Source organism: Streptomyces chattanoogensis, from assembly GCF_001294335.1.
Lineage (GTDB): Bacteria > Actinomycetota > Actinomycetes > Streptomycetales > Streptomycetaceae > Streptomyces > Streptomyces chattanoogensis.
Window position 1 is genome coordinate 57,672 of the sequence record NZ_LGKG01000174.1, and the last position, 114,688, is coordinate 172,359.

General features: G+C 71.9%; 95 protein-coding genes and 3 pseudogenes (2 of these 98 only partly in view). 42 read left to right on the top strand and 56 right to left on the bottom strand.

Going from position 1 to position 114,688, the window contains the following annotated elements; all coding sequences use genetic code 11:
* The 3 genes in view from egtC to egtA are tightly spaced (each overlapping or abutting the next) and all read right to left on the bottom strand, a layout consistent with a single transcriptional unit that may run on beyond the window.
* Positions 1 to 743 carry the 5' portion of an ergothioneine biosynthesis protein EgtC gene (gene egtC, locus ADL29_RS33045; RefSeq protein ID WP_053927224.1) on the bottom strand. It extends 13 nt beyond the left edge of the window, so the window shows 743 of its 756 coding nt (coding positions 1–743); the start codon lies at positions 741 to 743; the stop codon falls past the left edge of the window.
* Positions 743 to 2,074, bottom strand: a complete 1,332-nt coding sequence (gene egtB / locus ADL29_RS33050; RefSeq protein ID WP_053927225.1) for an ergothioneine biosynthesis protein EgtB — start codon at positions 2,072 to 2,074, stop codon at positions 743 to 745. Before egtB ends, egtC begins: the two co-directional genes overlap by 1 nt.
* Positions 2,071 to 3,390: an ergothioneine biosynthesis glutamate--cysteine ligase EgtA gene (gene egtA, locus ADL29_RS33055; protein ID WP_078971473.1), complete on the bottom strand. Its 1,320-nt coding sequence runs from the start codon at positions 3,388 to 3,390 to the stop codon at positions 2,071 to 2,073. Before egtA ends, egtB begins: the two co-directional genes overlap by 4 nt.
* A gap of 172 nt (positions 3,391 to 3,562) precedes the next feature.
* On the opposite strand from egtA, the gene ADL29_RS33060 reads away from it, so the two are divergent.
* On the top strand, positions 3,563 to 4,765 hold the full coding sequence (locus tag ADL29_RS33060; RefSeq protein ID WP_053927226.1) for an SMI1/KNR4 family protein: 1,203 nt from the start codon (positions 3,563 to 3,565) through the stop codon (positions 4,763 to 4,765).
* 36 nt (positions 4,766 to 4,801) lie between these two features.
* On the opposite strand, the gene ADL29_RS33065 is transcribed toward ADL29_RS33060, so the two are convergent.
* The gene (locus ADL29_RS33065) at positions 4,802 to 6,013 is read right to left on the bottom strand and encodes a pyridoxal phosphate-dependent aminotransferase (RefSeq protein WP_046924772.1); all 1,212 of its coding nucleotides are present in this window, start codon (positions 6,011 to 6,013) and stop codon (positions 4,802 to 4,804) included.
* Between the two features lie 79 nt (positions 6,014 to 6,092).
* Between ADL29_RS33065 and ADL29_RS33070 the strand changes: the two genes are divergently transcribed.
* The gene (locus ADL29_RS33070) at positions 6,093 to 6,743 is read left to right on the top strand and encodes a winged helix-turn-helix transcriptional regulator (protein ID WP_053927227.1); all 651 of its coding nucleotides are present in this window, start codon (positions 6,093 to 6,095) and stop codon (positions 6,741 to 6,743) included.
* Entirely contained in the window at positions 6,740 to 7,225 is a 486-nt protein-coding gene (locus ADL29_RS33075) for a phosphatase domain-containing protein (protein ID WP_053927228.1), read from the top strand. Before ADL29_RS33070 ends, ADL29_RS33075 begins: the two co-directional genes overlap by 4 nt.
* A gap of 64 nt (positions 7,226 to 7,289) precedes the next feature.
* Here the strand turns inward: ADL29_RS33075 and ADL29_RS33080 are convergent, their stop codons facing one another.
* Positions 7,290 to 8,840: a type 1 periplasmic-binding domain-containing protein gene (locus ADL29_RS33080; RefSeq protein WP_053927229.1), complete on the bottom strand. Its 1,551-nt coding sequence runs from the start codon at positions 8,838 to 8,840 to the stop codon at positions 7,290 to 7,292.
* 10 nt (positions 8,841 to 8,850) lie between these two features.
* Positions 8,851 to 10,815 (bottom strand): hypothetical protein, encoded by a 1,965-nt coding sequence (locus ADL29_RS33085; RefSeq protein WP_053927230.1) that lies wholly within the window; start codon positions 10,813 to 10,815, stop codon positions 8,851 to 8,853.
* Positions 10,816 to 11,063: 248 nt separating this feature from the next.
* On the opposite strand from ADL29_RS33085, the gene ADL29_RS33090 reads away from it, so the two are divergent.
* A complete protein-coding gene (locus ADL29_RS33090) occupies positions 11,064 to 12,155 on the top strand; it encodes a glycosyl hydrolase family 18 protein (protein WP_053927231.1) in 1,092 nt (363 codons plus the stop codon).
* Here ADL29_RS33090 and ADL29_RS33095 read toward each other — a convergent pair.
* Positions 12,099 to 13,010 carry a helix-turn-helix transcriptional regulator gene (locus ADL29_RS33095; RefSeq protein ID WP_053927232.1) on the bottom strand — a complete coding sequence of 304 codons (912 nt, stop codon included), beginning with the start codon at positions 13,008 to 13,010 and terminating at the stop codon, positions 12,099 to 12,101. The genes ADL29_RS33090 and ADL29_RS33095 overlap by 57 nt on opposite strands.
* 233 nt (positions 13,011 to 13,243) lie before the next feature.
* On the opposite strand from ADL29_RS33095, the gene ADL29_RS33100 reads away from it, so the two are divergent.
* The 3 genes from ADL29_RS33100 to ADL29_RS33110 are packed head-to-tail and all read left to right on the top strand — an operon-like array spanning position 13,244 to position 16,544.
* The gene (locus ADL29_RS33100; protein ID WP_053927233.1) at positions 13,244 to 14,221 is read left to right on the top strand and encodes an NADPH:quinone oxidoreductase family protein; all 978 of its coding nucleotides are present in this window, start codon (positions 13,244 to 13,246) and stop codon (positions 14,219 to 14,221) included.
* Positions 14,218 to 15,399 (top strand): acyl-CoA dehydrogenase family protein, encoded by a 1,182-nt coding sequence (locus tag ADL29_RS33105; protein ID WP_053927234.1) that lies wholly within the window; start codon positions 14,218 to 14,220, stop codon positions 15,397 to 15,399. The genes ADL29_RS33100 and ADL29_RS33105 overlap by 4 nt, the downstream gene beginning before the upstream one ends.
* Positions 15,396 to 16,544 carry an acyl-CoA dehydrogenase family protein gene (locus ADL29_RS33110; protein WP_053927235.1) on the top strand — a complete coding sequence of 383 codons (1,149 nt, stop codon included), beginning with the start codon at positions 15,396 to 15,398 and terminating at the stop codon, positions 16,542 to 16,544. Before ADL29_RS33105 ends, ADL29_RS33110 begins: the two co-directional genes overlap by 4 nt.
* Positions 16,545 to 16,588: 44 nt before the next feature.
* Here ADL29_RS33110 and ADL29_RS33115 read toward each other — a convergent pair whose 3' ends face one another.
* Positions 16,589 to 17,197, bottom strand: coding sequence for a hypothetical protein (locus ADL29_RS33115; protein ID WP_053927236.1), 609 nt, complete (start codon positions 17,195 to 17,197; stop codon positions 16,589 to 16,591).
* Positions 17,198 to 17,443: 246 nt separating this feature from the next.
* On the opposite strand from ADL29_RS33115, the gene ADL29_RS33120 reads away from it, so the two are divergent.
* On the top strand, positions 17,444 to 18,805 hold the full coding sequence (locus tag ADL29_RS33120; RefSeq protein WP_053927237.1) for a hypothetical protein: 1,362 nt from the start codon (positions 17,444 to 17,446) through the stop codon (positions 18,803 to 18,805).
* A gap of 27 nt (positions 18,806 to 18,832) precedes the next feature.
* Here the strand turns inward: ADL29_RS33120 and ADL29_RS33125 are convergent, their stop codons facing one another.
* Positions 18,833 to 19,744, bottom strand: coding sequence for a LysR family transcriptional regulator (locus tag ADL29_RS33125; protein WP_053927238.1), 912 nt, complete (start codon positions 19,742 to 19,744; stop codon positions 18,833 to 18,835).
* Positions 19,745 to 19,893: 149 nt separating this feature from the next.
* Between ADL29_RS33125 and ADL29_RS33130 the strand changes: the two genes are divergently transcribed.
* Positions 19,894 to 20,841 (top strand): DMT family transporter, encoded by a 948-nt coding sequence (locus ADL29_RS33130; RefSeq protein ID WP_053927239.1) that lies wholly within the window; start codon positions 19,894 to 19,896, stop codon positions 20,839 to 20,841.
* Here ADL29_RS33130 and ADL29_RS33135 read toward each other — a convergent pair.
* Positions 20,793 to 21,296: a cell wall hydrolase gene (locus ADL29_RS33135; RefSeq protein WP_107095152.1), complete on the bottom strand. Its 504-nt coding sequence runs from the start codon at positions 21,294 to 21,296 to the stop codon at positions 20,793 to 20,795. The two genes, ADL29_RS33130 and ADL29_RS33135, sit on opposite strands and share 49 nt — an antisense overlap.
* Before the next feature lie 103 nt (positions 21,297 to 21,399).
* Between ADL29_RS33135 and ADL29_RS33140 the strand changes: the two genes are divergently transcribed.
* The gene (locus ADL29_RS33140; RefSeq protein WP_046924759.1) at positions 21,400 to 22,626 is read left to right on the top strand and encodes a S1 family peptidase; all 1,227 of its coding nucleotides are present in this window, start codon (positions 21,400 to 21,402) and stop codon (positions 22,624 to 22,626) included.
* A 97-nt stretch (positions 22,627 to 22,723) separates the two neighbouring features.
* Positions 22,724 to 23,179: an acyl-CoA thioesterase gene (locus ADL29_RS33145; protein ID WP_053927240.1), complete on the top strand. Its 456-nt coding sequence runs from the start codon at positions 22,724 to 22,726 to the stop codon at positions 23,177 to 23,179.
* Positions 23,180 to 23,220: 41 nt separating this feature from the next.
* Here the strand turns inward: ADL29_RS33145 and ADL29_RS33150 are convergent, their stop codons facing one another.
* On the bottom strand, positions 23,221 to 24,003 hold the full coding sequence (locus tag ADL29_RS33150) for a DeoR/GlpR family DNA-binding transcription regulator (RefSeq protein WP_053927241.1): 783 nt from the start codon (positions 24,001 to 24,003) through the stop codon (positions 23,221 to 23,223).
* A 242-nt stretch (positions 24,004 to 24,245) separates the two neighbouring features.
* On the opposite strand from ADL29_RS33150, the gene ADL29_RS33155 reads away from it, so the two are divergent.
* From ADL29_RS33155 to ADL29_RS33175, 5 genes are read left to right on the top strand one after another with little or no spacing between them, the layout of a single operon-like run.
* Complete coding sequence (locus ADL29_RS33155; RefSeq protein ID WP_053927242.1) at positions 24,246 to 25,583, top strand: MFS transporter; 1,338 nt, start codon at positions 24,246 to 24,248, stop codon at positions 25,581 to 25,583.
* 13 nt (positions 25,584 to 25,596) lie between these two features.
* A complete protein-coding gene (locus tag ADL29_RS33160) occupies positions 25,597 to 27,123 on the top strand; it encodes an FGGY-family carbohydrate kinase (RefSeq protein WP_053927243.1) in 1,527 nt (508 codons plus the stop codon).
* Positions 27,116 to 28,603: an FGGY-family carbohydrate kinase gene (locus ADL29_RS33165; RefSeq protein ID WP_053927244.1), complete on the top strand. Its 1,488-nt coding sequence runs from the start codon at positions 27,116 to 27,118 to the stop codon at positions 28,601 to 28,603. Before ADL29_RS33160 ends, ADL29_RS33165 begins: the two co-directional genes overlap by 8 nt.
* Positions 28,600 to 29,226 (top strand): histidine phosphatase family protein, encoded by a 627-nt coding sequence (locus tag ADL29_RS33170; protein ID WP_053927245.1) that lies wholly within the window; start codon positions 28,600 to 28,602, stop codon positions 29,224 to 29,226. The genes ADL29_RS33165 and ADL29_RS33170 overlap by 4 nt, the downstream gene beginning before the upstream one ends.
* A gap of 33 nt (positions 29,227 to 29,259) precedes the next feature.
* Positions 29,260 to 30,336 carry a 2-hydroxyacid dehydrogenase gene (locus ADL29_RS33175; RefSeq protein WP_053927246.1) on the top strand — a complete coding sequence of 359 codons (1,077 nt, stop codon included), beginning with the start codon at positions 29,260 to 29,262 and terminating at the stop codon, positions 30,334 to 30,336.
* Between the two features lie 176 nt (positions 30,337 to 30,512).
* On the opposite strand, the gene ADL29_RS33180 is transcribed toward ADL29_RS33175, so the two are convergent.
* On the bottom strand, positions 30,513 to 31,406 hold the full coding sequence (locus ADL29_RS33180) for a LysR family transcriptional regulator (RefSeq protein WP_053927247.1): 894 nt from the start codon (positions 31,404 to 31,406) through the stop codon (positions 30,513 to 30,515).
* Between the two features lie 212 nt (positions 31,407 to 31,618).
* Here ADL29_RS33180 and ADL29_RS33185 point away from each other — a divergent pair, with 212 nt between their 5' ends.
* The 3 genes from ADL29_RS33185 to ADL29_RS33195 are packed head-to-tail and all read left to right on the top strand — an operon-like array spanning position 31,619 to position 34,868.
* Positions 31,619 to 32,512: an alkaline phosphatase family protein gene (locus ADL29_RS33185; protein ID WP_053927248.1), complete on the top strand. Its 894-nt coding sequence runs from the start codon at positions 31,619 to 31,621 to the stop codon at positions 32,510 to 32,512.
* Between the two features lie 29 nt (positions 32,513 to 32,541).
* The gene (locus ADL29_RS33190; RefSeq protein ID WP_053927249.1) at positions 32,542 to 33,843 is read left to right on the top strand and encodes an MFS transporter; all 1,302 of its coding nucleotides are present in this window, start codon (positions 32,542 to 32,544) and stop codon (positions 33,841 to 33,843) included.
* Positions 33,840 to 34,868 carry a TolB-like translocation protein gene (locus ADL29_RS33195; RefSeq protein WP_053927250.1) on the top strand — a complete coding sequence of 343 codons (1,029 nt, stop codon included), beginning with the start codon at positions 33,840 to 33,842 and terminating at the stop codon, positions 34,866 to 34,868. The genes ADL29_RS33190 and ADL29_RS33195 overlap by 4 nt, the downstream gene beginning before the upstream one ends.
* A 6-nt stretch (positions 34,869 to 34,874) precedes the next feature.
* On the opposite strand, the gene lysX is transcribed toward ADL29_RS33195, so the two are convergent.
* Positions 34,875 to 38,189 carry a bifunctional lysylphosphatidylglycerol synthetase/lysine--tRNA ligase LysX gene (lysX, locus tag ADL29_RS33200; protein ID WP_053927251.1) on the bottom strand — a complete coding sequence of 1,105 codons (3,315 nt, stop codon included), beginning with the start codon at positions 38,187 to 38,189 and terminating at the stop codon, positions 34,875 to 34,877.
* A gap of 399 nt (positions 38,190 to 38,588) precedes the next feature.
* Between lysX and ADL29_RS33205 the strand changes: the two genes are divergently transcribed.
* Entirely contained in the window at positions 38,589 to 38,783 is a 195-nt protein-coding gene (locus tag ADL29_RS33205) for a hypothetical protein (protein ID WP_046924747.1), read from the top strand.
* Between the two features lie 77 nt (positions 38,784 to 38,860).
* Here ADL29_RS33205 and ADL29_RS33210 read toward each other — a convergent pair whose 3' ends face one another.
* The 6 genes from ADL29_RS33210 to xylB form a co-directional block, all read right to left on the bottom strand.
* Complete coding sequence (locus tag ADL29_RS33210) at positions 38,861 to 40,102, bottom strand: phosphodiester glycosidase family protein (RefSeq protein ID WP_053927306.1); 1,242 nt, start codon at positions 40,100 to 40,102, stop codon at positions 38,861 to 38,863.
* A gap of 132 nt (positions 40,103 to 40,234) precedes the next feature.
* A complete protein-coding gene (locus tag ADL29_RS33215; RefSeq protein WP_053927252.1) occupies positions 40,235 to 40,927 on the bottom strand; it encodes an N-acetylmuramoyl-L-alanine amidase in 693 nt (230 codons plus the stop codon).
* 258 nt (positions 40,928 to 41,185) lie between these two features.
* Positions 41,186 to 42,601: a family 2B encapsulin nanocompartment shell protein gene (locus ADL29_RS33220; RefSeq protein WP_046924745.1), complete on the bottom strand. Its 1,416-nt coding sequence runs from the start codon at positions 42,599 to 42,601 to the stop codon at positions 41,186 to 41,188.
* Positions 42,602 to 42,739: 138 nt separating this feature from the next.
* The gene (locus ADL29_RS33225; RefSeq protein WP_053927253.1) at positions 42,740 to 44,149 is read right to left on the bottom strand and encodes a family 2B encapsulin nanocompartment shell protein; all 1,410 of its coding nucleotides are present in this window, start codon (positions 44,147 to 44,149) and stop codon (positions 42,740 to 42,742) included.
* Between the two features lie 170 nt (positions 44,150 to 44,319).
* Positions 44,320 to 45,585: an ROK family transcriptional regulator gene (locus tag ADL29_RS33230; RefSeq protein ID WP_053927254.1), complete on the bottom strand. Its 1,266-nt coding sequence runs from the start codon at positions 45,583 to 45,585 to the stop codon at positions 44,320 to 44,322.
* Between the two features lie 11 nt (positions 45,586 to 45,596).
* Positions 45,597 to 47,027: a xylulokinase gene (gene xylB, locus ADL29_RS33235; protein WP_053927255.1), complete on the bottom strand. Its 1,431-nt coding sequence runs from the start codon at positions 47,025 to 47,027 to the stop codon at positions 45,597 to 45,599.
* 166 nt (positions 47,028 to 47,193) lie between these two features.
* Between xylB and xylA the strand changes: the two genes are divergently transcribed.
* Complete coding sequence (gene xylA, locus ADL29_RS33240; RefSeq protein WP_053927307.1) at positions 47,194 to 48,357, top strand: xylose isomerase; 1,164 nt, start codon at positions 47,194 to 47,196, stop codon at positions 48,355 to 48,357.
* 49 nt (positions 48,358 to 48,406) lie between these two features.
* On the opposite strand, the gene ADL29_RS33245 is transcribed toward xylA, so the two are convergent.
* Positions 48,407 to 49,372, bottom strand: a complete 966-nt coding sequence (locus ADL29_RS33245; RefSeq protein ID WP_053927256.1) for an acetylxylan esterase — start codon at positions 49,370 to 49,372, stop codon at positions 48,407 to 48,409.
* Between the two features lie 138 nt (positions 49,373 to 49,510).
* On the opposite strand from ADL29_RS33245, the gene ADL29_RS33250 reads away from it, so the two are divergent.
* Entirely contained in the window at positions 49,511 to 50,314 is an 804-nt protein-coding gene (locus ADL29_RS33250; RefSeq protein WP_053927257.1) for a hypothetical protein, read from the top strand.
* Between the two features lie 106 nt (positions 50,315 to 50,420).
* On the opposite strand, the gene ADL29_RS33255 is transcribed toward ADL29_RS33250, so the two are convergent.
* The 8 genes from ADL29_RS33255 to ADL29_RS33290 form a co-directional block, all read right to left on the bottom strand.
* On the bottom strand, positions 50,421 to 51,098 hold the full coding sequence (locus ADL29_RS33255; protein WP_053927258.1) for an HAD-IA family hydrolase: 678 nt from the start codon (positions 51,096 to 51,098) through the stop codon (positions 50,421 to 50,423).
* A 21-nt stretch (positions 51,099 to 51,119) separates the two neighbouring features.
* The gene (locus ADL29_RS33260; protein WP_053927259.1) at positions 51,120 to 51,908 is read right to left on the bottom strand and encodes an amino acid ABC transporter ATP-binding protein; all 789 of its coding nucleotides are present in this window, start codon (positions 51,906 to 51,908) and stop codon (positions 51,120 to 51,122) included.
* A gap of 5 nt (positions 51,909 to 51,913) precedes the next feature.
* Positions 51,914 to 52,711: an amino acid ABC transporter permease gene (locus tag ADL29_RS33265; RefSeq protein ID WP_053927260.1), complete on the bottom strand. Its 798-nt coding sequence runs from the start codon at positions 52,709 to 52,711 to the stop codon at positions 51,914 to 51,916.
* Between the two features lie 11 nt (positions 52,712 to 52,722).
* Positions 52,723 to 53,520, bottom strand: coding sequence for an ABC transporter substrate-binding protein (locus ADL29_RS33270; protein ID WP_053927261.1), 798 nt, complete (start codon positions 53,518 to 53,520; stop codon positions 52,723 to 52,725).
* Positions 53,521 to 53,688: 168 nt separating this feature from the next.
* Positions 53,689 to 54,609: a homocysteine S-methyltransferase gene (gene mmuM / locus ADL29_RS33275; protein ID WP_053927262.1), complete on the bottom strand. Its 921-nt coding sequence runs from the start codon at positions 54,607 to 54,609 to the stop codon at positions 53,689 to 53,691.
* A 94-nt stretch (positions 54,610 to 54,703) separates the two neighbouring features.
* Positions 54,704 to 57,724: a glycoside hydrolase family 2 TIM barrel-domain containing protein gene (locus ADL29_RS33280; RefSeq protein ID WP_078971476.1), complete on the bottom strand. Its 3,021-nt coding sequence runs from the start codon at positions 57,722 to 57,724 to the stop codon at positions 54,704 to 54,706.
* Between the two features lie 145 nt (positions 57,725 to 57,869).
* A complete protein-coding gene (locus tag ADL29_RS33285) occupies positions 57,870 to 59,156 on the bottom strand; it encodes an SWF or SNF family helicase (protein WP_053927263.1) in 1,287 nt (428 codons plus the stop codon).
* Positions 59,153 to 62,071 (bottom strand): DEAD/DEAH box helicase, encoded by a 2,919-nt coding sequence (locus ADL29_RS33290; RefSeq protein ID WP_053927264.1) that lies wholly within the window; start codon positions 62,069 to 62,071, stop codon positions 59,153 to 59,155. Before ADL29_RS33290 ends, ADL29_RS33285 begins: the two co-directional genes overlap by 4 nt.
* Positions 62,072 to 62,327: 256 nt before the next feature.
* Between ADL29_RS33290 and ADL29_RS33295 the strand changes: the two genes are divergently transcribed.
* A complete protein-coding gene (locus ADL29_RS33295; RefSeq protein WP_046924733.1) occupies positions 62,328 to 62,510 on the top strand; it encodes a hypothetical protein in 183 nt (60 codons plus the stop codon).
* Between the two features lie 44 nt (positions 62,511 to 62,554).
* Here ADL29_RS33295 and ADL29_RS33300 read toward each other — a convergent pair whose 3' ends face one another.
* On the bottom strand, positions 62,555 to 63,367 hold the full coding sequence (locus tag ADL29_RS33300; RefSeq protein ID WP_053927265.1) for a hypothetical protein: 813 nt from the start codon (positions 63,365 to 63,367) through the stop codon (positions 62,555 to 62,557).
* Positions 63,368 to 63,456: 89 nt separating this feature from the next.
* Here ADL29_RS33300 and ADL29_RS33305 point away from each other — a divergent pair, with 89 nt between their 5' ends.
* A complete protein-coding gene (locus tag ADL29_RS33305) occupies positions 63,457 to 63,861 on the top strand; it encodes a hypothetical protein (protein ID WP_244318860.1) in 405 nt (134 codons plus the stop codon).
* Here the strand turns inward: ADL29_RS33305 and ADL29_RS33310 are convergent.
* Entirely contained in the window at positions 63,804 to 64,115 is a 312-nt protein-coding gene (locus tag ADL29_RS33310) for a hypothetical protein (protein ID WP_245689731.1), read from the bottom strand. The two genes, ADL29_RS33305 and ADL29_RS33310, sit on opposite strands and share 58 nt — an antisense overlap.
* A gap of 91 nt (positions 64,116 to 64,206) precedes the next feature.
* On the opposite strand from ADL29_RS33310, the gene ADL29_RS33315 reads away from it, so the two are divergent.
* Positions 64,207 to 65,103 (top strand): oxygenase MpaB family protein, encoded by an 897-nt coding sequence (locus ADL29_RS33315; protein ID WP_211274433.1) that lies wholly within the window; start codon positions 64,207 to 64,209, stop codon positions 65,101 to 65,103.
* Positions 65,104 to 65,116: 13 nt separating this feature from the next.
* On the opposite strand, the gene ADL29_RS33320 is transcribed toward ADL29_RS33315, so the two are convergent.
* Positions 65,117 to 65,728, bottom strand: a complete 612-nt coding sequence (locus ADL29_RS33320) for a class I SAM-dependent methyltransferase (RefSeq protein WP_053927267.1) — start codon at positions 65,726 to 65,728, stop codon at positions 65,117 to 65,119.
* Positions 65,725 to 67,230, bottom strand: a complete 1,506-nt coding sequence (locus ADL29_RS33325) for a purine-cytosine permease family protein (RefSeq protein WP_053927268.1) — start codon at positions 67,228 to 67,230, stop codon at positions 65,725 to 65,727. Before ADL29_RS33325 ends, ADL29_RS33320 begins: the two co-directional genes overlap by 4 nt.
* Before the next feature lie 208 nt (positions 67,231 to 67,438).
* Between ADL29_RS33325 and ADL29_RS33330 the strand changes: the two genes are divergently transcribed.
* Positions 67,439 to 68,053 carry a GTP-binding protein gene (locus ADL29_RS33330; protein WP_053927269.1) on the top strand — a complete coding sequence of 205 codons (615 nt, stop codon included), beginning with the start codon at positions 67,439 to 67,441 and terminating at the stop codon, positions 68,051 to 68,053.
* Positions 68,054 to 68,086: 33 nt separating this feature from the next.
* Here ADL29_RS33330 and ADL29_RS33335 read toward each other — a convergent pair whose 3' ends face one another.
* Positions 68,087 to 68,515, bottom strand: coding sequence for a PPOX class F420-dependent oxidoreductase (locus ADL29_RS33335; RefSeq protein WP_053927270.1), 429 nt, complete (start codon positions 68,513 to 68,515; stop codon positions 68,087 to 68,089).
* Positions 68,516 to 68,680: 165 nt separating this feature from the next.
* Between ADL29_RS33335 and ADL29_RS33340 the strand changes: the two genes are divergently transcribed.
* Together ADL29_RS33340 and ADL29_RS33345 are read left to right on the top strand one after the other, a co-directional pair.
* Positions 68,681 to 69,088: a roadblock/LC7 domain-containing protein gene (locus ADL29_RS33340; protein WP_053927271.1), complete on the top strand. Its 408-nt coding sequence runs from the start codon at positions 68,681 to 68,683 to the stop codon at positions 69,086 to 69,088.
* Between the two features lie 123 nt (positions 69,089 to 69,211).
* Positions 69,212 to 70,108, top strand: a complete 897-nt coding sequence (locus ADL29_RS33345; RefSeq protein WP_157878639.1) for a DUF6397 family protein — start codon at positions 69,212 to 69,214, stop codon at positions 70,106 to 70,108.
* On the opposite strand, the gene ADL29_RS33350 is transcribed toward ADL29_RS33345, so the two are convergent.
* A complete protein-coding gene (locus tag ADL29_RS33350; protein WP_046924723.1) occupies positions 70,039 to 70,908 on the bottom strand; it encodes an acyl-CoA thioesterase in 870 nt (289 codons plus the stop codon). The genes ADL29_RS33345 and ADL29_RS33350 overlap by 70 nt on opposite strands.
* A 52-nt stretch (positions 70,909 to 70,960) precedes the next feature.
* Complete coding sequence (locus ADL29_RS33355; protein WP_046930488.1) at positions 70,961 to 73,474, bottom strand: DEAD/DEAH box helicase; 2,514 nt, start codon at positions 73,472 to 73,474, stop codon at positions 70,961 to 70,963.
* Between the two features lie 379 nt (positions 73,475 to 73,853).
* Here ADL29_RS33355 and ADL29_RS33360 point away from each other — a divergent pair.
* The 3 genes and pseudogenes from ADL29_RS33360 to ADL29_RS33370 all read left to right on the top strand — a co-directional run bounded on the left by ADL29_RS33360 (position 73,854) and on the right by ADL29_RS33370 (position 77,288).
* Positions 73,854 to 75,052: pseudogene (locus ADL29_RS33360) on the top strand (purine-cytosine permease family protein).
* Positions 75,053 to 75,165: 113 nt separating this feature from the next.
* Complete coding sequence (locus tag ADL29_RS33365; RefSeq protein WP_053927273.1) at positions 75,166 to 76,407, top strand: alpha/beta hydrolase family protein; 1,242 nt, start codon at positions 75,166 to 75,168, stop codon at positions 76,405 to 76,407.
* Positions 76,408 to 76,496: 89 nt separating this feature from the next.
* Positions 76,497 to 77,288, top strand: coding sequence for a metal-dependent hydrolase (locus tag ADL29_RS33370; protein ID WP_046924721.1), 792 nt, complete (start codon positions 76,497 to 76,499; stop codon positions 77,286 to 77,288).
* 105 nt (positions 77,289 to 77,393) lie between these two features.
* Here the strand turns inward: ADL29_RS33370 and ADL29_RS33375 are convergent, their stop codons facing one another.
* Positions 77,394 to 79,175, bottom strand: a complete 1,782-nt coding sequence (locus ADL29_RS33375) for an ABC transporter ATP-binding protein (protein WP_053927274.1) — start codon at positions 79,173 to 79,175, stop codon at positions 77,394 to 77,396.
* Entirely contained in the window at positions 79,172 to 81,022 is a 1,851-nt protein-coding gene (locus ADL29_RS33380) for an ABC transporter transmembrane domain-containing protein (protein WP_053927310.1), read from the bottom strand. The genes ADL29_RS33375 and ADL29_RS33380 overlap by 4 nt, the downstream gene beginning before the upstream one ends.
* 245 nt (positions 81,023 to 81,267) lie before the next feature.
* On the opposite strand from ADL29_RS33380, the gene ADL29_RS33385 reads away from it, so the two are divergent.
* The gene (locus tag ADL29_RS33385) at positions 81,268 to 82,017 is read left to right on the top strand and encodes a L,D-transpeptidase family protein (RefSeq protein WP_053927275.1); all 750 of its coding nucleotides are present in this window, start codon (positions 81,268 to 81,270) and stop codon (positions 82,015 to 82,017) included.
* Positions 82,018 to 82,115: 98 nt separating this feature from the next.
* Here ADL29_RS33385 and ADL29_RS33390 read toward each other — a convergent pair whose 3' ends face one another.
* Positions 82,116 to 83,546 carry a Gfo/Idh/MocA family protein gene (locus tag ADL29_RS33390; RefSeq protein WP_053927276.1) on the bottom strand — a complete coding sequence of 477 codons (1,431 nt, stop codon included), beginning with the start codon at positions 83,544 to 83,546 and terminating at the stop codon, positions 82,116 to 82,118.
* Between the two features lie 317 nt (positions 83,547 to 83,863).
* Between ADL29_RS33390 and ADL29_RS33395 the strand changes: the two genes are divergently transcribed.
* Entirely contained in the window at positions 83,864 to 85,270 is a 1,407-nt protein-coding gene (locus ADL29_RS33395) for an alpha-amylase (protein WP_053927277.1), read from the top strand.
* 57 nt (positions 85,271 to 85,327) lie between these two features.
* Here ADL29_RS33395 and ADL29_RS33400 read toward each other — a convergent pair whose 3' ends face one another.
* Entirely contained in the window at positions 85,328 to 88,258 is a 2,931-nt protein-coding gene (locus tag ADL29_RS33400) for an FAD-binding and (Fe-S)-binding domain-containing protein (protein WP_053927278.1), read from the bottom strand.
* 29 nt (positions 88,259 to 88,287) lie between these two features.
* Complete coding sequence (locus ADL29_RS33405) at positions 88,288 to 88,743, bottom strand: MarR family winged helix-turn-helix transcriptional regulator (protein WP_053927279.1); 456 nt, start codon at positions 88,741 to 88,743, stop codon at positions 88,288 to 88,290.
* 108 nt (positions 88,744 to 88,851) lie between these two features.
* Between ADL29_RS33405 and ADL29_RS33410 the strand changes: the two genes are divergently transcribed.
* The gene (locus tag ADL29_RS33410) at positions 88,852 to 90,714 is read left to right on the top strand and encodes an ABC transporter ATP-binding protein (RefSeq protein WP_053927280.1); all 1,863 of its coding nucleotides are present in this window, start codon (positions 88,852 to 88,854) and stop codon (positions 90,712 to 90,714) included.
* Positions 90,715 to 90,822: 108 nt separating this feature from the next.
* Here ADL29_RS33410 and ADL29_RS33415 read toward each other — a convergent pair whose 3' ends face one another.
* Both ADL29_RS33415 and ADL29_RS33420 read right to left on the bottom strand, forming a co-directional pair.
* Complete coding sequence (locus ADL29_RS33415; protein WP_053927281.1) at positions 90,823 to 91,608, bottom strand: SDR family NAD(P)-dependent oxidoreductase; 786 nt, start codon at positions 91,606 to 91,608, stop codon at positions 90,823 to 90,825.
* Between the two features lie 46 nt (positions 91,609 to 91,654).
* Positions 91,655 to 92,863 carry an SGNH/GDSL hydrolase family protein gene (locus ADL29_RS33420; protein WP_053927282.1) on the bottom strand — a complete coding sequence of 403 codons (1,209 nt, stop codon included), beginning with the start codon at positions 92,861 to 92,863 and terminating at the stop codon, positions 91,655 to 91,657.
* A gap of 272 nt (positions 92,864 to 93,135) precedes the next feature.
* Between ADL29_RS33420 and ADL29_RS42000 the strand changes: the two genes are divergently transcribed.
* Positions 93,136 to 93,726 carry an NUDIX hydrolase gene (locus tag ADL29_RS42000; RefSeq protein WP_078971477.1) on the top strand — a complete coding sequence of 197 codons (591 nt, stop codon included), beginning with the start codon at positions 93,136 to 93,138 and terminating at the stop codon, positions 93,724 to 93,726.
* Here the strand turns inward: ADL29_RS42000 and ADL29_RS33425 are convergent.
* The 5 genes from ADL29_RS33425 to ADL29_RS33445 all read right to left on the bottom strand — a co-directional run bounded on the left by ADL29_RS33425 (position 93,617) and on the right by ADL29_RS33445 (position 98,895).
* Entirely contained in the window at positions 93,617 to 94,399 is a 783-nt protein-coding gene (locus ADL29_RS33425; RefSeq protein WP_053927283.1) for a hypothetical protein, read from the bottom strand. The genes ADL29_RS42000 and ADL29_RS33425 overlap by 110 nt on opposite strands.
* A gap of 73 nt (positions 94,400 to 94,472) precedes the next feature.
* Positions 94,473 to 95,852, bottom strand: coding sequence for a hypothetical protein (locus ADL29_RS45715; protein WP_245689732.1), 1,380 nt, complete (start codon positions 95,850 to 95,852; stop codon positions 94,473 to 94,475).
* A gap of 138 nt (positions 95,853 to 95,990) precedes the next feature.
* Entirely contained in the window at positions 95,991 to 96,650 is a 660-nt protein-coding gene (locus ADL29_RS33435) for a LutC/YkgG family protein (RefSeq protein ID WP_053927284.1), read from the bottom strand.
* Positions 96,647 to 98,146: a lactate utilization protein B gene (locus ADL29_RS33440; protein WP_053927312.1), complete on the bottom strand. Its 1,500-nt coding sequence runs from the start codon at positions 98,144 to 98,146 to the stop codon at positions 96,647 to 96,649. The genes ADL29_RS33435 and ADL29_RS33440 overlap by 4 nt, the downstream gene beginning before the upstream one ends.
* On the bottom strand, positions 98,143 to 98,895 hold the full coding sequence (locus ADL29_RS33445) for a (Fe-S)-binding protein (RefSeq protein ID WP_053927285.1): 753 nt from the start codon (positions 98,893 to 98,895) through the stop codon (positions 98,143 to 98,145). Before ADL29_RS33445 ends, ADL29_RS33440 begins: the two co-directional genes overlap by 4 nt.
* A gap of 124 nt (positions 98,896 to 99,019) precedes the next feature.
* Here ADL29_RS33445 and ADL29_RS33450 point away from each other — a divergent pair, with 124 nt between their 5' ends.
* The 6 genes from ADL29_RS33450 to ADL29_RS33475 all read left to right on the top strand — a co-directional run bounded on the left by ADL29_RS33450 (position 99,020) and on the right by ADL29_RS33475 (position 105,812).
* Positions 99,020 to 100,324 (top strand): MFS transporter, encoded by a 1,305-nt coding sequence (locus ADL29_RS33450; protein WP_053927286.1) that lies wholly within the window; start codon positions 99,020 to 99,022, stop codon positions 100,322 to 100,324.
* Between the two features lie 705 nt (positions 100,325 to 101,029).
* Entirely contained in the window at positions 101,030 to 101,812 is a 783-nt protein-coding gene (locus ADL29_RS33455; protein ID WP_046924708.1) for an MHYT domain-containing protein, read from the top strand.
* Positions 101,813 to 101,971: 159 nt separating this feature from the next.
* Positions 101,972 to 104,350 carry a sensor histidine kinase gene (locus tag ADL29_RS33460; protein WP_053927287.1) on the top strand — a complete coding sequence of 793 codons (2,379 nt, stop codon included), beginning with the start codon at positions 101,972 to 101,974 and terminating at the stop codon, positions 104,348 to 104,350.
* Positions 104,347 to 104,760, top strand: a complete 414-nt coding sequence (locus tag ADL29_RS33465; RefSeq protein ID WP_053927288.1) for a roadblock/LC7 domain-containing protein — start codon at positions 104,347 to 104,349, stop codon at positions 104,758 to 104,760. Before ADL29_RS33460 ends, ADL29_RS33465 begins: the two co-directional genes overlap by 4 nt.
* A 10-nt stretch (positions 104,761 to 104,770) precedes the next feature.
* Positions 104,771 to 105,187 carry a DUF742 domain-containing protein gene (locus tag ADL29_RS33470; RefSeq protein WP_053927289.1) on the top strand — a complete coding sequence of 139 codons (417 nt, stop codon included), beginning with the start codon at positions 104,771 to 104,773 and terminating at the stop codon, positions 105,185 to 105,187.
* Entirely contained in the window at positions 105,168 to 105,812 is a 645-nt protein-coding gene (locus ADL29_RS33475; RefSeq protein ID WP_053927290.1) for a GTP-binding protein, read from the top strand. The genes ADL29_RS33470 and ADL29_RS33475 overlap by 20 nt, the downstream gene beginning before the upstream one ends.
* Before the next feature lie 14 nt (positions 105,813 to 105,826).
* Here ADL29_RS33475 and ADL29_RS33480 read toward each other — a convergent pair whose 3' ends face one another.
* Positions 105,827 to 106,939 carry an NAD(P)-binding domain-containing protein gene (locus ADL29_RS33480; RefSeq protein ID WP_053927291.1) on the bottom strand — a complete coding sequence of 371 codons (1,113 nt, stop codon included), beginning with the start codon at positions 106,937 to 106,939 and terminating at the stop codon, positions 105,827 to 105,829.
* Positions 106,940 to 106,946: 7 nt separating this feature from the next.
* The gene (locus tag ADL29_RS33485) at positions 106,947 to 109,064 is read right to left on the bottom strand and encodes a hypothetical protein (RefSeq protein ID WP_053927292.1); all 2,118 of its coding nucleotides are present in this window, start codon (positions 109,062 to 109,064) and stop codon (positions 106,947 to 106,949) included.
* 207 nt (positions 109,065 to 109,271) lie between these two features.
* Between ADL29_RS33485 and ADL29_RS33490 the strand changes: the two genes are divergently transcribed.
* A complete protein-coding gene (locus tag ADL29_RS33490) occupies positions 109,272 to 109,694 on the top strand; it encodes a secondary thiamine-phosphate synthase enzyme YjbQ (protein ID WP_053927293.1) in 423 nt (140 codons plus the stop codon).
* 153 nt (positions 109,695 to 109,847) lie between these two features.
* Here the strand turns inward: ADL29_RS33490 and ADL29_RS33495 are convergent, their stop codons facing one another.
* The 7 genes and pseudogenes from ADL29_RS33495 to ADL29_RS33510 form a co-directional block, all read right to left on the bottom strand.
* Positions 109,848 to 111,614 carry a choline/carnitine O-acyltransferase gene (locus tag ADL29_RS33495; protein ID WP_211274434.1) on the bottom strand — a complete coding sequence of 589 codons (1,767 nt, stop codon included), beginning with the start codon at positions 111,612 to 111,614 and terminating at the stop codon, positions 109,848 to 109,850.
* A gap of 59 nt (positions 111,615 to 111,673) precedes the next feature.
* Entirely contained in the window at positions 111,674 to 112,084 is a 411-nt protein-coding gene (locus tag ADL29_RS45720) for a hypothetical protein (protein WP_245689733.1), read from the bottom strand.
* Positions 112,024 to 112,383 (bottom strand): hypothetical protein, encoded by a 360-nt coding sequence (locus ADL29_RS45725; protein ID WP_245689734.1) that lies wholly within the window; start codon positions 112,381 to 112,383, stop codon positions 112,024 to 112,026. The genes ADL29_RS45720 and ADL29_RS45725 overlap by 61 nt, the downstream gene beginning before the upstream one ends.
* A 68-nt stretch (positions 112,384 to 112,451) precedes the next feature.
* Positions 112,452 to 113,321, bottom strand: coding sequence for a HalD/BesD family halogenase (locus tag ADL29_RS33505; protein ID WP_053927295.1), 870 nt, complete (start codon positions 113,319 to 113,321; stop codon positions 112,452 to 112,454).
* A gap of 253 nt (positions 113,322 to 113,574) precedes the next feature.
* Positions 113,575 to 113,737: pseudogene (locus tag ADL29_RS45730) on the bottom strand (ATP-binding protein); the annotation flags it as partial.
* Positions 113,738 to 113,769: 32 nt separating this feature from the next.
* A pseudogene (locus tag ADL29_RS45735) lies at positions 113,770 to 113,871 on the bottom strand (protein-L-isoaspartate(D-aspartate) O-methyltransferase); the annotation flags it as partial.
* A gap of 69 nt (positions 113,872 to 113,940) precedes the next feature.
* Positions 113,941 to 114,688, bottom strand: partial view of a baeRF2 domain-containing protein gene (locus ADL29_RS33510; RefSeq protein WP_053927296.1) — the 3' portion only. The gene runs 350 nt beyond the window's last position; only the last 748 of its 1,098 coding nucleotides appear in the window; its start codon lies beyond the right edge, outside the window; it ends in the stop codon at positions 113,941 to 113,943.

Sequence of the window (114,688 nt, forward strand, 5' to 3'; positions counted from 1 at the left end):
TCCTTGAGCGGGGTGAGGCGGACGTCGGTACGGGTGGCGCGCACCAGGGTGCGGTCGGGGACCTCGGTCCACTGGGGTTCGTCGTCGTAGGGCTCGGAGGCTACGACGGTGCCGCCTCCGGGGAGGGTGCGATGGAAGAGGGTGTCGCCCCAGGTGGTGGCGGCGATCGTGGTGCCATCGGTGACGAGGAGGTTGAGCCGGGAGCCGGGAGCGGCCCCGGCGACGGCGGTGACGGTGCCGGCCAGCGCCTCGCCCAGCTCCTCCCCGTCCGCCAGCCGGTGCCGGAACAGCGCGAACAGGAACGCCGCATCGCAGCGGGCGGCCAGCCGCAGCAGCTCCGCGGGCGGCAGTGCGGCGGCCAGCGGGGCGAGCGAGTCGGGCCAGCCGAGCACCGCGCCGTTGTGGCTGAACAGATGCCGGCCGGCCGCGAACGGTGCCGCGGCGGCCTCGGCGTCCGCCCCCGCCTCGGTGGCGTCCCGTACGGCGGCGAGCAGCGCACCGGTGCGCACCACCCGCGCCAGGTCGGGCAGCAGATCGTCGGCCCAGATCGGCCCGGCCCGGCGGTAGCGGGCGGGTATCGGGTCGTCGGGCGCGTACCAGCCGACCCCGAACCCGTCCGCGTTGACCGTCCCGTGCACCTGCCGGCGCGGCGCCCACGACTGCCGGTAGAGCCCCTGCGGCGGGCGCAGCACCACCTGTCCGAACGGTATCTCCGGTCCCACATAGGCGACATGACGGCACATCAGGATGCGTCACCCGCCGGCTCGGCGTCCCGGGCCGTACGGAATCCGGAGAAGATCTGCCGCCGTACCGGCAGGTCCCAGTTGCGGAACGTCCCCCGGCAGGCGACCGGATCGACCGCGAAGGACCCGCCGCGCAGCACCTTGTACTCGGTGCCGAAGAACACCTCGGAGTACTCCCGGTAGGGGAAGGCGGCGAAGCCGGGGTAGGGCAGGAAGTCGCTGGCCGTCCACTCCCATACGTCGCCGATCAACTGCCGTACTCCGAAGGGGGATTCGCCCTCCGGATAGCTGCCGACGGGCGCCGGCCGCAGATGCCGCTGGCCGAGGTTGGCGTGCGCCGGGGTCGGGTCCTCGTCGCCCCAGGGATAGCGCATCGCCCGCCCGGAGACCGGATCGTGCCGGGCGGCCTTCTCCCACTCGGCCTCCGTCGGCAGCCGCCGCCCCGCCCAGCGCGCATACGCATCCGCCTCGTACCAGCTGATGTGCAGCACCGGCTCGTCCGGCGGCACCGGCTCGGTCACCCCGAACCGGCGGCGCAGCCACTGGCGGCCGTCCCGCTTCCAGAACAGCGGCGCGCGGAGCTTGTGCTCCCGCACCTGGGCCCAGCCCGCCCCGGCCCACCAGCGGGGCTCGTCATAGCCGCCGTCCTCGATGAAGCGCTGGTACGCGCCGTTGCTGACCGGCGTGGTGTCGATCAGGAAGGACGGCACCAGACGGCGGTGCGCGGGGCGCTCGTTGTCCAGCGCCCAGGGTTCGGTGGAGGTGCCCATGGTGAACGGGCCGCCGGGGACGAGGACTTCGGCGGGAAGGATGCCGTCGGAGGTGTCCGGCGGCGGGGGAGCGGTGAGGACGGCGGGACCGCGACGCAGCTGATGCGTGATCAGCATCGTTTCGTCGTGCTGCTGTTCATGCTGCGCGATCATCCCGAAGGCGAACCCGGAGTCCAGCAGCGGCCCGCCGTGCAGCGGGCTGGTCTCCAGGACGTCCAGCACCCGGCCGCGTACCTCGGCCACATAGCCGCGGGCCTCGGCGGGCGCCAGCAGCGGCAGTGACGGACGCGCGGCGCGCGGATGCTCGAAGGCGTCGTAGACCGAGTCGATGTCCGGGCGCAGCGCGTCCCGGCCGCCGACGGTGCGCAGCAGCCACTGCTCCTCCTGGTTGCCGATGTGCGCCAGGTCCCAGACCAGCGGCGACATGAGCGGGGAGTGCTGTGCGAGGAGGTCGGGTTCCTCGACGCAGCCGGTCAGCAGGTGGGTGCGGTCGCGTGCGGCGAGCAGCGCCGAGGCCGCGCGGGCGCGGAGCGCCGCGGGGTCGAGCGGGTGGTGGGTCACTGGCTGTCCTTCCCAAGGCGCTCGGCGAGGTCCGCGCCGCCGGTGTCGGCGGCGTAGGCGAGGTCCGCTTCCGCGGCGTAGTGGGCGTCGAGATGGTCGTCGGCGGGGCAGCGGCCGCGGGCCACATAGCGTTCGGTGAACTCCGCGACGGCCGCGATCACCTGGGGGGACGCACCGATCCGGGGCAGCGCCTCCTGGGCGGCGGCGAAGCAGGCCACCGCCGCGGCATGCAGCTCGGGGTCGGTCAGCGCGCCGCGGGCCGCGTGCCGCCACAGCGGATTGCGCGGCGCGGGACGCGAACCGGCCGTCTCCGCAAGGGGTTTGACGGCGCGGTAGGCGGTCTCCGCCGCCTCCGGATCGTCGAACAGCGCGGCCGTCACGGCCAGCGGCACGATCCAGCCGCCCTCGCCCGCCTGCGCGTCGATCATCCGCAGCTCCAGATGGCCACGTGGCCGGATCGGCGGGAAGAGGGTGCTGACGTGGTAGTCGAGATCCTCCTGGGTCGGCGGCCTGGGCACGCCGGTACGGACCCAGTCGCGGAAGGTCAGCCCCGGCGGCGCGTGCCAGGGGCCGTGCTCGGACCGGACGCACATGACGGGCGCGTCCAGGACGTAGCGCGCCCAGGCCGCCCGTGGGTCCGCCTCCTGGGGCGGGGCGAGGGTACGGTCCGGGTCGAGCTGGGACCAGACGAGCTGGCGGGTGGTGCGATAGCCCGTCGGGCAGCCCTCGCTGGTGGGCGAATTGGCGAAGGCCGCGGCCAGCACCGCGCCCAGCAGATGCGCCATCAGCCAGCGGCGCCCGAAGCCGAGCGGGCCCGGCTCCTCGTATCCGGCATCCACACAGACCTGGACGGACGCGGTGCCGCACATCATGGACCGGCCGGCCCCGCCCCAGCGGTCGAAGTACGCCTCCATGGCGTTGTAGCGGGGATCGTCGGTGAGCACGCGGTGCGGGGCGTGCCAGGGATTGTGACCGTGTCCCGCCATGCCCAGGCCCCTGGCGCGCATTGCGGGACGGACCATGGCCAGATCGGCCGCGACGGCGTTGATGCAGTCGCTGAGGGATGTGGCGGGCAGCGAGCTGAGCTCCAGCTGGCCGCCGGGTTCGAAGGTCAGAAGAGAGGTGAGGGGGAGGGCGCGAAGTGCGGTGGCCGCGGAGTGCAGCCGGGTCGGTTCGACCGGACATCGGGGGTTGTACGCGTCGTGGACCAGCCATTCGATCTCCACGCCGATGCGTTGCGGAGGGCCGGTCTTGAAACATATTCCGCGCAGGCGAGCCTCTAGTTCCGCTTCCGTTACCGCAGGTCGTACGGGCATTGCGGGCTACTCCCCTCCGGGGCGGCGGCAGGATTACCACCCTCCACCTAAGCCGGTGTGCGCCGTGCACTCAAGGGCGCGTCGGGCCCGGGGGCGGTGGTTGCCGGGCGTTCACCGTGGCGTCGGGCGGGCGGCAACGAATGGTGAGCGGTGCGCCCGTTAGGGTGAGGCGATGGACACTGCTGACATCGCCGGCTTCGCCTCTCCGCACCCGGAGCGCCCGCCCAGGCCGGTCGACGTCGACTGGCCGGCGGTGGAGAAATGGCTGGGGCTACGGCTGCCGGACGACTACAAGCGGCTGGCCGATGCCCATGGTCCGCTGGACTTCGGCGAATATCTCTGGATTCACGTGCCGTGCGTGCAGGAGAACCGCTTCGACTACGGGGACTGGCTGCGCGAAACCCACCGCTCGGCTCGCATCGAGGCCCGTGCTCACCCGGAGGGCCGGGGTCCGGCCGTCCACCCCGACCCGGGCGGACTCCTGGCCTGGGGCACCACGCGCGGCTGCGACACCCTGTTCTGGGATGTCTCGGCCTCCGCGGACCCCAACGCGTGGACGGTCGTCGTACGCCACGGTGGCTCCGGCCGCAGCCGCGGCCTGCAACAGTGGCACCGCTACGACCTCACCCTCACCCAGTACCTCCGCCACACCGTCCGCGACGCCTGGGAACTGCCCTCCCCGCCCGGCCCCTTGATCGGCCCCCTCCCCGGCAGCGCCGCCCGCACGGCCTTCCTGGAGACCGCCGCGCCGTGGACCCCGCCCGCCCCCGCCGTCCCCCGGCTCACCGAAGCGGAGCGCCGTATCGCCCTGAAGACCGGCACCGGCCTCGAGGCCCTGCGCCTGCTCTCCCCGCCGCCCGCAACTCCGTACCTGGGCGGCGGCACCTGGGAGGACCTCTTCGCCGAGCTGGGCACCCGGCTGCCGGGCGAGTACCTCACCCTGATGGCGGAGTACGGCGCGGGCTGCTGGAGCGGGTGGCTGCGCTTCCTGACCCCGCTGCGGACGGGGGAGCGGCGCTTCCTCGACCACGTCGAGGAGACGACCGACGCCTACCTGAGCCTCAAGGAGGACTTCCCGGAGTACCACCCGCTCCCCATGTGGCCCGAGCCGGGCGGCTTCCTCCCCTTCGCCAACTCCATCGACGGCGACGAGATCGGCTGGCTCACCGAGGGCGACGACCCGGACGCCTGGCCCCTGATCGTCAGCCCCCGCCACGCCGACCAGGGCGAGCCCTGGGAACACGGGCTGATCGACGCCCTCGTAGCCTGGCAGCGCGGCACCTTCGTGACTGCGGGCCTGGCCGGGCTGGACGAGGACGACGATCCGATCGAGTTCGCGCGCTTCGAGGCCTGGACCGACGCGGCGTACTGGTGAGTCCGAGGCGCGCCGGGCCGCCGCCCCACGCGGCCGCTACTGCCGATAGCCCGCCAGAAACCTCCCGATCCGGCTGATCGCCGCATCGAGATCGTCGGCGTGCGGGAGGGTGAGGATGCGGAAGTGGTCCGTGCGGGGCCAGCTGAAGCCGGTGCCCTGGACGACCTGGATCTTCTCCCGCAGCAGCAGGTCCAGGACGAACTTCTCGTCGTCGTGGATCTTGTGGACGGCGGGGTCCAGACGGGGGAACGCATACAGCGCGCCCCGGGGTTTGACGCAGGAGACGCCGGGGATCTCGTTCAGCCGCTCCCAGGCGATGTCGCGCTGTTCGCGCAGGCGGCCGCCCGGCCGGACGAGGTCCTGGATGCTCTGCCGGCCGCCGAGGGCGGCCTGGATGGCGTACTGCGCGGGGGCGTTGGGGCACAGCCGCATGGAGGCGAGGGTGCCCAGGCCCTCCAGATAGTCGGCGGCGTGCTCCTTGGGGCCGGAGACGACCAGCCAGCCGGAGCGGAAGCCGGCGACGCGGTAGGCCTTGGACAGGCCGCTGAAGGTGAGGCAGACGAGGTCCGGGGCGAGCACCGCGGCGTGGTGGTGGACCTCGTCGTCGTACAGGATCCGGTCGTAGACCTCGTCGGCGAAGACCATCAGCTGATGGCGGCGGGCGAGATCGAGCATGCCCTCGAGCAGCTCGCGCGGATAGACGGCACCGGTGGGGTTGTTGGGGTTGATGATGACCAGGGCACGGGTGCGGTCGGTGATCTTCGAGGCGAGGTCGTCCAGGTCGGGCAGCCAGTCGGCGGACTCGTCGCAGAGGTAGTGCACGGCCTTGCCCCCGGCGAGCGTGGTGACCGCCGTCCAGAGGGGGAAGTCCGGGGCGGGGATCAGCACCTCGTCGCCGTCGTCCAGGAGTGCCTGTACGGCCATCGAGACCAGCTCGGAGACGCCGTTGCCCAGATAGATGTCGTCGACATCGACCTCGGGCAGGCCGACCTGCTGGTAGTGCTGGGCCACCGCGCGGCGGGCGGAGAGGATGCCGCGGGACTCCGTGTAGCCGTGCGCACGGGAGAGATTGCGGATCATGTCCTGGAGGATCTCTTCGGGGCACTCGAAGCCGAACAGCGCCGGATTGCCGGTGTTGAGGCGCAGCACGCTGTGGCCCGCCTCCTCCAGCGCGTTCGCGTGCTCGATCACCGGCCCGCGGATCTCGTAGCAGACATCGGCCATCTTGCTGGACTGTTTGAACTGCATGCGGCGGCCTCCCTGGTTTCCGTACTTGGTTTTACCAAGTGGGGACTTGGAAAGTCCAACTTTTGTCTATGCTGATGTCATGCCGCGCCGAAGTTATGACCAGTACTGCGCCCTCGCCCGAGCCCTGGACGCCGTCGGGGACCGCTGGACGCTCCTGATCGTCCGGGAACTGCTGGGCGGCGCCCGGCGCTACACCGATCTGCACGCCGACCTGCCCGGCGTCAGCACGGACATGCTTGCCTCCCGCCTCAAGGACATGGAACGCGACGGCCTGGTCTCCCGCCGCCGGCTCGCCCCTCCGGGCGCCGCGTTCGTCTACGAACTCACCGCCCGCGGCCGCACCCTGCTCCCCGCGCTCACCGCCCTCGCCGACTGGGGCGCCCCGGCCCTCGGGGGGATCCGCCCCACCGACGCGGTCCGTGCCCACTGGTTCGCGCTGCCGCTCGTCACCCGGCTCGCCCGGCACTTCGGGGAGGGCGTCGAGGTGGTCGACATCGCCCTCGACGGCGGCGAGTTCCATGTGCTGCTGGACGACGCCGACGGCCCCCGCTACGCCGACGGCCCCGCCGAGTTCCCCGACGTCCGCCTCCGCATGGACACCGCGACCTGTGCCGATATCGCGTACGATCGCCTCTCCCTCGCACAGGGAGTCGAATCCGGCCGGATCGCGGTCACCTGGCCCGGCACAGACGGCGACCGGCAGCCACGAAAGAGGACGACAACGGCATGACGACGCGCCCCCTGGCGGTCTTCGACCTGGACGGCACCCTCGCCGACTCCGGCCATCGCCAGCATCTCCTCCAGCGCCGCCCGCGGGACTGGAACGCCTTCTTCGCGGCGGCCACCGAGGACCCGCCGCTCGCCGAAGGCGTGACCCTGGCGCTGCGCAGCGCCGAGGACTGCGAGGTCGTCTATCTCACCGGACGCCCCGAGCGCTGCCGCCGCGACACCCTCGCCTGGCTGGGCCGGCACGGCCTGCCGGAGGGCAGGTTGTGGATGCGGCCCAACGCGGACCGGCGCCCCGCCCGGCAGACCAAACTGGAGACCCTGCACCGGATGGCCCGCGGTCGCGAGGTCCGGCATGTCGTCGACGACGACGAGCTGGTGTGCGAGGCCTGCGAGGCGGCGGGCTTCACGGTCATACGGGCGCGATGGGCCGGCCCGCCGTCCGCGGTCCTGAAGGACGCTCAGGGGCGGGCGGGACGTACGTAGTACAGGGGGAGCCGGCGGATCCTTGGGCGACCTGGCCGGGCCGGCCCCGGCGGCGCCGCCGGGGCTAAGGCGTCCGGTACGGCGGCGGTGCCTCCTCCCCCTGGTCCGGGATCCGGATCAGGGGGACCGGCTTGTTGTGCGGCCAGCCGTGGGAGGCGTCGTCGAAGCTGAGCTGTCCGCCGGCGGCCGGGACGCTGGTGGTGTGGTTCAGATTGGTGAGCTCGTGGTAGACGTCGTTGATGTCCGGGGTCTCGTCGCCGGTGTGGGCGGTGACATTGCGGGTCGCCCACACCGCGGTCAGTACTGCGTCGTGATGCATGATCGCGTAGCCGTCGACGAGCACGGTCTCCCGGAATCCGAGGGCTTTCATGCTGTCGTGGAATGCCGGGAATCCGCGCGGCGCATGCTGCCCCTTGAGCCAGAGCGAAGGATGCGCCGAGGAGACGTCCAGGACGCTGATACGGCTTTTGGTGAGCAGCCCCCGCCGGTCCTGGGCCTGCTGAAAGGCGCCCGTCGCGCCGGTCAGAAGCGTGAGCGGCTTCTTCTCGTCGCACTGTCTGCCGGCGAGGGCGGTGATGAGCGGGCCGAGGTCACGGTCGCGGCCGGCGTAGAGGACCATGTCCGCCTTGGTCTGGCAGATGTTGTTGACGGCGGTGGTGAACAGCTGCGGAGTTCCGGCCGGTTCGTTGCCGGTGGCGCCGACGAAGGACGTGCGGTTGTCGCCGATAGAGCGCGGGAAGGTCGTGTCGAAGGCCTGGCGCAGCGTGCGTACGTAGTTGTCGTTGCGGCTGTCGAAGACGAGATAGCCGCGGGAGCGGGCGAGCGGCGAACGGTCGACGTACCGGCGCAGCGCACGGGCGTAGTCGAGATTGGACGGGGACACCTTGAACAGCCGGTCGGCATTGACGTCGGTGGCGGTGAGGACGGCCCCGATCGACGGAATGCCGTGCTTCGAGAGCTCGACGGCCGCCTTTCGTGTCTCCTCGATGCTGATGCCCATGCCGGTGACCGCGACCAGCGGGTGTGCGCCCCGGGCCAGCGCCGTCAGCTGGTCGACGGCCGGTTTCCAGTGGGCTTCACCGCGTCCCTCATCGGCGATGACGAGCTGGATCAGCGGCGGGGCCTCGCCACCGATTCCCAGCGGCTCGTCCCTGGGCAGCCCGGGGCAGCCGTTCGCCCGGCACTGCGCGATATAGGCGCCCTCCAGGCTGCTTCTGATCTCCCCGATGGGCAGGGCGCTGGTGTCGCTCTCGGTCATCGGGGTCAGCAGGCCGACCTTGACGTAATCGACCCGGCGCTTGCCCTTTCCCGGACGGTCCCACTGGTCCCGGACACGGCGGTTCTCGGCGGCGATCTTCTCGGTGATGCTCTTGAGCCGCGGATCGGCGGCAAACGCCCGCTCGTTCGTCAGACCGACACATTCCCGGTCCGCGCCCGAACCCGCCCACTGCAGACCCGGCGCGCCCGTTCCGCAGGAGGTGTCCGGCGGCGACGGCCAGGAGATAAGGACGACAACGGCGGCGCATACGACCATCGCCGCGGCGAGGGCGGACACGCCTCTCCGGGTCCGGTACCACGGTGTCAACGGGTCGAGGGGGCCGTCGTGGTCGGCCATGCTCCGGCTCCTATCGATAGGGACGGGTCGGGGAGCGATCCGCGTACTTCTCCGCTTCGTGGCGCAGGTCCACCCTGGCCGGATGCGAGTGCAGGGCAAGGTCGCGCAGCATCGCGCCGATGGTGGCGTTGAGTTCGGGGCGCGCGGCGGGCAGCCGGTTACGGGGATCGGACGCCAGCCACAGCGCCGCCACCAGCACCGTCAGCGCCCGGTGCGCACCGAACGACTCCGGCGCCAGCTCCTGCGCGAGCGCGTCCGTCCGCAGCGACGCGGACCGGTCCGGCTCCACCGGCCGGCGCAGCGGGGCGGCGGTGATCGCGTACAGCTCCGGCAACCAGGCGTCGGTGTCCGGGAGTTGGCCCAGGCGGCGGGCGAGATGGGCGACCACCTCGTCCAGCTCGCCGAGGGCGAGGGCGTGGTAGAGCTCGTCGATGCGGTGCTCATCGTGATGGCTGCGCCGGAACCAGGATCTGAGGGCGTCGTGTACCTCGTCCCAGCGATTGCGCGGCCCACGGGCGAGTTCCTGGAGCAGCAGCAGACGCAGCCAGGGGTGGAGTACGGGGCGGGAGGCGGGCGGCTGCAGTGCGCGGCTGTCGGGAGGGTCCGGGACACGGCCGCCGCGGGCCGTTGCGTCCTGGGGGGCCGGGGCGGTCAGCCACATTCCGGTGCCGAAGCCGTCCCTCAGCGCGTCATAGCTGTCCGGGTCCACGACACCGGCGTCGAGAGCGGTCTGTAACTCCCGGGCGGCGCTGCAGGTGACCAGTGTCTCCCGCTGCTCGTCGGCCAGACCGGCCAGCAGATGGTCCAGGATCGTCCGGTCCAGACGGGATGGTTCGGTGAGCATGCCGCGCAGCCGTGAGACCGTTTCCCCGTCCGGACCGGGTAACGCGGCGGCGGTGTCGAGGAGTTGGCGCACACTCCAGCGGTGACCGAGCGTCAGATCATGGATCAGGGGCGGCGCTTCGGGCGGTGACACCGGCATCTGCGCGGCGAGCCGGCCGGTTTCCGGAGCGACCAGATCCGGTATCCGTACGTGGTACCAGCGCCAGCGGGAATGGTGCCGCAGCCGCGGGATCCCGCTCTCCCAGTCGGCGGGACTCGCCTCCTCCGCCGGGCGGCTGCGCACGTCCCGGGCGTCCGACGCCGTGGCCAGGATCAGCAGCGGATCGGGCCGGTCGTCCGCGCTCCGCGTCTCCACCAGGAGCTCGAGGAACTCCCGGCCGCCCACCGCATCGATGTTGTCCAGCAGCACCAGGCAGTTGCGGTCCCGCTCCCGGCGTGCGTACTCGTCCCGCAGGTCCGCGAGGAACGCCCGGCACAGCAGCTTGTCCACCGCCGCGTGTCCGGCCTCGTCCTTGGCGTCCTGGTTCAGCTCGATCAGGGCCTCCAGGGCCGGGCGCCGCTCATCGGCGTACCAGGCGAAGCCGGTGCGCCGGGTGAGGGCGGCCGGCAGCCGCGGCGGCTGCCGGATCAGGCTCGCCAGCAGGCCGATGCCCGGGATCGTGGCCAGGTTGAGGTCCTTGAGCGCCTCGGCGAGGCCGGTGAGGTGGTCGGCCGCCGCGCGCGGCTGTGCGGCCGGCCCCTGGAGCGCCTGCCGCAGCTGCCGCCGGGCCCGTCCGCGGTCCGTGGCGTCCAGGGAGAGTTCGGGATCGACGACGAACAGGCCCAGGGTCAGCCGGGGGAACAGCAGCGCGGGCTGGTGCCGGATGCGCTGGGAGAGGCCGTACGCCAGGCGGCCGGCCACCTCGTGCGGGCGCCGGGGCGGTGCGGACCGGAAGTTGTAGAAGGCATGCGGACGGTTCGCCGCCTGCCGGCCCAGCCGGCGCAGCAGGGTGGTCTTGCCGCTGCCCCTGGGCCCCAGCGCGACGATCACGGGAAGTCCGGGTGCGTCGGGCGCCGGGCCGTCCGGCACCCGCGCCCGGAACGCGTGGCACAGCTCTTCGATGCCCTGTACCGCAACCGTGCGCTCCGGCACTCCGCTCAGCCCCCGTACGTGTCCGTCCCCCGACGGTGTGTCACCAGCCGCCGTGGAGATGCTGCCATGCGTGGGGATTGACGCGCGAGGGCCTTGCGGCAGATTGCCGGGGGAGTGGCTGCTGCGGCCGGACGCGTCTCATGCCCCGTCAGGAGCGGTCACCCGTACGGCACCGGCGCACGGCCCGCGGCCCTCCGTTCGGCTCAGCTGACGGAGCGCCAGACGCGGCACCGGGTGAAGCTCGGCTCATGGACCATGGAACAGTTACCCGGGCCCGCCGCGGGCTCGCGCTCCTGCTGGCCGCCGTGGCGGTGGCCGGACCACTGGCCCCGGTGGCCGCGGCCGCGGCGCCCCCGGGGACCGAGGCCGGCGTCGCGCTGGCCGCCGACCGGCGCACCGGCTCGGCGTGGCTGCCGTACTGGGGCGACACCGAGGCCGCCTACCAGGACGCGCTGGAGCACGCCGATCAGCTGCACACCGTCAGCCCCTTCTGGTACGAGGCCTCGGCCCGCACGGTCAAAGGCCAGGACGGCGCGGGCAACGAAGGCATCATCGACGGGCTGCACCGCGCCGGGATCCGGGTCGTGCCGACCGTGACCGAGACGCCCGGCGCCGAGGAGATGGCCGGGGTGATGCACGATCCGAAGCGCCGGGCCGCGCATGTCGACGCCCTGCTGGAGATGGCGGGCAGCCGCTCGTACGACGGGGTCGACCTGGACTACGAGAGCATGGCCGAAACCGGCGACCGGGCGACCCGGGAGCGCGTCCGGACCGGTTTCACCCTGCTCACCCGCGATCTGTGCGCCCGGCTGCACGAGCGGGGCAAGGAGTGCGTGGTCACCGTCCTGGCCCAGGTCCGGGGCGCCGGTGCGCCGTACGACTACCGGCGGCTGGGCCAGGTCGCCGACAAGGTCCGGATCATGGGCTACGACCTGCACTGGTCCGGCGGCGAGGCGGGCCCGCTGTCGTCCAAGGGCTGGTACGAGGCGTTTCTGCGCTACGCCACCGACGCCGTCCCGCGCAACAAGATCGAGGTGGCCTTCCCGGGCTACGGCTGGGACTGGGCCAAGGGCAGCAGGACCCGGGCCGGCCATCTGACCTGGAAGGAGGCCGATTCGCTGCGCAAGCGGACGGGCGCCGCCTACCGCTTCGACGCGGATTCGGGCACCCCGCACTTCAGCTACCGCAAGGACGGCGCCGAGCACGAGGTCTGGTACCAGGACGCGCGCGGGGTGGCCGAGCAGCTGCCGCTGCTGCAGAAGTACGGGGTGCGGGGCACCGGCCTATGGGCGCTCGGGTTCGAGGACCCGGACGTGTGGACCGCGCTCCGCGGCCAGTAGCCGCAGCGCCGCCTCGGACGGCGAACCGTCCGCCGCGGTGTACATCAGCACGCCCTGCCCGGACCCGTCCGGCGTCTGCATCATCTCGAACTCCAGCTCCAGGTCGCCCACCAGCGGATGGTGGAACTGCTTGGTGCCGAAGGTGCAGAAACGCACGCCGTGCCGCGACCACAGACCGGCGAACTCCTTGCTCTTCATCGACAACTCACCGATCAGCTCGGCCAGTTGCGGGTCGTCCGGGCGCTGTCCCGCGGCGACCCGCAGCGCGGAGACGGCGCGCCGGGTCTCCGTGTCGCGGTCCGGGTAGAGCTCGCGGGTGTGCGGGTCGAGGAAGAGGAGGCGCTGGGCGTTGGGGCGGTCCAGGGGGCGGCCGGGGCTGTCGAAGTCCAGGTGGCCGGCGAGCAGGGCGTGCCCGAGCCGGTTCCACGCCAGCATCTCGAAGCGCGGGCCGAGGGCGACGGCGGGGACGCCGTCCAGCGCGCGGAGCAGCTGCAGCACCCCGGGGCGGGCCTTGTCGTGCCGGACCGCCGGGCGCCGGCGGTGCTGCTTCGGCCGGGCCAGATCGAGCAGATGCGCCCGTTCGTCGGCCGTCAGCCGCAGCGCGCGGGCCAGCGCCTCCAGTACCCCTTCCGAGGCGTTGTGGCTCTGGCCCTGCTCGAGCCGGGTGTAGTACGCGACGCTGACCCCGGCCAGCTGGGCGAGTTCCTCGCGGCGCAGTCCGGGGACGCGGCGGCGCGCCCCGTAGGGGACCAGCCCGACGTCTTCCGGCTGCAGCCGGGCGCGGCGGGTGCGCAGAAAGTGCCCCAGCTCGGCGGGCGTGTCGATGCCGGGTGTGTCGATGCCTGGTGAGTCCATGGCGTCAGTCTCGGCGATCCGGCGGCCGGGAGCCTGTCCCTGTCAGTACCAGGCTCCGTGCCGGTGCCGGTGCCGGTGCCGGGGGCGGAGTCGCCTGGACGGCGCACGCCCGATGCTGTTCCCTCCGGGATACCGACCGCTTAGTATGTCGCCCGAGACGGCGCGGGCGACGGGGCCCGGTGGGCCGGTGTGCCGTCGCACCCCCGAAGGTCCGAGGTCTGTGGAGGCACCTGGTGAAGGCATGGCGCGTATCCGCGAACGGCGAGCCGCGTGAGGTGATGCGGCTGGACGAAGTGCCGGACCCGCAGCCGGGCCCCGGGCAGCTGCTGCTGCGCGTACGGGCCGCCAACGTCAACTTCCCCGACGCGCTGCTGTGCCGGGGCCAGTACCAGGTGCGGCCGCCGCTGCCGTTCACCCCGGGCCTGGAGATCTGCGGCGAGACCGACGACGGCCGCCGCGTCATCGCCAACCCGGCGCTTCCGTACGGCGGCCTCGCCGAGTACGCCGTCGCGGATGCCAAGGCCCTGCTGCCCGCGCCGGACGCGCTGGACGACGCCGAGGCGGCCGCGCTGCACATCGGCTACCAGACCGGCTGGTTCGGACTGCACCGCCGGGCGCACCTGAAGGAGGGCGAGACCCTGCTCGTGCACGCCGCGGCGGGCGGCGTCGGCAGCGCCGCCGTCCAGCTCGGCAAGGCGGCGGGCGCCCGGGTCATCGGCGTCGTCGGCGGCGAGCAGAAGGCGAAGACCGCCCACGACCTGGGCTGCGACCTCGTCCTCGACCGGCGTACCGACGACCTGGTCGCGGCCGTGAAGGAGGCCACCGGCGGACGGGGCGCGGACGTGGTCTACGACCCGGTGGGCGGTGACGCGTACACCAAGTCCACCAAGTGCATCGCCTTCGAGGGCCGGATCGTGATCGTCGGGTTCACCAGCGGCACCGTCCCGGCGCCCGGACTGAACCATGCGCTGGTGAAGAACTACTCGATCCTCGGCCTGCACTGGGGCCTGTACAACACCAAGGACCCGCGCGCCGTGTTCGAGTGCCACGAGCAGCTCACCCGGCTGGCCGCGGAGGGCGCCATCAAGCCGCTGGTCAGCGAGCGCGTCCCGCTGAACGGCGCCGCGGACGCCGTACAGCGCGTCGCCGACGGTGTCACCACCGGCCGGATCGCCGTCCTCCCGGGCCTCGAGGAAGGAACGCCCGCATGACCGACGCCGACGAACTCCGCCGCCGTACACGGGAGTTGCTCGCCGCTTGCCCGCCGGCCGCCACCGAACGGACGGACTTCCTGCGCGCACGGTTCGACGCGGGGCTCGCCTGGGTCCACTTCCCGGCCGGGCTCGGCGGACTGGACGCACCCCGGTCCCTGCAAGCGGTGGTGGACGCCGAACTGGAGGCGGCCGGCGCCCCCGGCAACGACCCGGGCCGTATCGCCATCGGCCTCGGCATGGCCGCCCCCACCCTCCTCCGCTTCGGCACCGACGAGCAGAAGCAGCGGTTTCTGCGGCCCCTGTGGACGGGGGAGGAGGTGTGGTGCCAGCTGTTCAGCGAGCCGGGTGCGGGGTCGGACCTGGCGGCGCTGGCGACCCGGGCCGTACGGGACGACGGGGACTGGGTGGTCGACGGCCAGAAGGTCTGGACATCCAGCGCGCACCTGGCCCGCTGGGCCATCCTGATCGCCCGCACCGACCCCGACCTGCCCAAACACCGCGGCATCAGCTACTTCATCTGCGATATGACCGACCCGGGCGTCGAGGTGCGGCCGCTGCGGCAGATCACCGGCGAGGCGGAGTTCAACGAGGTGTTCCTGACCGGGGTGCGCATCCCGGACGCCCATCGGCTCGGTGAGGTGGGGGAGGGCTGGAAGGTCGCCCAGACCACGCTGATGAACGAGCGGGTCGCCATCGGCGGCACCCGGATCCCCCGCGAAGGCGGCATGATCGGCGTCGCCGCCGCCGGCTGGCGCGAGCGCCCCGAGCTGCGCACCCACGACCTGCACCAGCGGCTGCTGAAGCTGTGGGTGGAGGCCGAGGTCGCCCGGCTGACCGGCGAGCGGCTGCGCCAGCAGCTGACCAAGGGCCAGCCCGGCCCCGAGGGCAGCGGCATGAAGCTGGCCTTCGCCCGGCTCGCCCAGGAGATCAGCGGCTGGGAGGTGGAATTCCTCGGCGAGGACGGGCTGACCTACGACGACTGGACGCTCCGCCGCCCCGAACGCGTCGACTTCACCGGACGCCAGGCCGGCTACCGCTATCTGCGCGCCAAGGGGAACTCCATCGAAGGAGGCACCTCCGAAGTGCTGCTCAACATCGTCGCCGAGCGCGTGCTGGGCCTGCCGCCCGAGCCGCGCACCGACAAGGACGTCGCGTGGAAGGACCTCCCCCGATGACCGCCCCCCTGCACGGCACTCCCGACCCTGACCTCCTCTACTCCGCCGACGAGGAGGCGCTGCGCGACGCCGTACGGTCCCTGCTCGCCGACCGCAGCGACCCGGCCACCGTGCTGGCCGGGCTGGAATCGGCCGTCCCGTATGACGCATCACTGTGGCGGTCGCTCGCCGCCGAGATCGGCACCGCCGGACTGCTGGTCCCGGAGAAACTCGGCGGGCAGGGCGCGAGCGCCCGCGAGGCCGCCGTCGTGCTGGAGGAACTGGGCCGCTCCGTCGCGCCCGTGCCCTATCTGACCAGCGCCGTCATCGCCGTCACCGCGCTGCTCGGCTGCGACACCGGCCGGGAGGACGTCGCCGGGCCGCTCGCCGCGCTCGCCGGCGGCCGCACGGTCGGAGTGCTCGCGCTGCCGCTGCCCACCGCGCCGGACGGCGTGGGCGATCCGGCCGTACAGGCCGATGAGGCCGGCTCGCTGACCGGCCGGGTGACCTCCGTCGCCGATGCCGCGGCCGCCGAGCTGCTGCTGGTGTGGGCCCGGCGCGCGGACGGCCCGGCCCTGTACGCGGTCGAGGCCGCAGCCGACGGCGTACGCACCGAAGCCGTCACCTCGCTCGACCTCACCCGGCCCCTCGCCCACCTCACCCTCGACGGAGCCCGGGGCCGCCTCCTCGCCACCGGGGACCGCGCCCGCACCGCCGTCGAGCGCGCGTTGCTCGCCGGTGCCGGGCTGCTGGCTTCGGAGCAGCTGGGCGTCGCCGAATGGTGCCTGGCCGAAACCGTGCGCCACACCGCGCAGCGCACCCAGTTCGGCCGCCCCGTCGGCTCGTTCCAGGCGCTCAAGCACCGGATGGCCGCCCTGTGGCTGGACGTCGCCTCGGCCCGCGCCGCCGCCCGTAACGCCGCCGATGCACTGGCGACCGGCAGCCCCGACCTCCCGGTGGCGGTGGCCGTCGCCCAGGCGTACTGCGCCCCGGTGGCCGTACGTGCCGCCGAGGAGTGCATCCAGCTGCACGGCGGCATCGGGATGACCTGGGAACACCCGGCGCATCTCTTCCTCAAGCGGGCCAAGAGCGACCAGATCGCGCTGGGCACACCCGGGCGGCACCGGGACGCCCTGGCCGGGCTGGTCGGGCTGGGCGCGCCGTGACGCCGTAGGACGGTGGCGCCGTAAGGAGGAGAAGGAGGAGGCGGTCAGCCGGTGACGGCGAACGCCGTGCTGTAGGCATGGGCGATGCCGTCGTCGGCGGCCACCTCCAGCGCGTATCCGCGGCCCGGCGCCACCTGGGGCAGCGTCACCAGGGCCTCACCGACCGCCCCGGCGCCGGCCCGCGGGGCGACCAGCCCCAGCCGCTGCATCCGGTGGCCGCGGGTGCGCACGGTCAGCCAGACGTCCACCTCGCGGCCGGTGTTGTTCTTCCAGTCCACGCTGAAGCTGCCGTTGCCCCGGAAGCTCAGGCCGGGCTGCAGAGCCGTCACCTCGATCCGCAGGTTGCGGGCCGTGCGCCTGGGGTGTCCGTGCCTGGGCTGTGCATGCCTGGGCCGGGTGTGCTTGGCCTGCCGGTGCTCGGGCCGCTCGGCGGTGGCGGCGCCCAGGCCGGCGTTGGCGACATGCGCCGCCGGGCCGTCCTGGCCCAGTACGTCGGCGTGGGCGGGCCCGCCGCCGGGGGTGCCGGTGGTCTTCGCCTCCGTGGGCCAAGGGCGGGCATGCGACGGAAGCAGGGTCAGCACCAGCAGACAGCCGACACCGGTGGCGGCGACGGCGACGGCCACGGACCTGAGCATCGAGGTGGCCCTGCGCATCCTGATCTCGCTTCCTCGGGGAAGGGGTGGGACGAGCCGGTACATCCCCGGTGTTTTCATCATCAAAAACGCCACGCGGAGTGCTCACCTGGATGGACACTCCCGGCGCGACAGCCCCCGCAGGCCGCGGCATACTCCACCGGCGACGGACCGTTTCCGGTCACTCCAATGGCCGTCGGGCCCGCCGGGCAGCGATTTCCGCCGCCGGTGATGTCCTGAAATGGCTGTTCAGGTAGCGTCATATGCATGAAGACCGGCATACAGACCGCAACCCGTCGAGCGCCGTTCGGTCCGGTACTCCTGCTGGTGGCCGTCCTGCTGGCGGTGGTCACGGCGCTGGCACCCGGCGCCCGCGCCGCCGGCGGACTCGACACGGCCGCGGCGGCCCTCAAACAGGGGCCCGTCTACGTCGATCCCCGGGCCTCCGGCCAGTTGCCCAAGGCCGACGCGGACGCGCTGGCCCAGAAGATCAAGAACTCCGGCAAGCCGATCTTCATCGCCGTGCTGCCGCGGGCCGCCGAGTACCCGCCCAAGACGGTCCTCCAGGACCTGCGGACCAAGGTCGGCATCAGCGGCGTCTACGCCATCGAACTCGGCAACGGCTTCAACGCCGGGGCCGATCCCCGGGTCATGCCGCGCGCCGCGGTCCACAACCTGGTCGGCGCGGTCAAGCGCTCCGACTACCCCACGGTCGCCCAGCGTCTGAACGACTTCGTCGACATCGCCGAGCAGCAGGCGAGGGGCCACGCCCCGTCCTCCTGGGGCGGCGCGGACAACTCCGGCATCGACACCGGCACGCTCGTCGGCCTCGGTGCGCTGGTCGTCATCGGCGGCGGTGGCGCGTACGCCCTCGCCCGCCGCCAGCGCCGTCGGCGCGCCGAGGAGGAGCGCGCCGCGCTGGAGGCCCTGCGGGTCGTCGTCGACGAGGACATCACGGCCTTCGGCGAGGAGCTGGACCGGCTCGACTTCAGCCCCGGTGAGCCCGGCGCCGACGACGCCATGCGCGCGGACTACAGCCATGCGCTGGACACCTACGAGAACGCCAAATCGGCCATGGCCAGGGCCGAGCACCCCGGTGAGGTACAGGCCGTGACCGAGGCGCTGGAGGACGGCCGGTTCTCACTGGCCAGGCTCGCCGCCCGGCGTGAGGGCCGGCCGCTGCCCGAACGCCGGCTGCCCTGCTTCTTCGACCCCCGGCACGGCCCGTCCGTCGTGGACGTCGCCTGGGCACCGGCCGGCGGCGCGGAGCGCACCGTACCGGTCTGCGCCGCGGACAAGAGCCGCCTCGACGACGGCCGGGAGCCGCTGGCCCGTACGGTCCGTACCGAGCGCGGCGACCGCCCCTACTGGGACGCGGGCCCCGCCTACGCCCCCTGGGCCGGCGGCTACTTCGGCGGCGGCCTGCTGCCCGGCCTCCTGGTGGGCACCGTACTCGGCAACATCATGATGTCGTCGCCCGCCTACGGCGCCGACTTCGGCGGTCCGACGGGTGCCGAGGGCGGCGATGTCTCCGGGGCCGACTTCAACCCGGACGACTTCGGGGGCGGCGGCTTCGGCGACGGCGGCGGCTTCGACGGTGGCGGCGGGGGCTTCGACGGCGGCTTCTGAGCCGCCGGCGGTGCGCGTCCGCCGCGCTCACCCTTGCGCTTGCTCCTGCGCGACGGTGCGCAGTGCACTCAGCACCCGCCGGACCTGCGGCTGTTCGGACGTGCCCGTCGGCGTCAGGGCATAGACCGTGCGGCGGACCGGTCGGCTCAGGGGGTGCAGACGGATCGCCCCGGGGGCCGCGGGCAGCGCCATACGGGGCACCAGCGTGACGCCCGCGCCCGCCGCGACCAGGGCGGTGAGCACCGAGTAGTCGCTGGCCAGCGCGGCGGGCCGGGGCACGAATCCCGCGGCGCCGCAGGCCCGTCGGGTCAGCTCATGGCACGAAGTGCCGGGGCCCGACAGCAGCCAGTCCTCCGTGGCCAGCCGTGCCAGGTCGACCGGCTCGTCGGCGGCCAGTCCGAGCCGCTCGGCCAGCTGCGGGGGCAAGGCCACCAGCACCGGGTCGTCCTGGAGATGATGCTGGTCGCAACCGGGCGGCAGATCCCGGGGCAGCAGGCTGAAGGCGTGCACCACCGCGAGGTCCGTCTCCCGCCGGCGCAGCGCCTCGATCGCCGGTTCCGGCTCGTGCTCGGCCAGGTGCAGATCCACCGCCCCGGCCAGCAGCCGCCATACGGCCGGGAGCAGCACCCGGGCGGCAGACGGGAAGGCGGCGACGCGGACCGGGCCGCGGCCGCCGCCCCGCAGCACGTCCAGCTCGGCCTCGGCCGCGGCGAGGCCGCCGAGGATCACCTCCGCATGCTCGACCAGCAGCCGCCCGCCAGGCGTCAGCCGCAGCGTCCGCCCGTGTTTCTCCAGCAGGGACACGCCGGCTTCCCGCTCCAGCGCGGCCAGTTGCTGGGAGACCGCCGGACCGCTCAGGCACAGCGCCTCGGCGGCCGCGGCGACCGTGCCGTGGACGGCGAACTCCCGCAGCAGACGCAGACGTCGGACGTCGAGCAAGGGTCCTCCCCACACCTCGAGAAGCGCTGCTTGGCAATGACCTGCTGAGCCACGATCTGCCGAGCAACGATCCATCGAGAAGCTCTGCTTACTGATGGCGTAAAAAACAGTCACTGGATCTTTTCCATCGTAGCCGCAACGCTGGACCGGTGACCTTCCGCACCGTCCGCACACCCCGCGCCCCGCAGATCCTCGCCCTCGCCGGCACCGTGGTCCTCTGGGCCTCCGCCTTCCCCGCGATCCGTGTCGGCGTGGCCGGACTGGGCATCGCCGCGCTGTCCCTCCTCCGTCTGGCCATCGCCTCGGCCGCGCTCGCCGCCGTCGCCCCGTTCGCCGGTGTACGGCGGCCCCGGGCGCGCGACCTGCCGCTGATCGCGGTCTGCGGCGCCACCGGGATGACCGCCTATCAGGTGCTCCTCAACTGGGGCGAGGTCCATGTCCCGGCCGGCACCGCGAGCCTGCTGATCGCCGCCGCACCGGTCTTCAGCGTGCTGCTCGCCGGTGCCTTCCTGGCCGAGCCGATCACCCGTCAGGTGGTCGCCGGAAGCCTCACCGCCCTCGCCGGTGCCGCCGTCGTCGCGTGCGGCGGCGGCGCCACCGGGTTCTCCGCGGGCGCCCTGGTGGTGCTGGCGGCGGCCGTCGTCCAGGGCGTCTACCACGTTGCGACCAAGCCCCTGCTACGGCGTTACACGGGCCTTGAGGTGGCGTCGTACGCGATGTGGGCGGGCACGGTGTTCGCGGCGCCGCTGATCCCGGACACGGTGCGGGCCGTCGCCGGTGCCCCGGTGGACGCCCTCGGCGCCGTGCTGTACCTGGGCCTGCTGCCGTCCGCCCTGGGCTTCGTCATATGGGGCCATGCGGTCGCCCGGCTGCCGCTCGCGACCTCCACCGGGGCGCTCTATCTCGTCGCGCCGGTCGCGCTTCTCGTCGCCTTCGGCTGGCTCAACGAGGTGCCGAATCCTGTGGAGTTGGCGGGCGGCGCGGTCACCGTCCTCGGTGTGGTGCTGCTCAACCGGCGCCCGGACCGGGAGCCGCGGGTCGTCGCCCGTCACCCGGCGGCACCGGCCACCCGCTTGGCGCCCAGGAAACGCGCATAGCGCGGCCGCACCGCGAAATCGGCGTAGCTCCACACGGCGGGCCGCCCGGCCTCCTTGCACAGATGCAGCACCTGACCGGGCGCCAGATGGACGCCGACATGAGCGCCGTACCCGGTGGGACGTCCCACGACCGGCCCGCCGTCGAAGAGCACCAGATCCAGCGGCCGCGGCCGCTCGGCGGGTACCGTCGCCCGCTCGTCCGCCCACAGCTCCGCCGACCGCAGGGGCGGGACCCACAGGCCGAAATGGCGCAGTACGGCATAGGCATAGCGCTGGCAGTTCGCGCCCCCGGCGAGATCGTCGGCCGCGTCCCCGGTGGGTGACGGGCATTCAGGTGTCCCCGCTCCCGGATGGCGGGCGCCCGAGTAGCTGACGTTGCGGAAGGCCTCCGGCAGCCGGGCCAGGGCGTCCGGCCCGCAGGGGATGGGCAGTTGGCGATCGGGGTGTGATGTCACCGGGCCATGATGCAAGGGATCTCCGCGATGCCGCGTGCCGTGCGGTCGACGAGGCTCGGCAGACCGGCATCGATGCGTACTCGACACCGCGAGGAGATCCCCGATGCACCGCCGCTTTCGCAAGACCGCTCTGTGGGGCGCGACCATGGCCGCCCTCCTGGCGGCCACCGGCCCGTTCAGCCCGGCCCAGGCAGCACCGCACACCGACCCCACGCCCCAGCCCTCGCCCCGCGGCATGCTCGATGCGATGCGCCGCGACCTCGGTCTGACGCCCGACCAGGCCCGTACCCGGCTCGCCCAGGAGGCCGAGGCGCAGCGGGCCGCGACCGCGGTGCGCCGGGTGCTCTCCGCGCCCCCGGCCGGTATGTGGTTCGACAAGACGGTCGGCAAGCTGATCGTCGCGGTCACCGTCGCCGAGGACGCGGAGCGGGTACGGGCCGCCGGTGCGCTGCCCAAGACCGTCACCCACACCCGGGCCGAGCTCACCGAACTCGTCCGGCAGATCAGCACCAGGGCCGGCAAGGGCGTGGCCGGCGTCACCGGCTGGGGCGTGGACGAGCGCGCCAACGGCGTCGTGGTGCGCGTCGACCGCCGGGCGAGCAGCTCCGCGACCGATGCCTTCGAGAACGCCGTGCGCTCGCTCGCCGCCCCCTCGCACATCCCCGTGACCATCGAGCGCAGCGACCAGGCACCGCGCCAGCAGGGCGGCACGGTCATCGGCGGGGAACGCTGGATGCCCGGCCAGGAGGGCATCTGCTCCATCGGCTTCTCGGTGACCGGCGCGGACGGCTACCAGGGCTTTGTGACGGCCGGTCACTGCACCGACGACGCCGACCAGGCCGCGTACGGCAAGGACGGCAGCCTCCTGGGCACCTCCAACGAGGGCGGCGGGCACAGCGTGATCGGACGCGAGGGCGACTTCGGTCTGGTCACCGTGGACGGGCCGGGCTGGAAGATCTCTCCGAACGTGGCCGGCCAGGGCGGCCAGCCGGTGGCCGTCACCGGCTCGCAGGAGGCTGTGTCCGGCATGTCCGTCTGCCATTCCGGTGAAGCCACCGGCTGGCACTGCGGCGAGATCACCCGGGCCGACCAGACCGTGGACTACGGCACCGCCATCGTCGACGGGCTCTCGTTCACCAACGCCTGCTCGGCACCCGGGGATTCGGGCGGTTCGTACGTCACCCAGCCCAGCACCCCGAAGGCCGTCGGCGTGCACTCCGGCGGCGGCACGGCCACCTGCAGCGAGGGCGGCGACACCGTCACCATCTTCCAGCCGATCGACGAGGCACTGGACAAGTGGGATCTGAAGCTGAAGACGGGCGGCTCCTGACGGCCGGTTCCCCGGCGCCTACCATGTGACGCGAGGGGCCAGTGAGGCCCAGCGCGTCTGCCCGGTGGGCCGGCGCCTACGGGGAGCGGGAGACGACGTGGCAGAAGCAGCGGCAGCGGCAGAGGGCGGCACGGCACCGTTCACCGTGGGGGTCACCGTCCGCGGCTACGAGACGGACACCCAGGGGCATCTCAACCAGGCCGTCTACCTCCAGTACGCCGAGCACGCCCGCTGGTCGCTGCTGCAGGCGTGCGGCGTCCGGCAGAGCGACCTGCTCGCGCGGGGCATCGGCCCGGTGACGATCGAGACGACCATCCGCTACCGGCGTGAGCTCCGGGCCGGCGACGAGGTCGAAGTCAGCTGCGCGTTCGTGTGGGGCGAGGGCAGGACCTTCACCGTCGAGCAGACGGTCACCAAGGCGGACGGCACGGTGGCCGCCGAACTGACCGCCGTGGGCGGCCTGCTCGACCTCGAGAAGCGCAAGCTGCTCACGGACCCGCGGGCGGCCTTCCGCGAGCTGGCCGCCGAAACGACGGCGCTGGGGCTGAGCTAGCGCCTCCCGTTCTGACGTCCGCTCGGGGCCCTGACGCCTGCTCAGGGCTTCTGCGGCACCACCTTCACCTCGGTGCCCGCCGCCCGCACCGCGCGGATCTGTTCCGCCGGCAGGCCGTCGTCCACGATCAGCAGCTCGAAGTCGGTCAGCGGGGCGAGCGCGTACAGCCCGTCCTTGGTGAACTTCGTGTGGTCGGCGACCAGCACCCGGCGCGCCGCGCTCTCCATCATGGCCCGCTTGACCTGCACCGTCTCGGGCGATGTGTGATAGCAGCGGCCGTTGATCACGGCCGTGGTGGACATGAACAGGACGTCGGCGCGGAAGGCCCGTACCGCGTCCGCCGTGTGCAGCCCCATGAAGGCGTCATACGCCGGGAAGTACGCGCCGCCCAGCGTGATCAGTGAGATACCGGGCTCCTTGGCGAGGGTGGCGATCGCCGGGAGGGAGTTGGTGATCACGGTCAGCGGGGTGTGCCCGGCGGTCTGGTGGGCCAGCAGGAGGCAGGTGGTGCTGTCGTCGAGCAGCACCGTCTGCCCGGGGACCAGCAGCGTCGCCGCGGCCCGCGCCAGCTGCTGTTTGGTGGCCGCCATGGTGGCCATCCGCTCCGCGACGCTGCCGTGGAACTGCGCCGAGGGCAGGCCGGTCGCGCCGCCGCGGACCTTGCGCAGCCAGCCCTGGGCCTGAAGCGCGTCCAGGTCGCGGTGTGCGGTCATCAGGCTGATGCCGAACTCCTCGGCGAGGTCAGAAGTGCGCACGAACCCGCTGGCGATGACCCGCTCGCGCATCTGCCGCCGCCGCTCGTCCTGGGCCTCGACCCGGTCCATCGCGCCCTCCTGCGTCGCCGTCGAGTGAATTCGCCGCGTTATGTTCGCACGGATTTAACACTGCACGCGGGGTGTCAGCCCTGTCCACATGCGGTTCCGCCACGACGCAACATGGCTGGTCGCGGCCCCGATGCGAAGATTTTGACGGCCATTGACGGCAGATTCTGCGCGGCTGTTCGATCGCTCCGTCCACCCCCCTTGTCCTGCCTCTCCCGCCGAGCCGCCGCAGAAAGGGAGACTCGATGACGAATTCTCCTGCCTCTCCCGCTTCCCCTCCGAGCGCTTCTTCGCCCAGCGCTCCCCCGCCTTCGCTGATCACCCGCCTGGGCATCCCCCGCACCCTCGTCTGGGGATACCTCGGACTCCTCCTCTTCATGATCGGAGACGGGGTCGAGTCCGGCTATCTCTCGCCGTATCTGACCGACCGGGGCTTCTCCGAGTCCCGCGTCGCCGTGCTCTTCACCGTCTACGGCATCGCCGCCGGCATCGCCGCCTGGCTCTCCGGAGTGCTCTCCGATCTGTGGGGCCCGCGCCGCGTCATGTGGACCGGCCTGGGTATCTGGGCCGCCTTCCAGCTGCTCTTCCTGGCCGCCGCCCTCCCCCTGGCCAGCTATCCACTGATGATGCTCAGCTACGGGCTGCGCGGCCTGGGCTATCCGCTCTTCGCCTACGGCTTCCTGGTCTGGATCGCCGCGGTGGCACCCCGCGCCCGCCTCGGCACCGCCATGGGCTGGTTCTGGTTCGCCTTCACCGGCGGCCTGCCCACCCTCGGCTCGCTGGTCGCCAGCGGACTCATCCCGCACATCGGCGCCTACGCCACCCTGTGGGCCGCGCTGGTGCTGGTCGCCGCCGGCGGACTGATCGCCCTGCTGCTGGTACGGGACGACCGGGGCGCCAGGCAGGACCGGACCGGGAGCCCGCTCGGCACGCTCGTCGGCAGCGTCACCATCCTGTGGCGCAACCCGCGCGTCGGCATGGGCTCGGTCGTCCGGGTCATCAACACCGCCTCCCAGTTCGGCTTCTTCGTGATCATGCCGATCCACTTCACCAGGACCGTCGGCTTCAGCCTCACCCAGTGGCTGCACCTGCTCAGCGCGATGTTCGCGACCAATATCTTCGCCAACCTGCTGTTCGGCGTGGTCGGCGACCGCTTCGGCTGGCGCCGCACCATCGCCTGGTTCGGCGGCGCCGGCTGCACCGTGAGCACCCTGCTGCTCTTCTACGTACCGAACGCGGCGGGCGCCAACTTCCCGCTCGCCCTGGTGGTGGCCGCCTTCTACGGCGCTACGCTGGCGGGATATGTACCGCTTTCGGCGCTGGTGCCCTCCATGGAGCCGCGGCACAAGGGACAGGCGCTGGCCGCACTCAACCTGGGCGCGGGCGCCAGCACCTTCGTCGGCCCCGCCGTGGTCGCGGTCTTCGTGGGCCCGCTCGGCGTCGCCGGGGTGGTCTGGATCTTCGCGGGAATGTACGCGGTGAGCACCGTTCTGGCCCTGTTCCTGAAGCTGCCGGACGGGCCGGACGCCGCGGACGGCACACCGGAAACCGGAGCCCCCGCCGCCGTCCCGTCCGCGGCGTGAGAGGACCCCACTGATGTCCGTACTGACCATCGACGTCGGCACCACGGTGATCAAGTCCGTCGTCTTCGACGACCAGGGCACCGAGATCGCCGTCGCCCGCCGGGCCACCGAGGTCCTGCGCCCGCACCCCGGCTGGGCCGAACAGGACATGGAGGCCGTCTGGAGCGCCGTCGTCCACACCGTCCGCGAGGTCCTCGACGGCCTGGCCGACCCCGTATGGCTGGTGTCCTTCACCGCCCAGGGGGACGGCGCCTGGCTCGTCGACGACCGCGGGCGCCCCACCGGACCCGCCATCCTGTGGTCCGACGGGCGCGCCGGGGACCTGCTCACCGCCTGGCAGCGCGAGGGCGTCCTCGAGGCGGCCTTCCGCCGCAACGGCTCGCTGACCTGCACCGGCATGCCCAACGCCCTCTTCAGCTGGCTCGCCGCCCACGACCCCGACCGCCTCGCCCGCTCCGCCACCTCGCTCACCGCCGCCGGCTGGCTCTTCCTGCGCCTCACCGGCGTGCGGGCGACCGATGAATCCGATGCCTCGGCTCCGTTCCTGGACCACACCACCGGCGACTACGACCCGTACATCCTCGAACTGTTCGGTCTGACCGACTGCCGGCGGCTGCTGCCCACGGTCCTCGGGGAGTCGGAGCGCATCGCCGAGCTGACCACCGAGGCCGCCGGCCGGCTCGGCCTGCCCGCCGGACTGCCGGTCGTGATGTCCCCGTACGACATCGCCGCCACCGCCCGCGGCGTCGGCGTGGTCAACCCCGGCCAGGCCTGCAGCATCCTCGGCACCACCCTGTGCACCGAGATCGTCCGCACCGAGATCGACACCAGCGGCGAGCCGTCCGGCATCAACATCGCCTACCGCGGCCGCGAACGGGTGCTGCGCGCCTTCCCCACCCTCAACGGCGCCGAGGTGCTCGGCTGGGCGGCCCGGCTGCTGCATCTGCCGGGCCCGCCCGAGCTGGCACAGCTGGCGTTCGCCTCGGAGCCCGGCGCCCGGGGGCTGACGTTTCTGCCGTATCTCTCCCCGGCGGGGGAGCGGGCGCCGTTCCTGGACCCGCGCGCCCGCGGCTCGTTCTGGGGCATGTCCCTGGAGCACACCCCCGCCGACCTGGCACGTGCGGTCTTCGACGGACTCTCCCTGGTCCTGCGCGATTCGCTGGCCGCCGCCCGCACGGAGATCAGCGAACTGCGGCTGTGCGGCGGCGGCGCCAACAGCGACGCCTGGTGCGCACTGATCGCCGATGCGACGGGCGTGCCGACCGCCCGCTCCGGCGACACCGAACTCGGCGCCAAGGGAGCCTTCCTGACGGGCCTGGTCCGTACCGGCGCCGAGTCCAGCATGCACCGCGCCGCCGACAAGTACGTCCGGATGCAGCGCAGCTGGGAGCCGGACCCGGAGCGCGCGGCGTTCTACGGCGCGCTCTACGAGGACTTCCTCGCCTGGCGCGACCTCGCCCGGGAGGCCGGCTGGCGCAGCGGCGCCGTCTGGAAAGGGAGCCCGCGCGTGACCACCCCTCTCGGAGGCACCGGTGTCTGACACCCCCACCCTCGACGGCGTCTGGCTCGGCCTCGACCTCGGCACCCAGAGCGCCCGCTGCGTCGCCGTCGACGGCACCGGCCAGGTCCTGGCCACCGCCGCCCGCCCGCTGACCGGCCACCGCGAGGGCCGGCGTCACGAACAGGACCCGCAGGAGTGGTGGACCGCGCTGTCCGCCGCCTGCCGGGAAGCCCTGGACGGCATCGACCCGCGGCGCATCCGCGGCCTCGCCCTCGACGGCACCTCCGGCACGATCCTGCTCGCCGACGCCCACGGCACCCCGCTCACCCCGGGCCTGATGTACGACGACGGGCGCGCCGACATCCAGGCCGCGGCCGTCAACGAGGCGGGCGCGGAGGTCTGGCAGGAGCTGGGCTACCGCAGCATGCAGCCCTCCTGGGCGCTGCCCAAGCTCCGCTGGCTGCTGGACCATACGCCACGGACCGAGGGCGCCCGGCTGCTGCACCAGGTCGATCTGATCACCTGGCGACTGGCCGGGCACCAGGTCGCCGCCGACGCCAGCCATGCCCTCAAGACCGGATACCACCTGATCGAGGAACGGTGGCCGGATCAGGTGATGGCCGGACTCGGCGTTCCGGAGAGCCTGTTGCCGGATGTCGTACGCCCGGGAGCCGTGCTCGGCACCGTATGCCCCCAGGCCGCCGACACCACCGGCATCCCTGCCGGCACCGCCATCGTCGCCGGGATGACGGACGGCTGCGCCGCCCAGATCGGCGCCGGCGCCCTCGCGCCCGGTGCCTGGAACTCCGTCCTCGGCACCACCCTCGTCCTCAAGGGCAGCAGCCCCCACCTGGTCCGGGACCCGGCGGGCGTCGTCTACTGCCACCGCGGACCGGGGGAGAGCTGGCTGCCGGGCGGCGCCTCCAGCAGCGGCGCGGGCGTGCTCTCCCAGTACTTCCACGGCGAGAACCTCGATGTGCTCACCGAGCAGGCCGCCGCCCTCGCCCCGGACGCGGTCGCCTACCCGCTGGTCTCCACCGGCGGCGAACGCTTCCCCTTCCGCGCCCCCGACGCAGAACCCTTCATCCTCGGCGAAGTCCCCACCCGCGCCGCCGAGTTCCACGCCCACCTCCTCGGCGTCGCCTGCCTCGAACGGCTCTGCTTCGACTATCTCGACCACCTCGGCGCACCCGTCGACGGACCGCTCACCTTCACCGGCGGCGGCGCCCGCAACCGCTACTGGTGCCGGCTGCGCGCCGAAGTCCTCGGCCGCTCCGTGCGCCTGCCCGAACAGGCCGAGGGCGCCCTCGGCATGGCCGTGCTCGCCGCCACGTCCTCGGGCGCCGGACTCGAGGAGGCGGCCGCCGCGATGGTCCGGACCGGCGACGAGATCGTCCCGGACCCGGCCCGTACCGCCCGCTGGCTCCCCGTCTACCTCCGCTTTCTCGACGCACTCACCCGCCGCGGCTGGCTCGACCACGCCGTGGCCGCACACGCCCGCAGGAGGGCCGCCCCGTGACCGACTTCATCCTCGTACGCCATGGCGAAACCGTCTGGCATGCGGAGAACCGCTACGCCGGCCGCACCGACGTCCCCCTCACCGACCAGGGCCGCGAACAGGCCGCGACCCTCGCCGCCTGGGCCGCCACGGCCTCGCTCACCGGAGTGTGGAGCTCCCCGCTCTCCCGCGCCCGGCTCACCGCCGCCCCCGCCGCCGACGCCTGCGGCCTGACCCCGCGCACCGACGAGCGGCTCTACGAACTCGACTTCGGCCGGGGCGAGGGCCTGACCAGGGACGAGATGCGGCAGCGCTTCCCCGAGCTGCTGGCGGCGTTTCTCACCGACCCGGTCGACAGCCATCTGCCCGGCGGCGAGCACCCCCGCAAGGCCGCCGAACGCGCCGCGGCATTCCTCGCCGACGTCGCCCGGGCAGAGCCCGACGGCCGCATCCTCGTCGTCGCCCACTCCACCCTGCTCCGGCTGCTGCTCTGCCACCTCCTCGGCATCCCGCTCGCCGACTACCGCCGGGTCTTCCCCCGGCTGGACAACGGCGCCCTCACCGAGATCCGTATCGAGCACGGCCGGACCGCACTGCTCAGCCTCAACGCCCCGGCCCTGAGCCAGACCCCCGCCCTGCACTGACCGACCACCCCCTTCCCAGGAGCAGCCCCCACCATGAGCAGCCCCGCCGTGCCCACCGCGACCACCGTGCCCACCACCGTCCTCGCCGCCGGCAACCACTTCATCCGCCCGAGCCTGTTCGCCGAGGCGGTGCGCACCGCGGCCGGGGACACGCCGCTGGACATCCGCGAGATACAGTTCGGCTGGCCGCACACCCCCTTCGGCCCGGTCGCCGAGGTCATCGAGGCATCCGGCACCGAGGACGAGATGATCGAGGCGCTCCGCGGCGTCGAGATCTGCGTCACCGAACACGGCCCGCTCACCGCGCGGATCCTCGCCAACTGCCCCGATCTGAAGCTGTTCTGCACCAGCCGCGGCGGCCCGGTCAACGCCAACCTCGACGCCGCCACCCGGCACGGCGTCGCGGTCTGCTACGCGCCCGGCCGCAATGCCACCGCCACCGCCGAACACACCCTCACCCTGCTGCTCGCCGCCGCCCGCGGCGTCGGCGACACCCACACCGACCTGCGCCGCGGCGTCTGGCGCGGCGACTACTACGACTACGACAACTGCGGCATCGAGATCGACGGCACCACCGTCGGCCTGATCGGCTACGGCGCCATCGGCAGCCGCGTCGCCAAGGTCCTCGCCGCGATGGGCGCCCGGGTTCTCGTCCACGACCCGTACGTCCACCCCGAGGCGCTGGCCGGCACCGCCGAACAGGTCTCCCTCGACGAGCTGCTCTCCCGCTCCCGCATCGTCTCGCTGCACGCCCGGGTCACCGAAGAGACCAAGGGCATGATCGGCCGCGACCGGATCGCCGCCATGCCGCACGGCTCCGTCCTGGTCAACTGCGCCCGCGGCGCGCTGCTCGACTACGACGCGGTCTGCGACGCGCTGGAGTCGGGACAGCTGGCGGGCTGCGGATTCGATGTATTCCCCGAGGAACCGATCCCGGCCGGTTCCCGGCTGCTGACCGCCCCCGGCGTCGTCCTCACCCCGCATATCGCGGGCGGCAGCCGGCAGGTCGCACACAAGGCCGCGCGGATCGTCGCCGGGGACGTCGGCCGTTATCTGCGCGGCGAACCGCTGGCGCACTGCGCCAACCCCGAGGCGCTGAAGGCAGGTTGACGGTCAGCAGCCGGGCGCGGCCTCGGCGAGCCCGGCGCCGGACGGGGCGCGGAGACAGCCGGTGTCCGGTTCGGGCGCGCTCCGGGGCGGCGGCCCGCTGCGGTGCGGCGCCGGGGCCGGGACCCGCCGGTATGGCACACGGCCGCCCCGCCCCGCCCCGCCGCGCCGCGCTCCGCTCAGCCCGACGGCTCCCGTACCGGCGCCTTGTGCCGGGCATGGGCGAGGAACGCGCGGGCCGGGCGGCTCAGCCGGCTGCGCGCGTGCACGAGGCCCACCGGGCGCAGCAGCGCGGGGCTGAACGACCGCACCTCGGCGCGCGAGCCGAAGGCCCGCAGAGCCATATCGCGATACCAGATCAGCGAGCCGTGCCCGCCCAGCACGCTCGCCACCCACGCCAGCCGCTCATCCACCTCCAGCGCCGCCACCGGTCGCACACCCAGCCGGCTGAACATGGACTCCAGCTCGGTGCGCCGGCCGGTGCCCCGGGTCGGCAGCACCAGCCGCAGACCGTTCAGCCGCCGCAGCGGCAGGGGATCGGGCAGCGCGGAACCGGGCGGCGAGACCAGCACCACCTCACGCTCGTGGAGATGATGCGAGGACAGCTCCTGGTCCACCGGCAGATCCACCAGCCCCAGCTCCGCCGCTCCGTTCGCCAGACACTGCACCAGCGCCTCGCGGCTGTCGTGCTGCAGCAGCCGGACACCCACCTCGGGATGGCGCGCGGTGAAGGCCGGCAGCATCTCCGCCGCGAGATCGATCGCGAGGGTGGGGGTCGCGACCACACACAGCTGTTGGCCCGCACCACCCCCGTGAGCCGCGCCGATGTCCTCGATCGCGTCCACCGCGGCCAGCACCGTACGGGCCAGCCGCACCACCCGGGCCCCTTCGGGCGTCAGCTCCACACCCCGGCCGCTACGGGTCACCAGCTCCACCTCCAGGTCCCGCTCCAGTGCCTGGACGGCCCGGGACAGCGCGGGCTGGGCGACATAGACGGCGGCGGCCGCGGCGGTGATGGACCGGCAGTCCGCGACCGCGACGAGATAACGCAGCTGCTGGAGGGTGAGGGCCATGGGCGGACGGTAGCCGCCGCAGGGTGAACCCGTAAGACCCGCTCGGCACCGAACCATGCCGAGCGGGCATGGGCCGTGCCGCACAAGGCCGTTGACAGTGCAAGGCAGCGGTTCCACGATGCCCCCGGCCCGCCGCCCGCCGTGGCCGCCGCCGCACCCGCCGACCGCGCAACCGGGTACCGGCACCACGAGAAGACCAAGGAGTGAGACCCATGGGACACCACACCTTCCGGCTGCGCCGCACGCTCGCCGCGGCCCTCGGCGCGCTCGGCCTGATCGCCGCGGCCACCACCGCCCAGGCGCACGGCACCAGGCCCCACGGCCACCAGGCCGCACTGCCGGCCTACGACCACGTCGTCATCGCCGTCTTCGAGAACAAGCAGTACGGCCAGATCATCGGCAGCTCCAAGGCGCCCTACATCAACCAACTCGCCCAGGGCGGCGCCAGTCTGACCGGCATGAAGGCGCTCACCCACCCCAGCCAGCCGAACTACTTCAACCTCTTCTCCGGCGCCACCCAGGGCATCACCGGCGACGGCTGCTACACCGCCCAGTCGATGAACGCCCCCAACCTCGGCCAGGAGCTGATCGCCGCCGGCAAGACCTTCGCCAGCTACAACGAGGGCCTGCCCGGCGAGGGTTCCACGGCCTGCTCCAGCGGCAAGTACGCGCAGAAGCACAACCCCTGGTTCGCCTTCAGCAACGTCCCGGTCACCACCGGCAAGACCTTCGCGCAGTTCCCCAAGGACGACTTCGGCAAGCTGCCCACGCTGTCCTTCGTCGTCCCGGACCTGTGCAACGACATGCACGACTGCGCCGTCGGCAGCGGTGACACCTGGATCAAGAACAACCTCGACACCTACGCCCAGTGGGCCAAGGCCCACAACAGCCTGCTCGTGCTCACCTGGGACGAGGACAACTACCTCGGCTCCAACCGGATCGCGTCCGTCTTCTCCGGCGCCCACGTCAAACAGGGCACCGTCGACGGCGCGTACAACCACTACAGCCTGCTGCGGACCTTCGAGGACATGTACGGCACCGGACACGCCGGCAACGCCGCCACGGCCACCCCGGTGACCGGAGCGTTCGACACCGCCGCCCGCTGACCGCAGGCCTCCCGCCCGAGGAGACGCCCGTGTATCTCTCGTCCAGCCGCGCCGCCGACGCCTCGGCCGGTGTCGCACGCGACCGGCCCTCCGTCCGCCGCGCCGTCGCCGGCAATGTCGTCGCCCTCGGCCTGGTCAGCATGGTCACGGACGTCTCCTCGGAGATGGTCACCGCCGTCCTCCCGCTGTACCTGGTCGCGGGCCTGGGCATGACCCCGCTCGCCTACGGCCTGCTCGACGGCGTCTACCAGGGCGTCACCGCCCTGGTCCGGCTCGGGGGCTCGTACGCCGCGGACCGTACCCGCCGCCGCAAACTCGTCGCGGGCACCGGCTACGCCCTCTCCGCGGTCTGCAAACCCGCCCTGCTCGCCGTCACCACCCCCTGGGCGATCGGCGCCGTCCTGGCCGCCGACCGCACCGGCAAGGGCCTGCGCAGCGCCCCACGCGATGCGCTGATCTCCCTGTCCACCACCCCCGGGGAACAGGGCCGCGCCTTCGGCGTCCACCGCACCCTGGACACCGCCGGCGCCCTGCTCGGCCCGCTCGCCGCCTTCGGCATCCTGTGGGCCGCCCACGACGGCTACGACGCGGTCTTCGACGTCAGCTTCTGCTGCGCCGTGTTCGGCGTCCTGCTCCTCGTCCTCTACGTCCGCGAGCCGCGCCCGTCCACCGCCGAGCGCCGTACCGGAACCCCCCTCCCGGGCGCCGTACGCGCGCTGCGCACCCTCGCCCGTACGCCCGGCGTGCCCCGCCTCGGCCTGGCCGCCGTCCTCCTGGGCACCGCCACCATCAGCGACGCCTTTCTCTACCTCGTCCTCCAGCAGCGCCACCACCTCGACGCCCGGTGGTTCCCGCTGCTGCCGGTCGGCACCGCGGCGGCCTTCCTGCTGCTCGCCCTCCCGATCGGCCGCCTCGCGGACCGCGCGGGGCGCCTGCGCGTCTTCCTCGCCGGTCACGGCCTCCTGCTCGCCGCCTACCTCCTCCTGCTCACCCAGGCGGTCCCCCAACTCCCCACCGCTGCCTCCCTGTTCCTCCTCCTGGGCACTTTCTACGCCGCCACCGACGGGGTGCTGATGGCCGCCGCCGCCCCACTCCTCCCACCGGCTCTGCGCGCGAGCGGCCTCGCCCTGATACAGACCGGGCAGGCCGTGGGCCGCTTCGCCGCCGCGGTGCTCTTCGGCGCGGCATGGACCTCCTTCGGCCCCGGTACGGCGCTGGCCGCCGCGGCCGGTGCCCTGGCCACCGCCGTCGCGGTCTGCGCCCTGATCCTCGCCCGCGGCACGGCCACCGGCGGCAGCACGGCCCCCACCTCCGGAAAGGCCACCGCATGACGCCGCCCCCCGCCCGCCACCGCCTCCCGGTACTCCTCGCGGTCACGGCCCTGCTCCTCGCGGGCGCCCTCGTCGCGGTGGTCCGTGCGGCCGGCCGCGCCGACGAACGCGACCACAGCAGACCGGGCCAACCGACCGTGAACAAGGGGGAGTGGGACCTGAACCACCCAGGACGCCTGATCTTCCGGAACCTGGCGTGGGGACCCCTGCGCGACCACCTCGCCGCCGTCCCGCTCACGGCCCCCGGCGCCGCCCGTACCGCCGCCCCCAGAGACTGCCTCCGCTTCCACGCCGCCGCCGGCACCGGAATCTGCCTGCGCTCCAAGGGGGGCGTGGTGCCGGGCCACGAAGCCGTGCTCCTGGACTCCCGCATGCGGGCCCTGCGCCGCTTCCCCGTGCCCGGTATCCCCACCCGCGCCAGGGTCTCGCCCAGCGGCCGGCTCGTCGCCTGGACGGTGTTCGTCAGCGGCGACTCGTACGCGGGCGGCGCCTTCTCCACCCGTACCGCGATCTACGACACCCGGACCCGCACCCTCCACGACAGCCTGGAGGACTTCAGCGTCCTGGTCGACGGCCGCCGCCACCGGGCCGTCGACCACAACTTCTGGGGCGTGACCTTCGCCGCCGACGACACCACCTTCTACGCCACCCTCGGCACCCAGGGCCGCACCTATCTCGTCCGCGGAAACCTGTCCCGCCGCACCCTGACCGCCGTCCGCGAGAACGTCGAATGCCCGTCCCTCTCCCCGGACGGCACCCGCATCGCCTTCAAGAAACGCGTCCGCCCCAAGGGGGCGGACGCGCCCTGGCGGCTGTACGTCCTGGATCTGCGCAACGGCCGCGAGACACCGCTGGCCGAGCGGGCGAGCGTCGACGACCAGGCGCTGTGGCGGGACCGGAACACGCTCCTCTACGCCCTTCCGGGGGACTACGGCGCCGACCTGTGGCAGGTCCCCGCGAACGGCGAAGGCCACCCCCGCAAGGTGGTGGCCTCCGCCGTCTCGCCCGCTGTCATCGGGCGCTAGGTTCCCTCAGCGCCGCCGCACCAGCGGGAACGGCAGCGTCTCGCGGATCGACAGACCGGTCAGGAACATCACCAGCCGGTCCACGCCGATGCCCAGACCGCCGGTCGGCGGCATCGCGTACTCCAGCGCCTGCAGGAAGTCCTCGTCCAGCTCCATAGCCTCCGGGTCGCCGCCCGCCGCCAGCAGCGACTGGGCGGTGAGCCGCCGGCGCTGCTCGACCGGGTCGGTCAGCTCCGAGTAGGCGGTGCCCAGTTCGGTGCCGAAGGCGACCAGGTCCCAGCGCTCGGCGAGCCGCGGGTCCTTGCGGTGCTGACGGGTCAGCGGCGAGACATCGGTGGGGAAGTCCTTGTAGAAGGTGGGGAGGGTGGTCTTCTCCTCCACCAGCCGCTCGTACATCTCCAGGACGATGTCCCCGCGTCCCATCTCCGGCTTCACCGGCACCGCCGCGCGCAGGCACAGCCGCCGCAGCACATCCGGCTCGGTGTCCGCGTCGACCTCCTCGCCGAGCGCCTCCGAGATCGCGCCGTAGACCGTCTTGACCGGCCAGATCCCCGAGATGTCGTGCTCGACCAGCCGGCCGTTCGCATCCGCCTTACGGGCCGTGGCGCTGCCGAACGCGGCAACGGCCGCCCCCTGGATCAGCTCCCGGGTCAGGTCCAGCATCACGTCGTAGTCGGCGAACGCCTGGTACGCCTCCAGCATCGTGAACTCGGGGTTGTGCTTGTAGGAGATGCCCTCGTTACGGAACGTCCGTCCCATTTCGAAGACCTTCTCCATGCCGCCCACGCACAGCCGCTTCAGATACAGCTCCGGCGCGATGCGCAGATACAGATCGAGGTCGTAGGCGTTGATGTGGGTGTGGAACGGGCGGGCGTTGGCGCCGCCGTGGATCTGCTGCAGCATCGGCGTCTCGACCTCGAGATAGCCGCGGTCGATCAGCCCCTGCCGCAGCGCCTGCACGGCCGTGCTGCGCGCCCGTACGGTCTCCCGCGCATCCGGCGAGACGACCAGGTCCACATACCGCTGGCGGACCTTGGCCTCCGGGTCCGAGAGGCCGCGCCGCTTGTCGGGCAGCGGCCGCAGGCACTTGGCGGTCAGCCGCCACTGCGTCACGAACACGGTCAGCTCACCGCGGTCGCTCGCGCCGATCTCGCCCTCGGCCTCGACATGGTCACCGAGGTCGATGTCCGAGCCGAAGCGGTCCAGCAGCTCCTTGCCGCTGCCGTCCCGGGTCAGCGCGATCTGCAGATCGCCCGACCAGTCCCGCAGCACCGCGAAGAGCACCCCGCCGTGGTCACGGGTGAGCAGCACCCGCCCGGCGACGGTGACGGACGTGCCGGTACGCGTCCCGGCCGCCAGGTCCGGGTGGGCGTCGCGCACCTCGCCGAGGGTGTGCGTGCGCTGCACGCCCACCGGATACGGGTCCGTGCCCGCCTCGCGCAGCCGCTCCAGCTTGTGGTGGCGCACCCGGACCTGCTCGGGCAGCGCGGCCAGCTCCGCCGCGCGCTGCTCCTCCTCGGTGGCGGGGGTGCGCACCAGCCCGAGCTCGTGCAGCGACGGCAGCCCCGCGGTGCTCGCCGGGGCCAGCACCTTCTTCTTGTGGCCCTTGCCCCACAGCTTGCCCAGGCTCGGTACGGCCACAAAGCCCTCGGCGATACCGGACGCGAGCCCGATCCGGGCCAGCGCACCGGCATCCGCGTAGCACAGGAAGCGCGGGTACCACTGGGGGTTGTACTTGGCGTTGGAGCGGTAGAGCGCCTCCAGCTGCCACCACTTGGAGAAGAACAGCAGCAGCTTGCGCCAGAACTTCAGCACCGGGCCCGCGCCGATCCGGCCGCCCTCTTCGAAGGCGGACCGGAAGACCGCGAAGTTCAGCGAGATCCGGCGCACCCCGAGCTGCCCGGCCTGGGCGCACAGCTGGGCGACCATGTACTCCATGACGCCGTTGGGCGCGGAACGGTCGCGGCGCATCACATCCAGCGAGATGCCGTCCGTCCCCCAGGGGACGAAGGACAGCAGCGCCATCATGTTGCCGTCGCCGTCGAAGGCCTCCGCCAGCAGGCAGTCCCCGTCCGCCTCGTCGCCGAGCCGGTCCAGCGCCATCGAGAAGCCGCGCTCGGTCTCGGTGTCGCGCCAGGCGTCCGCCCGGTGGATGACCTCCTGCATCTCCTCGTCCGACAGCGCCGAGTGGCGGCGCAGCCGGAAGGTGGCGCCGGTGCGCTCGACGCGGTTGACGGCCTGCCGGGTCACCCGCATGTCGCGGCCGTCCAGCTCGAAGTCCTTGACGTACAGAATCGCCTCGTCGCCCAGCTGCAGCGCGCCCAGCCCGGCGCGCGCGAACGCCTTGGCGCCCTCCTCGCTGGCACCCATGACGGCCGGCTGCCAGCCGTACCGTCCGGCGACCTCCAGCCAGGCCTCGATCGCCGGGCCCCAGGCCTCCCGGTCGCCGACCGGGTCACCGCTGGCCAGGCAGACGCCGGTCTCCACGCGGTAGGTGACGGCGGCCTTGCCGCTGGGGGAGAAGACCACGGCCTTGTCGCGGCGGGTGGCGAAGTAGCCCAGCGAGTCCTGGCTGCCGTAGCGGTCGAGCAGTGCCCGGATACGGGCCTCCTCGTCGCCGTGCAGCGCGGCCTCCATCCGCTGCGAGCGGAACAGTGCGGCGGCGGCGTTCAGCAGTGCCAGCGCGCCGAGGAGTCCCACCACGGTGCCGACCCAGTGCGGCGGATGTCCGGTGAAGGGATGGCCGAAGGCGAGTTCGCCGCTGACGCGGTTGGCGGTCCACAGCAGCCGGTTCCCGCCGCCGGATGCCAGCGTGCCGGGGAACAGCGAGACCAGACCCCAGCCGATCAGCACCGCCGCAACCAGCCCGCCGGCCAGCACGCCGATGGCCCGCAGGAACGCCCCGCGCCGGGTGATCGCGTAGAACTCGCGGTGCGCGGCGAGCAGCAGCACCAGCACGCCGACGCACAGCACGACGGAGAACGCGTACTCCCAGTAGCCCGCGGCGACGAACAGGGCACCCCCGAGGGTGACCATCACCATGTATGCGACCAGGAACCACAGCGCCACCCGTTTACGGGCGGCCAGCGCGGCGCCGAGCAGAAGAAGAAACGCGGCATACGCGAAGTTCGGCGTCACCGGGATGGTGAGGGTGTCCAGCCAGTAGATCACCGGCCGGAGGCCGCGCCGCAGGGGCCCGATAAGTGCCATCAGGGCGCAGAAGAGCCCCAGCATGCTGAAGGTGATGGCGAAGCCGTTGGGCACACGGCGCCGAAAACGCCGCCACGCCGAAAGTTGATCCTGGTCCTGCACGGTGCTCATTCCGTCACATTAGGCTTTTTGGGCTTGGAAAGGGGTCAGCTGCTGTGGGGCCGTTCGCCCATCCAGTCTCCGGTCCGTCGGCCGTGCCGCCGCCGCCCAGCACGCCGGCCCGCTGCGGGCAGGGGAGGAGGGCTGGGGCATAGAGGGGACTTTCGTCGAGGGTGCGGAAGTGGCGGGTGTGCCGGGGACGGCGCTCGCTAAGACGGCTGAACGCGATACTTCGTTGCCCGGAGTGATGTGATGCGCGTCACATTGCCGCGGGGTGAAGGGTGAGGGCCCGCCGGTGACATGCAGTGATCACCCGTTTGGCGCACCTGGCGGCGAACCGGACATACCCTGAAATACGCCAAACTGGCCACCCGAGGCCGTCCAATCGGGCGGCGGTCGAGGAGGTGCACCATGGCAATTTCCATTTCGGTCGTCCTGCTGCTGGTGATCTTGACGGTCATCTTTCTGCGCAGCGGAAAACTCAAGTTCTCGCACGCCCTGGTGTGCGCCCTGCTCGGCTTCTATCTGGCCGGCAGCAGCCTCGCCCCCGACATCCACAACGGACTCGCCGGCGCCGCGGACATGGTGAGCAGCGTACGTCCATGACAGCGGCGGCCTGACGGTACCCCACCCGCCGTCGCCCAGGTCCCGCAGGCCGCTCAACGGACCCCGGGGCGGCCCGCTCACCCGAAGCTGAACACCCCGACCGCATTCGGCACCGGCCGCTCCGCCCCGCCCGACGGATGGTTCCGTACCGTCACATCCCGGCTGAACGGATCGCGGGTGACCAGCGTCGAGGACCCGCCGCCGTCCAGATCGACCGCGTTCTGCGACCCCAGCCGGTTCATCAGCTCGCCCAGCTCACGCACCGTCATACCGGCCTCCCCGCGCGTCCCGTCCAGCGAGAGCAGATACAGCACCCGGCCGTCGTCCCCGGTCCCCGCCGAGGTACGCACCGCCGCCGCACCGTCGTCCAGCCCGTCCACCGGCCGCGCATCCCGCACGATCGGAAACCCGCCGACCGCGAACCGCAGCGGTACCGGCCCCTCGCCCACCAGGCGATGGCTGACGCTCACCGGATCGCCCAGATGCAGCTTGCGCAGCTGCCGCGCCCCTTCCTCCCGTCCCACCAACACCGTGCTCCCCGCCTCGACCCCGCCCGCGCCCGGCCGGTCGGCCAGCGCCACCACCTGGCCGTGCCGGACCGTCACCTCCGCGGTCTCCGCACTGCACGGCGCCGCCCGGTCGGTGTCCGTACCGCAGGTGGCGCGCACCCGGGAAGCGGGTCCCCACAGCTCGGTGTACGCACCGATCCCGTCCACCGGCAGGGCGTACTGGTTGAGCCCGCGCAGCGGCAGCGGCCCGTCGGCCGTCCACACCGTGCCGCGCAGCGACAGCCGGTCCAGTCGCGCCCGGCGGTCGTAGCCGATGCCGAGGACGTCCTCGGTCGTGGCGCCCGGCGGCATGGCCGGTCCGAACCGCTGCCCGTCCGGCACCGCGGCCTTCAGCCGCCGTCCGGAGGAGATCGCCGGCCCGACCGAGGCGCCGGTGGGCTCCACCCCCGGATGCTGCGCCTCGCTGATATTGAAGAAGTCGCCGTTGACGGCCCCCACCGCCCCGCGGGCGTCGGCCAGTTCGGACACCGGCGCCCGCGCGCCCACGGCCCCCGGGTACAGCAGGTCCACCGTCACCCGGGGATCGTCCAGGTCGACCGTCAGCAGATGGCCGTGCGCCAGGCCGCGCGGCACCGTCGTGCGGAACTCCCCGTACTCCACGCCGGGCGCCACCGGTACGTCGGCCACCTGGCGCAGGGAGTCGACCGCCGCGGTGGCCCGCGACCCGCCGGCCATCCCGCCGCCGGCGAGCGCGGCCCAGGTCGCCAGCACCGTCAGTACGACACGCACCCCGCCGAATCGCTGCTTCACGCCCACCCCCTGACGTCCCGCCAAACTGTCCCAGGTGCCGACGACGGCCACTATGACCCGCAGATGTCGCAAATCTGCATATCTGCTGTACGGCCGTCGTGTCGGCCCGCCCCCGCGGTCCGGCGCCGCCGGTCAGCGGCTCGCCGCGGTGACCATCTGCAGATAGCGCGCCCAGTCCCAGTACTGGCCCGGGTCGGTGTGGTCGGTCCCGGGGATCTCGACATGGCCGATGATGTGCTCGCGGTCCTTGGGGATCCCGTAGCGGTCGCACACCGCGGCGGTCAGCTGCGCCGACTGCGCATAGAGCACATCGGTGAACCACTTCGGGTCGTCGGTCCAGCCCTCGTGCTCGATACCGATGGCGCGGGTGTTGTAGTTCCAGTTCCCGGCGTGCCAGGCGACGTCCCGTTCGTCGACGCACTGGGCGACATAGCCGTCGTGGGACCGTACGACGTAGTGCGCGGCCGCCTTGTGGGCCGGGTCCTGGAACAGCTTGATGGTGTCGGCGTAGGTCTCCTGGGTCACATGCACCACGACCAGGTCGATCGGGTACTGGCCGGGGCGGTCGGCGGCGGTGAAGTTGGCGGGGGCGGCCGGGACCCAGTGGAGGGGCGGATAGCCGTCGTGCCCCCTGAAGTCGCTGTTCTCTGCGAAGTCGCTGTTCTCCGCGTGGTCGTCGTTGCCCGTGGGGTCCGACGGGCCGTCGGAGAGCGGGGCCGCGTGGGCGGCGGTCGCGCCGAGCGGGCCGAGGGCGGCGGCCGCGGCGATCGCGGCCGCGCCGGTGAGCAGACTTCTGCGGGCCGGGGGACGGCGGTCGGGCTCCATGTGAACTCCTGACAAGGACCGAGGAATGGTCGCGTACATGTCACGCACATGTGATGCATCCATAATGCGCAACAGCTCACGCCCTGCCAAGGGAATGGCCGCTGTGCCAATGGGCTTGACCAAAGGCGGAACTCCGCAGGTCAGAACTCCCCGGAAAACCTCCCGCAGCAAACCGCCCGGTACCTGAACGGACGTCACCCGGGCGGCGCCCCCGCTCAGGGCGCGCACCCGGGTGGTCTCGCAGCCGGCTCGGTCGGCTCAGTGACCGATCTCTACGTCCTCCAGGATGCCCAGCGCATCCGGCACCAGCACCGCCGCCGAGTAGTACGCACTGACCAGGTACTGGATGACCGCCTGGTCATTGATGCCCATGAAGCGCACCGAGAGACCCGGCTGGTACTCGTCCGGAATGCCGGTCTGGTGCAGACCGACCACGCCCTGGTTCTCCTCGCCCAGCCGCATCGCGATGATCGAGCTGGTCTGCTCCGGTGTCACCGGGATCTTGTTGCACGGCAGCAGCGGAATGCCCCGCCAGGCACGGACGTCGGTGCCGTGCAGCTCCGCCCCGGTCGGATAGATGCCGCGCGCGTTCCACTCCCGTCCGATCGCCGCGATGGTGCGCGGATGCGCCAGCAGGACCTGGGTCTTACGGCGCCGTGAGATCAGCTCGTCCAGGTCGTCCGGGGTGGGCGGACCGCTGCGGGTGTGGATGCGCTGCTTGAGGTCGGCGTTGTGCAGCAGTCCGAACTCGCGGTTGTTGATCATCTCGTGTTCCTGGCGCTCGCGGAGCGCCTCCACGGTCAGCCGCAGCTGCTGGTCCATCTGGTTCATCGGGTCGTTGTAGAGGTCCGCGACCCGCGAGTGGATCTTGAGTACGGTCTGCGCGACGCTGAGTTCGTACTCGCGCGGCGCCAGGTCGTAGTCGGCGAAGGTGCCCGGCAGGGACGGCTCGCCGACATGGCCCGCGGCCACCTCGATGGCCGCCTCACCGTGCTTGTTCTGCGCCGGCACCAGCGCGGCCCGGAAGGCCTCGACGTGCGCGCGCAGCGACTCCGACCCGCCCAGCACCTGCTCGTAGTCGCCGCGCGACAGGGTCAGCGCGGTCACCCGCGTCACCGCCCGTACGGTGTGTTCCCAGGCCGCGCCCCCGTCCAGCAGCGCCGCCGCGCCCAGATGGTCGCCGCCGGCCAGCTGCCCCTGGACCGTCTCCCCGCCGTACTTGCCGGTGCCGAGCCGGTCCAGCTTGCCGTGGGCGATCAGGATGATCCGGTCCGCGGGCTGGTCCTGCTGGGCGAGCACATCGCCGGGCGCGAACTCGTGCTGGGCGAAGCGGCCGGCCAGCGCCTCGAGCGTCGGGGTGTCCGTGAAGCCACGCAGCGGCGCCAGCTCACGCAACTCCTCGGGAATCACCCGGACTTCGGCGCCGGTGTTGACGAACTCCACCTGCCCGTCGCCGAGCGTATGGGTGAGACGGCGGTTGACGCGGTACGTACCGCCGTTGACCTGTGTCCAGGGCAGGACGCGCAGCAGCCAGCGGGAGGAGATCCCCTGCATCTGCGGCACGGTCTTGGTCGTGGTCGCCAGCTTGCGCGCGGCCGCGGTGTCCAGGCTGGAACGGTTCTGCTCGGTGCCGGACGCCTGCGGGCCGGAGGTCGGGTCCACGGATGTGGTCATGGAGAAAGCTCACCTGTTCTGTTCGGTGCTGTCGGTACTGCTGGGTGCTGCCGAGTGGTGCCGGGTACGGGGACGGAATTCCGGTCTTCCGTTTTCCCGACTTCGTCCCTGACTTCTTCCCTGACTTTTTCCCTGACTTCAGAGACCGACTTCTACGTCCTCGAGCACGCCCAGTGCGTCCGGGACCAGAACGGCCGCCGAATAGTAGGCGCTGACGAGGTAGTTGATGACGGCGCGGTCGTCGATCCCCATGAAACGCACCGACAGACTCGGCTCGTATTCATCGGGAATTCCCGTCTGGTGCAGACCGACCACGCCCTGCTTTTCCTCACCGGTGCGCAGCAGCAGAATGGAACTCGTCCGTTCCTTTGTCACCGGGATCTTGTTGCACGGGAAGATGGGCACCCCGCGCCAGGACGGCAGCGAATGCCCGTGGAAATCGACCGCGGTCGGATACAGCCCGCGGGCGCTCCACTCCCGGGCCATCGCGGCGATCGCCCTGGGATGGGCGAGCAGAAAGCCCGGGTCCTTCCAGACCGTTGCGAGCAGATCGTCGAGGTCGTCGGGGGTGGGCGGACCGCTGCGGGTGGGGATGCGCTGCTTGAGGTCGGCGTTGTGCAGCAGCCCGAACTCACGGTTGTTGATCATCTCGTGTTCCTGGCGCTCCCGCAGCGCCTGGACGGTGAGTTTGAGCTGCTCCTCGACCTGGTTCATCGGGTCGTTGTAGAGGTCGCCGACCCGGGTGTGGGTGCGCAGCACCGTCTGCGCGACGCTGAGTTCGTACTCGCGCGGCGCCAGGTCGTAGTCGGCGAAGGCGCCCGGCAGCGATGGTTCGCCACGATGTCCGGAGGCGACGGCGACCGCCGATTCCCCGCTGGAGTTCGTCGGGTGTACGGGTTCCTGCCGCACGCCCGCGAGATGTTCCCGCAGTCCGGGTGACCGCTCGATGATCTCCAGGGCGGCCCGCCGGGGGAGTTCCACGGCCGTCACGCGGGTCATCGCGCGATAGCTGAACTCCCAGGTCACCTCGTCGCTGGTGAGCGGTGCATCGCCCAGGTGGTCGCCGCCGGCCAGGGCGGCCAGCACGGTGGTGTCGCCGTACTTGCCGGTGCCGATACGGTCCACCCGCCCGTGCGCGATCAGCACCAGCCGGTCCCCGGGCCCGCCCGCCTCGGCGATCAGCTCCCCGGGGGCGTATTCCCGCTGGGTGAACCGTTCCCCCAGCGCGGCCAGCACCTCGGTATCGGTGAAGTCCCGCAGTGCGGGCAGTTCGCGCAGTTCCTCGGGAATGATCGCGACATCGGAGCCGGAAATATCGAAATCGATCCGCCCGTCGCCGACGGTGTGCGACAGCCGGCGGTTGACCCGATACGTACCACCGGAGACCTGAACCCAGGGCAGCAGCCGCAGCAGCCAGCGGGAGGTGATCCCCTGCATCTGCGGAACGGTTTTGGTGGTGGTCGCCAAATTCCGCGCTGCGGCGGTACTCAGGCTCGAATGCGAGGTGTCTTCCGGGTTTCCGTTTAAGGTCTCGTCGACAATCGTCACAACTCCGCCTATCTCTTGAAGGGGGCAGCGCAGCCGGAACGACCCCCTATTTCAAGGGAGTTCGTCTCCACGGCAGCTCACCGGGTCGAAGATAGTGGCGCGGTTTTAAACAGCACAATCGCTCGAAGGGGTGGCATGGAATTCTCTTTCCGTGGAAAGGTTTAGCCAGTTCACCTGTGGGGAGGGTGTGCCCGGGCGTCGGCTGTGACCGGATCGTCGAGAACGGCCCGGAGCGCCCCGTGCGCCGCCCCGAGCAGCGGCCCGTCGGCCCCCAGCCGGGACACCGCCACGAGAGGTCCGCCGGGTCGCGCGGCGGCCGGGGCGACGGCCGTCCGCAGTGCCAACTCCCCTTCCAGGGACGGCAGAATCCAGGGCGCCAGCCGGGCCAGCGCGCCGCCGAGGACCACCGTTCGGGGGTCCAGCATATTCACCGCCCCGGCGAGCGCGATCCCCAGCGCGGTCCCCGCCTCGTGGAGCGCCCCGGTAGTGGCCGCATCCCCGTCGGCGGCGCGCCGCGCGAGCAGCGCGATCCGCGCGCCGGGGCCCGGGTGTGCGGCCGCCGCCTGCTCCGGCGTGAGCCCGGCGGCGCGTAGTACGGCCTGTTCCCCCGCGTACTGCTCCAGGCAGCCCCGGCCCCCGCAGCCGCACGGACGGCCGTCCGGATACACCGGGACATGCCCCAGCTCGCCCGCGAAACCCCGTGCGCCCCGCAGGAGTTGACCGTCCACGACCACCGCGGCGCCGATCCCGCTCTCCGCCGAGACATGCACGAAGTCCGTCGGCGGGGCGAGCCCGTCCGCGCCGCCGCCCAGCCGGAGTTCGGCCAGTGCGCCGAGGTGCGCCTCGTTGTCGACGGAGAGGGGTACGGGGGCGCCGGAGGTCCCGGTCGCGCCGGTCAGCCCGGGGGTGAGATCCGCATCCCGCCAGCCGAGATTGGGGGCGTGCACGACGGTCGCCGAGCCGCGGGCCACCAGGCCGGGAACCGCCACCGTCAGCCCGGCCGGGCGCAGGCCCTCGGCGGCGATCTCCGCGGTGACCTGCATCAGCAGCGCGGACAGCCGCCGCAGTACCGGCCCGGGTGCGCTGTGCCGGTTGGCCGCGTCCGCCGCCACCCGGGCCCGGACCCGGCCGCGCAGATCCACCGCGCACACGGCCAGATGGTCGACGCCTATCTCGGCCCCGATCCCCGCCGGGCCCCGGTCGCTGACCGCCAGCCCGCTGCCCGGCCTGCCCCGCCCGCCGGTCGCCGCCCGCCCGGCCTCGACCAGCAGCCCGAGCCGCAGCAGCTCGTCCACCAGCGGCGCGACCCCGGCCCGGGTCAGCCCTGTCCGCTCCGCGATCCCGGCCCGGGACACCGTGCCCGCGGCGGCCACGGTCCGCAGCACCCGGGACAGATTGCGGCGGCGCAGGGCGTGCTGGGTGTCCTGTCCCTTCACGCCTGCTCCCTTCACCCCCGCAACAGCCCTTCCCCGGCCGTCAGCGTCCCGGCCAGCCGCTCCAGCACCGCCTCGTCCCGCTCTCTGGCCTCGTACGACGCGCCGCGGGCCGTACCCCACCGCCGGGCCACCGCCGCCGGCTCCTCGCCCAGGAGGAGCCCGGCCGCCTGGGCCGCCGCCCCCAGGGCCACCAGCTCCTGGGCCTGCGGCACCAGCACCGGGCGCCCGGACAGCCGCCGTACGGTCTCCCGCCAGGCCACACCTTTCGCGCCGCCGCCGATCAGCAGCAGCGGGGCGTCCGGCGCGGCCTCCTCGTCGATCACCTGGTCCAGGGCCCGCAACAGGGCGAACACCGCGCCGTCGTACGCCGCTTGGAGCACCTGTCCTGCCGTGGTGTCGTGCCGCAGCCCGTGCAGCAGGCCCGAGGCGGCGGGCAGGTTCGGGGTCCGCTCGCCGTCCAGGAAGGGCAGCAGTACGGCGCCGCCACCGGGCTCGACGGCCTCCCGGTCCCGGCCGAGCAGGGCCGCGATCCGGTCCACGGCGAGCGTGCAGTTCAGGGTGCAGGCGAGCGGCAGCCAGTCGCCGCGCGCGTCGGCGAAGCCCGCGACGGTGCCGGTCGGGTCGGCGGGCCGGTGCGCCGAGACCGCGTAGACCGTCCCGGAGGTGCCCAGGCTCAGCACCGGCTGCCCGGGGCGCAGGCCCAGGCCGAGCGCCGCCGCCATGTTGTCCCCGGTGCCGGCCGCCACCAACGCGCCGTGCGGCAGCGGCAGATCGCGGGCGTGGACCGTCCCCGCCGCCTCGCCGGGCGCGGCGACCCGGGGCAGCGCGTCGGGGGACAGGCCGACGAGGTCCAGGATCCCGGTGTCGTACGCCTCGGTGGCCGAGGCCCACCAGCCCGTCCCGGAGGCATCGCCGCGGTCGGTGACACCCTGGCCGGTCAGCCGCTGGGTGAGGTAGTCGTGCGGCAGCCGCACCGCGGCCGTGGCGGCCGCCGCGTCCGGCTCGTTCGCCCGCAGCCAGGCCCATTTGGCGACCGTGAACGACGGCCCCGGCACGCTCCCGACCCGGTCCGCCCAGGCCTTCGCACCGCCCAATTCCCCGATCAGCCGCTCGCTTTGGGGCGCGGACCGTACGTCGTTCCACAGGATCGCCGGGCGCACCGGCTCCCCGGCCGCGTCCAGCGCCACCAGACCGTGCTGCTGGCCGGCCACCGACAGCGCGGAGACCTGCCGCGCCGCATCTCCGCACTGGCGCAGCGCCTCGCCCAGCGCCCGCCACCACTGCCCCGGGTCGCTCTCCTTGCGCTCGCCCCCGCTGACGGTGTGCGGCGCATGGCCCCGGGCCACGACCACACCCGTCTCCGCGTCCACGACCAGCGTTTTCGTGGACTGGGTGGAGCTGTCCACGCCGGCGACGAGCGGTCCGGCTGACTGTGCGCCCATGGTGCGCTCTCCCTTGGCGGCTCGGTTCCAGGGGCCCGGTCCCGGGGATTCCCCGGGGTGCTTTCGCATATTAGTTTGGCCGCGACGGAATTTGTAAAGACCGTTGACGAAATGGCCGAGGGAAATGACCGGGGAAACGGCCGGGAAAATCACCGAGGGAGTCGCGATGAGCTATCAGCCCGTGCCCGAGGACAAATTCAGCTTCGGCCTCTGGACGGTCGGCTGGCAGGGCCGCGACCCCTTCGGGGACGCCACCCGCCGCGCACTGGACCCCGTGGAATCGGTCCACCGGCTCGCCGAGCTCGGCGCGTACGGCGTCACCTTCCACGACGACGACCTGATCCCGTACGGCTCCGGCAGCACCCGGCGCGAGGCAGTGGTGAAGCGCTTCACCGATGCCCTGGACGCCACCGGCCTGGTCGTCCCGATGGTCACCACCAACCTCTTCACCCACCCGGTCTTCAAGGACGGCGCCTTCACCGCCAACGACCGCGACATCCGCCGCTACGCCCTGCGCAAGACGCTCCGCACCCTCGACCTGGCGGCGGAGCTGGGTGCGCGCACCTATGTGGCGTGGGGCGGGCGCGAGGGTGCGGAGTCGGGCGCGGCCAAGGACGTCCGGGCCGCACTGGACCGGCTGAAGGAGGCGTTCGACCTGCTCGGCCAGTACGTCGTCGAGCAGGGCTACGACCTGCGGTTCGCCATCGAGCCCAAGCCCAACGAACCGCGCGGGGACATCCTGCTGCCCACCGTCGGCCACGCCCTGGCCTTCATCGGCCGGCTGGAGCGCCCCGAGCTCTACGGCGTCAACCCGGAGGTCGGCCACGAGCAGATGGCCGGGCTGAACGTCCCGCACGGCATCGCCCAGGCGCTGTGGTCGGGCAAGCTCTTCCATATCGACCTCAACGGCCAGAGCGGGGTCAAGTACGACCAGGACCTGCGCTTCGGCGCCGGCGATCTGCGCTCCGCGTTCTGGCTCGTCGACCTGCTGGAGACGGCCGGCTACGACGGACCGCGGCATTTCGATTTCAAGCCGCCGCGCACCGAGGACCTGGACGGCGTCTGGGCCTCGGCCGCCGGCTGTATGCGCAACTACCTGATCCTCAAGGAGCGCGCGGCGGCCTTCCGCGCGGACCCCGTCGTACAGGCCGCACTGCGTGCCGCCCGCCTCGACCAGCTGGCCCGTCCCACCGCCGAGGACGGCCTGGCCGGGCTGCTGGCGGACCGCGCCGCCCTGGAAACCTTCGACGCCGAGGCAGCCGCCGCCCGCGGTATGGCCTTCGAGCACCTGGACCAGCTGGCCCTCGACCACCTCCTCGGCGTCGCCTGAGCCGGCGGCGCCGGGCGGCACCGGCGGATACGGGGCGGCACCGGCCGGCTCAGCCGAACAGCTCCCGGACGAACGCCAGCTCCGCGGCCCGCTGTTCCCCGCCGCCGCCCTCGTGCGCATTGAACCGCCACACCTTCAGCGCCTTCTCTCCCGCATAGTGGTTGTACGAGGCGAAGCCGGTCGACGGCGGGACGATGTCGTCGCGCAGCGCCGTACCGAAGAGCGCCGGGGTGCTCGCCCGGACCGCGAAGTTCAGCCCGTCGAAGTGGTCGAGGGTGTGCAGGGCGGCGTCGATGTGCCGGCGCTCGCCCGCGAAGTAGCGGGTGAGTTCGCCGTACGGGCCCGTGTCCGTGAGGTCGAGCGCGCGCCGGATGTGCGTCAGGAACGGCACATCGATCAGCGCGCCGGCCAGACCGGACACCAGCCCCGTCATCGCGAGGGCGGTGGCGCCGCCTTGACTGCCCCCGGCGACCACGATCCGGTCCGCGTCCACCCCGCCGTGTCCGCGCGCCGTGTCCACGGCCCGTACGGCATCGGTGAACAGCCGTCGGTAGTAGTAGTCGTCGGGGTTGAGCAGCCCCTGGGTCATTTTGCCGGGTACGCCCGGGTTGGTTGCGGCGACCGGATCGGGTGTGCCGCCGGGGCGGTTGGGGCCGCTCTGCCCGCGGGCGTCCATCACCAGCGTCGCGTATCCGGCGGACGGCCACAGCGTCCAGTCGTGCGGCATCATCCGCCCGCCGCCGTAACCGAGGTACTGCACGATGCACGGCAGCGGACCGCCGGCCGCGCGCGGGATCAGGAACCAGCCCCGGATGCGGTGTCCGCCGAAGCCGGAGAACTCCACGTCGTAGCTGCGCAGCAGCGCGAGGCCGGTATCCAACTCGGTGAAGCGCGCGTCCAGATCATGGCGGCGTGCCTCCTTGAGGGTGCGCTGCCAGAAGGCGTCAAATCCGGGCGGTTCGGGCAGTGGTGGGCGGTAGTCGCAAAGCTGGTCCAGGGGCAGGTCGGTGAACACGGGTTCTCCTCCGGGCCGTAGGGTTGCCAGGGCGTGCCCACGTCCAAAGTGCCCATCGTCCGGATGGTTCAGCCGCGGAATGTTCCAGGTTGGTCACCGTGTCCGCCGAATCCTCTTAAAGAAGCGATCATTTCTGTCATGAGCTTTCCTCCGCCTCCGCCTCCGTCGAACCAGCCGCCCAGCGACAACCCCGGCGGCTACGGGCCACCCGCCGGTGGTGGCTTCGCCCAGGGCGGTTACGGCTACCCGCAGGCCGGCAACCAGCCCCCCGGCGGCTACGGTCCTCCCGCGGGCGGCGGTTACGGGCCCGGCGGCCCGGCGGGGCCCGGCGGCTGGCAGCAGCCGGTCGGCCCGCCGCCCGGCGGTGGCGGCGGTAACGGCAAGGTCATCGCGGCGATCATCGGTGGCGGCGCCCTGGTGGTGGCCGCGGTCATCACCTTCGTCGTGCTGAACAACGGCGACGAACCCAAGCACCGCGCGCAGCCGTCCAGCTCAAGCTCCAGCGCCGGCCCGTCCGAGAGCGCCTCTCCCACGCCGTCCGACGACCCGACGCCGACCCCGTCCGACACGGCGTCGCCGACGCCCTCCAGCGGCGACCTGCCCTTCTATCAGCTGAAGGTGGGCGACTGTTACGACCGCACGGCGCGCGGCGCCGGCTACAACCAGTCGGCCTCCTGCAACGGCCCGCACGACGCCGAGGTCGTCAGCGTCCACCGCCTGGTCTCCGGCCTCAAGACCGAAGACGACATCAAGCAGGAAGCAGCCTCGCTCTGCAAGAAGGAACTGGCGCGCAAGGCCGCCCAGCAGCCGTCCGGCACCGCCGAGGGCACCTACGTCCAGTTCCCCAACTTCCGGGGCTACGACCTGGGCATCAAGTCGGTCAGCTGCAGTCTGACGGGAAACAGCAGCATGACCAAGAAGCTCACCAAGCCGCTGTCCTGAGCCGCACGGCCGCCACCGTGGCCTGAGCGACGAAAGGGTCGGGGCCCGTCCGTCGTGCGGAAGCCGGTGCCGTGGTGCGCCGCCCGCTGTCCGCGCGGCAGCACGGTCATCCCACTGCCACCGATCCGCCCGGACGGGTCCCCGACGCGAAGCGGAGGATGTCGGGGACCGCTTCCCGCAGGCTCCCGAAGTGACGGTGCACGCCGGCCACCCTGACCGGAGCGTTCACCCCCCACACCGTCATGCCGGCCCGCAGTCCTGCCTCGACGCCGGAGGGGGCGTCCTCGACGACCAGGCAGTCCTCGGGCCTCGCACCGAGCTGCGCGGCAGCCAGCAGGTAGGGCACGGGCGAGGGTTTGCCCTCCTCCACCGCTGCGGCGTCCACGATGACGCGCGGGACCGGCAGACCCGTCCGGGAAAACCGCCCCCGCACCCGGTGCTCATAGTTCGAGGTCACCAGCGCCCACGACCCCGGCGGCAGGGCTTCCAGCAGCTCCGATGCACCGGCGAAGGCCGCATAGACGCCGGACCGGACGTCCTCGTCCTCGATGCCGTGGAGCGCAGCCAGGCACTCGGCGGGATCCTGGTCCGGAGCGACCTGCGCGAACGTCTCCATCGGCCGCGTCCGCAGGGCAACCTGGTAGACGCCCTCCGCGTCCAGCCCGTACCGCCCGGCCCACGTTCTCCAGACTTGGCGTTGGTTGGCCACGGCGTCGATCAATGTACCGTCGACATCGAAGAGGACGAACTTCCTGGGGCGGGGCTGCACAGGCTCACTGGTCACGTCGCGATCGTCCCCCAGGCCCTAGGGGACCTCGTCGGCCTCCCCCACCTCCGCCGCCGCCGGATCCAGCACCCGCGCCAGGAACGCTCTGGTCCGCTCGTGCCGCGGTGCGCCCACCACCTGCTCCGGAGTGCCCTCCTCGACGATCACCCCGCCGTCCATGAAGACCACCCGGTCGGCGACCTCGCGGGCGAAGCTCATCTCATGGGTGACCACCAGCATCGTCATCCCGTCCCGCGCCAGCGAGCGCATCACCGCCAGCACATCGCCGACCAGCTCGGGATCCAGCGCCGAGGTCGGCTCGTCGAAGAGCATCAGCTCGGGATCCATCGACAGCGCGCGGGCGATCGCCACCCGCTGTTGCTGTCCGCCCGACAGCTGCGCCGGGTAGGCCGCCGCCTTGTCGCCCAGCCCGACCCGTTCGAGATGGGCGCGGGCGGTCCGCTCCGCCTCGGCCCGGCCGCGGCCCAGTACCCGCCGCTGAGCGATCGTCAGATTCTCCAGCGCGGTCAGATGCGGAAAGAGGTTGAAGGCCTGGAAGACCATTCCGATCCGCCGCCGGACCCGATCGATGTCCACATCCGGGTCGGTGACCTCGGTGCCGGCCACCGTGACCCGTCCCGCGCTCGGCTCCTCCAGCAGATTCACACAGCGCAGCAGGGTCGATTTCCCGGATCCCGACGGTCCGATGACGCACACCACTTCACCCCGCGCCACGGAGAAGTCGATACCCCGCAGCACCTCCAGTGCGCCGAACGATTTGTGCAGGCCCTGGACGTCGATGGCCTTGCCGTCCTGCTCCGGCTTCATTCCGGTCACCTGGCCTTCGCCGTACGGGCTTCCAGCCGCCGGACCAGCTGCCCGAGCGGAACGGTGATGACGAGATAGAGCAGTCCGGCGACCAGGATCGGGGTCAGGCTCTTGTGCTCGTTGAGCGCGTCCCGGCCGAAGTTGGCCAGCTCGACCTGGGTGAGGGAAAGTCCCAGCAGATACACCAGCGAGGAATCCTTGGTCAGCAGGATCAATTCATTGGTCAGCGGCGGCAGGACGATCCGGAAGGCCTGCGGGATGACGATCGAGACCATCGCCCGGCCGTGCGACATGCCCAGCGAACGCGCCGCCTCCATCTGTCCCTTGGGCACCGCCTGGATTCCGGCCCTGATGGTCTCCGCCATGTACGCGGCGCCCACCAGACCGAGCGAGAGCATCACCGTGATGTTCATATCGAGCGCGACCTCGAATGCCAGCGGCACACCGAAGCCCAGCGCGATGAACACCAGCAGTGCCGGGATTCCGCGGAAGAACTCGATATAGGTGATCGCGATCCAGCGGTACGGCGGCACCGACGACAGCCGCATCAGCGCCAGTACCAGACCGAGCGCAAGACCGAACCCGAAACCGAGCAGGGTGTAGAGAACGGTATTGACCAGGGCCGTGGTGATGATGTCGGGGAACATCGCCTTGGCGATTTCGACGTCGAAGAACGCCGTCCGCAGCTGGTGCCAGTCGGCGACCAGAGCGAAGACCGCCACGGCGACGACCAGGACGCCGTACTGCGCACCGCGGAAGATCCGCGCGCGCTGTCGTCGGGAGAGCTGTCCGGAGAGTGGCATCGGGAGCGGCCTCAGCTCTTCGGAGTGGTGCCGAACCACTTCTTGTAGATCCGGTCGTAACTCCCGTCGGATCTGGCCTTCTTGATGGCCTCGTTGATCTTCTTGCGCAGCGCGTCGTTGCCGGTGCGGACGCCGATGCCGTAGTGCTCGCCGGTGTTGAATTCCGCGGTGACCTCGGTGTCCGGGTTCTGCTTCACATAGTCGAAGAGCACGCCGTTGTCATTGATGCCGGCGTCGACCTGGCCGGACTTCACCGCGGTCAGCAGCAGTCCCAGATCCTCGAATTCCACCAGTTCGACGTCCTTGCCGTGCTTCTTGGCGTAGATCCCGCCGGTGGTGGCCTTCTGGTAGCCGAGCTTCCTGCCCTTGAGATCCTCGATCTTCTTGTAGGGCTTCCCCTTCTTCGTGAGCAGCGCCTGGGTGGCGTTGAAATAGGGGTCGGAGAAATCCATCACCTTGTCGCGGGCGGGCGTGATCGTCATGCCCGCGGCGGCCAGGTCGCATTTGCGGATGGTGAAGTCCTGGCCGGTCTCGATGCCTTCGAACGGGGTGTTGACGATCTCCTGCTTGACGCCGAGGTCCTTGGCGACCAGGTCCACCAGATCCACATCGAACCCGACGACCTTGCCGTCCTTCTTCACCTGGAACGGTGCGTACGGAAGGTGGGTGCAGGTCTTGAGCGTCCCGGCGGAGACCAGTTCCGGACCACCGGAACCCTTCTTCCCGTCGGACTTGGTGCTGCTGCACCCCGCCAGGACGGCGATGGCCGCGGCAGCGGCTATGACGGGCAACGCGGAGCGAGCGGACACAGGTCCTCCAGGCGGATGAGGATCGGCCAAGCCGTGCGGTGCTGCGAGTTGGCTGCATCCTGCCATCGGCCGGCGGTGCTGTCGCCGCCGCGCCGGTTGCGTCTGTGTAACGCCTTCGGCCCGGTAGGGGCCGGAACCTACCGCCGGTCCTGTTCCCAGGCCGCCCGTTCAGCGGCCGAGGACGGCCGCGAGCTCCGCGATGACGCCCGGGCCGACCCGGCAGCAGCCGCCGATCAGCCGGGCGCCCGCCGCGGCCCACCCGGCGACCCGGTCCGTACCGAACGCCGGGCTGCCGCACCACGCCCGCGCCTCGGCGTCCCAGCTCTCCCCGCTGTTGGGGTAGACCACCACCGGCTTGCCGGTGATCCGCGCCGCAAGCGCCACCGCCCGGTCCGCGTCGTCCGGTGCGCAGCAGTTCACCCCGACCGCGATCACCTCGTCCGCCTCTGCCGCCAGTGCGAACGCCTCCGCCAGCGGCTGCCCGGCCCGTGTACGGCCGCCCGCCACGCTGTACGACAGATAGGCCGGAACCTCCAGCCCCCGCACCGCCCGGAGCAGCGCCCGGGCCTCATCGGCGTCCGGCACCGTCTCCAGCGCCAGCACATCGGGCCGCGCCGCGGCCAGCACCTCCAGCCGCGGGCGGTGGAAACGCTCCAGCGCGTCCACCGGCAGGCCGTAACGGCCTCGGTATTCGGAGCCGTCCGCCAGCATGGCCCCGTACGGCCCGGCCGATGCCGCGACGTACAGCGGCCCCGCGATCCCGCCCGCCGCCGCCCGCCCCGCCGCCTCGCGCGCCAGCTCCACGCTCCGCCCGATCAGCTCGGCGGCCTTCGCGGCCCCGATACCGCGCTGCGCGAACCCCTCGAACGTCGCCTGGTAGCTGGCGGTGATCGCCACCTGCGCCCCCGCCTCGTAGTACGCGAGATGCGCCCGTACGACGGCCTCCGGGTCCTCGGCGAGCAGCCGGGCCGACCACAGCGCATCGCTGAGATCGTGCCCGGCGGCCTCCAGCTGGTTGGACAGCCCGCCGTCGAGTACGACCGGCCCCGCGGTCAGGGCTTCGGCGAACGACGGGGATCTCGCGACCATGGTGCGTGCCTCTCGTGCTGCGGCCCCTTGGTGCCTGGTCTCTCCGGGCCTGTTCCCGGATCGTAACGCCGGCCGTGCGGGCCCGGAGGCCCGGTCACTGGCCCAGCGACGAGAACCCGAACGTGAACCGCGCCGGTGCCACCTCCAGCCGGTGCTGCGGCAGCACCCCCGGCCCGCACGACCCGCTGCCGATGCCGTGCTGCGCATGGTCGAGATACAGCCAGATCCGGTCACCGGGCGTGAGATCGGTGGTGTGCCGGGCGGCGGTCAGCTCCTCCACGGGCCAGCGCCGCGCCGTGAACGAGAAGTGCGGGTCGCCCTCGATCCGCAGGCCCGCGCCGTTGCTGCCGGTCAGCTCGGCCCAGCGCACATCGGGCCGGGCGCCGTTCTCCTGCGGCCGGACGTACGGGGTCTGCAGCGCGTCCACCGGCATCGACCACCTGCCCACCCGCGCCGCCGCCCGGGTGTCCGGATAGCCCTCGCCGGGCCCGCCGCCGAACCACTGCGCCAGCCCCAGGCTCTCGCACACCGCCATCCGCACCCCCAGCCGCGGCAGCGGACCGGGCCAGTCGCCCTCGGGATCGACGGCCACCTCCAGCCGCAGCAGACCGCCTTCGGCCGTCCAGCGGTAGACGGTCCGCAGCGCCAGATCCGTGGCGGCCGGGGCGACCCGGGTGCGGACCACCAAAGTGTCGGGGCCGGTCTCGACGGCGTCGACACGATGCCGCATCCGGTGCAGTCCGATCCGCCGCCACTCGGCGGCCGGGTGCGGCCCCGGAAGCCACGCCGCGCCCTCGTCGTTGTCGGTCGGTGCCCGCCACACCTCCAGACGGGGTCCGGTCAGCTGTACGCCGTCCAGATAGCGCAGCGCCCCCGTGCCGGCGTCGAAGGTCCCCGGCCCGAGCACGATCACATTGCCCTCGCCGCGGCGCGGCGCCGCGCGGACGTGCTCCGGGGGAGCGGGGGCCGGGAGCGCGGGCGCCGGCAGCTGGCCCCAGGCGACCTCGTGGCCCGCGTCCGCCCACGGGGTGTCCTCGGCGAGCACCGCCCGGACCGTCCACCAGGCCTCCCCGGTGTCGCCCTCCTCCACCGGTGGCGCCGTCAGCTCCACTTCGGCCGATTCGCCGGGCGCCAGCGGCGGCACCTCGAGCCATCCGCAGCCGCGGCCCTCGCCCGCCACCTCGTACGACCACCGGAACTCCAGATGCCCGAGACCGGCGAAGTCATGGAGATTGGTGATCCGGACCGTGCCTCCCGGCCCGGCGCCGCCGGTCACGCCCTCGATCCGTACCGGCTCGATGACCTTCTTGAACTCCACCAGACCGGGCGACGGCACCCGGTCGGGGAAGACCAGCCCGTCGCAGACGAAGTTGCCGTCGTGCAGCTCCTCGCCGAAGTCGCCGCCGTAGGCGTGGAACACCTCGCCGTCCGGCGTCAGCTGCCGCAGCCCGTGGTCGATCCACTCCCAGACGAACCCGCCCTGACAGCGCTCATAGCGCTCGAACAGCCGCTGGTACTCGCTCAGCCCGCCCGGACCGTTGCCCATCGCATGCCCGTATTCGCAGAGCAGAAAGGGGAGTTGACGGCGACGAGTGTCCAGCTCCGGATCGGTCAGTGGCTCTTCCTCGCGCCGTCCGATGCGCTCCACCTCGGCGTGGCCGGCGTACATCCGGGAGTACACATCGGTGTCGGCGCAGCTGCGGTCGCCCTCGTAGTGCAGCGGACGGGACGGGTCGCGCTCCCGCATCCAGGCCGCCATGGCGGACAGCCCGCGGCCCGTGCCGCACTCGTTGCCCAGCGACCACAGCACGATGCTCGGATGGTTCTTGTCCCGCTCGACCATCCGCCGGGCCCGGTCGAGCAGCGCCGGCTCCCAGCGCTCGTCGTCGACCGGATTGCCCCGCCAGCCCTGCTGCCCGAATCCGTGCGTCTCCAGATCGCATTCGTCGATGACCCACAGGCCCAGCTCGTCACACAGATCGAGGAAGGCGGGGTGCGGCGGATAGTGGCTGGTGCGGACGGCATTGATGTTGTGACGCTTCATCAGCACCAGGTCGCGGCGCATCGCCTCCGGGCCGAGGGTGCGTCCGTAGCGCGGATGGAATTCATGGCGGTTGACGCCGCGCAGCAGGATCCGGCGGCCGTTGACCTTGAGCAGACCGTCCTCGACGCGGACCGTACGGAAACCGATCCGCAGCGGGATCCGCTCGCCCGGGGTGACCAGCTCGCCGTCGTAGAGGTGGGGCTCTTCGCTGCTCCAGGGGCGTACGGAGATGGTTGCGCTCTCCCCGGTGGCCAGGTCGAGCCCCAGCTCCGGGACGGTCACCCGGCCGGCCGGAGCACACTCGACGCGCAGGGTGCCCTCGCCCGTGACGTGATCGAACCCGGCGTGCACGAAGTGGTCGACGACCGAGCCCCGGGGGCGGCGCTGCACGGTCACGTTCCGGAAGATGCCCGGCAGCCACCACTGGTCCTGGTCCTCCAGATAGCTGCCCGATGACCACTGGTGGACGCGCACCGCCAGCACATTGCCGCGCGGCCGCAGCAGATGCCCGACCTCGAACTCGTGCGGCAGCCGGCTGCCCTTGAAATGCCCCAGCTCCTGCCCGTTGAGCCAGACCCGGGCGCACGATTCCACCCCGCCGAAGTGCAGCACCGCGGGCCCCTCGCCCCAGCCGTCGGGCAGATCGAAGACATGCCGGTGGTCGCCGGTCGGGTTCTCGTCCGGCACCCGCGGCGGGTCGACGGGGAAGGGGTAGGCGGTGTTGGTGTACGCGGGGGCGCCATGCCCTTTGAGGGCCCAGGTTCCGGGCACCAGGAGGTTCTGCCACCGGGAGTCGTCGAAGTCGGGGCGGGTGAAGGAGTCGTCGTGCTCCGTGGCGGTGGCGGCGAACCGGAAGCGCCAGGTGCCGTGCAGGGAGATCCGGCGAGCGTCCGACGCCGCGAACCAGGCGCGTGGCGGCAGCACCCCGCTCCCGGGGGAGCGATCTTCGTAGTACGGGAGCAGGCGGTCCCGGCGGTCGCTGTGGTGCGGTGCCCGGTCCGTCCCGTTGGCGGGCCGTGGCGGCGGTCCGTACGGCGTCGGCTGCGGCGCGTGCTGCGAAGTACCGGTCACGGGTCCTCCTGCTGCGGACGACTTTCCTGACGGTGGGGGATCTCTCAGCGAATCACGGGCGGGGGCACGGCGCAGCCGGATGGGGCGGATTGGGCCAGGCGGATCCTGTGCCCAACCCGCCGCCCCGGGACCGGCTGCCCGTCGCTCAGCCCTCCGCCGACAGCCCCGCCAGCGCGCCCGCCGGATCGTCCGTGGCCGGGCCCGCGGGCGCCCACTGCCCCCCTTCCTTGCGATACGGCCACCAGCGGCCGTCCCGCCCGTAGCGCAGCTGGGCATCGCCGCCGACCACCGTCCAGCGGTTACGGACGGCCCGCAGCCGGGGCCGGATCTCGCCCTCCGCCCAGGCGGCCGCAAGCCGGTCGTTGGCGCGGGCCAGCGCCGCCGGCTCCGGTATCCACTCCTCCTCGAGGACCGCGAGCCCGGCCGTACCGCCCAGCTCCCAGGCCCGTACGGCCAGCGCCAGCCCTCGTGCATCGCGCCCCGAACCCGCCGCCAGCCGCGCCGATATCGCCGCCCCGGGGCGGGCCGCCGCCAGCCGCACCGCGTCCTGGCCGGGCGTCAGGGCGGGGGGTGGCGGGCTGTCCGGGTGCCAGGGGGAGAGCGCATCGGTCAGCAGCCTCTGGGCGCGCGCCGCCGCATCGGCTGTCAGGAACTCCAGCGCGGCCGCCTCCACCCCGGGCGCGGGCGGGCTGCCGCCGCCCAGCACCGGCGCGGCGCCCGGGGTCTCGACGGCGGGCGGTGGGGCGGGCAGCGACGGCAGAATGCCGCGCGCCGCATACGCCTCGGCCGCCGGCACCCCGGTCATGGTGCGCTCCGCCTCCGCCTCCGCCTCCGCCGGCGCCTCGGCCCGCGATGCGCTGCGCGCCTGCAGCTCGTCCAGCAGCTCACGCTCGCCGCGGCCGCGCAACAGCAGCAGCACAAACGGATCCTCGTCCAGCAGCCGCGCCACCTGATAGCAGAGCGCGGCGGAATGAGCGCAGTGGTCCCATGCCTCGCAGCTGCACTGCGGCTCCAAGTCGCCGATTCCCGGCAGCAGTTCCATGCCTGCGGCGGCCGCGTCCTCCACGAGCACCGGCGGCATGTCGCGGTCCAGCAGCGCGGCGATATGCCCGGACCGGTCCGCGACCAGGTCCAGGAAACGGTCCCAGTCCGCCGGGCTCAGCTGCTGCCACAGCACATCCGCACGGTGCCGTGTGTGGTCGCGGTCCGCCACGACGGCGGTGATCCGGCCGGGCCGGACCGACACCGCGCCCACCGCTCCGGCGCGTGCATGCCGCCGCCCCAGCTTCAGCTGCTCGCCGTCCAGCGCGGTGTCCTCCAGCGCCTTGAGCCACGCCTGCCCCCACCAGCTTTGCGCGAACGCCCGCCCGCGCGCCGCCGGCAGCGCGGCGAAGGTCCGCTCGGTCTCCTCGATGTCCGCCGTGGTGTTCATCGCTCGCTCCCTCGCAGGGTGACCAGGTCCGCCAGCTCGGCATCGGTGAGCTCGGTCAGCGCCGCCTCGCCCGATCCCAGCACCGCATCCGCCAACTGCTGCTTACGGGAGAGCATTTCGGCGATCCGGTCCTCGATCGTGCCCTCCGTGATCATCCGGTGGACCTGCACCGGCTGGGTCTGCCCGATGCGGTACGCGCGGTCGGTGGCCTGCGCCTCGACCGCCGGATTCCACCAGCGGTCGAAGTGCACCACATGCGCCGCCCGGGTGAGGTTCAGCCCCGTACCGGCCGCCTTCAGCGACAGCAGGAACACCGGCGCCGCACCCTCCTGGAACTGCCGCACCATCTCCTCGCGCCGGGCGACCGGCGTCCCGCCGTGCAGGAACCGGACCGGCACCCCGCGCTCCGTCAGATGCCGCTCCAGCAGCCGCGCCATCTGCACATACTGCGTGAACACCAGCACGCTCGCGCCCTCCGCGAGGATGGTGTCCAGCAGTTCGTCCAGCAGCTCCACCTTCCCTGAACGACCGGCGATCCGGGGTGAGTTCCCGCCCGTGCCGCCGGCCTGGCCGGCCTCCTCCTTCAGGAATTGCGCGGGGTGGTTGCAGATCTGCTTGAGCGAGGTGAGCAGCTTGACCACCAGCCCGCGCCGTTCGAACCCGTCCGTCCCGGCGATCTCGACGAGCCCCTCGCGCACCACGGCTTCGTACAGCCCGGCCTGCTCCTTGGTCAGCGCCACCGCACGGTCGGTCTCCGTCTTGGGCGGCAGCTCAGGCGCGATCCCCGGATCGGACTTGCGGCGGCGCAGCAGAAACGGCCGCACCAGCCTGGCCAGCCGCTCGGCCGCCTCGGGGGACGCGCCCGTATTGCCCTCGATGGCCTGCGCGTACCGCGTACGGAACCGGCCCAGCGTCCCCAGCAGTCCGGGTGTCGTCCAGTCCAGGATCGCCCACAGCTCGGAGAGGTTGTTCTCCACCGGGGTGCCGGTCAGCGCCACCCGGGCCCTGGCGGGGAGGGTGCGCAGCGCCCTGGCGGTCGCGGAGAAAGGATTCTTGACGTGCTGGGCCTCGTCGGCGACGACCAGTCCCCAGTCCGCCTCGGCAAGCTTTCCGGCGTCGAGCCGCATCGTGCCGTAGGTGGTGAGCACGAATTCCCCGTCGGCCAGGTCCGCCAGAGTGCGCCGTCCGGCATGGAAGCGGCGCACGGGCGTGCCGGGCGCGAACTTCTCGATCTCCCGCTGCCAGTTGCCCATGAGGGAGGTGGGGCAGACAACCAGCGTGGGGCCTGCCGAGGACGGATGGGTCTGCCGGTGCAGGTGGAGTGAGATGAGGGTGATGGTCTTGCCCAGGCCCATGTCGTCGGCGAGGGTGCAGCCCAGCCCCAGCGAGGTCATCCGGTGCAGCCAGCCGAGGCCGCGCAGCTGGTAGTCGCGCAGTGTGGCGGCGAGCGCGGCGGGCTGCCGGAGCGGCGCGGCGTCCGTACGCTCCGGATCGGCGAGCCGGTCCCGCAGCTCGGCCAGCCATCCGGACGCCTCCACGGTGACCCGGCGGCCGTCGTCGTCCTCGGTGGTACCGGTGAGTGCGGCACCGAGCGCGTCCAGCGGCGTGATCTTACGGTCCTGGCGGTCGCGGGCGGCCCGCACCGCCTCCGGGTCGAGCAGCACCCACTGGTCGCGCAGCCGCACCAGGGGGCGCCCGGCCTCGGCGAGCCGCTCCAGCTCCGCTCGGTCGATCTCCTGGCCGCCCACCGCGAACCGCCAGCTGAACGAGAGCAAGGCGTCGGCAGACAGCAGCGAGGGCAGCCCGGAGCCGGTGCCGTCCAGGGGGCCGGGCGGCGGTCCCACCACCGCCCGGCCCGTCAGCTTGCGGGCCAGCTCCTTGGGCCAGTGGACCTGCACCCCGGCGGCGGCCAGCGCGCGTCCGGCCGGGCCGAGCAGCTCGGCGATCTCCTCATCGGCGAGCGGCAGCGCGTCCGGCACCGCCGCGGACAGCAGCGGGGTGAGCGGCGCCCAGACGGCGGCGGCCCGGCGGAGGGCGAGCAGGGTGTCCATCCTGGCCCGCGGCCCGAATGCCCGCCCCGCCGACGACGCACCGGCCCACACCTCGGCCGCGTCCTCGACCAGCGTCGGATCGGTCAGGCTGTGCAACTGGGGCACGGCGGTGAAGCCGGCCCGTTCCGCGGTCTCCATGCCGTGCACCTCCACCCGGAGCGACATCCGTACGCCCGCGTCATGTCCGGCCGCGACCTCCGCCGCCCAGGCGCGCTGCTCGGGGATGTGCTGCGGTGCGGCGGCCGCGAAGGCCGGGCTCCCGGTGGCCAGCGCCGCGGCGGGGGAGCGAGGCAGTCCGTCGGCGACCGCGTCCAGGAAGGCCCGCAGATGCCGCTCCGGCTCGGGCAGTTCGAGCGGGTCGGTGTCCGGGAGGGGCGAGGCGTGCGCGTACGGCGGCATGGCGGCGGCCAGGTCGCGCAGCCGCTCGATGTCGGCCGGGTCCAGCGGACCCAGCCGCCAGGCGTCGTGGTCGGCGGGGCTCAGGCCGGGCAGCAGGCGTCCACGGGCGGCGAGCTGGAGTGCCAGCACGGACGCGGCGCCCCAGAAGGCGGCCGCCGGGTCGGCACCGCGGGCGGCACGGGCGCGGGTGAGGACGGGCACCGCGGCGGCCACCGGCAGGATCAATGCCGGGACGGCGGACACGTACACCGTGCCGTCCGCGTCCGGCAGCGCGACGGGGATCTCGTCCACCACCGGCCCGCCGTCGTCGGCGAATGGGTCGTCATCGGTGCGTGCAAGCTGCTCGCCGTCGGGGCGCCAGAAGGCGACCCGTCCGGCGCGAGGCGGTTCCGACGGCAGGAAAACCGCTGCACAGCGGGCGAGCGCAGCGAACTGAGCGGGCGGGACCGCGGGGAGAAAAGCCACTGGGTGAAGAACTCCTCAAGTTTGACTACTGGCGCCTGGAGCGCCCGAGGGTACAGCATCCGGACGGCGTTCGAGGCAATCTGCGCAGCGGATACGAGGGAACTCGCGCAGCGAAACCGGCGTTCCCTGCGAACACGGGGACCCGCGCAGCGGATACGGGCGACCTGCACAGTGGATCTGAGGGAACTTACGCAGCGAAACCGGCGTTCAATGGAATGCAGCGAGCGCGGCGCGGGCCGCGGAAAGGGCGTGAAGGATGTCCACACAGGCGAAGGTCGCGGTCGGCGGTGTCGCGGTGGGAGTGATCCTGCTGTGGCTGCTGCCCCTCTGGGCGGCCCTCTTGGTCATGATCGGGGTGCCGGTCATCGCGTATCTGGCGCTCGACCCCGCACAGCGGCGCCGGCTGCGCCGCGTCACCCGCAAGGAAATAGGGCGCTGAGGGAGGGGCCCGGGACACCGCCCCGGGCCCTCGGTCAACGGACCTCAGGAAGGCCGCACCGCCAGCTTGTCCAACGAGGACAGCAGCCCCGGAAGTTCGGGCCCCCGGCCCACCGGATGCACCTCACCGGGATCGTCGTCCAACAGCACGAACGCGATGTCGTCCGTGCGGGCCACCATGCTCCAGCCCGGCCCGTCGATCCGCAGCGTGCGCGCCTCGCCCGCGGCGAACGACGACCGCACCCGGCCCGGGGGCGGCGGCTGGGCCAGATACCCGCGCGCCTCCTCCAGCACCCGGCGGACACCCCCGCGCGCCCCTCCAGCCTCGCCCTGCCCGCCGCCCTCGCCCGGCTCGGCGAAGGCCTCCTCGTCGTCCACCTGCTCGCGCCAGGCGGCCCACTGCATCGCGATCTCGTCCGCGCCGAGCCGCCGCTGGGCGGGCCCCCAGGCATTGGCGTCCGGCGGGGCCAGCGGTGCCGGATCCCCGTCCTGCAGCTCAGGGTCGTGCGGCTCGGGCACCCCGGGCGCCGACACGGCCAGCGCGAGCGGCCAGCCGGGCAGCGCCCCGACGATGCTGTCCTCCCCGGGCGAGAGGTCGTACTCCATGCCGCAGTCCCAGGCCGCGATCGCGCAGGCCACCAGCGACACGTCCTCCGTCACGACCGTCCAGCGCGCACCCGTGCCGTCCTGCCCGAGGACCAGCCCGTAGCCCTCGAAATACGGCTCGAGCCCGAGCCCGGCACACACCTCGGGATAGTCGTCGCCGAGCACGCTGGGAAATTGCGCAGGCGTCAACAGCACCGCCGTCAGCACGAACAGCTGGTCGCCGTCACCGTCAGTGCTCTCGGTCGTGGGCACGCGGGGCCTCCCCATCCGATCCAAGCGGAATACATCGGCGCACCTTAATTGGCTGGGTACGGCCTTGTCACCCGCCGTACGCTGCACGCATGTGTTTCTACAGCAGCCGGATGCACTTCGTTTGCCTGGACTGCCGGGTCGCCTACAAGAAGACGGCCACCTCCCGGGGCCCGGGCCGCTGCCCCCAGTGCCGCGCCGAGCTGATCAACGCCGGCGCCCACCTGGCGGTCCCCAGGAAGCGTGACACCGCGGGCTGGCGTGCGCTCGACGCCGTGCTGCGCTCCGGGCTGACCTTCCACGGAGGCTGCTGCGGTACGGGACCGGGCTACCGCCCGCGCACCCCGCGCGAGGTCCGGGAGCGGCTGGCCCTCGCCGGGCGCACCGGTATGCCCGTCAAGCAGGCGCTCGCAGTGCCGGACCCCACGACGACCGACCGCTACGGCGCCGGCGTCAGCCCGAGCAGCTCCCGGGCGACCACCAGCGGAGGCTGCTGACGCTCCCGCGCCAGCGCGATCACCGCCCGGCAGGCCAGCTCATTGACCCCAAAGGCGAGCGCCTCGGGCGAGACCCACCCCGCGGCCTCCGCGCCGCGCTCCTCGTCGTCCCCGGCGCTCGCCGCCACATAGACCGCCGCGGCCTCGAAGAGGTTGTGGCGGTGCACCCCCGTCCGCATGTCCCCTCCGATGTGCTGTCCGGCGTTCCGTCTGCCGCGGAATCTTCGGGGGATGTCGCGTATGAATCCGGTCATTTCCACTCCCGGTCTGCCGACCCGCATCGTCGTTGAAGTGTGCCCGGAGCGCCTAATGTTGGAACTTCGGCGGACGAGAGGACGGAAAACGGTGCGGCGTTACGACTGGCTGAAGGAGATCCGGCGGCTCGATCCGGAACGCGACTTCCTGCGGATCTACCGCATCACCGCGACCCTCGAATTCCCCTGGGACATCACCAGAGCCCTGGAATTGGCGCTCTACCGCACCTATGCCGTGCCCAGTATCGGCCGACTCCTCGCCGAAACCGCGGAACTGACGGACCGTACGCAAAAGCGCTACGACGACACCGCGCTCCTCCTGGATGCCGTCCTGGAGCACGGCTTCGACGGCGCGGACGGGCGGACCGCGATCCGCCGGATCAATCAGATGCACCGCAGCTACGACATCAGCAACGAGGACATGCGATATGTCCTGTGCACCTTCGTGGTGGTGCCCAAACGCTGGATCGACCGCTACGGCTGGCGCCGCCTGAGCACGCACGAGACGCACGCCATAGCGGCCTACTACCGGACCCTCGGACGCCATATGGGCATCACCGAAATCCCCGAGACCTTCGAGGACTTCGAGCGCTGTCTGGACGCCTACGAGGACGCGCACTTCGGCTGGGACGAGGGCGCCCGGCGGGTCTCGGACGCCACTCTGGACCTGATGGCGGGCTGGTACGGCCCGCTCGCACCGGTGGTGCGCGGCGCGAGCATGGCGCTCCTGGACGACCCGCTGCTGGACGCCTTCCGCTACGAGCGGCCCGGACCGGCCGTCCGGACGGCGGTCCGCGGTGCCCTGAAGCTGCGCGCCAAGGCCGTACGGCTGCTCCCGCCCCGCCGGAAGCCGCACTACGCCCGCCAGAACCCCGAGATCAAGGGCTACCCCAACGGCTTCCGGGTCGCCGACCTCGGCACCTTTCCCGCCGCCCGCCGGGCGGGCGGCTGCCCGGTCCCGCATACCGACGAGCAGCCGCCCCGGTGAGCCGGGTGGCCCGTCACCCCTGGCGCACCGCCAGCGCCAGATAGCGGGGGTCCTCGTCCACGTACCGGATGAGATCCCAGCCGCTGCCGGCCAGGACGGGGCGCAGATGGGGCTCCGCCCTCAGGTCGTCCGGGGTGATCCGACGGCCCTGGCGCGCGGCGAGCGCCGCCCGGCCGATGGGATGGAAGAGGGCCAGGCGGCCACCGGGGCGTACGGTCCTGGCCAGTTCGGCGAGGCCGTCCGCCAGGTCCGTGAGGTGGGAGATGAGCCCGGCGGCGAAGACGGCGTCCAGCGCGCCGTCGGGCAGCGGAAGCCGGGTGACATCGGCGAGCAGCAGCCCCGCGTAGCGGTCCCGCCCGGCCCGTTCGGCCTCCCGCAGCATCTCCGGGGTGAGATCGACGCCCAGGACCGTCCCGCGCGGCCCCACGGCCGCCCGCAGCGCGGGAAGGGCGCGTCCCGTGCCGCAGCCGGCGTCCAGGACCCGGTCGCCTTCCTGGAGGCCGAGCGCGGCCACGCCCCAGGTGAAGGCGGGGCCGTCACCGGGGAACTTGGTGTCCCAGTCGGCGGCGCGCGGCCCGAAGAAGGCGCGGACGTCGTGCGGCCGGTCGGCGTGGTGGTCGGTCATCGGTCTCCTTCAGGGGCGGAACGCTCGGGTCCGGCGGCGGCACGGCCGGCCAGGGGGGCGGTGACGGCGTACAGGACGCCCGCGACGATCAAGGCCACCACGACGCCGAGGTTCATGGCGCCCAGGGTGCCGTGCGCGGCGCGGTCGCTGAGCAGAAAGCCCACGGCCTTGGCGATGTGGGGGTCGGCGGAGGTGATCAGGCCCAGTCCGACGGCGGTGGCGAGGGCGAGCGAGAGCACCGCGGGCCAGCCCATGGGCCGTACGGAGGCGAGAGCGAAGCCCGTCCGGCGGCGGCGCCACTGCTCCACCAGGAAAACCGCGGTCCAGCCGGCCATCGCCACACCGATGATGGACAAGAAGGCCTGGAACGTGGCGAAGAAGCTGGGCGAGACGAACAGGACGTACCAGCCGCCGACGGCCATCAGGACCCCGTCCACCAGGACCGCGAAGTGCCTCCGGACCGGCACGCCCAGGGCCAGCATCGACATGCCCGAGCTGTAGATGTCCATGATCGCCCCGGAGGCGAAGCCCCCGATGGCGGTGAGCAGATACGGGACCAGGAACCAGGTCGGCAGTTCCGCGGCGAGGGCGCCCACCGGGTCGGCGGCCGCGGCCTGCGCCAGCTCGGGGTCACCGGCATTCAGCAGCACCCCGAAGACCAGCAGCACCACCGGGGCCAGCACCCCGCCGAGCGTCGTCCAGCCGGTGATGGCCCGGCCGCTGCTCGTGCGCGGCAGGTAACGGCTGTAGTCGGCAGCGCAGTTGACCCAGCCCAGGCCCAGCAGCGTCATCGCGAACACGATGCCGCCGATGAACGTACCGAGGTCGCCCGGCCTGCCACCGCCCAGCGCGGACGGATCGATGCGGTCGGCCATCAGCACCATGTAGACCACGGTCATCGCGGTGATCGCCGCGGTCAGATACTTCTGCACCTTCATGATCAGCGCGTGTCCGAAGATCCCGACGACCACCACCGACACCGCCGTCACGCCAAAGCACAGCGCCTGTGCCGCCGTGGTGGGCGTCGTCCCGTCGGCCCGTGCGAAGGCACCGGGCGAGACCCTGGCCAGGATGGCGGCGCCGCCCAGGGAGGAGAGCGCGACCAGTACCGTTTCCCAACCGACGTTCGAGACATAGCTGAACAGGGTGGGCAGCTTGTTGCCCTGGAGGCCGAAGGAGACCCGGCCGATGGCCATCGTGGGCGCGCCGGTGCGCGCCCCGGCTATGGAGATCAGGCCGACCAGGACGAAGGACAGCACATAGCCGATGGTCCCGGTGGCGATTGCCTGCCAGGGGCCGAGTCCGAGGCCCATGAGGTAGATCCCGTAGGCGATGCACAGCAGGGACAGCCCCGATGCGGCCCAGGGCCAGAACAGGGACCGGGGCGTGCCGTGCCGTTCGGACTCGGGCACCGGATCGATGCCGTTGCGTTCGACGGTACGTGCCGAGGCGTGTGCACCGGGGCGCGTCCCGCCCCGCTCCCGTTCCTGCTGCTGCGTCATGCGCCCATGATCCCCCAGAGCGGCGTGGAACCGGGTCGCCGAGAACTCACGCAGTTTCGTTGAAATGGAAGGTAATCGCGAGCGGTCGGAGGTACGGTCCTCGCTACGGATTTCCGGACGGCACTCTGCCGCCGGGGGCTCCTTTCGCCGAGCCCTGCGTCCGCCCCCCCCACGACGTGTGCTACCCGCATCCTGGAGGAGACGTCCGATGAACGCTGCACAAGGGGCCCAGGAGGGCGCGCGCCCGGGCCCCGGCTCCGAGTTGGGCCTGAAGATCCTGGTCGCGGGAGGCTTCGGAGCGGGCAAGACAACCCTGGTGGGATCGGTCAGCGAGATCCGTCCGCTGCGCACCGAGGAACGGCTCAGCGAAGCCGGCGAAGGGGTGGACGACACCCGGGGCGTGGCCGGCAAGCACACCACAACGGTGGCCATGGACTTCGGCCGCATCACCATCAGGCAGGGCCTGTCCCTGTTCCTCTTCGGCACCCCGGGGCAGGACCGCTTCTGGTTTCTGTGGGACGACCTGTCGGACGGCGCGCTGGGCGCCGTGGTCCTGGCCGACACCCGGCGGCTGGCGGACTGCTTCCCCGCGGTGGACTACTTCGAGCGCCGCGCCATACCGTTCCTGGTCGCCGTCAACTGCTTTGCGCAGGCGCGGTCCTACGGCGCGGACGAGGTCGCCCGCGCCCTCGACCTGGACCGCGGCACCCCGGTGGTCCTCTGCGACGCACGGGACCGCGACTCGGGGAAGGAGGTGCTGATCCGCCTGGTCGAGCATGCCGGGCGGCGGCACACCGCCCGGCAGCTGAATGCGGTGGGGTAGCCGGGGCGGCGGGCCGCCGGCCGGCCGCGCCGGTCAGTCCGCGAGGTCCGCGAAGGCAATGGCCTTGTCGATCCGTACCCGTACCACCAGCTCGCCCGGCACGCCGTTCCGGGCGCCGAATTCCTCCGCGCGGTCCTCACCCATGTAGCGGGCCGCGATCCGGGTCGCCCAGTGCCGCACATCGGCCAGATCCTCGCTGATTTCCGCCGATCCCTGCACGACCACGAAGGAGAACGGCGGCCGCTCGTCGTCCACACACAGCGCGACTCTGTTGTCGCGGGCGAGATTGCGGCCCTTGACCGTCTCCTTCCCGGTGTTGAACACCAGCTCATCGCCGTCCATGAGGAACCACACCGGTGCGATGTGCGGGCCGCCGTCGGCCCGTACGGTCGACAGCTTGCCGGTGCGGGTGCCCTCGGAAAGGAACTTCCGCCACTGATCCCTGGTCATCTTCTGTGCCATGCCGACATCCTCCCGCCCGGCGCGACAGCGCACGCAGTGGCACGCCGGGCCGGGGACCCGCTTGCCCAGACGCCCTGGGTGGGACAGGCTGGCACGGCAGTCGCGCACTGACTGCGCACTGCCGTCCGGTCAAGGAAGCGGACGGGGATACGGGGAGGAAGCGGCATGGCACTGAGCAGCGGACTCGACTGGCTGCTGGACGATCTGACCAAGCGGGTGGAGAAAGTACGGCACGCGATGGTGCTCTCCAACGACGGTCTGGTGACCGGAGCGAGCCAGGCACTGGAAAAAGCCGACGCCGAACATCTGGCGGCGGTGGCCTCCGGCCTGCACAGCCTCGCGAAGGGCTCCGGGCTGCACTTCCGGGCCGGGCGGGTGCGCCAGACGATGGTCGAGTTCGACGACGGGATGCTGTTCGTGACGGCGGCGGGGGACGGCAGCTGTCTGTGTGTGCTGGCCGGAGCCGACGCCGACATGGGGCAGATCGCCTACGAAATGACGCTGTTGGTCAATCGGGTGGGCGAGCACCTGGGCGTCGCGGCCCGCCAGCCGGAGAGTTATCCACAGCCTTGAGGCGGGGCTTGACCCACTGTCACAGCACGCGGCTACAGTCGTGACTGTCAGTAATTGATGCGTCGTGGTGACCGACGTACCCGATGCATCCGACGGAAACGACTGTGTTGCGGGGGAAGCGACATGACAGTGATGTGTGACGGGCAGCAGACCTACACCGTGGGGCGAGCCGCCCAGGAACTCGAGCTGAGGACCGGCGAGTTCGAGCTCGCCACCCAGCTCGGCGAAGTACGGACGATCCCGGCCGGGGCGGACTGCCGGCCGGGGGCCGCCGGACCGTCCGGGCCGCGCCGGGTCCCGGCCGAGGAGATCGCCCGGCTGCAGGCGGAGCCCGGCTTCCCGGAGGCGCTCCGCGAGCGCATCCGTACGGTCGGCACGAACGAAGCGGCCGAGCTCTTGCGCATCGGCCCCGCACGCTTCCTGCGCCTGACCCGGGCCGGCTGCTTCGGCCCGGTCAGGTTCTATGTGAACCGCTTCGGCGCGGTGGTCTGGCTCTATCTCGCCGCCGAAATCGCCGAATTCGCCGACCGGGAAACGGAATTGCTGCAGGGCGACACCCCCGCCGCGATGCGGGTGATGCTCGACGGCGGGCAGGACTGGCGGCCACGGCAGTGGCGCGCCCGGCGGGTGGCGCAGCTCATGGGGCAGACGGACGACCCGTGGGAGTCGGCGGCGGTGATCGCCGCCGTGCTGCCACCGGAGGAAACGGCCTCGGTGGTCGAGGAGCCGAGGGAGCGGTCCCTGCTCCGCAGCCTCAGGCCCGACTTCACGTCCGTGATCACGGCGACGGCCGCCGCCCGGAAATCCCTTCAACGGGTGCTGACGGCGGAGGAGTTCGACGAGGTGATGTGGTACCGCGTCAATCTCTCCCGGACCCTCGAAACCGCCCGCAAGGAAGACCCCGGACGGTCACGGACCTCGACGGCACCGCCTACCGCCTCCCCGGGCAATCAGCCGCCGAGCTTCCGGAACAGCCCCTCCTGCACGACCGAGACCAGCAGCCTGCCCTCCCGGTCGTAGATCCGGCCGCGGGCCAGGCCCCGGCCGCCGGTGGCGATCGGCGACTCCTGGTCGTAGAGGAACCACTCGTCCGCGCGGAACGGGCGGTGGAACCACATCGCATGGTCGAGCGAGGCCATGTCGAAGCCCCGAGGCCCCCACAGCGGCTCGACCGGGATGCGGACGGCGTCCAGCAGCGTCATATCGCTGGCGTAGGTCAGCGCGCAGGTGTGCACCAGCGGGTCGTCACCCAACGGCCCCACCGCACGCATCCACACCGCGCTGCGCGGCTCCGCATTCTCGATCTCGTCCGGCGTCCAGCGCAGCCGGTCGACATACCGGATGTCGAACGGCTGCCGGCGCGCCATCCGCTCCAGCGCCTCGGGCAGAGCGCCCAGACGGTCGCGGATCTCGTCCGCGACCTTGGGCAGCTCTTCCGGTCCGGGCACCGCCCGGCGCATCGGCAACTGATGATCGAAGCCGGGTTCCGGCTGATGGAAGGAGGCGGTCAGATTGAAGATCGTGCGTCCCTGCTGGACGGCGACGACCCGGCGGGTGGTGAAGGAGCGCCCGTCGCGGACCCGCTCGACCTGGTACACGATCGGCACACCGGGCCGGCCCGGCCGCAGGAAGTACGCATGCAGCGAGTGGACCGGGCGGTCGCCTTCGGTGGTCCGCCCGGCCGCCACCAGCGCCTGGCCGGCGACCTGCCCGCCGAAGACCCGCTGGAGGCTTTCCTGCGGACTGCGGCCACGGAAAATGTTCACCTCGATCTGCTCGAGATCGAGCAGATCCACCAGCTTCTCGGCGGGATTGGTCATGACCGGTGGCCCTCCGTCGCATCCCTCGACGGCCTCGGTCGAAGCCGTCCGTTCACAGCTGACCCACATCGGTGACGCGCACCACCGCACGCCCCTCCTCGTCGGAGGCTGCCAGATCCACCTCCGCGGAGATGCCCCAGTCGTGATCACCGTTCGGGTCGGCGAAAGTCTGCCGCACCTTCCACAGCCCGTGCGCGGCATCCTCCTGAATCTGCAGCAGCTTCGGGCCGCGCGCATCCGGACCGGTGCCCAGGTCATCGTATTCGTCCCAGTAGGCGTCCATCGCCTCGCCCCAGGCATCCGCGTCCCAGCCCGAGTCGGCATCCATCTCGCCGAGCTCCTCGACCTTGTCCAGCGCCGCCAGCTCCACCCGCCGGAACATCGCATTGCGCACCAGCACCCGGAAGGCGCGGACGTTGGTGGTGACGGGCTTGACCTCGTCCGCGTGCTCCATGGCCTCCTCGGCCGTCTCCTCCTCGGGGTTGGCGAGCTGCTCCCACTCGTCCAGGAGGCTGGAGTCGACCTGGCGGACCATCTCGCCGAGCCAGGCGATGATGTCCTGGAAGTCCTCGGACTTCAGATCGTCGGGCACGGTGTGGTCCAGGGCCTTGTACGCGCTCGCAAGGTAGCGCAGCACGATGCCCTCGGTCCGGGCCAGCTCGTAGAAGGAGACGAACTCGCTGAAGGTCATGGCGCGTTCGTACATATCGCGGATGACCGACTTCGGCGACAGCGGATGGTCGCCGACCCACGGGTGGCTCCTGCGGTACAGGCCATAGGCGTGCGAGAGCAGCTCGTCCAGCGGCTTGGGGTACTCGACGTCCATGAGCCGCTCCATGCGGTCCTCGTACTCGACGCCGTCGGCCTTCATCTGGGCGACCGCCTCGCCCCGGGCCTTGTTCTGCTGCGCGGCCAGGATCTGCCGCGGGTCGTCCAGGGTGGACTCCACGACCGAGACCATGTCCAGCGCGTACGACGGGGACTCGGGGTCGAGCAGATCGAAGGCGGCCAGCGCGAAGGTGGACAGCGGCTGGTTGAGCGCGAAGTCCTGCTGGAGGTCGACGGTCAGCCGGACGATCCGGCCCTCCGCGTCCGGTTCCGCCAGCCGTTCCACGATCCCGCCGTCGACCAGCGACCGGTAGATCGCGATGGCGCGGCGGATGTGACGCAGCTGGTTCCGGCGCGGCTCGTGGTTGTCCTCGAGCAGCTGCCGCATCGCCTCGAAGGCATTGCCCGGCCGTGCGATCACGGACAGCAGCATCGCGTGGGTGACTCGGAAACGGCTGGTCAGCGGCTCGGGATCGGAGGCGATGAGCTTCTCGAAGGTGTTCTCGCCCCAGTTGACGAAGCCCTCCGGAGCCTTCTTGCGGACGACCTTGCGGCGCTTCTTCGGGTCGTCACCGGCCTTGGCGAGGGCCTTCTCGTTCTCGATGACATGCTCGGGAGCCTGCGCGACGACAAAGCCCGCCGTGTCGAACCCGGCCCGGCCCGCGCGCCCCGCGATCTGGTGGAACTCCCGCGCCCGGAGCGTCCGTACCCGACTGCCGTCGTACTTGGTCAGCGCGGTGAACAGCACGGTACGGATCGGCACGTTCACCCCGACGCCGAGCGTGTCCGTCCCGCAGATCACCTTCAGCAGCCCCGCCTGGGCGAGCTTCTCCACCAGCCGCCGGTATTTCGGCAGCATGCCGGCGTGATGGACGCCGATGCCGTGGCGCACATACCGCGAGAGGTTCTGGCCGAACTTGGTGGTGAAGCGGAAATTGCCGATCAGTTTGGCGATCTCGTCCTTCTCGGCCCGCGTACACATATTGATGCTCATCAGCGCCTGCGCCCGCTCCACGGCGGCGGCCTGCGTGAAATGCACGATGTAGACGGGGGACTGGCGGGTCTCCAGCAGCTCGGTCAGCGTCTCCGTCATCGGGGTGGCGCGGTATTCGTACGACAGTGGTACGGGCCGGGTCGCGGACCGCACCACCGACGTGGGCCGGCCGGTGCGCCGGGTCAGGTCCTCCTCGAACCGGGACATGTCGCCGAGCGTCGCCGACATCAGGATGAACTGCGCCTGCGGCAGCTCCAGCAGCGGAATCTGCCAGGCCCAGCCGCGGTCCGCCTCGGCATAGAAGTGGAATTCGTCCATCACGACCTGGCCGATGTCGGCGTGCTTGCCGTCGCGCAGCGCGATGGAGGCGAGCACCTCGGCGGTGCAGCAGATGACCGGCGCATCGGAGTTGACCGACGCGTCGCCGGTCAGCATCCCGACGTTCTCGGTGCCGAACAGCTTGCACAGATCGAAGAACTTCTCCGACACCAGGGCCTTGATCGGCGCGGTGTAGAAGGTGACCTGGTCGTTGGCGAGAGCGGTGAAGTGCGCGCCGGCCGCCACCAGGCTCTTCCCGGAGCCGGTGGGGGTGGACAGGACGACGTTCGCGCCCGAGACCACTTCGATCAGCGCCTCCTCCTGGGCAGGGTAGAGCGCGATGCCCTGCTGCTCGGCCCAGCTCGAAAAGGCTTCGAAGAGGGCATCGGGGTCGGCGTCGTTCGGCAGATGATCGATGAGGGTCACGCCCCCATACTGCCTGGCTCCGGCCCGGATCAGGGAACCGGCCGCGGATATGAAGATCATGTGATCTTCCGCGCGGCCTCCTGGAGGGGCGCGCTGCCGGGGCGCAGGGCAGAGCCGTGGCGGTTACGTTGGAATTGCGGGGAAAACAGCCGGCAGGGGAGTGAATTCCATGGGTATGCGTATAACGATCGACATTTTCTCCGGGCGTCCGCGGCGTATGCGTATGCGCCGTGCCGTTCGCGAGGTCTGCCGCGGATTCGCCGGACTGGGAATCCGCGGGGTGCGAGTGGACTTCCACTGCGGGAGGCCGTTCACCGGAGCGCGCAGGTGACGTCCGGGGGGTGTCATGGCCATCGAGCGGTCCGTCTACGGCGGGCGGATGCCCGCCGGAGCCGGTGATCTGGCGGTCGAACGGCACGGTATCCAGCCCGTCCCGGAAAGTAATCGCTATGGGAAACCCCGGCGGCTTTTCACGGTGTGGTTCGCGCCCAATCTCACCATGAGCGGTGTTTTCGCCGGCACCGTGGGTATTTCCCTCGGACTGGATTTCTGGACCGCATTCACGGCAATGATGCTCGGGACCCTCGCCGGCGCGCTCCCGGCCGCCTATCTGTGCACCTGGGGCAGCCGGACGGGCACCGGACAGCTGCCGCTCTCGCGGCTGGCCTTCGGCAGCGGTGTGACGCTGCCCGGCGTGACGCAGTGGCTCTCCTCCATCGCCTGGGACGCGCTCATCGGGCTCTTCGGCGGCGAGGCGCTGGCCGAGCTGCTGGGGTGGCCGCCGACCGCGTCGGGGCGTTCGTCCTGACCAGCACCATTTCGCTGAGTCTGGCGATCTCGTGGGCGCCATACGCCTCCGACTTCAGCCGCTATCTGCCCCGGACGACCTCCCGGCTCCGGATGTTCTGGTTCGCCCTGCTCGGCATGGTGCTCTCCTACGCGTGGGTCCAGACGCTGGGGCTGTGGGGCGCCAAGCTGTTCACCGACCGGACCGCCGCCGGGGTTCACGGCCTCCTCGGCGGCGGCGCGCTCGGCGCCTTCGGGCTGCTGGCCATCGCGGCCGCGGCCGTGTGCAGCAACGCCATGAACGACTACAGCGGCTCCCTGGCCCTCCAGGCTGCCGGTGTGCGGATACCGCGGCCCCTCGCCGCCGGCACCGCCGCCGGGCTCGGATTTCTGCTGGTGCTGTGGATGCATGCGGCGGACACCACGGCGCGCTTTGAGAATGTGCTGCTGTTCGTGGGCTATTGGATACCCGGCTTCGTCGGCGTGGTGATCGTCGACGCATGGCTGCGAGCCAGGGCCAGAAAGGGCGCGCCGATCGATATCGCGGCCGAGTTCGCCCGTCCTCAGCCGTGGTGGCCCGCGGTGGCCGCCTTCGTGGCCGCGTTCGCCGCCGCCGTGCCGTTCATGAACACGTCCCTTTTCGTCGGACCGATAGCGACCGCGCTGCACGGCGCCGATCTCGCGTACTACGTCGCCTTCGTGGTCGCCGTGGCCGTCTATGCGCCCCTGCGGCTGTGGGCGGGGAGACGGGCGGCCGTGGCGCCGGAGGCGTCCGGGACCGCGACGGCATAGCGAGCCGCGGCGATGGACCGTTCGGAGGGGATACCGGCCGGCGTGGGCCCGGGGGCAGCCGCCGAGGGTAAGGGTGAGGCGTCCCATGCCGCCCTCGCCAAGGAGTCGCGCCCGTGCTTCGTCTCTCCAGCGATCCGCTGTTCCAGTCGTTCGCCGAGCGGGCGCTTGCCCTGAGCACCCGTGGGGGAGCGGAGTACGGCGAATGCGAGAAGACCATGGGCCGGATCCTTCCCGGAGACGTCGCCGGGTGGCACCGGGAGTGGACGGCCACCGCCGCCACGGTGGAGTCCTGGGCACGGCAGAGCGACGAGCGGGGGCACCGGGTGAGCGCGCGCGAGGCGTATCTGCGGGCGGCCACCTACTACCGCGTCTCCTACCTCCCGCTGTTCGGGGCGCCGGTCGACCCCCGGCTGGCCGGGGCGTTCGACCACGAGACCCGCTGCTTCGACCGGTTCGCCGATCTGGCGGCGCACCCGATGCGGCCCCTGGAGATCCCCTTCGACGGCGGCAGTCTGCCCGGCTATCTGTGCGCACCGGAGGACGGCGGCACGCCCCGGCCGGCGCTCATCGGCGTCAACGGCTACGACTCCAACCTCCACGAGATGTACTGGTCGCACGCCGTGCCCGCGCTGCGCCGCGGCTATGCCTGCCTCCTCGTCGACGGTCCCGGCCAGGGCAGAGCCCTGATCAAGGACGGCCGGACGCTGCGCCCGGACTGGGAGACCGTGCTGCGCCCCGTCGTCGACCACGCCCTGATGCTGCCGGAGATCGACCCCGCGCGCATCGCCGTCATGGGCTGGAGCTTCGGCGGCTGTCTGGCGCCGCGCGGGGTGAGCGGCGAGCCCCGGGTCGCCGCGCTGATCGCCGACCCGGGACAGTGGGACCCGTCCTCGTTCAGCAGGCAGTTGCCGCTGCCGGACGACCTCAAGGAGCGGCTGCCCGAGGTGGATCCCGCCGAGCTGGATCCGTATCTCGCCGGGATCGCGGATGACCCGACCCTGAAATGGAAGCTGGTCCAGCGTGCGTTGTGGGTGCACGGACTGGACTCGCTGGGTGAGTACGTGGTGGAGCTGAGCCGTTACCGGCTCGCGGACGCGGTGGCCTCGATCGCCTGCCCCACCCTGGTCGCCGCCGCCGAGAACGATCCGACATCGGCGCAGGCCCAGGAGCTGTACGACGCACTGCAATGCCCCAAGGAGCTGGTCCGCTTCACGGCTGACGAGGGATCGGCCGGGCACTGCGAGAGCTGGAACCGCTCGCGGTTCGACCAGCGGGTCTTCGACTGGCTCGACGAGGTGCTGGAGTCCCCTGGCCGCACCCGCGCGACCTGCGGAGATCATCTGACGCTACGCTGAGTCGCCGGACCGGCCAGGCGTCACCGGCACGGCGGCCGAAGCGCCGTCAGATCCGTGAGAGCAGACAACACAAGGGTGGGGGAACGACCATGATGGGACCGGCGCATTCGCTGTCCGGGGCCGCGGCCTGGCTGGGGGTGGGCGCGGCGGCCGATGCCGCCGGGCATCCGATGCCGTGGCCGGTGCTGGTCTGCGGAGCTCTGATCTGTGCCGGTGCGGCACTCGCCCCCGACCTTGACCACAAGTCCGCCACCATCTCCCGGGCCTTCGGCCCGCTCTCGCGGATGGTGTGCGAGGTGGTCGACGCCCTGTCGCACGCCGTCTACAAGGCCACCAAGATGCGCGGTGACTCGAACCGCAACGGCGGGCACCGCACGCTCACCCACACCTGGGTGTGGGCCGTACTGGTCGGCGGCGGAATGTCGCTGCTGGCGATGCAGGGCGGCCGCTGGGCGGTCCTCGGGATTCTCTTCGTCCACATGGTCCTTGCCATCGAGGGCCTGCTGTGGCGGGCGGCACGGGTCTCCAGCGACGTACTGGTGTGGCTGCTGGGCGCCGCCTCGGCCTGGATCCTGGGCGGCATTCTCGACCAGCCGGGCAACGGCGCGAACTGGCTGTTCACCGGACCGGGCCAGGAATACCTCTGGCTGGGTCTGCCCATCGTGCTCGGCGCGCTGGTCCATGACATCGGCGACGCACTGACCGTCTCCGGCTGTCCCGTCCTGTGGCCCATACCGATCGGCCGCAAGCGCTGGTATCCGGTCGGCCCGCCCAAGGGCATGCGCTTCAAGGCGGGCAGCTGGGTGGAGCTCAAGGTGCTGATGCCGGTCTTCATGGTGCTGGGCGGCCTCGGTGGCCTGGGGGCACTCGGCTACATCTGACCACCCTGCACCTGAGCAGCTGTCACAACCGGCCGGCACACGCCCGGCCGGCGCGCGCCGCGGTCCGAGGACCGCGGCGCGCCCGTACCACCAGGGCCAGAACCGTCACCCGTGCCACGACCGCCACAGCGCCGCATACGCCCCCTCCGCGGCGACCAGCTCATGGTGACTGCCCAGCTCGCTGATCCGGCCCTCCTCCACGACCGCGATCACGTCCGCGTCATGCGCCGTGTGCAGCCGGTGCGCAATGGCCACCACCGTACGGCCGTCCAGCACCTTGCCCAGCGAGCGTTCCAGACGGCGGGCCGCCCGGGGATCCAGCAGGGAGGTCGCCTCGTCCAGCACCAGCGTGTGCGGATCGGCGAGCACGAGGCGGGCCAGCGCGATCTGCTGGGCCTGCGCCGGGGTGAGCGGGTGACCGCCCGAGCCGACCTCGGTGTCCAGGCCCTTCTCCAGCGCACCCGCCCAGTCATCGGCGTCCACCGCACCCAGCGCCGCCCACAGTTCGGCATCGGCCGCGTGCGGACTGGCAAGCAGCAGATTGTCGCGGAGCGAGCCGACGAAGACATGGTGTTCCTGGTTGACCAGGGCCACATGCGCGCGGACCCGTTCGGCCAGCATCGCGGACAGTTCGGCGCCGCCCAGGGTCACGGTGCCGGTACGGGGCCCGTAGATCCCGGCCAGCAGCCGGCCCAGCGTCGACTTGCCCGCGCCGGACGGACCGACCAGGGCCAGCCTGCTGCCGGGGCGGATGCGCAGCGAGACCTCGTGCAGGACATCCACGTCCGGGTGGTAGCCGAAGCGCACCGCGTCGGCACACACGTCCCGGCCGTCCGGCGACACCTTCTCGTCCCCGGCCTCCGGCTCGATCTCCCGTACGCCCACCAGCCGTGCAATGGACACCTGCGCCACCTGCAGCTCGTCGTACCACCGCAGGACCATGCCGATCGGCTCGATCATCATCTGGGCCAGCAGCGCACCCGTCGTCAGCTGACCGGGCGTCATCCGGCCCGCCATCACGAACGCTCCGCCGACCAGCAGCACCGAGCCGAGAAGCAGCACATGCGTCACATTGATGACGGGGAAGAGCACCGACCGCAGGAACAGCGTGTACCGCTCCCACTGCGTCCACTCGCGGATCCGCCGCTCCGACTGTGCGATACGGCGCGGGCCCAGCCGGTGCGCCTCGATGGTGCGCCCCGCGTCCACGGTCTCGGCCAGCGCGGCGGAGACGGCGGCGTATCCGGCGGCCTCGGAACGATAGGCGCTCGGTGCACGTTGGAAGTACCAGCGGCAGCCGACGATCAGAAGGGGGAGCGCGATGAGGACGGCCAGCGCGAGCGGCGGCGCGGTCACGGTCAGCCCGCCGGTCAGCAGCGCGATCCACACCACGCCGATGGCCAGCTGCGGTACGGCCTCGCGCATGGCCTCCGACAGCCGGTCGATGTCCGTGGTGATACGGGACAGCAGGTCGCCGGTCCCGGCCCGCTCCAGAACGCCCGGCGGCAGCGCCACGGACCGTACGAGAAAGTCCTCGCGCAGATCGGCCAGCATCTGCTCGCCGAGCATCGCGCCACGCAGCCGCACCATCCGCACGAACACCGTCTGTACGGCCAGTGCGAGGGCGAACAGCCCGATGGTGCGCTCCAGTTGGATATCCCGGTTGCCCGCGGAGAGGTCCTCGACCAGACCGCCGAGCAGATAGGGGCCGGCCATCGAGGCGATGACCGCAGCGGCGTTGACACCGACCAGGAGGGCGAAGGGGCGCCGGTGACGGCGGATCAGGCCGCCGACGTAGCCGCGCACGGTCGCCGGGGAGCCGACGGGCAGGGTCGTGGTGGTCTGCGGGGCGTCCGGGTCGTGCTCCGGTGGCGCCAGGCCGATCATGCGGTCTCCTCGAGCTGCGTGGGGGTCGGGGCGTCCGGGGCGAGTGCCGGCCGGCCGGGGGTGTCGTCGGATGCGCGGGTGACGACGGCGCGATAGGCGGGATGGGTGCCCAGCAGTTCGCGATGGGTCCCCGCGGCGGCGACCTTGCCGGAGGGGACGAAGACCACCTGGTCGGCGCGGTCCAGCAGCAGGGGGCTGGAGGTGAGCACCACCGTCGTACGGCCGGTCCGGATCTTCCGGAGGCCGTCGGCGATACGGGCTTCGGTGTGGGAGTCGACGGCGCTGGTCGGCTCGTCCAGCACCAGGACGGTGGGGTCGGCGACCAGCGACCTGGCCAGGGCGAGGCGCTGCCGCTGGCCGCCGGACAGCGACCGGCCGCGCTCGGTGATCCGGGAGCGCATCGGATCGCCGGAGTCGTCGACGGACGCCTGCGCCAGCGCGGTCAGCACATCGCCGCACTGCGCCGCGGCCAGCGCCTGCGCCCTGTCCACCCTGTCCTGCCTGTCCACCCTGTTCGCCCTGTCCACCGGCCCGGAAGCCGGTACGTCGAGGAGCTCGGCGAGGGTGCCGGAGAGCAGGACGGGGTCCTTGTCCTGGACGAGGACGGCGCCGCGGGCGGCGTCGCGCGGGAGATCGTCCAGCGGGGTGCCGCCGAGGAGGACGGACGGCAGGGGCTCCGTACCGTCGTCCGGTTCCGGGGGATGCCCGCCGAGGCGTTCGGCGAGCCGGCCCGCGGCGTCCGGGTCGCCGCAGACCACGGCGGTCAGCCGGCCGGCCGTGGCGGTCAGTCCGCTGACCGGATCGTGGAGATCGCCGTCGGGCGTGCCCTGGACGGCGGTCCTGCCCCCGGCCGGCCGGGTCAGCGCCAGCACCCGTGCCGCGCGCTTCGCCGACGGCCTGGAGAAGGAGTACGCCATCGCGATCTCCTCGAAATGGCGAAGCGGGTAGAGCAGGAAGACGACCGCGCTGTAGACCGTCACGAGCTCACCGACGGCGATCCGGCCGTCGACGGCGAGCCGCACGCCGTACCAGACCACCGCGATCAGCAGCAGGCCGGGCAGCACGACCTGGACGGCCGAGATCAGGGACCACATACGGGCGCTGCGCACCGCAGCCCTGCGCACCTCCTGGGAGGCGCTGCGGTAGCGGCCGAGGAAGAGTTCCTCGCCCCCGATACCGCGCAGCACGCGCAGTCCGGCCACGGTGTCGGAGGCCAGCTCGGTGGCCTTGCCCGCCATCTCCCGCTGGGCGTCCGCGCGCCGGGCGGCGGGCGGCAGCAGAGGCAGTACGGCCAGTGCCAGGACGGGGACGCCCAGGGCCACCACCATGCCGAGGGCGGGCTGATAGACCACCAGCGCCACACACACTCCGACCGAGGTCAGCGCCGCCGCGCCGAACCGGGAGACCGCCTCGACGAACCAGCCGATCTTCTCCAGGTCACCGGTGCTGACGGCGACGATCTCGCCGGCCGCCACCCGCCGGGTCATGGCCGAGCCGAGCTCGGTCGTCTTGCGGGCGAGCAGCTGCTGCACCCGGGCGACGGAGGTGATCCAGTTGGTGACCGCCGAGCGGTGCAGCATGACGTCGCCGAGGGAGACCAGTACCCCCAGGAAGGCCATGAGGCCGCCGGACAGCGCCAGTTGGCCGCCGTCGCGGTCCACCACGGCCTGGACGGCGACGCCCACCGGCAGCGGGAACGAGGCCACCGCGCCGGTGTGCACCACCCCCCACAGGAGGGCCTTGGCCTGCCCGCCGAGCTGCTGTCTGTAGAGCCAGAGAAGAAATCTGCCGCCCGTACGGGCGTCCGGAACGCCGGGGTCGGGATGGGGTAGGTCGCGAAGGTGCATGATGTCCAAGGCGTGTCGTGGGCGGGCGTCCGGCCGGCCGGCGGGAAGGGTGCAGCGCGCGGGAACGCGTGGGGGAGAGGCCGTCACGGGCATGCGGAGCGGAAGACTGGAAGGTTGGCGCGGCGGGCGGCCCGATTTCAAACGGTTTTCTGCGGCCGACGCGGATATCGGGCCAATCGTGTGGGACCCGTGCGCGACGGGCGGGTGCTGGAGGCTCGTCGGCCTTCCGGTGCGACGATGTGCCCATGCGGATTACGGGCGGTGTGATGCGGACGGCGGCGGTGGCCGCGGCCGGACTGGTGCTTCTGGCGGGCTGTGGAGGCGGCGCGAAGGACGGGGACGGCAAGAACGACGGCGCGGGCAAGAAGGAGCGCCCCGGCGGTCCGGCGCGCGGCCCGTCGGTCACCACCCACCTCCAGCACATCCCCGAGGTCGGCAGCGCCCTGGAGTCGCGGATCCCGGCCGACTCACAGCAGGTCGTAGCGGTCTACGGCAAGGGCATGGACTCCGCCGAATCCACCGTCGTGCTCTACGAAAAAGGCGCCAAGGGCTGGGACCGCAAGGCCACTTGGGCCGCGCACAACGGCCGTAACGGCTGGACGCTCAACCACCGCGAGGGCGACAAGCGCAGCCCGGTCGGTGTGTTCACGCTGACCGACGCGGGCGGCGTCCTCGACGATCCGGGCGCCCGGCTGCCGTACACGCACTCCGAGGAATTCACCCCGCCCCCCTACTGGGACAAGGACACCCGGCACGACTTCGACTATGTCGTCGCCATCAACTACAACCGCGTCAAGGGCACCTCCCCGCTGGACCCGACGCGCCCTCAGGGCCAGGCCAAGGGTGGCGGAATCTGGCTGCACCTGGACCACGGCAGCGGGACCTCCGGCTGCGTCAGCGTCCCCAAGGCCGGGATGGCCGCGCTGCTGCGCACGCTGGACCCGGAGCGGCACCCCGTTGTGGTGATGGGGGACAAGGCACACCTCTCGGCCTGACCGGGCGGCCACCTCCGCCACCGGCGGCGACACACGACGGCCGGGGCCCGGCGGACACCACCGCCCGCCGGGCCCCGGCCTCCTGGGCCCTGGTCCGCTCACTCCTCCGGTTTGTGCGAATCCATCCCCGGCCGTGCCTTCTTCCACAGCCCCCGGGTGAAGTCGGGAATCTCCTGCGGCGCGCCCTTCGCCTTGATCGAGAGATCGCTCAGCGGTACGGGCGCCGTCCAGGTCGCCGCGTCATAGACGTCGAAGTCCGGTACGAGACCCAGCCGCATGCACTGCATCAGCCGGAAGACCAGCAGGTAGTCCATGCCGTCGTGGCCGCCGGGCGGGTTGGGGTGGTCCTTCCAGAGCCAGTGGTCCCACTTCGCGTACTGCGCGAAGTCGCCCCATTCGTCGTTGCTCTGGTCGGGCTCGATATAGATCCGCTCGGGGTAGTCCTCGAAGACGCCCTTGGTTCCGCCGAGGCTGTTGATCCGGCTGTAGGGGTGCGGAGTGGAGACATCGTGCTCCAGCCGGATCACCCGGCCCTTGGCGGTCTGGACGAGGCTGATCGTCCGGTCGCTCTCGATGTACGACTCGTTCCAGCTGGGATCGCCGGGCGGCATGTGCTCCTTGCGGTACGCGGCCAGTCCCAGCGCGGGGGTGCCGAAGCTGGAGATGCGCACGGCCCGGTCGCCGCGGTTGATGTCCATGTAGTTGGCCACCGGGCCGAAGCCGTGGTTGGGGTAGAGATCTCCGCGCAGCCGGGTGTGCCAGAGCCGGCGCCAGGGCCCCTCGTAGTACTTCGGGTCGAACATCAAACCGCGCAGATCGTGGTTGTAGGCGCCCGCGCCGTGCAGCAGATCGCCGAACAGTCCCGCGTGCGCCATCCGCAGCACCCGCAACTCGTTTCTGCCGTAACAGCAGTTCTCCAGCTGCATGCAGTGTCTGCGGGTTTTCTCGGAGAGATCCACGAGTTCCCACAGCTGCTCCAGGCGGAGGGAGAGCGGACACTCCACGCCGACATGCTTGCCGTTGAGCATCGCGGTCTTCGCCATCTCGAAGTGCCAGTCCCAGGGGGTGGCCGCGTAGACGAAATCGATGTCGCCGCGCTTGCAGAGGTTCTCGAAATCGTGGTCGCCGTTCGCGTAGACGGCGGGTGCGGGCTGCCCCGCGTCGGTGACCTTCTTGGCGGCCTTGGCGGTCTTTTCCTTCACCGGGTCGCACAGCGCGACGACACGTACGCCGGGCATCGCGAGAAAGAGGTCGATCATGCTGCCGCCGCGGTTGCCGAGGCCGACGATCCCGACGCGTACGGTGCTGCGCCGTTCGAACGGCACCCCGATCATGGTCTTGCCCTTGGCCTCGGGGGCTGCGGCGGCGGTCGCGGTACCGGCGGCGTTCGGTGTCGCCGCCGCGGCGCTGCCCGCCGTGAGCCCGCCGAGGCCCAGCCCGGCGCCCGCCGCACCGGCCGTCCACAGGACCGAACGCCGGCTCGGGCCCGCCTCGTCGTGCTCATGGTTCTGCTGTGGTGACTCGTTCATTGGTCCTCCTAAGCAGCGGCGCGGATGGTGCGTGGGGCATGCGTGAACCTCGGTCAGGACCTTGGCGGTTGGGCCGCCTGAGGCACAAGAGGGCAAGTTGGACTCTTGACGTGGGGCGCTTGGACTCTTTGCCGCGCCACCCGACGCGCTCCCGTCAGCATCTTTCGCAACTTACTGAAATCACTTGCGGAAAGCCTTGACGTGTTCACGAGATGAACGGCAGGCTCCGTACGAAATCCCCCCACGGCGGCCTGGCGCGTGGCTGCTCTCAAGGGTGCGGTGTGCCCTGCCGTGCCCGATGACGAAGGAGCCGCAAGATGCAGCATCGTTCCCGTGTGCTGGGCGGGTCGCTGGCCGGCGTGCTGGCCGCGGCCGGCCTGGCCACCCTCGCGCCGTGGTCCTCGCAGGCCACCACACCTGGCGCAAAGACCGTCACGGCCACCCCACCTGGTGCAAAGACCGTCACGGCCACCATGTTCGAGCGGAAGTACGCCGATGTCGCCACGGCCTGCACCGACCAGCTGGGCCCGGCCGGCTACGGCTATGTCGAGGTCTCGCCCGCCTCCGAGCACATCCAGGGCGGCCAGTGGTGGACCTCGTACCAGCCCGTCAGCTACAAGATCGCCGGACGGCTGGGCGACCGGGACGCCTTCGCCGCCATGGTGAAAGCCTGTCATGGCGCGGGTGTGAAGGTGATTGCGGACGCCGTCATCAACCACATGGCGGCCGGATCCGGTACGGGCACCGGCGGCACGCAGTACACCAAGTACAACTACCCCGGCTTCTACCAGGACCAGGACTTCCACGGCTGCCGCAAGAGCATCTCCGACTACACCAACCGCGACGACGTCCAGAACTGCGAACTGGTGGGCCTGGCCGACCTCGACACGGGCAGCGACTACGTCCGTACCACCATCGCCAAGTACCTCGACGGCCTGCGGTCGCTGGGCGTCGACGGCTTCCGGATCGACGCCGCCAAGCACATCTCCGCCACCGACGTCGCCGCCATCAAGGGCAAGATGAGCGACCCCGGTTACTGGGTGCAGGAGGTCATCTACGGCGCCGGCGAGGCGGTCCGGCCCGATGAGTACACCGGCACCGGCGACGTCGACGAATTCCGTTACGGCGCCCACCTCAAGAGCGCCTTCCAGGGCGGCAACCTCGCCCAGCTCAAGTCCGTGGCGGACGGCAAGCTCGGCAGCGACAAGGCCCGCACCTTCATCGACAACTGGGACACCGAACGCAACGGCTCCACGCTCACCTACAAGGACGGCGCGGCCTACACCCTCGCCAACGTCTTCATGCTCGCCTCGCCGTACGGCTCCCCGAACGTCTACTCCGGCTACGAGTGGACCGACAAGGACGCGGGACCGCCCAGCGGCACCGGCGGCTGGACCGGCGAGCACGCCAAGCGGGAGATCACCGGCATGGTCGGCTTCCGCAACGCGGTGGGCTCCGCCGAGCTGACCGACTGGTGGGACAACGGCGGCAGCGCCCTTGCCTTCGCCCGGAACGGCAAGGGATTCGTCGCCCTCAACAACGGCGACGGCGAAGTCAGCCAGACCTTCGCCACGTCGCTGCCCGCCGGCACCTACTGCAACGTCACCAAGGCCGCGCCGCAGAGCTGCGACGGCAACACCGTCACCGTCGGCGACGACGGCAAGGCGAAGCTCACCGTCCCGGCCAGGAGCGCCGTCGCGCTGCACATCGGCGCCAAGAGCTGACCCGGGCACGCCCTCCGGACGGGCGGGCCGTCCACGGGCGGGCCGCCCCCGCAGGCGTCAGCACGGCCGGGTGGCCCGCTCCAGCTCCATCAGCACCGAGTGGTACCCCCGCCCGCCGGTCGCATGATCCATCCCCACCTCACACATCCGGTTCGCCGACACATGCACGGCGAACTCCCGCGCCGTGACCTCGGCCGCCTCCTTCGCCGTCGCCGACTCCGTCAGCTCCCTGTGCAGCATCCCCCGGTCGCCCGCGAACGCGCAGCAGCCCACGTCGTCCGGTACCACGACCTCCCGCGCACACGCCTCGGCGACCGTCCGCAGCTGCGCCTCGTCCCCCAAGTGCCGCATGGAACAGGCGGGATGGAGCACCGCGGAGTCGACGGTGCGCAGGATCTCCAGATGCGGCAGCAGCTCCTCCGCGGCCCACACGACCGAGTCGACGACGGTCAGTCCGGCATGCAGCGCGCGGTTGTCCGGCGTCAGATACGGCACGACCTCGTGGGCGAGGCCGAGCGTGCAGGAGGACGCGTCCACGATCAGCGGCAGCCGCCCGCCGGCCGTCCAGCCCCAGGCCGCCGCCACGATGCGGTTGGCCATGATCCGGTTGCCGTCTTCGTACCCCTTGGAGTGCCAGATGGTGGCGCAGCACGTACCGGTCACATCCGGCGGGATCCAGACCGGGCGGCCCGCCCGCCGGGACACCGCCACCACCGCCTCGGGCAGTGACGGGCCGCGGTCTCCGGCAGGTCCGCCGAAGATGCGGTTCACGCAGGCGGGGTAGTAGACGGCGACCGCCCCGGCCTTGCGGGTGCGGGGCAGCGTGCGGGCCGCCGCGCCCGGGAGGTGCGGCAGCCACTCGGGCACCAGATCGGGGCGGACGGCCCGGCGGGCGGCGCGGGTCACCGAGGACAGCAGCCGGTCGCCGATCCGGTCACCGGCCGCCACCGCCAGCCGCGCCGACCGTTCCACGGCCCGGAAGTGCAGGGCGCACTGCGCGGCCGTCCACTCCTCGCGCCGCGAGTGCCGGCGGTGCCGGAAGTCCCGCATCATCGCCCCGGTGTCGATGCCCACCGGACAGGCCAGTCCGCAGGTCGAGTCACCCGCGCAGGTGTCCACCGCGGCATAGCCGTACGACGCCAGCAGCTCGTCGGTGACCGGCGATCCGGACGGCTGGCGCATCATCTCGCGGCGCAGCACGATCCGTTGACGGGGCGTGGTCGTCAGGTCCTTGCTGGGGCAGGTGGGTTCGCAGAAGCCGCACTCGATACAGGGGTCGGCGACCGCCTCCACCTCGGGGATGGTCTTCAGCCCCCGCAGATGCCCTTCCGGGTCGCGGTCGAGCAGGATGCGCGGCGCGAGAATGCCGTGCGGGTCGACGGTCTCCTTGATCCGCCACATCAACTCCGTTGCGCGCGGCCCCCATTCGAGCTCCAGGAACGGAGCGATGTTCCGCCCGGTCGCATGCTCCGCCTTCAGCGAGCCGTCGAAGCGCTGGACGGCCATCCGGCAGAACTCGTCCATGAAGGACGCATAGCGCGCCACATCCCCGGGCTTCGCCGCGTCGAAGGCCAGCAGGAAATGCAGATTGCCGTGGGCGGCGTGCCCGGCGACCGCCGCGTCGAATCCGTGCCGGGCCTGGAGATCCAGCAGCGCGGCACAGGCGTCGGCCAGCCGGGACGGCGGCACCGCGAAGTCCTCCGTGATCAGCGTCGTGCCGGCCGGCCGGGAGCCGCCCACCGCCGTGACAAACGCCTTACGGGCCTTCCAGTAGCCGCCGATGGTGCCCGCGTCCCGGGTGAAGGCATTGGTGACGGACGCCACCGGCGCGACCAGCTCCAGCCCGTCCAGTACCCGTGCGGCGGCCGCCTCGTACGCCGTCTGCGCGGGCTCGTCCGGCGCCCGGAACTCCACCAGCAGCGCCGTGGTCTCCTTCGGCAGCTCCGCCCAGTCGGCCGGTACCCCGGCCACCCGCACCGAGGCCCGCAGCGTGTTGCCGTCCATCAGCTCCACGGCCCGCGCGCCCGCCGCGTTGAAGCCCGGTACGGCCGCGGCCGCGGCGCGCAGCGTCGGGAAGAACAGCAGCGCGCTGGTGGTGTACCGGTCCAGCGGCAGGGTGTCGAAGACGGTCTCGGCGATGAAGCCCAGGGTGCCCTCGGAACCGACCATCAGGCCGCGCAGGATCTCCACCGGTGTGGCGCCGTCGAGGAAGGCGTCCAGGCGGTAGCCGTTGGTGTTCTTGATCTCGTATTTGGCGCGGATCCTGGCCACCAGCTCCGCATCCGCCTCGATCTCGGACTTCAGCGCCAGCAGCCCGGCGCACAGCGCGGGCTCGGCACGCGCCAGCTCGGCGTCGGCGTCCGGGTCCGCGGTGTCCACGAGGGTGCCCGACGGGAGGACGACGGTGACCGAGGACAGCGTCCGGTAGGAGTTGCGGGTGGTGCCGGCCGTCATTCCCGAGGAGTTGTTGGCGACCACCCCGCCCAGCGTGCAGGCGATCGCACTGGCCGGATCGGGGCCGAGCAGCCGGCCGTGGCGGGCGAGGGCGGTGTTGGCGCGCAGCACCGTCGTCCCCGGGCGGATGCGGGCGCGGGCGCCGTCGTCCAGCACCTCGATCCCGGTCCAGTGGCGGCGTACGTCCACCAGGATGTCCTCGCCCTGTGCCTGCCCGTTGAGCGACGTTCCGGCGGCCCGGAAGACGACATTGCGGCCCTTGCCATGGGCGTAGGAGAAGACGGCGGAGATGTCGTCGATGTCCTCGGCGAGGACCACCACCTGCGGTACGAAGCGGTAGGGGCTGGCGTCCGAGGCGTAGCGGACCAGGTCGGAGACCGTGTGCAGCACCTTGTCCGGGCCGAGCAGCGCAACGAGATCGCCGCGCAGCGGCTCGGGGGTGCCGGCGGCGCGGCGGTCGGGTACCCGGTCGGGCGCCGGGCCCGTGGTGGCGGTGGGCCGAAGGGCCTGGGGCTTGGGCTCCAGCAGGGGCATGGGCACTCCTTCGGTGACTGTCCGTCAGGTCAGCGCCGTTCACCCGGCCCGTCGACCAGAGTGGACAGCAGACCGCCGAGCACCTCGCGCTGGTCGGCGGTGAGTGGAGCCAGGATCTCCTCCGCCGCGGCGCGGCGTGCACTGCGCAACGCGTGCAGCGTGGACCGGCCGGTGTCGGTGAGCTCGATCCGTACCACCCGGCGATTGGCGGGATCGGGCACCCGGCGGACCGCGCCGTTCGCCTCCAGCGCGTCCACCAGGGTGGTCACCGCCCGGGGCACGACCTCCAGCCGCTCGGCGAGGTCGGCCATCCGGGGCGGGGTGTCGCGGCAGTGGCCCACGATCCGCAGCAGCCGGGACTGCGCGGGGGTGAAGGCGATGTCCAGGTGCGCCATATGGCGCTTCTGGGCGCGTTGCATCCGGCGGGTCAGCCGTACCAGCTGCTCGGGGAGGTTGGTGGCGACCGTCGGCTCAGGGGTGGGCATGTCCCGAGGGTAGCAGGACCTTGTTCATTGTGAGCTTAGGTAACAATGAGCTAAGCTCCATAAAGTTCCGTGCCGAAGTCCGTACTCCCGAACCCCTCGTAGGAGCCCATGCGCCGCGACGAACCCGAATGGACCCCACCGCCCAAGGACCCCGACGCGCCGGTCCAGCTGCGGCGGATCCTCACCCTTTTCCGCCCCTACCGCGGCCGGCTGGCCCTGGTCGGCCTGCTGGTCGGCGCCTCGTCCCTCGTCTCGGTCGCCTCGCCGTTCCTCCTCCGCGAGATCCTCGACGTCGCGATACCCGGCCGCCGCACCGGACTGCTCACCCTCCTCGCCCTGGGCATGATCGCCACGGCCGTCACCACCAGCGTCTTCGGCGTCCTGCAGACGCTGCTCTCCACGACCGTCGGCCAGCGCGTCATGCACGACCTGCGCACCGCCGTCTACGCCAAGCTCCAGCGGATGCCGCTGGCGTTCTTCACGCGCACCCGCACCGGCGAGGTGCAGTCCCGGATCGCCAATGACATCGGCGGTATGCAGGCGACGGTCACCTCCACCGCGACCTCCCTGGTCTCCAACCTGACCTCGGTGGTCGCCACCGTCGTCGCCATGATCGCCCTCGACTGGCGCCTGACCGTCGTCTCGCTCCTCCTGCTGCCGGTCTTCGTCTGGATCAGCCGCCGGGTCGGCAACGAACGCAAGAAGATCACCGCCCAGCGGCAGAAGCAGATGGCGTCGATGTCCGCGATGGTCACCGAATCGCTGTCCGTCAGCGGCATCCTGCTCGGCCGCACCATGGGCCGCGCCGACTCCCTGACCCGGAACTTCGCCGACGAGTCCGAGCGCCTGGTCGACCTCGAGGTCCGCGCCAACATGGCCGGCCGCTGGCGGATGGCGACCATCGGCATCGTCATGGCCGCCATGCCCGCGCTGATCTACTGGGCGGCGGGCCTCGTCCTCCAGCTCGGCGGCCCGAACTTCTCCATCGGCACCCTGGTCGCCTTCGTCTCGCTCCAGCAGGGCCTGCTCCGGCCCACCGTCTCGCTGCTGTCCACCGGTGTGCAGATGCAGACCTCCCTGGCCCTCTTCCAGCGCATCTTCGAATACCTCGACCTCCCGGTCGCCATCACCGAACCCGCCGAGCCGATACGCCTCCCCGCTCCGCGCGGCGAGGTCCGCTTCGAGAAGGTGACGTTCGCCTACGACCCCGAGGCGGCCCCCACCCTCCAGGGCATCGACCTCACCATTCCCGCCGGCGGCAGCCTCGCCGTCGTCGGCCCGACGGGCAGCGGCAAGAGCACCCTGAGCTATCTGGTGCCCCGCCTCTACGACGTGACCGAGGGCCGGGTCACCCTGGACGGCGAGGACGTCCGCGACCTCGCCTTCGACACCCTCGCGCGCTCGGTCGGCGTGGTCTCCCAGGAGACGTACCTCTTCCACGCCTCGGTCGCCGACAATCTCCGCTTCGCCAAACCCGATGCCACCGACGACGAAATAGAGCGCGCCGCCAGGGCCGCCCAGATCCACGACCACATAGCGGCCCTCCCCGACGGCTACGACACCCTCGTCGGCGAACGCGGCTACCGCTTCTCCGGCGGTGAGAAACAGCGCCTCGCCCTCGCCCGTACGATCCTGCGCGATCCGCCGGTACTCGTCCTCGACGAGGCCACCAGCGCCCTGGACACCCGTACCGAGCACGCCGTCCAGCAGGCCATCGACGCACTGTCCGAGGGCCGCACCACCCTCACCATCGCGCACCGCCTCTCCACCGTCCGCGACGCCGACCAGATCGTCGTCCTGGACGCCGGCCGGATCGCCGAACGCGGCACCCACGACGAACTGCTTGCCGCCGACGGACGCTATGCCGCCCTGGTACGGCGCGACGCCCACCGGGCGCCGGACGACTCCCGGCCCGACGGGCGTGACGCACACCTCACCCCGGCCGCCGATCAGATGATGACCGCTAAGTGACCGGCGGGTAAGGTCGGTGGCGCGGCGGCCAGTTCCATGGTCGGGGCGGCCGCCGCGCCTCCTCGTCGGTCCGGCGGGCGCTCTCCGGCACACGGGCCACGGCTGCCCTCAGATCTGCCGCAGCGCCCCGCCGTCCACCGCCCACTCCGCCCCGGTCACCTGCCCGGCCAGCGGCGAGAGCAGATACGCGACGATCCGGGCGACATCCTCCGGCGTGCCGATCCGCCCGCTGGGCAGCTTGCGCTCCTCCTTCACGAAGCGCCGCATCGCCGCCTCCGCGGTCACCCCGAACCGCGCGGCCAGCTGGTCCGCGAAACCGCCCGGCGCATCCCACAGCGCGGTCCGGGTCGGGCCGGGGGAGACGACATTGGAGCGGACGCCGCGAGGCCCGAACTCCGCTGCCAGGGTCTTGTTCACCGACAGCACCGCCGTCTTGGACGCCGCATAGTCCACCGCCACCACGTCCGGGAAGCGGGCCGCCTCGCTCGCGATGTGCACCAGTGCGCCCGTGCCCCGTTCGAGCAGCGCGGGCAGCGCGGCCCGGGTCATCCGGACCAGGGAATGGAAGTTGAGGTCGAAGGTGGCCCGCCACTCCTCGTCCGACACCTCCAGGAAGCCGCTGCGCGCCGTCAGCCCGCCGACATTGTTGACCAGCCCGTCGAGCCGGCCGTGCCGCTCCAGCGTGGCCGTCACGATCCGCTCGGCGGCGGCCGGGTCCGTGAGGTCGGCCGTGACCGAGCCGATCCGCCCGCCCGGCCCGGCCGCTGCGACCGGTCCCCGGGCCACGCCGACGACCGTGGCGCCCTCCTCGGCGAGCAGCTCGACCGTCGCCTCACCGATCCCGGCGGACGCACCGGTGACGATGAAGACCTTGTCGCGGAGGTGGAGGTCCATGAAGTAAGTCCCCTTTGCGGTGTGTTTGTGGTGTGCGCAGGACAGCTCAGAGGGTCGTGAGGTCGAGGGCCGCGGCCATCACCCGGTACCCCTCGTCGTTCGGATGCTTGTGGTCGCCGCTGTCGTACGCGGGCGCCAGCGCGTCCGGGTCCGCCGGGTCGGCGAGCGCCGTGGCGAAGTCGACGACCGCGTCGAACTCGCCCGCATCCCGCATCCAGGCATTGACCTCCCGCCGCTTCGCCTCGGCCACCGGCGTGTGGTACTCGGCCGCCTTGAACGGCAGGACCGTCCCACCGATGATCCTGACCCCCGCCGCCCGCGCCTGCGCGATGACATTCCGGTAGCCCGCGACGAGGTCGGCGGCGGAGTTGTCCGGGGCGGGCTTGTACGTCGGCAGATCGACCTCGCTGAACCCGATGTCGTTGAGGCCGACCAGCACAACCACGGAGCGCACACCCGGCTGGTCCAGCACATCGCGCCGGAACCGGCCGCCGGCCCGCTCCCCGAACCACGCCGAGTCGTTGAGCAGCAGATTCCCGCCGATGCCCTGGTTCAGTACGGGCCGCGGCGTCCCCTCGGCGGCCAGCCGCTCCGCCAGCGCGTCCGAGTAGCGCCGGTCGGCGTCGGTGGTCGAGCCGAATCCGTCGGTGATCGAATCGCCGAACACCACCACCGCGTCCCGCCGCGCCGGGCCGCCGTCCGCCAGCTCGACCGCGGCGAGGTAGTACCAGGACACGGTCGTCTCGCCGAACACCGCCGGGTCGGCGGCCGCGAGCTGTTCGCCGGCGGCGCGGTAGGCGGTGGCCCACGCCTGGGCGTGGAAGGTGGCCGGGCCGGTCGGCCGGGCGAAGTACAGCGACACCGTCAGCGAGGTGAACGGCGCCACACTCAGCTCCGCGGCATCGCTGTGGACCTCACCGCCCGCCGGGACCACGACCGTCGGCTCTCCGCCGAAGGTGAGCGTCCGGACCGTCCCGGCCTCCACCGCCGCCCCCTCGCCCGTACGCGCGAGGGTGGCCCCGGCCACCTCCAGCGGGGCGGCCCCGTACCGGTTGGAGATCCTGATCCGGGCCGCGGTGCCCGAGCCCGTGACCCGCACGGTCTGACGTACGGTCTGGTCGGCGAAGCCCTCCTCGGCCCAGTTCTTGTGGAAACCGATGCTGGGACGCTGCATGGCGGCGGTCCAACCGGCGTTCCATATAAGGGAGTTGACGGGCGAGTTGCCAACGGAGTTGCCAAGGGAGTTGCTGTGCATGACGGCTGCTGCCTCTCTGCTTCTGATCCTGCCTGGTGGCGATGGCAGAGAGTCTTCCGGCCGGTGCGAGGGCTACCCAGACCTCTGATCTTGGTACGCAGTGGGTGCGTACCACTGGGAGGGTCACCCTCGCGCCGGCCGCCGGTTCGGCCGCCCCTCGCACACCACTGCATCGCACGGGGCTGCGGCGACCGGTCCCCCGAAAAGGACGCGCCGGTACGGTGGACGTCCACTCGGGCCAGGAGCCCGTCCCTTGGATTGCGAGATGTCTGATGAATCAGCCCGCAGCCCACACCTACCTGGCCGCGGCCGTGGTGGTGTACAACGCGCGCGTGTTGATCGTGCGCCGCAGCTACAGCGAACGCTTTCTGCCCGGTGCCTGGGGCGTACCGTGCGGAAAGCTGGAGCTCGGGGAGTCCGCCGCGAGCGGGGCCCTGCGGGAGCTGAAGGAGGAGACCGGACTCCTCGGCGCCATCGTCGCGCACACCGGATCGTCCAGCTTCCTGAGTGACTATCAGGGGCGTCGCGTCCGTAACCACCAGGAGAACTTCGCCGTCCGTCCGCTGACCCTGGACGTCGTGCTGCCCAGCGCGGACCAGGCCTACCTCTGGGCCCGGCCCGCCGAGCTGGCCGGGATCGGGGTGGACGCGTACAACCTGGACGTGATCCGGCAGGCCCTCGGCGGCCGGCTGGACGCGACCGGGCTCCGCACCTCCACGGCGGCCGGTTCCCTGCGCTACGCGCCGGCCGCGGTCAGCAGCCCAAAGACCGTGCCAGTGCGTCGAGTTCAGCGAGATAGGCGGCCGGCGGCAGTGGAGTCTTGGGCGGCGGATCCGGCCGTCCGGCGCCGCCGCCGTTCCTGACGGGGGCATCGGTTCTGACGTAGACGTCCGTCACCGTGCGCTGTGCGGCGGTCTCCAGGAACAGCGTCACGGTCGGCTCCTCGCTCACCACGCGGTGCAGCGCCCGGGCGTCCAGACCGTAGCTGCTCCCGGCGGCGTAGCGCTCGTCGCGCACCAGCCGCAGCCGCGCCTCCCCGACCCGGCGCAGCCGCCAGGCCCCGCCGGGACCGTCGATGGTCTCGCGGTAGGCGATCGCGGGCACCCCGGCCCCGGGCGCGGCGGTCCCGGGGGCGGCGGTCCGGGGCGCGGCGTCCGTCACCCGTTCGTCCGCGACGGGTTCGTAGCACTCCATACGGACCCGGCCGCGCACCACCGCCGAGGCGATCGCACAGCGGTGGTTGTGGATGTCCTCCGGAGCCGGGGCGGTCCCGCCGTGCCAGAAGTGCACCCGCAGCATGTAGCGCGGGGCGCCGCCGAGCAGCAACAGCTTGTCGAAGCCCAGCACATGGCGGTAGGAGAGCCGGGTGCAGCCGGCGAGGTCGTGGTCGCCCGCGGATAATCGGCGCACCAGCGGGCCGAGCGTGTCCGGGCGGGCCAGCCGGGCGATCGCCTCCCGCGCCGCCTCGGGCGACGGCGGCCGCGGTCCGCCGCCCAGCCGGTCCGCCAGCAGCCGCCGGACCTCCTCGACCTGCATGCCTGCCTCCCGTTCCCGGCGCCGCCGGTCCCCGGCGTGCCCCGCGCACCCGCACCGGCCGCCCTCGCCGTCCTCACGGCCGGTGGACCATCAGCGCATGGCGGCGCAGCACCGACAGACCCTGATACGCCATCCACACGGGGTGCCCCATGGGCCCGTCGTCCCATCGCCACACCCCGCCCTGCTGCATACCGGACACCCGCTCCACGGCGGCGGTCAGCTGCGCCTCCCACGCCGTCGGACCGGCGCCGTCCGCCGCCGTCCGCCGCGCCCCGTCGGTCATCAGCGCACGGGCCACCCAGGCCGACGCGAAATGCCGTACCGACAACAGCTCCTGATGCAGCGGATCCTCCCGCCCCGGCCGCCGCACATCCTCCTGGCAGTTCTCCAGATCCGCAGCGCCGCCCGCCAGCAGCCAGCGCAGCCCCTCCTCGCGCACCGCGCGCTGCCGCTCGTCCTCGCCCAGCACCTGCGCCGCCCGGTCCAGCGCCACCACCGCCCGCGCGGTGTGCACCGCGGAGGGTGCGGGGTTGCCGCGCCCGGTGGCCAGCGCCGCGCCCCAGCAGCGGTGATTGCCGCGTACGGGGTCGGCCGTGGCGCCGTTGACCAGCACCTCGCGCAGCCCCTCCAGCGCTGCCGAACCCGGCGCGGCCCGCAGCAGCCCGCGCAGCACATTCGTCACGACATAGGTGTTGGCCAGCCCCGGCGCATCGTGCTCCGGGTCCAACAGCGCCTCACAGGAACGGACTTCGGACTGCAGCAGCCGGGGATCGGCCCCGGCCCGCGCCAGCGCGCCCAGCACGATCGCGCTCACCTCGGGGCGCGCCCCGCTGCCCTGCGACCGCGCGGCCCAGCCGCCGCCGGGCAGCCGCAGCCGCCACAGCGTCTCGGCGACCTCCCCGACCCGTATGCGGCCGTCGAGCGGCGCGATGTCCAGCAGGAGATGCAGGCCGTAAGCCGTACCGAACGCCGTCGGGTGCACCGGCGGATCGCTCTCCGCCAGGGAGTGCGGCCATCCGGTCAGCGGCCCGCGGCCGGGCACCTCGATCACCGAAAGGCCGCGCCGCAGCGCCGCGTACGCGCCGTCCATCAGCTCCGGCAGCGGACCGACCCGCGACGGCGCGACGGCGGGGACCCGGGGCCGCGATCCGGCGCCGCCGCGGGCATGCACCAGAGCGGCCGCGAGCCAGACCACCGCGCCGACCCCGGCCCCGGCCGTCGCGGCCACGCAATACCGCGCCACCTCGCCCGCCAGGCTCTCCGGCAGAATCCCCAGCAGCGCCTGGAACACCGCGAACGCGGCGGCCGGTGCGCCCAGCCGGCCGAGCCAGGTGAGCAGCCGGGAGGGCGCGGCAGCGAGCGGACCCGAGGGCGATGCCGCGCCGGGATCCGGCGCGGGCGCGCCGCCGCCCGCGCGGGACGTCTGTGGCCGTAGGCGCTGCCGCAGCATCATCTGCTCCCTCCCCCCGGACGGCGCAACCCCGCACCGCATGCGCGGACATGGCATCCCGATCACTCTAAAAGTCCCCACTGACAGTGGGGTCGCACACCTGTCCAGGGTCACCGGCAACCCCGCGCCCTGCCCGAGGACTCAGCCCGCCCCCGCACCGCCCGCCAGCAGGATCACCTCCAGCGTCCGCGGGCCGTGCACCCCCTCGACCCGGTCGAGCTCGATATCGCTGGTCGCGGACGGTCCGGAGATCCAGGTCAGCGGGCGGCCCGGGGACAGCCGCGGCAGCGCCTCGGGCACCGAGCCGACGACCTGGTCCGGGACGCGGACCACACACAGGTGATGGTCGGGAATGAGAGTGATCCGGCGTCTGCCCTGGTCGGGCCCGGCGTCCAGGACGATCGTGCCGGTCTCCGCAAGCGCCAGCGCGCAGCCGGTCACCACACTGTCCACGGCGTCCAGTTCATGCGGCGTACTCGAGGCACGGTCCTCGACGAGGCGGACATCGGCGGCGGCCGTCCAGGACCTCTCCAGCCCCGGTGGCACCACCACCGTCCGCGCCCCGCGCTCCGCCAGCAGCCGGCCGATCAGCGCCGGCAGCCCCTCCGCGTCGCTGCGGTGCACGATCGCCCGGTAGTCCGCGAGGTTCCCGGCGAGCAGATCGACGGTCTCCGCGGTCGTCCGCGAGCCGTGCACCCGCCGGTAGTCGCGCACGACCGGCGGACCGCCCGGCCCCTCGCCGCCCGGCACATCCGCCAGCGCCCGCCGTACCCTCCCCAGCACCACATCCCGGCCGCTCACTTCTCGTCCCCTGCCTGCTTCGCCGGCACACTGCCGGTGCCGCGGGTGCGCTGCCACCAGTCGCGGAAGGACTCGGCCGGTACCGCCGGCAGATCACGGGTGTCCGACCACGCACGCCCCGGCCCCGGCAGCCGCCTTGGATGGAGCTTTCGGGTACGGGCCGCGAACCGCATTCCGGCTCGCAGCACCCCCGGGTGCCCCAGGACCCAGCCCGCCGCACGCATCGCGGCCCGCTCCGCCGCATGCCCCCTGGCAGGCCTGAGGACCGTACGCGCCCCGCCCCGGGTGACCGGACCCCCCTCCACCACCCGCTCCCGCAGATGCACCAGCACCTCGGGAATGTCGATCGCCACCGGACACACCTCGTAGCAGGCCCCGCACAACGACGACGCGTAGGGCAGAGAAGCCTCCAACGTGCCCTCCACGCCCCGCAGTTGGGGCGTGATGATGGCGCCGATCGGCCCGGGATAGGGCGAGCCGTACGCATGCCCGCCGGCCCGCTCGTACACCGGGCAGACATTCAGACATGCCGAGCAGCGGATGCAGCGCAGCGCCTGCCGCCCGACGGTGTCGGCGAGGGTGTCCGTCCGTCCGTTGTCGAGGAGGACGAGGTGGAAGGACTCCGGGCCGTCGCCGTCCGTGGTGCCCGTCCAGGTGGAGGTGTACGGATTCATCCGCTCGGCCGTGGACGAGCGGGGCAGCAGCTGGAGGAAGATCTCCAGGTCCTGCCAGGTGGGCACCACCTTCTCGATGCCGACGACGGAGATCAGCGTCTGAGGCAGCGTCAGGCACATCCGCCCGTTGCCCTCGGACTCCACGACCACCAGCGTCCCGGTCTCGGCGACCATGAAGTTGGCACCGGAGATCCCGACCTTCGCGGACAGGAACTTCTCCCGCAGATGCCGCCGCGCCGCCTCCGCCAGCTCGGCGGGGGAGTCGGACAGGTCGTCGGGAGCCGGACGTCCCCAATTGCCCATCTCGCGGCGGAAGATGTCACGGATCTCGGCGCGGTTGCGATGGATCGCCGGCACCAGGATGTGCGAGGGCAGATCATCGCCGAGCTGCACGATCAGCTCCGCCAGATCCGTCTCGTACGCCCGGATCCCGGCCTCGGCCAGCGCCTCGTTGAGCCCGATCTCCTGGGTCGCCATCGACTTGACCTTGACGACCTCGTGCTCACCGGTCTCCCGCACCAGCGCGGTGACGATCCGGTTGGCCTCCTTGGCGTCCGCCGCCCAGTGGACGTGCCCGCCCGCGGCGGTGACCGCCGCCTCCAACTGCTCCAGATAGTGGTCGAGATGGCGCAGCGTACGGTCCTTGACGGCGGCGCCCGCGGCCCGCAGCTGCGCCCAGTCGTCCAGCTCGGCGACCGCCCTGGCCCGCTTGTCGCGGATGGTGCGGGTGGCATGGGCGAGATTGGCGCGCAGCCGGCTGTCCCGGGTGGAGACGGCCGCGGCCTTGGGGAAGGCCGGCATGCCCAGGTAGGTACCGCTCACCACACGCTCCCTTCCGTGCTGGCCAGGATCTCGGCGATATGGACCGGGCGGACCGTCGAGCCCTGCCGGGTGAGGGTGCCGCCGATGTGCAGCAGACAGGAGTTGTCGACGGTGCAGACCGCCTCGGCGCCGGTCCCGATCACCTGCCGGACCTTGTCGGCTCCCATCGCCGCCGAGACCGCCGGGTTCTTCACCGCGAAGGTGCCGCCGAAACCGCAGCACTCCTCGGCGCCCGGCAGCTCCCGCAGCTCCAGCCCCCTGACGTGGGAGAGGAGCCGCCGCGGCCGGTCGCCCAGGCCCAGCATCCGCAGACCGTGGCAGGTGGGGTGGTAGGTGACGGTGTGCGGATAGTAGGCGCCGACGTCCGTCACCTCGAGCACGTCCACCAGGAACTCGGTCAGCTCGTACGTCTTGGGCACCGCGAGCGCCGCCGCGTCCGCGAGCTCCCGGCCGCGCCCCTCGGCGGCCGCCTTCGCCCCGATCCGCGGGTAGTTGTCGCGCACCATCGCCGCGCACGAACCGGACGGGGTGACCACGTACGCGTAATCCCGGAACGCCCGGTCGAAGCGGCGCACCAGCGGTTCGGCCGCATGCCGGTAGCCGGTGTTGAACTGGGGCTGTCCGCAGCAGCTCTGCGCGGCGGGGAAGTCGACCGCCACTCCCAGGCGTTCCAGCAGGGTGACCACCGCCCGCCCGGTCCGCGGATGGAGCAGATCGTTGATACAGGTGACGAACAGTGCTACGCGCACGTTGCCATCTCCTTTCGGCCGCGCCGCCCCCCTGGCGGCCGTCCGCCTCCGCGGTACATGATCACCTGGCGCCTCATCCTGCCCCAGCAAGCAGGCCCAGGAGAAGAACCGGGAGCTACGGACCATGTCGAGTGCCGAATTCATCACCGAGGACCGGGCGCCCGACGGTGCCCGTCCGCCCTCCCGGCTGCGTCAGCTGGCCGCAGCCTCCGTGGGCAATGCCGTCGAGTGGTACGACTGGTACGCCTACTCCTTCCTGGCGGCCTACTTCGCCGACCAGGTCTTCCCGAAGGCCGCCGGCAACTCGCTGGTGCCGCTGCTGTCCTCCTTCGCGGTCTTCGCGGTGGGCTTCTTCATGCGGCCGGTCGGCGGTCTGCTGATAGGCGCGGTCGCCGACCGGCGCGGCCGGCGGACCGCGCTGACCTTCACCATCCTGCTGATGGGTGGCGGCAGCCTGCTGGTCGCGATCACCCCCACCTATGCGAGCGCCGGTGTGCTGGCCCCCGTCGTCCTGGTGGTGGCCCGTCTCGTACAGGGCCTGTCGGTGGGGGGCGAGTTCGCGGCCTCCACGACCTTCCTCGTCGAATCGGCCGGTCCGGGCAGACGCGGACTGTTCTCCAGCTTCCAGTACGTCTCGACCAGCATCGGCCAGCTGCTGGCCTCCGGGACCGCCGCACTGCTCGCCGGACAGCTCACCGAAGCGCAGATGGGGCAGTGGGGCTGGCGGGTGGCGTTCTTGGTGGGGGCGTTGCTGAGCCTGCTCGGGCTGTGGATCCGGCGGGGCGCACAGGAGACCCTCATCTCCGAACAGCACGAGGCCGCGCGCCCCGGCCTCTTCGAGGCGCTGCGCCGCTACCCCCGGCAGTCGCTGCTGATCTGCGGCATCACCGTCGGCGGCACCATCGCCTACTACACCTGGACGACGTATCTGCCGACCTACGCCCAGGTCAACGAGGGCTTCGACAAGGGCGATTCGCTCACCGTCGGCACCCTCTCGCTGGCGTTCTTCGCGCTGCTGCAGCCGCTGGGCGGTCTGCTCTCGGACCGGATCGGCCGCAAACCGCTGCTGCTCGGCTTCTCGCTGGGCTTCGCCGTGCTGGCGGTGCCGCTGCTGCACCTGGTCTCCGACGCCTGGGTGTCGCTCCTGCTGGTGCAGTGCGCGGGCATGGTGCTGCTGACGGGATATACGGCGATCGCCGCGGCCGTGAACGCCGAGGTGTTCCCCGCGCGGGTGCGCGCGGCCGGTATCGGCTTCCCCTACTCCGTGACCGTGGCCCTCTTCGGCGGCACCGCCCCGTACGTCGGCACCTGGTTCGCGGAGTCCGGGCACGGCGGGCTGTTCCCCTGGTACGTGGCGGTGCTGTGTCTGGTGTCGTTCGGTGTCTATCTGGTGCTGCCGGAGACGGCACGGCAGACGCTGGAGAAGTAGACCGCGGTACGCGCACAGCGCCGCCCCTCCCGGGACGGGGAGGGGCGGCGCCGTGCTACCAGGTCCGTCAGACGAGCCAGCCCAGGAAGTGGACGACGCCGGCCAGCACGTTGGTGAGGATGTTCATCTGGGTTGTTCTCCTTGAGCACGTGTGTTGTGGGACCAACTCTCCGGCCCAGCAAGGGATGTCGACCGGAGGCGCCGTAACGGTCTGCAGCCCGTCGCTTGCGCCTCGTAAGCATCGCCCAATCCAGTGCACATCTGTAACCCCTTTTGGCTTCGATCACACTTTCTAGCGAACATTCGACCTCTTGTTCGTTTGTTCGCATGAGGGTTGGGGGTTGCGTGGGTTTGCGGGATGATGTGTCCCGCTATGCCACGCCTGATCCGCCTAACGGGCCGACGGCCGGGCAAATCCTGGCATGCCTCTCGCGAATCCCGTGAGCTTTCTCATTGCCGATCTTTATTGCCGAAATGACGGGCGGCTGCCAAGCGCCCGGAATTGACGCGCAATCAGGAGATCCGGTGCCGGGACAATGACGGACATTTACCCAGCGCGGTCCGTACGGAACTCGCCGGTAGTGCCACGCTGTGTGAAAACACCCGTATTCCTGCCCGATTCGATCTCCGGATGTCCACGAGTTTCACAAGACGATCACGTGTTAGCGTCCGTCGCCGCGAACCAAAAACGCGAAAGGAAACTCCGTGGGCCACATGCACCACTTCAGCGCGGGCTGGGTATCTCCCGTCCTCGCCTATGCAATGGCGTGCGTAGGATCCGCGCTCGGACTGCGCTGTACCGTCCGGGCGCTCGCCGCCGAGGGCCGCTCGCGCCGCAACTGGCTGCTGACCGCGTCCGTCGCCATCGGTTCCGGCATCTGGACCATGCATTTCATCGCGATGCTCGGATTCGGCGTCACCGGCACCCCGATCCGCTACGACGTCCCGCTCACCGTGCTCAGCCTGCTGGTCGCCATGGCGGTCGTCGGCGCCGGCGTCTTCACCGTCGGCCACGGCTCCGCACGGCTGCGATCGCTGCTGTTCGGCGGCCTGGGTACCGGAGTCGGTGTCGCCACCATGCACTACCTGGGCATGGCCGCGATGCGCCTGCACGGGCAGGTCGGCTACCACCCGGGCCTGGTCGTGCTCTCCGTCGGCATCGCCGTCGCCGCCGCAACGGCCGCCCTGTGGGCCGCGCTCAGCGTGCGCGGCGCGGCCGGCGCGGCCATCGCCTCGCTGGTGATGGGAGTCGCCGTCACCAGCATGCACTACACCGGAATGGCCGCCGTACGCATCGATCTGGCGCCCTCCCGCGCGCCCTTGCCCGGCGCCACCCCAATGGAATTCATCTTTCCGCTGACCGTGGTCATCGGCTCATTTCTCTTTCTCACCGTGGCCTTTGTCGCATTGTCGCCGACCGCCCGGGAGCGTGCCGCATCAGCCTCTGCACAATCGCTCCGCGAGGCCGAACTCCCCGCTTCTTCCTGACCTCTTGAGGATTTCATGCACCTGCGAAAGAACCCGGGCCAGGCCGGGCCCGAGGGGGGTACGCCGCCGCCCAAGCCCGGTAATCCGAACGGGAATTCCCGCTCCCGCCCGACGCCCCGCGGGGCGCATGGCCGCGGACCTCGCACCAAGCCCCGTGTGATGCCCCGGTCGGTACGTTCGAAGATCGTCGCCCTGCTGATGGTGCCCGTGGTGTCGCTGATCGCGCTGTGGGCCTTCGCCACGGTCAACTCCGCACGGAGCGTCTCCGACCTCAACCGGCTCAAGGAGATCGACACCACGCTGCTGCTGCCGGTCGGTGACTTCATCGCCGCCGTACAGGACGAGCGCAGCACCGCGGCCCGCGCCGTCGTCGCCCCGGACACCGGACGCCGGCAGGCACTGCGCGACCGCCAGCGGGCCACCGACGCCGCCGCGGCCGCGCTGCGCGACGGCGTCAACGCGGGCAGCGCCGACGCGGAGGGCGTCGACCCCGGTCTACCGGGCCGGATCGACCGTCTGATGCGCGACGCCGGTGAACTGTCCGCGCTCCGCGGCGGATACACCACCGGCAAGACCGCCGTGGACCGCACGATCGGCGGCTACACCGCCGTCGTCCACCACGGCCTGGCCACCGCCGGCGCGCTGACCGGCCTGCAGAGCCCGGCCGGCGCCTCGGAACTGCGTGTCGTCCTGGAACTCGCCCGCGCCCGGGAAGCCATCGCCCGCGAGGACGCGGTGCTCGGCGCCGCCCAGGCCGCCGGACGGATGTCGCCCGCCCAGTTCGATTCCTTCACCGGAGACGTGCACATCCAGCGCGATCTGCTCGCCGCCTCGGTCGACGATCTGCAACCCGCCGACACCGCCGCATACCACCGGATCCTCAACGGCCCGGCCTACCGCGACCTCCGGTCCGCCGAGGACGCGGTTCGGGACGCCGGTCCCGGCACCCGCGCCGCCACCGCCGTCCCCGCCGTCCACTGGAGCGAGACCAACGGCACGGTTCTGCGCGCCCTGCGCAGCGCCCAGCGGTCGGCGGCCACCGAGTCGGCCCGGAACGCCGAACCCCTCTCCCTCGACACCCTCGGCGGCTCCGGCATCGCCGTGGTCCTGGGCCTTGCCGGTGTGTTGCTCTCCCTCCTCATCTCGGTCAAGATCGGCCGCCGGCTCGTCGTCGAGCTGGAGGAACTGCGCAACTCCGCCCTCCGGATCGCGGGCCGCGACCTGCCCGAGTCGCTGCGCCGGCTGTACGCCGGCAAGCCCGTCGACATCGACGCCGTCGCACCGCTCGCCGACGACCGCGACACCGGCCGGGACGAACTGAGCCAGGTCGGCGAGGCCCTGGTGGCCGTACACCGCACCGCCCTCAAGGCGGCGGCCGACCGCGCGCAGGCGCTCAGCGGCATCTCCGGTGTGTACGTCAGCCTCGCCCGCCGCAGCCAGCTGCTGCTGCACCGCCAGCTCGCCCTGCTGGACACCATGGAACGCCGTACCGAGGACCCGGCCGAACTGGAGGACCTCTTCCGGCTCGACCACCTCACCACCCGGATGCGGCGCCACGCCGAGAGCCTGATCATCCTTTCCGGCGCCGCGCCCGGCCGCGGCTGGCGGCATCCCGTCCCGCTGCTGGACGTGGTACGGGCCGCGATCGCCGAGGTCGAGGACTTCGCGCGGGTCCAGGTCTCCGCGGTGGCCGACGCGCGGCTGACCGGCGGCGCGGTCGCCGACCTCACCCACCTGCTGGCCGAACTGGTGGAGAACGCGGTGACGTTCTCGCCGCCGCACACCAAGGTGCGGGTCCATGCCGAGCGCGTGGGCACCGGCATCGCCCTGGAGATCACGGACCGCGGCCTCGGCATGGGCAAGGAGGCGCTCGACGAGGCCAACCGCCGGATCGCGGACGCCGACGAGATCGACCTCCTGGACACCGAACGGCTCGGCCTCTTCGTGGTCAACCGCCTCGCCCACCGCCAGAAGGTCCAGGTCACACTGCAGCCGTCGGTGTACGGCGGCGTCACGGCCGTGGTGCTGCTGCCCGACGCCCTGCTCTCCGAGGCCGGACCGGACGAGGGCGACGAGGAGCCGGTCGAGGAGATGAACTCGCTGTACCACCGGCGGAGGCCGGCCGCTGCGCTGCCACTGAGCGCCGCATTCCGTCAGCGGCCCGCCCTCCCGCCGGCACCGGAACCGGCACCCACCGCACCGGCACCCACCGCACCGGCAGAGCCCGCCCGGCACGAGCCCCCGGCCGCCCCGCCGGCACCCGCCCCGGCAGAGCTCGACGGCCCGCTGCCCCGCCGCGTCCGCCAGGCCGGCCTCGCGCCCGCCCTGCGCCAGGACCCGCAGCAAGCGCCCGAGTGGGTGCCCCGTACCGACGGCGCCCCCGCACCGCGGCGGTCCCCGGAGCAGGCCCGCGCCACCATGGCGTCCCTGCGCGCCGGCTGGAGCCGCGGCCGCGCCGCCGCGGACCGACCGCAGCCCGACGGTGCGCCGCAGCCCCCGTCCTCCAGCGATGACACCCAAGGAGAACAGCCCCGATGACCACCGAACAGCACCTTCACCTCTCCGGTGACCTCAACTGGCTTCTCGACGACCTGGTCTCCCGGGTACTCGAGATCCGCTGCGCCGTGGTCCTCTCCGGCGACGGCCTCGCCGTCGGTACGTCCACCGGGCTGACCCGCGACGACAGCGAACGGTTCGCCGCCATCGCCTCCGGTTTCCACAGCCTCGCCAAGGGCGCGGCCCGGCACTTCGCGGCGGGCCAGGTCATCCAGACCATGGTCGAGCTGGAGGGCGGTTTCCTCTTCGTCGTGGCGGCGGGGGACGGCTCGTGCCTGGGGGTGTTCGGCGACGCCGAGGCCGATATCGGCCTGGTCGCCTACGAGATGGCCCGGCTGGTCAAGCGGGTCGGCGAACACCTCGCCACGCCCGAGCGGGCCGGAGCGGAGTGACCGGCCGCCCATGACCGACTCCACCCCGCACTGGTACGACGACGAAGCGGGGCCGATGGTCCGGCTCTACGCGATGACCGCGGGGCGGGCCCGGCCCAGCAGCGAGGCCTTCGAGCTGATGGCCGTCGTCCGGGCCGAGTCCCGCCCGGACGGCGACGCCGGTGACGGCCCTGACGGTGACGGCCCTGACGGTGACGGCCCCGCGCTCTCGCCCGAACAGCGGACCATTCTCGCGCTGTGCGGTGACCGGCCCCGCCCGGTGGCCGATATCGCCTCCGACTCGGGGCTCCCGCTCGGCGTGGTCCGGGTGCTGCTGAGCGACTTGCTCGCGGCGGGGCTGATCCAGGTCAACCGCCCCGTTCCGCCCGCCCAGTTGCCCGATGCGCACATTCTCAAGGAAGTGATCGATGGACTCCGCGCGCTCTGACTCGTCGCGCTCCGGCTCGTCGGGATCGCTCGACCCCGACTCCTTCATGGCCCTCAAGATCCTGGTGGCCGGGGGATTCGGCGTCGGCAAGACGACCCTCGTCGGCTCGGTCAGCGAGATCCGGCCGCTCAACACGGAGGAACGGCTGACCGAGGCCGGACGCCCGGTCGACCGTCTCGACGGGGTCCAGGACAAGACCACCACCACCGTGGCGATGGACTTCGGGCGGATCACCATCCACGACGACCTGGCGCTGTATCTGTTCGGCACCCCGGGTCAGGACCGCTTCTGGTTCCTGTGGGACGAGCTGGCGCAGGGCGCGCTCGGTGCGGTGGTGCTCGCCGACACCCGCCGCCTGGCCGACTGCTTCTCGGCGATCGACTACTTCGAGCACCGCGGCATCCCGTTCGTCGTGGCCGTCAACTGCTTCGACGGCGCCCGCCCCTACCGCTCCGACGAGGTGGCGCACGCTCTGGACCTCGACCCGGGCACCCCTGTGCTCCTGTGCGACGCCCGCGACCGCGTGTCCTGCAAGGAGGTGCTGATCGGTCTCGTCGAGCATGCGGCGGCGTCGTACGAGGCCCGGTTGCGGGGCGGGCGCACGCCCCTGGCCCCGCAGCAGTAGTCCGCCGGGCCCGCTCACCCCACGGCCGCCGGCTCCCGGGCCGGCAGCCGCCGGATCTCCCGCACGGCGGCGCGGCCCGCCCGGTTGGCGCCGATGGTGCTCGCCGACGGTCCGTAGCCGACGAGGTGCACCCGCGCGTCCCGCAGCGTGCGAGTGCCCGCCATCCGGATGCCGCCGCCCGGCTCGCGCAGCCTCAGCGGGGCGAGATGGTCGATGGCGGCGCGGAAACCGGTCGCGTAGAGGATGACGTCGGCCGCCGCGGAGCTCCCGTCCGGCCACACCACACCCGTGGGTGTGATCCGCTCGAACAGCGGCAGCCGCGCCAGTACACCGCTCTCGCGGCCCCGCCGGACCGCCTCCGTCATCGGCAGCCCGGTCACGCTCACCACGCTGCGCGGCGGCAGCCCCTGCCGCACCCGCTCCTCGACCAGGGCGACGGCTGCCCGGCCCTCCGCCTCGCCGAACGGCCCCTCACGGAAGACGGGCGGCCGGCGCGTCACCCAGGTAGTGGCCGCCGCCACCGGAGCGATCTCCAGCAGCTGCTGCACGGCCGAGGTGCCGCCGCCGACCACCACGACCCGCGCACCACGGAACGCCTCCGGCCCGTCGTACTGCGCAGTGTGCAGCTGCCGCCCGCCGAACGTCTCCTGCCCCGCAAACCGCGGCCAGAACGGCCGGTCCCACGTCCCGGTGGCATTGATCACCGCCCGCGGCGCATATCTGCCCTCCGAGGTCTCGACCAGCAGCCGCCCGTCACCGCCGCCGTCGCCGTGGTCCGGACCCTCGCGCACCGCCAGCACGCTCACCGGCCGGTGCACCCGCAGTCCGAAGGTCCGCTCGTACCCGGCGAAGTACCCGCCGATCACCTCGGACGCCGGACGGTCCGGATCGCCGCCTGTCAGCTCCAGTCCGGGCAGCGCATGCATCCCGTGCACCTTGCCGTACGTCAGCGTCGGCCACCGGAACTGCCAGGCACCACCGGGGCGGGGCGAGTGGTCGAGCACGACGAAGTCCCGGTCCGGTACGTAGCCGGTCCGCCGCAGATGAAAGGCGGCGGCCAGGCCCGCCTGTCCGGCGCCGATCACCAGGACCTCGAGCTCGGCCGGCTGCCCCTCGCTGTAGTTCATGTTTCTACTAACTAGGGGAGGGGGTCGTATCTTCCCGGTGCGTCGGGCCGGACTCCTCGGCCGCCGCACCGTCGCGGACATCGCGCAGTATGTGCAGCGCGTACGTGCGGTCCTCGGCCGACCGGCTCTCGTCGCGGGCGAGCGCACCGAGCGCCCGGACCAGGCCCGGATCCGCCGACTCCGCGTCCGCCGGCACCGATGCCGCCGTATCCAGCGCCGCGGACGCCACCTTCGCGCCGGCGGGGCGCTCCAGTACGGCGGCGAGCGCGGCCGTGTCCTCGGGCCCCGGACACCGTGCGGCACGCAGCACCTGCAACGCCCCGAGGTGCCCGGCCTCGGCGCCGAACTCCGGGCTCAGCCCGGCCGGCGACGGCGGCCGGCGCAGCACCTCGCGGGCGGCGGCGAGCACTTCCGCCTCCTCTGCCGCGCGGGCCTCCGCACCGGCCACCCGCTCGATGCCCTCGGGGTGCCACCAGTGATCAAATGCGATCCCGACGGCCACCGGCTGCCCACTGCGCAGCAGCGCGCGCAGGGCGCGGCAGGCACTCTCCGGATCGCGGGCGGCCCGTAGCTCCCGGTGGGCGCGATACAGCTCCGGGTCCCTCAGCCGGTTGCCTTTCCAGTGGACGCTGTGCATCCCCCCGAACACCGCCTTGCCGACCCACTCGGGGTTGAAGCGCGCGACCCTCATCCCCGGCGGCCAGCTCTCCACCACTTCCACGAGGAGTTCGCGGTGCTCGTCGATGCGCTCCGGCCGCGACAGCTGCCAGGCCGCGTCCACCTGAAGGTCCCGGTCCTCGCTCTGTATGGCACGGAGCAGCAGCGGTGTCGCCTCCGCACCCAAGGAGCCACTCAGGACGTGCAACGCGGACCGGCGGTGCTCGCGGAATCCAGGGTCGAACACCAAGCGGCTGATGACGTCGACCAGGCGCCGGTCCGGTCCGTCCGCGGCCCGCAGCACACGGCCCGCGACCGTCAGCGCCCGGGAGCGGACCGTCCTCACGGCGGCCCGTTCCAGCACGTCCGCGATCAGGTCCGCATCCGAGGCCCCGGCCCCGGCCCGTTCGATCGCCGCAAGCGCGCTCAGATGGTTGGCGGCCGCTCCGGTCCCCGGGCTCAGCCCGGCCGGAGACGGCGGTTGCCGCAAGACCTGCCGGGCGATCTCACCCGCATCACGGGACCCTTGCAGCCGGTCCGCGTGCACGAAGTGGTCGAGCGCGATCCCGACGGCCACGGTCCGCCCGCTGTGCAGCAACGTCCGGAACGCCCGGCGAGCGGAGTCCTCCCCGGAAGGAAGCCGCAGCTCCGCATGGGCGCTGCGGAGCCCGGGACCGTCGAGCTCGGCACCGGCCCAGTGGGTGCTGTCGAACCAGCCCCGCTCTTCCAGAATCGATCGCGCCTTGTGGCCGACGCCGTCGGGCAGGCTCGCCACCAGACGCTCGACGCGCTCCCGGTGAGCCGGGAAACGCCCCGGCTCCATGAGGCCGGCGGCACCCTCGGCCTGCAGCTCGGCCTCATCGGACTCGGTGGCCCGGACCAGCAGTTCCGTGGCCTTTGGCCCCTTCGCGTCGTACAGGGCGGACAGCGCGTCCGCCCGCTCCCGTACGTCGAGATTCTCGTCGAACGCCAGGGCGCCGAGCGCCGCGACCAGACGGGGGCTCGGCCCCGTACAGTCCTCCAGCGCCCGGTGCGCCGCACGGCATCCCGCCGCGCGCACATTCACCTCGACGGCACCCGCCAAGGCATCCGCGATCAGATCCGCATCGCACTCCTCGGCAAGGTTCAGCATCGCGTTCAGCGCGCTCGCATGACTGGCGCCCACGAATCCGCTGTCGCCCACCGGCGTCGGCGGCTGCCGCAGCACCTCCCGGGCCACCGCGAGCACCTCGTCCTCGTACCGCTCGAGAGCACTCTCCCCGCCGAACCGGGCCAGCCCGCCCGCGTACTGGAAATGGTCGAGCGCAATCCCCGAGGCGGCCGGATGCCCGCTGTGCAACAGCGTGCGGAAGGCGCTCAGATATGCGTCCTCACCGGTCGGATCCGCCAACTCATCGTGGGCCAGGGCCAGTTCGGGATCGCTCAGCTCACAGCCGCGCCAGTGAAAACTATGAAAACCGTCGACCATCAGCCGTCCAACTCACCATGACCGACGTGAATGACATGAATGACATGATTGACATGAATCACGTGCATGACGTGCAAGACGTGACGGGTGCACTCCTGTCACACGTCACACCGTCGGCGAACTCGAACTCGAACTTGTCACCGTGCCTCAGCATGCACGCCGCGCCGTGCCATGGCCAGTGCCGGACCCCCGTACGAAAATGGAGCCATGAGCACCGCATTCACCACCCGCACCCTCAGCCTCACCACCGGCTCGACGGAGACCGTCGCCGACCTCACCGCCGACTGCGCCGCCTTCCTCCGCGAGGCGGCCGACGGCCGTGACGGCCTGCTCAATATTTTCGTCCCCCACGCCACGGCCGGCATTGCCATCATCGAAACCGGTGCCGGCAGCGACGACGACCTCCTGGCCGCCCTCCGCGACCTCCTCCCCGCGGACAACCGCTGGCGCCACCGCCACGGCAGCCCCGGCCACGGCCGCGACCATGTGCTCCCCGCCCTCGTCCCGCCCCATGCCACTCTTCCCGTCGTCGGGGGGCGGTTGGAGCTGGGGACGTGGCAGTCGGTGTGTCTGGTCGATACCAATAAAGACAATGCCAACCGTCAGGTTCGACTGAGCTTCCTGGGCTGAGCAAGATCGTCCTGGGTGTGGCCGCCACATCTCAGTACGCAACCGGGAGCGGCGTTCTCCGGCCTCGGCCATGGCCGGCTCAGCCACTGAGGCCGTCCGGGCCGCCGGACCGTGGTCCCCGACCGGGAGTTCCGGTCCGGCGGCGGGCTCCGTTCAGTCCTCAGGCCGCTCGGACGCCAGCAGCTCCCGGAGTTCGTCCATCGCCTCCCGGAGCCGGTCGGCGAACGTCCGCATCTGCGCAGCGACCGCCATCGGCGTGCTCAGGTAGAGGTTGAACCGCTCGGGAAGCAGCACATAGGCGACACCGATGCACTGGCTGCTGGTCGACCCGAAGCCGAAGTACTGGATATTGACGGACGGCGCGGAGCTCGTGCTCAGGTAGTCGTCCCGCATGGTCAACCAGCCCGGCGTCCGGTACAGCGCGGGCTGCTCGGTCACCCCGAGCTCGGCTCCGCGCCTGCGCTGGATCAGCTCCAGCTCCCACAGGTGCTGCTCCGGCACCTGCCCGGCCTGGCACGCCTTCGCGCGCGCCACATGGGCCTCGGTGGCTGCCCGGAACGCGGCGCGCCGGGCGTCCGCGTCTGCTGCCGGGTCCTCCATCGCCGACACGAAAGCCGCCATCTCGGTGGTGACGACGCGCATCGCCTCGGTCCGCCCGTGCCGGTACTGCCGGGTGGCGATCGACTCGTACGTGGCGCCCAGGTGCCCCTTGGCGCGCTGGTGGGCGAGCTGGTAAGCGGCCTGGACGAACGCGTCCGGCGAGACCCCCAACGCCTTGGCCGTGCTGCTGCCGAAGTCCGCGAACGACAACGTGCTGGTCGCGGTGTTCTCCCCGTACGCCGCGAACGCGTCGGCGGCGGCGCGCACCTGGGCCCGCAGCGAGTCGTCCAGTTCGAAAACGATCGGCTCCAGCGCCGGCAGCCCCTGGGAGCGGGCTCCGGACTGCCGGGACTGCTTTTCGGCCGGAGTATTGAGCAGGGCGTCGGTGAAGGTGAGGATCGTGGTTCCGTCCAACTCGCAGTGCTCGACGTTGATGCCCGCCCGTCCGTCGGCGAAGACGACGAAGGACACGGCCTTGTCGAACCAGCGGTTGCCGCGGTCGCCGTACAGCAGCTGGTCACAGGCGTCCTGGACGTCCGCGGGGGCGAAGTCCTCCAGGGCGACGCAGAACAGCGCGGTCTCGACATCGTCAAGGGCGCTGGCGTTGCGGGGGTGGCAGGCGAGAAGGGACTCCCGGGCGGCCGCCCACTCCGCGCGGGCCATGGTGGTGAGGTGGCCCACCGAGGTGTCCGTGTCGGCCGGGTCGGCACCGGCCTGCATCACGGCGCGCAGCCCCGCCTCGATGTCATCCAGGCTGTGCGGGACACCGTCCGGACCCAGCACGTCCAGCCGGAACATGCCGCCCCGGAAGAACACCACGATGTGCCGGGCCTCGGACGGTCCCGGCCACTCCTCGGTGTAGGGGGCGCGGACGGTGTCCTGCTGCGCGCCGGGGATACGCGTGGTGGAGAACAGGAACTTGTTCTGCACCATCGACTGGGGCACTCCGCGCTGCACCACCGGTGGAATCAGCCCCTGATCGAGCTGCCGCTTGTAGTTGAGGGCCCCGGCGACGAGTCCGGCCGCCCGCTCCACCTGCGCCTGGTCGGAGTCCTGGAACAGGAAGAAGAAGTTGGCGTTGAGCGCGATCCGGTCCCGGCGGCCCAGGTATCGGTACGGCCAGAAGGTGTCGAGCCAGCTGTGCACGCCGTCCGTGGCGTCGTATTCCTCCAGCGCGGCATGCAGCACCCGGCCGGGGCCACCGGGTCGGAGAAAGGCGGCAACCTCCGCCTCGGTCGCCGACCGCTCGTCGGCGGTCAGCAGCGGCGTACACCAGGCGAGAAACCTCTCGCAGCTCGCCTCCAGCGTAGGCAGCGGCACGCGCGGGAGGCTGTCCTCCTGGGCGAAGGTCGCGTTGCCTGACGCACCCTGACTGATCTTCAACTCGGTTCTCGATTCGGGTCGTTGGTACCTGTGATGTCGTACGGCCGGGAAAGGTAGAGCTGTGCGTACAGCCAGCCTTCTGCCTCCAGGCCCCGTGGATCCACCCCTGCGGCCGACATTCTGTCGAGTACGAGCGCCTGCTCCTGCGCGGAGGCGAACCGTCGCTGTCTGAACACCTCGTCGACGCGGACGGTCCGGTAGCCCAGACTCGCCAACGTGCGCTCGACGGAGTCGAACGGGAACATCCGCAGCACGAAGTGCGCCATCCAGGGACGGCGGCTGCCCTGCGCCCGGACGACTCGTGTGAGCGTCCGCTCGGTGACGTAGCCGACGCAGCCCGTCGAGATCACCAGGTCCGTACCCGAGAGCTGGGCGCGCTGTCGCGGTGTGGGTTCGTGCTCCTCCAAGTCGGCGTGCACCACGTCGTCGAGGAACCCGGCCTCAAGAGGCGCGCGTACAGCTCGTCCATGGTTGCGCCGTACTTCAGCAGGGCGGCGTTGATTCCGTACGAGCAGCCGATGTCCAGCACCTTCGGTGCCGCGACGTGCCGGGACTCCCGGTACTCCGTGATGATCTTGGCGAAGTAGGGCTTGGCCTGCTGCGGAACGCCGTAGTCGAGCGGTTGCAGCACCCTGAAATAGGCGCGCGGATCGGGCTGGTCGTAGAGGTGGGCGAGTGAGACTTTTCCGGTCACGTCGAAACGCACAGGGCTTACTCCTCCATGGGATCGCGCAGGGGGAAACGGCCTACGGCTACTACGCGTTTCGCCGCCCGCTAGTCCAGGAGCCGGTCGCCGCGGACCGCCCGGCACTCGGCCGCCAGGTGCTCGGGCAGCACCCGGCCGAAGAGCTGCCGGGTCCGTTCCACGCTCCCGATGACGCCAGGGCGCTCGCTGTAGGCGAATATCGCGGAGTGGCGCGCGACCTCGCCGCGCACCGGGTTCACTCGGTGCAGCGAGTAGCGCCCTTTGAACAACTGCAGGTCACCCGGTTGCAGGGGGAGGCGCCGGGTCAACCGCTCGCCTCGGCCGTCCACTACGTCCCGGACGTCGTCGAAATTCTCGTCCTGCGCGGTCCGAATGTTCGGGCAGTACTCGAAGACGCCGCCGGCCTGCGCCTGCTGGGTGAGCATGCTCACGGTGAACTCGTTGGTGTCGAAGTGCCAGGGGTGCTCCATGCCCGGCGCGATGACGTTGAGAACCAGCCCGGAGAGCGGGTCCGCCAGTTCGTGCAGCTCCGGCAGTTCGAAGCAGCGGGCGATGAAGTGCCGGAACACCATGTTGGAGTAGAGCTGGCTGATGAGGGATTCCGCGGGGATGCGGTCCCGCGCGACGAACGCGTTACCCCGCTCGAAGGTTTTCCGGCCCGGATGGTCCTCCGGCAGTGCCGAGTCCACTGCGATGTTGTAGACGTTCACCGTCTCGACGTCGTGGTGCGCCCGGGGGGCGATGGCCGAGCACTCCTGCCGCAGCACATCGCGCAGCGACGGACGGATGAAGTCCGGCAGCACGGTGCAGCCGAGAGTCAACAGGTCGCGCCGGGCACGGAAAACCACGTCCTGTCCCCGGGAGCTCGCGAGTTCCGACAGGGGATAGCGGGCGGTGTCGACTACCTGATCGAGCGTCAGGGCTTCCAAAGAGCGCATTCGATCCTCTCCACATGCGGGCCGCCCCTCTCGCCGGCCCGCGGTTCCGCCTCCTACGCACACACGGGACGAGCGACGCGATCCGTGCGGTCGGCCGGACCTCACCCTCGACTTTTCAGTAACTCCGCTGGCAAGAAAGGCACTTGAAGTTCCCACAGTGGCGCCGTGTTGTCTGTGACGCGTCACACTGCCCAACTGGGCGCTCCAACAGGCCTTCGCCGGTTCGGCACGGGCCGACCCTCGCGCAGGAGCCGTCGCCCGCGCCGCCGAGGCGGGACAGGTCGATGGACAGCGTGGGCGCTCGAGTCGAACGCCACGGCGCTCGGCGCGTCGAACATGCCGGCCAGATCGCCATGCCCGAGGCGGCCGGACAGCTCGCCGAGCGCGGCATCGAGCCGCTCGTGCGGAGCTGATCCACGAGCGGCTCAGGCACTTGCGGGAAGGCCGCGCAGACGATGACGGCGTCGTACGGGGCACGGGTCGGCATCCCGAGGGTCCCGTCGCCGAGGACGACCTCGGCATGGCCGATGCCCTGCCCGGCCAGCCGCAGGCGGGCCTGTCCGGGGCGGCCGGGCGCAAGGGGCGACCCGTGTTTTTCTGGGGGCGCAGCGCGTCGGCGTCAGGACGTGGTCCCCGGGTCGGTGTACCGCAGCAGGGCGCCCACGCCCTCGTACAGCCTCAGCTCGCTCTCTGGTACGACGACCAGCTCGGCACCGGTGCCGACGAGGGCCCAGACGAGGGCCTCGTCGGCGCGTTCCTCGCGCGGGGCCCGCACGCCGAAGGACATCAGCTCCGCCTCGGTCACGGCGAGCTGAGTGGGCTGGGAGCCCGCCCAGAGCCGCAGCGAAGACCCTGGCGGCCGGTTCAGCAGCAGCGCCGAGACCTGGCCGCGCTGGAGGGCGGCGACGGTGGCGGCCAGCCCCTCCGTCATGGGTCCGTCCAGGGCACGCCGACCGATGAAGATGTCCACGAGTTCCCGGTCGTGCGCGGCCATGCGGCCGCGGAAGACGCCGTCGAGCTGCGGCTCCAACAGGGCGCGTCCGGTGTCGGTGGGGGTCCGGCCGCCCACGCGTACGACCTTGTCCCGCAGGGTGTGCGGGAGGCGGCGGATCAGTACGTTGCATGCCCACTCGTCCCCGCCCACCACGACGGCGTCGGCATGAGCGCGCCGTGCCCGTTCGTCCAGTCGGTGGCCGAGCCGGACGGAGGTGCGGTGCCAGGTCGCCACCGCGACCCTGCGGTGCAGCCGCTCACCCGGGGTGACGGTGGATGTGGGCCAGGCGCCGGTCTCCGCCTCCAGAGTCACCCAGCCGTGGGTCTCGGCCGTCGGAAGGCCGCCGTAGTGGACGACTACGGCCATGTAGGGG

Coding starts and splice junctions, on each gene's coding strand:
- ADL29_RS33115 (WP_053927236.1), bottom strand. CDS start 17,197: ATGCGCAGGGCCACCTCGATGCTCAGGTCCGTGGCCGTCGCCGTCGCC.
- ADL29_RS33295 (WP_046924733.1), top strand. CDS start 62,328: ATGTCCACACAGGCGAAGGTCGCGGTCGGCGGTGTCGCGGTGGGAGTG.
- ADL29_RS33205 (WP_046924747.1), top strand. CDS start 38,589: ATGGCAATTTCCATTTCGGTCGTCCTGCTGCTGGTGATCTTGACGGTC.
- ADL29_RS33260 (WP_053927259.1), bottom strand. CDS start 51,908: ATGAAGCCGGAGCAGGACGGCAAGGCCATCGACGTCCAGGGCCTGCAC.
- ADL29_RS33095 (WP_053927232.1), bottom strand. CDS start 13,010: ATGGACTCACCAGGCATCGACACACCCGGCATCGACACGCCCGCCGAG.
- ADL29_RS33425 (WP_053927283.1), bottom strand. CDS start 94,399: ATGCAGGTCGAGGAGGTCCGGCGGCTGCTGGCGGACCGGCTGGGCGGC.
- ADL29_RS33330 (WP_053927269.1), top strand. CDS start 67,439: ATGAACGCTGCACAAGGGGCCCAGGAGGGCGCGCGCCCGGGCCCCGGC.
- ADL29_RS33400 (WP_053927278.1), bottom strand. CDS start 88,258: ATGCCCCTGCTGGAGCCCAAGCCCCAGGCCCTTCGGCCCACCGCCACC.
- ADL29_RS33220 (WP_046924745.1), bottom strand. CDS start 42,601: ATGACCACATCCGTGGACCCGACCTCCGGCCCGCAGGCGTCCGGCACC.
- ADL29_RS33490 (WP_053927293.1), top strand. CDS start 109,272: ATGAGCACCGCATTCACCACCCGCACCCTCAGCCTCACCACCGGCTCG.
- ADL29_RS33485 (WP_053927292.1), bottom strand. CDS start 109,064: ATGGTCGACGGTTTTCATAGTTTTCACTGGCGCGGCTGTGAGCTGAGC.
- ADL29_RS33475 (WP_053927290.1), top strand. CDS start 105,168: ATGGACTCCGCGCGCTCTGACTCGTCGCGCTCCGGCTCGTCGGGATCG.
- ADL29_RS33155 (WP_053927242.1), top strand. CDS start 24,246: ATGACGAATTCTCCTGCCTCTCCCGCTTCCCCTCCGAGCGCTTCTTCG.
- ADL29_RS33160 (WP_053927243.1), top strand. CDS start 25,597: ATGTCCGTACTGACCATCGACGTCGGCACCACGGTGATCAAGTCCGTC.
- mmuM (WP_053927262.1), bottom strand. CDS start 54,609: ATGGTCGCGAGATCCCCGTCGTTCGCCGAAGCCCTGACCGCGGGGCCG.
- ADL29_RS33110 (WP_053927235.1), top strand. CDS start 15,396: ATGACCGCCCCCCTGCACGGCACTCCCGACCCTGACCTCCTCTACTCC.
- ADL29_RS33310 (WP_245689731.1), bottom strand. CDS start 64,115: ATGACCGGATTCATACGCGACATCCCCCGAAGATTCCGCGGCAGACGG.
- ADL29_RS33105 (WP_053927234.1), top strand. CDS start 14,218: ATGACCGACGCCGACGAACTCCGCCGCCGTACACGGGAGTTGCTCGCC.
- ADL29_RS33060 (WP_053927226.1), top strand. CDS start 3,563: ATGGACACTGCTGACATCGCCGGCTTCGCCTCTCCGCACCCGGAGCGC.
- ADL29_RS33080 (WP_053927229.1), bottom strand. CDS start 8,840: ATGGCCGACCACGACGGCCCCCTCGACCCGTTGACACCGTGGTACCGG.
- ADL29_RS33075 (WP_053927228.1), top strand. CDS start 6,740: ATGACGACGCGCCCCCTGGCGGTCTTCGACCTGGACGGCACCCTCGCC.
- lysX (WP_053927251.1), bottom strand. CDS start 38,189: ATGAGCACCGTGCAGGACCAGGATCAACTTTCGGCGTGGCGGCGTTTT.
- ADL29_RS33380 (WP_053927310.1), bottom strand. CDS start 81,022: ATGCACCTTCGCGACCTACCCCATCCCGACCCCGGCGTTCCGGACGCC.
- ADL29_RS33370 (WP_046924721.1), top strand. CDS start 76,497: ATGATGGGACCGGCGCATTCGCTGTCCGGGGCCGCGGCCTGGCTGGGG.
- ADL29_RS33460 (WP_053927287.1), top strand. CDS start 101,972: ATGCCCCGGTCGGTACGTTCGAAGATCGTCGCCCTGCTGATGGTGCCC.
- ADL29_RS33090 (WP_053927231.1), top strand. CDS start 11,064: ATGGACCATGGAACAGTTACCCGGGCCCGCCGCGGGCTCGCGCTCCTG.
- ADL29_RS33320 (WP_053927267.1), bottom strand. CDS start 65,728: ATGACCGACCACCACGCCGACCGGCCGCACGACGTCCGCGCCTTCTTC.
- ADL29_RS33150 (WP_053927241.1), bottom strand. CDS start 24,003: ATGGACCGGGTCGAGGCCCAGGACGAGCGGCGGCGGCAGATGCGCGAG.
- ADL29_RS33140 (WP_046924759.1), top strand. CDS start 21,400: ATGCACCGCCGCTTTCGCAAGACCGCTCTGTGGGGCGCGACCATGGCC.
- ADL29_RS45715 (WP_245689732.1), bottom strand. CDS start 95,852: ATGATGCTGCGGCAGCGCCTACGGCCACAGACGTCCCGCGCGGGCGGC.
- ADL29_RS33480 (WP_053927291.1), bottom strand. CDS start 106,939: ATGAACTACAGCGAGGGGCAGCCGGCCGAGCTCGAGGTCCTGGTGATC.
- ADL29_RS33265 (WP_053927260.1), bottom strand. CDS start 52,711: ATGCCACTCTCCGGACAGCTCTCCCGACGACAGCGCGCGCGGATCTTC.
- ADL29_RS33335 (WP_053927270.1), bottom strand. CDS start 68,515: ATGGCACAGAAGATGACCAGGGATCAGTGGCGGAAGTTCCTTTCCGAG.
- ADL29_RS33175 (WP_053927246.1), top strand. CDS start 29,260: ATGAGCAGCCCCGCCGTGCCCACCGCGACCACCGTGCCCACCACCGTC.
- ADL29_RS33305 (WP_244318860.1), top strand. CDS start 63,457: ATGTGTTTCTACAGCAGCCGGATGCACTTCGTTTGCCTGGACTGCCGG.
- ADL29_RS33340 (WP_053927271.1), top strand. CDS start 68,681: ATGGCACTGAGCAGCGGACTCGACTGGCTGCTGGACGATCTGACCAAG.
- ADL29_RS33185 (WP_053927248.1), top strand. CDS start 31,619: ATGGGACACCACACCTTCCGGCTGCGCCGCACGCTCGCCGCGGCCCTC.
- egtA (WP_078971473.1), bottom strand. CDS start 3,390: ATGCCCGTACGACCTGCGGTAACGGAAGCGGAACTAGAGGCTCGCCTG.
- ADL29_RS33415 (WP_053927281.1), bottom strand. CDS start 91,608: ATGGACCTCCACCTCCGCGACAAGGTCTTCATCGTCACCGGTGCGTCC.
- ADL29_RS33375 (WP_053927274.1), bottom strand. CDS start 79,175: ATGATCGGCCTGGCGCCACCGGAGCACGACCCGGACGCCCCGCAGACC.
- ADL29_RS33405 (WP_053927279.1), bottom strand. CDS start 88,743: ATGCCCACCCCTGAGCCGACGGTCGCCACCAACCTCCCCGAGCAGCTG.
- ADL29_RS33420 (WP_053927282.1), bottom strand. CDS start 92,863: ATGCACAGCAACTCCCTTGGCAACTCCGTTGGCAACTCGCCCGTCAAC.
- ADL29_RS33345 (WP_157878639.1), top strand. CDS start 69,212: ATGACAGTGATGTGTGACGGGCAGCAGACCTACACCGTGGGGCGAGCC.
- ADL29_RS33395 (WP_053927277.1), top strand. CDS start 83,864: ATGCAGCATCGTTCCCGTGTGCTGGGCGGGTCGCTGGCCGGCGTGCTG.
- xylB (WP_053927255.1), bottom strand. CDS start 47,027: ATGGGCGCACAGTCAGCCGGACCGCTCGTCGCCGGCGTGGACAGCTCC.
- ADL29_RS33385 (WP_053927275.1), top strand. CDS start 81,268: ATGCGGATTACGGGCGGTGTGATGCGGACGGCGGCGGTGGCCGCGGCC.
- ADL29_RS33120 (WP_053927237.1), top strand. CDS start 17,444: ATGAAGACCGGCATACAGACCGCAACCCGTCGAGCGCCGTTCGGTCCG.
- ADL29_RS33215 (WP_053927252.1), bottom strand. CDS start 40,927: ATGGAGCCCGACCGCCGTCCCCCGGCCCGCAGAAGTCTGCTCACCGGC.
- ADL29_RS33250 (WP_053927257.1), top strand. CDS start 49,511: ATGAGCTTTCCTCCGCCTCCGCCTCCGTCGAACCAGCCGCCCAGCGAC.
- ADL29_RS33410 (WP_053927280.1), top strand. CDS start 88,852: ATGCGCCGCGACGAACCCGAATGGACCCCACCGCCCAAGGACCCCGAC.
- ADL29_RS42000 (WP_078971477.1), top strand. CDS start 93,136: ATGAATCAGCCCGCAGCCCACACCTACCTGGCCGCGGCCGTGGTGGTG.
- ADL29_RS33350 (WP_046924723.1), bottom strand. CDS start 70,908: ATGACCAATCCCGCCGAGAAGCTGGTGGATCTGCTCGATCTCGAGCAG.
- ADL29_RS33505 (WP_053927295.1), bottom strand. CDS start 113,321: ATGCGCTCTTTGGAAGCCCTGACGCTCGATCAGGTAGTCGACACCGCC.
- ADL29_RS33450 (WP_053927286.1), top strand. CDS start 99,020: ATGTCGAGTGCCGAATTCATCACCGAGGACCGGGCGCCCGACGGTGCC.
- ADL29_RS33470 (WP_053927289.1), top strand. CDS start 104,771: ATGACCGACTCCACCCCGCACTGGTACGACGACGAAGCGGGGCCGATG.
- xylA (WP_053927307.1), top strand. CDS start 47,194: ATGAGCTATCAGCCCGTGCCCGAGGACAAATTCAGCTTCGGCCTCTGG.
- ADL29_RS33070 (WP_053927227.1), top strand. CDS start 6,093: ATGCCGCGCCGAAGTTATGACCAGTACTGCGCCCTCGCCCGAGCCCTG.
- ADL29_RS33195 (WP_053927250.1), top strand. CDS start 33,840: ATGACGCCGCCCCCCGCCCGCCACCGCCTCCCGGTACTCCTCGCGGTC.
- ADL29_RS33065 (WP_046924772.1), bottom strand. CDS start 6,013: ATGCAGTTCAAACAGTCCAGCAAGATGGCCGATGTCTGCTACGAGATC.
- ADL29_RS33180 (WP_053927247.1), bottom strand. CDS start 31,406: ATGGCCCTCACCCTCCAGCAGCTGCGTTATCTCGTCGCGGTCGCGGAC.
- ADL29_RS33325 (WP_053927268.1), bottom strand. CDS start 67,230: ATGACGCAGCAGCAGGAACGGGAGCGGGGCGGGACGCGCCCCGGTGCA.
- ADL29_RS33465 (WP_053927288.1), top strand. CDS start 104,347: ATGACCACCGAACAGCACCTTCACCTCTCCGGTGACCTCAACTGGCTT.
- ADL29_RS33390 (WP_053927276.1), bottom strand. CDS start 83,546: ATGAACGAGTCACCACAGCAGAACCATGAGCACGACGAGGCGGGCCCG.
- ADL29_RS33285 (WP_053927263.1), bottom strand. CDS start 59,156: ATGAACACCACGGCGGACATCGAGGAGACCGAGCGGACCTTCGCCGCG.